The sequence below is a fragment of the Limnohabitans sp. MMS-10A-178 genome (genome assembly GCF_003063375.1).
GTDB lineage: Bacteria > Pseudomonadota > Gammaproteobacteria > Burkholderiales > Burkholderiaceae_C > Limnohabitans_A.
Genome location: NZ_NERY01000002.1, coordinates 1 through 114,191, shown reverse-complemented (window position 1 = coordinate 114,191; position 114,191 = coordinate 1). Strand labels below are relative to the sequence as shown.

114 protein-coding genes, 1 tRNA gene and 1 riboswitch (1 of these 116 running past the window's edge) are annotated in these 114,191 nt (G+C 51.7%); of the genes, 60 read left to right on the top strand and 55 right to left on the bottom strand.

All coding sequences use genetic code 11. The features are described 5' to 3' along the window. Positions 1–168: the 5' end (the start) of an ABC transporter substrate-binding protein gene (locus tag B9Z32_RS09535; RefSeq protein ID WP_108421198.1), read on the bottom strand. Its footprint begins 1,041 nt before the window's first position; the window shows 168 of its 1,209 coding nt (coding positions 1–168); it begins with the start codon at positions 166–168; the stop codon falls past the left edge of the window. 202 nt (positions 169–370) lie between these two features. On the opposite strand from B9Z32_RS09535, the gene B9Z32_RS09530 reads away from it, so the two are divergent. From B9Z32_RS09530 to B9Z32_RS09470, 13 genes are all read left to right on the top strand, one after another. Further along, positions 371–2,155, top strand: coding sequence for a nitrite/sulfite reductase (locus tag B9Z32_RS09530; RefSeq protein WP_108421197.1), 1,785 nt, complete (start codon positions 371–373; stop codon positions 2,153–2,155). A gap of 17 nt (positions 2,156–2,172) precedes the next feature. After that, positions 2,173–2,553, top strand: coding sequence for a DUF934 domain-containing protein (locus B9Z32_RS09525; RefSeq protein ID WP_108421196.1), 381 nt, complete (start codon positions 2,173–2,175; stop codon positions 2,551–2,553). Continuing rightward, positions 2,550–3,311 carry a phosphoadenylyl-sulfate reductase gene (locus B9Z32_RS09520; protein ID WP_108421195.1) on the top strand — a complete coding sequence of 254 codons (762 nt, stop codon included), beginning with the start codon at positions 2,550–2,552 and terminating at the stop codon, positions 3,309–3,311. The genes B9Z32_RS09525 and B9Z32_RS09520 overlap by 4 nt, the downstream gene beginning before the upstream one ends. Positions 3,312–3,326: 15 nt before the next feature. Beyond that, the gene (gene cysD, locus B9Z32_RS09515; RefSeq protein WP_108421194.1) at positions 3,327–4,271 is read left to right on the top strand and encodes a sulfate adenylyltransferase subunit CysD; all 945 of its coding nucleotides are present in this window, start codon (positions 3,327–3,329) and stop codon (positions 4,269–4,271) included. After that, a complete protein-coding gene (locus B9Z32_RS09510) occupies positions 4,271–5,524 on the top strand; it encodes a sulfate adenylyltransferase subunit 1 (RefSeq protein WP_108421193.1) in 1,254 nt (417 codons plus the stop codon). The genes cysD and B9Z32_RS09510 overlap by 1 nt, the downstream gene beginning before the upstream one ends. An 87-nt stretch (positions 5,525–5,611) precedes the next feature. After that, the gene (fdxA, locus tag B9Z32_RS09505; protein ID WP_108421192.1) at positions 5,612–5,941 is read left to right on the top strand and encodes a ferredoxin FdxA; all 330 of its coding nucleotides are present in this window, start codon (positions 5,612–5,614) and stop codon (positions 5,939–5,941) included. Further along, a complete protein-coding gene (locus B9Z32_RS09500; RefSeq protein WP_233248221.1) occupies positions 5,938–6,966 on the top strand; it encodes an NAD(P)/FAD-dependent oxidoreductase in 1,029 nt (342 codons plus the stop codon). Before fdxA ends, B9Z32_RS09500 begins: the two co-directional genes overlap by 4 nt. 47 nt (positions 6,967–7,013) lie before the next feature. Then, a riboswitch (TPP riboswitch) is annotated at positions 7,014–7,114 on the top strand. Positions 7,115–7,185: 71 nt separating this feature from the next. Next, positions 7,186–9,300 carry a TonB-dependent siderophore receptor gene (locus B9Z32_RS09495; protein WP_108421190.1) on the top strand — a complete coding sequence of 705 codons (2,115 nt, stop codon included), beginning with the start codon at positions 7,186–7,188 and terminating at the stop codon, positions 9,298–9,300. 60 nt (positions 9,301–9,360) lie between these two features. Beyond that, positions 9,361–10,344, top strand: a complete 984-nt coding sequence (locus B9Z32_RS09490) for a tripartite tricarboxylate transporter substrate binding protein (protein ID WP_108421189.1) — start codon at positions 9,361–9,363, stop codon at positions 10,342–10,344. Between the two features lie 2 nt (positions 10,345–10,346). Continuing rightward, positions 10,347–11,699 carry an arylsulfatase gene (locus B9Z32_RS09485; protein ID WP_108421188.1) on the top strand — a complete coding sequence of 451 codons (1,353 nt, stop codon included), beginning with the start codon at positions 10,347–10,349 and terminating at the stop codon, positions 11,697–11,699. 56 nt (positions 11,700–11,755) lie between these two features. Next, positions 11,756–13,078, top strand: coding sequence for a hypothetical protein (locus B9Z32_RS09480; protein ID WP_108421187.1), 1,323 nt, complete (start codon positions 11,756–11,758; stop codon positions 13,076–13,078). After that, entirely contained in the window at positions 13,068–13,340 is a 273-nt protein-coding gene (locus B9Z32_RS09475; RefSeq protein ID WP_108421586.1) for a VF530 family DNA-binding protein, read from the top strand. The genes B9Z32_RS09480 and B9Z32_RS09475 overlap by 11 nt, the downstream gene beginning before the upstream one ends. Positions 13,341–14,014: 674 nt before the next feature. Beyond that, positions 14,015–15,043, top strand: a complete 1,029-nt coding sequence (locus B9Z32_RS09470) for a tyrosine-type recombinase/integrase (protein ID WP_108421186.1) — start codon at positions 14,015–14,017, stop codon at positions 15,041–15,043. Positions 15,044–15,160: 117 nt separating this feature from the next. Here B9Z32_RS09470 and B9Z32_RS09465 read toward each other — a convergent pair whose 3' ends face one another. The 4 genes from B9Z32_RS09465 to argH form a co-directional block, all read right to left on the bottom strand. After that, positions 15,161–16,126, bottom strand: a complete 966-nt coding sequence (locus B9Z32_RS09465; RefSeq protein WP_108421185.1) for a LysR substrate-binding domain-containing protein — start codon at positions 16,124–16,126, stop codon at positions 15,161–15,163. Continuing rightward, a complete protein-coding gene (locus tag B9Z32_RS09460) occupies positions 16,116–17,588 on the bottom strand; it encodes an amidase (RefSeq protein WP_108421184.1) in 1,473 nt (490 codons plus the stop codon). Before B9Z32_RS09460 ends, B9Z32_RS09465 begins: the two co-directional genes overlap by 11 nt. A gap of 3 nt (positions 17,589–17,591) precedes the next feature. Next, positions 17,592–18,584, bottom strand: coding sequence for a tripartite tricarboxylate transporter substrate binding protein (locus B9Z32_RS09455; protein ID WP_108421183.1), 993 nt, complete (start codon positions 18,582–18,584; stop codon positions 17,592–17,594). Positions 18,585–18,705: 121 nt separating this feature from the next. Then, positions 18,706–20,244: an argininosuccinate lyase gene (gene argH / locus B9Z32_RS09450; protein ID WP_108421182.1), complete on the bottom strand. Its 1,539-nt coding sequence runs from the start codon at positions 20,242–20,244 to the stop codon at positions 18,706–18,708. Positions 20,245–20,460: 216 nt separating this feature from the next. Between argH and B9Z32_RS09445 the strand changes: the two genes are divergently transcribed. The 4 genes from B9Z32_RS09445 to B9Z32_RS09430 all read left to right on the top strand — a co-directional run bounded on the left by B9Z32_RS09445 (position 20,461) and on the right by B9Z32_RS09430 (position 24,522). Continuing rightward, the gene (locus tag B9Z32_RS09445; protein WP_108421181.1) at positions 20,461–20,934 is read left to right on the top strand and encodes a hypothetical protein; all 474 of its coding nucleotides are present in this window, start codon (positions 20,461–20,463) and stop codon (positions 20,932–20,934) included. Between the two features lie 1,084 nt (positions 20,935–22,018). Beyond that, positions 22,019–23,047, top strand: coding sequence for a site-specific integrase (locus tag B9Z32_RS09440; protein WP_108421180.1), 1,029 nt, complete (start codon positions 22,019–22,021; stop codon positions 23,045–23,047). 207 nt (positions 23,048–23,254) lie between these two features. After that, entirely contained in the window at positions 23,255–23,710 is a 456-nt protein-coding gene (locus B9Z32_RS09435) for a bacteriohemerythrin (RefSeq protein WP_108421585.1), read from the top strand. A gap of 425 nt (positions 23,711–24,135) precedes the next feature. After that, on the top strand, positions 24,136–24,522 hold the full coding sequence (locus tag B9Z32_RS09430) for a RidA family protein (RefSeq protein ID WP_108421179.1): 387 nt from the start codon (positions 24,136–24,138) through the stop codon (positions 24,520–24,522). A gap of 256 nt (positions 24,523–24,778) precedes the next feature. Here B9Z32_RS09430 and B9Z32_RS09425 read toward each other — a convergent pair. Beyond that, positions 24,779–26,004 (bottom strand): IS3 family transposase gene (locus B9Z32_RS09425; protein WP_369909895.1). Its coding sequence is split into 2 segments (ribosomal slippage): positions 24,779–25,659 and positions 25,659–26,004, totalling 1,227 coding nucleotides; the frame shifts between segments, so codons are not numbered across the junction. Positions 26,005–26,299: 295 nt separating this feature from the next. Here B9Z32_RS09425 and B9Z32_RS09420 point away from each other — a divergent pair. The 5 genes from B9Z32_RS09420 to B9Z32_RS09400 are packed head-to-tail and all read left to right on the top strand — an operon-like array spanning position 26,300 to position 30,076. After that, positions 26,300–26,899: a MarR family winged helix-turn-helix transcriptional regulator gene (locus B9Z32_RS09420; RefSeq protein WP_108421178.1), complete on the top strand. Its 600-nt coding sequence runs from the start codon at positions 26,300–26,302 to the stop codon at positions 26,897–26,899. Between the two features lie 45 nt (positions 26,900–26,944). Continuing rightward, a complete protein-coding gene (locus B9Z32_RS09415) occupies positions 26,945–28,012 on the top strand; it encodes an extradiol ring-cleavage dioxygenase (protein ID WP_108421177.1) in 1,068 nt (355 codons plus the stop codon). Next, entirely contained in the window at positions 28,009–28,227 is a 219-nt protein-coding gene (locus tag B9Z32_RS09410; RefSeq protein WP_108421176.1) for a hypothetical protein, read from the top strand. The genes B9Z32_RS09415 and B9Z32_RS09410 overlap by 4 nt, the downstream gene beginning before the upstream one ends. Next, the gene (locus B9Z32_RS09405; protein WP_108421175.1) at positions 28,224–29,258 is read left to right on the top strand and encodes an amidohydrolase family protein; all 1,035 of its coding nucleotides are present in this window, start codon (positions 28,224–28,226) and stop codon (positions 29,256–29,258) included. The genes B9Z32_RS09410 and B9Z32_RS09405 overlap by 4 nt, the downstream gene beginning before the upstream one ends. 29 nt (positions 29,259–29,287) lie before the next feature. Beyond that, positions 29,288–30,076, top strand: a complete 789-nt coding sequence (locus tag B9Z32_RS09400) for a 2-keto-4-pentenoate hydratase (RefSeq protein WP_108421174.1) — start codon at positions 29,288–29,290, stop codon at positions 30,074–30,076. Between the two features lie 296 nt (positions 30,077–30,372). On the opposite strand, the gene B9Z32_RS09395 is transcribed toward B9Z32_RS09400, so the two are convergent. Genes B9Z32_RS09395 through B9Z32_RS09345 form a run of 11 tightly spaced genes read right to left on the bottom strand, consistent with a single transcriptional unit; the run spans position 30,373 to position 39,941 of the window. Next, positions 30,373–31,572 (bottom strand): CynX/NimT family MFS transporter, encoded by a 1,200-nt coding sequence (locus B9Z32_RS09395; protein WP_108421173.1) that lies wholly within the window; start codon positions 31,570–31,572, stop codon positions 30,373–30,375. Further along, positions 31,572–31,943, bottom strand: a complete 372-nt coding sequence (locus tag B9Z32_RS09390; RefSeq protein WP_108421172.1) for a non-heme iron oxygenase ferredoxin subunit — start codon at positions 31,941–31,943, stop codon at positions 31,572–31,574. The genes B9Z32_RS09395 and B9Z32_RS09390 overlap by 1 nt, the downstream gene beginning before the upstream one ends. A 40-nt stretch (positions 31,944–31,983) precedes the next feature. Continuing rightward, positions 31,984–32,754 (bottom strand): SDR family oxidoreductase, encoded by a 771-nt coding sequence (locus tag B9Z32_RS09385; RefSeq protein WP_108421171.1) that lies wholly within the window; start codon positions 32,752–32,754, stop codon positions 31,984–31,986. 9 nt (positions 32,755–32,763) lie between these two features. Then, positions 32,764–33,252: an aromatic-ring-hydroxylating dioxygenase subunit beta gene (locus B9Z32_RS09380; RefSeq protein WP_108421170.1), complete on the bottom strand. Its 489-nt coding sequence runs from the start codon at positions 33,250–33,252 to the stop codon at positions 32,764–32,766. A gap of 13 nt (positions 33,253–33,265) precedes the next feature. After that, on the bottom strand, positions 33,266–34,540 hold the full coding sequence (locus tag B9Z32_RS09375; RefSeq protein ID WP_108421169.1) for a Rieske 2Fe-2S domain-containing protein: 1,275 nt from the start codon (positions 34,538–34,540) through the stop codon (positions 33,266–33,268). Between the two features lie 37 nt (positions 34,541–34,577). Next, positions 34,578–35,279, bottom strand: coding sequence for an ABC transporter ATP-binding protein (locus B9Z32_RS09370; RefSeq protein ID WP_108421168.1), 702 nt, complete (start codon positions 35,277–35,279; stop codon positions 34,578–34,580). After that, positions 35,272–36,030: an ABC transporter ATP-binding protein gene (locus tag B9Z32_RS09365; RefSeq protein ID WP_108421167.1), complete on the bottom strand. Its 759-nt coding sequence runs from the start codon at positions 36,028–36,030 to the stop codon at positions 35,272–35,274. The genes B9Z32_RS09370 and B9Z32_RS09365 overlap by 8 nt, the downstream gene beginning before the upstream one ends. Beyond that, positions 36,027–36,998, bottom strand: a complete 972-nt coding sequence (locus tag B9Z32_RS09360; protein ID WP_158268202.1) for a branched-chain amino acid ABC transporter permease — start codon at positions 36,996–36,998, stop codon at positions 36,027–36,029. The genes B9Z32_RS09365 and B9Z32_RS09360 overlap by 4 nt, the downstream gene beginning before the upstream one ends. 8 nt (positions 36,999–37,006) lie before the next feature. Continuing rightward, positions 37,007–37,873, bottom strand: a complete 867-nt coding sequence (locus B9Z32_RS09355; RefSeq protein ID WP_158268201.1) for a branched-chain amino acid ABC transporter permease — start codon at positions 37,871–37,873, stop codon at positions 37,007–37,009. A 14-nt stretch (positions 37,874–37,887) separates the two neighbouring features. Then, positions 37,888–39,075 (bottom strand): ABC transporter substrate-binding protein, encoded by a 1,188-nt coding sequence (locus B9Z32_RS09350; protein ID WP_108421164.1) that lies wholly within the window; start codon positions 39,073–39,075, stop codon positions 37,888–37,890. Between the two features lie 17 nt (positions 39,076–39,092). Then, positions 39,093–39,941: an alpha/beta fold hydrolase gene (locus B9Z32_RS09345; protein ID WP_108421163.1), complete on the bottom strand. Its 849-nt coding sequence runs from the start codon at positions 39,939–39,941 to the stop codon at positions 39,093–39,095. A 112-nt stretch (positions 39,942–40,053) separates the two neighbouring features. Here B9Z32_RS09345 and B9Z32_RS09340 point away from each other — a divergent pair, with 112 nt between their 5' ends. The 4 genes from B9Z32_RS09340 to B9Z32_RS09320 all read left to right on the top strand — a co-directional run bounded on the left by B9Z32_RS09340 (position 40,054) and on the right by B9Z32_RS09320 (position 42,883). After that, on the top strand, positions 40,054–40,761 hold the full coding sequence (locus tag B9Z32_RS09340; protein WP_108421162.1) for a GntR family transcriptional regulator: 708 nt from the start codon (positions 40,054–40,056) through the stop codon (positions 40,759–40,761). A 599-nt stretch (positions 40,762–41,360) separates the two neighbouring features. Then, entirely contained in the window at positions 41,361–41,636 is a 276-nt protein-coding gene (locus B9Z32_RS09335) for a helix-turn-helix transcriptional regulator (RefSeq protein ID WP_108421161.1), read from the top strand. Positions 41,637–41,698: 62 nt separating this feature from the next. Continuing rightward, positions 41,699–42,136, top strand: coding sequence for a universal stress protein (locus B9Z32_RS09330; protein WP_108421160.1), 438 nt, complete (start codon positions 41,699–41,701; stop codon positions 42,134–42,136). A gap of 671 nt (positions 42,137–42,807) precedes the next feature. Continuing rightward, positions 42,808–42,883, top strand: a tRNA-Asn gene (locus B9Z32_RS09320). Between the two features lie 308 nt (positions 42,884–43,191). Here the strand turns inward: B9Z32_RS09320 and B9Z32_RS09315 are convergent. From B9Z32_RS09315 to B9Z32_RS09280, 8 genes are all read right to left on the bottom strand, one after another. Then, positions 43,192–44,333 (bottom strand): IS3 family transposase gene (locus tag B9Z32_RS09315; protein WP_108421583.1). Its coding sequence is split into 2 segments (ribosomal slippage): positions 43,192–44,090 and positions 44,090–44,333, totalling 1,143 coding nucleotides; the frame shifts between segments, so codons are not numbered across the junction. A gap of 291 nt (positions 44,334–44,624) precedes the next feature. Continuing rightward, positions 44,625–45,362, bottom strand: coding sequence for an arsenical resistance protein ArsH (arsH, locus tag B9Z32_RS09310; RefSeq protein ID WP_108421158.1), 738 nt, complete (start codon positions 45,360–45,362; stop codon positions 44,625–44,627). Next, positions 45,340–45,756 (bottom strand): arsenate reductase (glutaredoxin), encoded by a 417-nt coding sequence (gene arsC / locus B9Z32_RS09305; RefSeq protein WP_108421157.1) that lies wholly within the window; start codon positions 45,754–45,756, stop codon positions 45,340–45,342. Before arsC ends, arsH begins: the two co-directional genes overlap by 23 nt. Positions 45,757–45,764: 8 nt before the next feature. After that, positions 45,765–46,424 (bottom strand): MIP/aquaporin family protein, encoded by a 660-nt coding sequence (locus B9Z32_RS09300; protein WP_108421156.1) that lies wholly within the window; start codon positions 46,422–46,424, stop codon positions 45,765–45,767. Positions 46,425–46,446: 22 nt separating this feature from the next. Next, positions 46,447–46,941 (bottom strand): arsenate reductase ArsC, encoded by a 495-nt coding sequence (locus B9Z32_RS09295; protein ID WP_108421155.1) that lies wholly within the window; start codon positions 46,939–46,941, stop codon positions 46,447–46,449. Between the two features lie 30 nt (positions 46,942–46,971). Continuing rightward, positions 46,972–47,370, bottom strand: coding sequence for a helix-turn-helix transcriptional regulator (locus B9Z32_RS09290; RefSeq protein ID WP_108421154.1), 399 nt, complete (start codon positions 47,368–47,370; stop codon positions 46,972–46,974). Then, positions 47,367–48,647, bottom strand: a complete 1,281-nt coding sequence (arsJ, locus tag B9Z32_RS09285) for an organoarsenical effux MFS transporter ArsJ (protein WP_108421153.1) — start codon at positions 48,645–48,647, stop codon at positions 47,367–47,369. The genes B9Z32_RS09290 and arsJ overlap by 4 nt, the downstream gene beginning before the upstream one ends. A 1-nt stretch (position 48,648) precedes the next feature. Then, positions 48,649–49,692 carry an ArsJ-associated glyceraldehyde-3-phosphate dehydrogenase gene (locus tag B9Z32_RS09280; RefSeq protein ID WP_108421152.1) on the bottom strand — a complete coding sequence of 348 codons (1,044 nt, stop codon included), beginning with the start codon at positions 49,690–49,692 and terminating at the stop codon, positions 48,649–48,651. Positions 49,693–49,865: 173 nt separating this feature from the next. Between B9Z32_RS09280 and phnD the strand changes: the two genes are divergently transcribed. The 7 genes from phnD (at position 49,866) to B9Z32_RS09245 (ending at position 56,088) form a co-directional block, all read left to right on the top strand. Then, positions 49,866–50,819: a phosphate/phosphite/phosphonate ABC transporter substrate-binding protein gene (gene phnD / locus B9Z32_RS09275; protein WP_108421151.1), complete on the top strand. Its 954-nt coding sequence runs from the start codon at positions 49,866–49,868 to the stop codon at positions 50,817–50,819. Between the two features lie 9 nt (positions 50,820–50,828). Continuing rightward, a complete protein-coding gene (gene phnC / locus B9Z32_RS09270) occupies positions 50,829–51,653 on the top strand; it encodes a phosphonate ABC transporter ATP-binding protein (protein ID WP_108421150.1) in 825 nt (274 codons plus the stop codon). Beyond that, the gene (gene phnE / locus B9Z32_RS09265) at positions 51,650–52,471 is read left to right on the top strand and encodes a phosphonate ABC transporter, permease protein PhnE (protein WP_108421149.1); all 822 of its coding nucleotides are present in this window, start codon (positions 51,650–51,652) and stop codon (positions 52,469–52,471) included. The genes phnC and phnE (B9Z32_RS09265) overlap by 4 nt, the downstream gene beginning before the upstream one ends. Beyond that, positions 52,468–53,277: a phosphonate ABC transporter, permease protein PhnE gene (gene phnE / locus B9Z32_RS09260; protein ID WP_108421148.1), complete on the top strand. Its 810-nt coding sequence runs from the start codon at positions 52,468–52,470 to the stop codon at positions 53,275–53,277. The genes phnE (B9Z32_RS09265) and phnE (B9Z32_RS09260) overlap by 4 nt, the downstream gene beginning before the upstream one ends. Before the next feature lie 481 nt (positions 53,278–53,758). Beyond that, complete coding sequence (locus B9Z32_RS09255; protein WP_108421147.1) at positions 53,759–55,144, top strand: tyrosine-type recombinase/integrase; 1,386 nt, start codon at positions 53,759–53,761, stop codon at positions 55,142–55,144. 42 nt (positions 55,145–55,186) lie between these two features. Next, complete coding sequence (locus tag B9Z32_RS09250) at positions 55,187–55,669, top strand: hypothetical protein (protein ID WP_108421146.1); 483 nt, start codon at positions 55,187–55,189, stop codon at positions 55,667–55,669. A 146-nt stretch (positions 55,670–55,815) separates the two neighbouring features. After that, positions 55,816–56,088 (top strand): HU family DNA-binding protein, encoded by a 273-nt coding sequence (locus tag B9Z32_RS09245; RefSeq protein WP_108421145.1) that lies wholly within the window; start codon positions 55,816–55,818, stop codon positions 56,086–56,088. Between the two features lie 24 nt (positions 56,089–56,112). On the opposite strand, the gene B9Z32_RS09240 is transcribed toward B9Z32_RS09245, so the two are convergent. Further along, positions 56,113–56,478 carry a hypothetical protein gene (locus tag B9Z32_RS09240; protein ID WP_108421144.1) on the bottom strand — a complete coding sequence of 122 codons (366 nt, stop codon included), beginning with the start codon at positions 56,476–56,478 and terminating at the stop codon, positions 56,113–56,115. A 47-nt stretch (positions 56,479–56,525) separates the two neighbouring features. Between B9Z32_RS09240 and B9Z32_RS09235 the strand changes: the two genes are divergently transcribed. Then, a complete protein-coding gene (locus B9Z32_RS09235; protein WP_108421143.1) occupies positions 56,526–56,861 on the top strand; it encodes a hypothetical protein in 336 nt (111 codons plus the stop codon). Here B9Z32_RS09235 and B9Z32_RS09230 read toward each other — a convergent pair. The 3 genes from B9Z32_RS09230 to B9Z32_RS09220 all read right to left on the bottom strand — a co-directional run bounded on the left by B9Z32_RS09230 (position 56,854) and on the right by B9Z32_RS09220 (position 60,305). Continuing rightward, positions 56,854–57,549, bottom strand: coding sequence for a hypothetical protein (locus B9Z32_RS09230; protein ID WP_108421142.1), 696 nt, complete (start codon positions 57,547–57,549; stop codon positions 56,854–56,856). The genes B9Z32_RS09235 and B9Z32_RS09230 overlap by 8 nt on opposite strands. A 20-nt stretch (positions 57,550–57,569) precedes the next feature. Beyond that, positions 57,570–59,042: a hypothetical protein gene (locus tag B9Z32_RS09225; RefSeq protein ID WP_108421141.1), complete on the bottom strand. Its 1,473-nt coding sequence runs from the start codon at positions 59,040–59,042 to the stop codon at positions 57,570–57,572. A 261-nt stretch (positions 59,043–59,303) separates the two neighbouring features. Beyond that, the gene (locus tag B9Z32_RS09220) at positions 59,304–60,305 is read right to left on the bottom strand and encodes a hypothetical protein (RefSeq protein WP_146179479.1); all 1,002 of its coding nucleotides are present in this window, start codon (positions 60,303–60,305) and stop codon (positions 59,304–59,306) included. A gap of 195 nt (positions 60,306–60,500) precedes the next feature. Here B9Z32_RS09220 and B9Z32_RS09215 point away from each other — a divergent pair, with 195 nt between their 5' ends. Then, on the top strand, positions 60,501–61,298 hold the full coding sequence (locus tag B9Z32_RS09215; RefSeq protein WP_146179478.1) for a hypothetical protein: 798 nt from the start codon (positions 60,501–60,503) through the stop codon (positions 61,296–61,298). Positions 61,299–61,372: 74 nt separating this feature from the next. Here the strand turns inward: B9Z32_RS09215 and B9Z32_RS09210 are convergent, their stop codons facing one another. Next, entirely contained in the window at positions 61,373–61,729 is a 357-nt protein-coding gene (locus B9Z32_RS09210) for a DUF6876 family protein (RefSeq protein WP_108421138.1), read from the bottom strand. 570 nt (positions 61,730–62,299) lie between these two features. Here B9Z32_RS09210 and B9Z32_RS09205 point away from each other — a divergent pair. Next, complete coding sequence (locus B9Z32_RS09205; protein WP_108421137.1) at positions 62,300–62,872, top strand: site-specific integrase; 573 nt, start codon at positions 62,300–62,302, stop codon at positions 62,870–62,872. A 456-nt stretch (positions 62,873–63,328) separates the two neighbouring features. On the opposite strand, the gene B9Z32_RS09200 is transcribed toward B9Z32_RS09205, so the two are convergent. From B9Z32_RS09200 to B9Z32_RS09175, 6 genes are read right to left on the bottom strand one after another with little or no spacing between them, the layout of a single operon-like run. Further along, a complete protein-coding gene (locus B9Z32_RS09200) occupies positions 63,329–63,673 on the bottom strand; it encodes a copper-binding protein (RefSeq protein ID WP_108421136.1) in 345 nt (114 codons plus the stop codon). A gap of 7 nt (positions 63,674–63,680) precedes the next feature. Further along, positions 63,681–64,289 (bottom strand): DUF411 domain-containing protein, encoded by a 609-nt coding sequence (locus tag B9Z32_RS09195; RefSeq protein WP_369909876.1) that lies wholly within the window; start codon positions 64,287–64,289, stop codon positions 63,681–63,683. Continuing rightward, positions 64,190–64,684 carry a plastocyanin/azurin family copper-binding protein gene (locus B9Z32_RS09190; RefSeq protein WP_100117898.1) on the bottom strand — a complete coding sequence of 165 codons (495 nt, stop codon included), beginning with the start codon at positions 64,682–64,684 and terminating at the stop codon, positions 64,190–64,192. The genes B9Z32_RS09195 and B9Z32_RS09190 overlap by 100 nt, the downstream gene beginning before the upstream one ends. Positions 64,685–64,706: 22 nt before the next feature. Continuing rightward, complete coding sequence (locus B9Z32_RS09185) at positions 64,707–66,119, bottom strand: multicopper oxidase family protein (RefSeq protein ID WP_089958022.1); 1,413 nt, start codon at positions 66,117–66,119, stop codon at positions 64,707–64,709. A gap of 15 nt (positions 66,120–66,134) precedes the next feature. Beyond that, the gene (locus B9Z32_RS09180) at positions 66,135–67,568 is read right to left on the bottom strand and encodes a TolC family protein (RefSeq protein ID WP_108421135.1); all 1,434 of its coding nucleotides are present in this window, start codon (positions 67,566–67,568) and stop codon (positions 66,135–66,137) included. Beyond that, positions 67,565–67,831 (bottom strand): hypothetical protein, encoded by a 267-nt coding sequence (locus B9Z32_RS09175; protein WP_233248220.1) that lies wholly within the window; start codon positions 67,829–67,831, stop codon positions 67,565–67,567. Before B9Z32_RS09175 ends, B9Z32_RS09180 begins: the two co-directional genes overlap by 4 nt. A 210-nt stretch (positions 67,832–68,041) precedes the next feature. Between B9Z32_RS09175 and B9Z32_RS09170 the strand changes: the two genes are divergently transcribed. The 3 genes from B9Z32_RS09170 to B9Z32_RS09160 all read left to right on the top strand — a co-directional run bounded on the left by B9Z32_RS09170 (position 68,042) and on the right by B9Z32_RS09160 (position 70,631). After that, complete coding sequence (locus B9Z32_RS09170) at positions 68,042–68,725, top strand: heavy metal response regulator transcription factor (RefSeq protein ID WP_090142681.1); 684 nt, start codon at positions 68,042–68,044, stop codon at positions 68,723–68,725. Beyond that, positions 68,726–70,129, top strand: a complete 1,404-nt coding sequence (locus B9Z32_RS09165; protein ID WP_108421133.1) for a heavy metal sensor histidine kinase — start codon at positions 68,726–68,728, stop codon at positions 70,127–70,129. A 118-nt stretch (positions 70,130–70,247) separates the two neighbouring features. Further along, positions 70,248–70,631 carry a four-helix bundle copper-binding protein gene (locus tag B9Z32_RS09160; protein ID WP_369909873.1) on the top strand — a complete coding sequence of 128 codons (384 nt, stop codon included), beginning with the start codon at positions 70,248–70,250 and terminating at the stop codon, positions 70,629–70,631. Here the strand turns inward: B9Z32_RS09160 and B9Z32_RS14180 are convergent. Further along, complete coding sequence (locus B9Z32_RS14180; protein ID WP_199219995.1) at positions 70,565–70,831, bottom strand: hypothetical protein; 267 nt, start codon at positions 70,829–70,831, stop codon at positions 70,565–70,567. The genes B9Z32_RS09160 and B9Z32_RS14180 overlap by 67 nt on opposite strands. On the opposite strand from B9Z32_RS14180, the gene B9Z32_RS09155 reads away from it, so the two are divergent. The 5 genes from B9Z32_RS09155 (at position 70,830) to B9Z32_RS09135 (ending at position 75,026) form a co-directional block, all read left to right on the top strand. Then, positions 70,830–71,357, top strand: a complete 528-nt coding sequence (locus tag B9Z32_RS09155) for a hypothetical protein (protein WP_108331470.1) — start codon at positions 70,830–70,832, stop codon at positions 71,355–71,357. The two genes, B9Z32_RS14180 and B9Z32_RS09155, sit on opposite strands and share 2 nt — an antisense overlap. 47 nt (positions 71,358–71,404) lie before the next feature. Next, positions 71,405–71,674, top strand: coding sequence for a DUF2933 domain-containing protein (locus tag B9Z32_RS09150; RefSeq protein WP_108331434.1), 270 nt, complete (start codon positions 71,405–71,407; stop codon positions 71,672–71,674). Continuing rightward, positions 71,655–72,323 carry an isoprenylcysteine carboxylmethyltransferase family protein gene (locus tag B9Z32_RS09145; RefSeq protein ID WP_199219980.1) on the top strand — a complete coding sequence of 223 codons (669 nt, stop codon included), beginning with the start codon at positions 71,655–71,657 and terminating at the stop codon, positions 72,321–72,323. The genes B9Z32_RS09150 and B9Z32_RS09145 overlap by 20 nt, the downstream gene beginning before the upstream one ends. After that, the gene (locus B9Z32_RS09140; protein ID WP_108331432.1) at positions 72,289–72,576 is read left to right on the top strand and encodes a hypothetical protein; all 288 of its coding nucleotides are present in this window, start codon (positions 72,289–72,291) and stop codon (positions 72,574–72,576) included. The genes B9Z32_RS09145 and B9Z32_RS09140 overlap by 35 nt, the downstream gene beginning before the upstream one ends. A gap of 113 nt (positions 72,577–72,689) precedes the next feature. After that, complete coding sequence (locus B9Z32_RS09135) at positions 72,690–75,026, top strand: copper-translocating P-type ATPase (protein WP_369909935.1); 2,337 nt, start codon at positions 72,690–72,692, stop codon at positions 75,024–75,026. Between the two features lie 113 nt (positions 75,027–75,139). On the opposite strand, the gene cadR is transcribed toward B9Z32_RS09135, so the two are convergent. Further along, positions 75,140–75,616 carry a Cd(II)/Pb(II)-responsive transcriptional regulator gene (gene cadR / locus B9Z32_RS09130; protein ID WP_108331431.1) on the bottom strand — a complete coding sequence of 159 codons (477 nt, stop codon included), beginning with the start codon at positions 75,614–75,616 and terminating at the stop codon, positions 75,140–75,142. A gap of 181 nt (positions 75,617–75,797) precedes the next feature. Here cadR and B9Z32_RS09125 point away from each other — a divergent pair, with 181 nt between their 5' ends. The 8 genes from B9Z32_RS09125 to B9Z32_RS09090 all read left to right on the top strand — a co-directional run bounded on the left by B9Z32_RS09125 (position 75,798) and on the right by B9Z32_RS09090 (position 85,703). Next, positions 75,798–77,960: a cation-translocating P-type ATPase gene (locus tag B9Z32_RS09125; protein ID WP_233248270.1), complete on the top strand. Its 2,163-nt coding sequence runs from the start codon at positions 75,798–75,800 to the stop codon at positions 77,958–77,960. 103 nt (positions 77,961–78,063) lie between these two features. Next, a complete protein-coding gene (gene czcI / locus B9Z32_RS09120; protein WP_108421131.1) occupies positions 78,064–78,417 on the top strand; it encodes a cation efflux protein, CzcI family in 354 nt (117 codons plus the stop codon). A gap of 152 nt (positions 78,418–78,569) precedes the next feature. Next, a complete protein-coding gene (locus B9Z32_RS09115) occupies positions 78,570–79,850 on the top strand; it encodes a TolC family protein (protein ID WP_108421130.1) in 1,281 nt (426 codons plus the stop codon). A gap of 32 nt (positions 79,851–79,882) precedes the next feature. Further along, a complete protein-coding gene (locus B9Z32_RS09110) occupies positions 79,883–80,419 on the top strand; it encodes a hypothetical protein (protein WP_233201015.1) in 537 nt (178 codons plus the stop codon). 11 nt (positions 80,420–80,430) lie between these two features. Further along, a complete protein-coding gene (locus tag B9Z32_RS09105) occupies positions 80,431–81,561 on the top strand; it encodes an HlyD family efflux transporter periplasmic adaptor subunit (RefSeq protein WP_108421129.1) in 1,131 nt (376 codons plus the stop codon). Between the two features lie 12 nt (positions 81,562–81,573). After that, the gene (locus B9Z32_RS09100) at positions 81,574–84,693 is read left to right on the top strand and encodes an efflux RND transporter permease subunit (protein WP_108421128.1); all 3,120 of its coding nucleotides are present in this window, start codon (positions 81,574–81,576) and stop codon (positions 84,691–84,693) included. Positions 84,694–84,742: 49 nt separating this feature from the next. Further along, the gene (locus tag B9Z32_RS09095; RefSeq protein ID WP_019425173.1) at positions 84,743–85,117 is read left to right on the top strand and encodes a hypothetical protein; all 375 of its coding nucleotides are present in this window, start codon (positions 84,743–84,745) and stop codon (positions 85,115–85,117) included. A gap of 58 nt (positions 85,118–85,175) precedes the next feature. Then, entirely contained in the window at positions 85,176–85,703 is a 528-nt protein-coding gene (locus tag B9Z32_RS09090; protein WP_158268200.1) for a hypothetical protein, read from the top strand. A gap of 243 nt (positions 85,704–85,946) precedes the next feature. Here the strand turns inward: B9Z32_RS09090 and B9Z32_RS09080 are convergent, their stop codons facing one another. The 10 genes from B9Z32_RS09080 to B9Z32_RS14105 all read right to left on the bottom strand — a co-directional run bounded on the left by B9Z32_RS09080 (position 85,947) and on the right by B9Z32_RS14105 (position 95,659). Next, positions 85,947–86,285, bottom strand: a complete 339-nt coding sequence (locus B9Z32_RS09080; protein WP_108421126.1) for a YnfA family protein — start codon at positions 86,283–86,285, stop codon at positions 85,947–85,949. 99 nt (positions 86,286–86,384) lie between these two features. Then, a complete protein-coding gene (locus B9Z32_RS09075; protein ID WP_108421125.1) occupies positions 86,385–87,149 on the bottom strand; it encodes a DUF4395 domain-containing protein in 765 nt (254 codons plus the stop codon). 54 nt (positions 87,150–87,203) lie between these two features. Beyond that, the gene (locus B9Z32_RS09070; RefSeq protein WP_108421124.1) at positions 87,204–87,944 is read right to left on the bottom strand and encodes a heavy-metal-associated domain-containing protein; all 741 of its coding nucleotides are present in this window, start codon (positions 87,942–87,944) and stop codon (positions 87,204–87,206) included. Between the two features lie 94 nt (positions 87,945–88,038). Then, entirely contained in the window at positions 88,039–88,440 is a 402-nt protein-coding gene (locus B9Z32_RS09065) for a DUF305 domain-containing protein (protein ID WP_108421123.1), read from the bottom strand. Positions 88,441–88,599: 159 nt separating this feature from the next. Further along, entirely contained in the window at positions 88,600–88,980 is a 381-nt protein-coding gene (locus B9Z32_RS09060) for a hypothetical protein (protein ID WP_233248218.1), read from the bottom strand. 67 nt (positions 88,981–89,047) lie between these two features. Next, positions 89,048–92,191: an efflux RND transporter permease subunit gene (locus tag B9Z32_RS09055; protein ID WP_108421122.1), complete on the bottom strand. Its 3,144-nt coding sequence runs from the start codon at positions 92,189–92,191 to the stop codon at positions 89,048–89,050. A gap of 16 nt (positions 92,192–92,207) precedes the next feature. Further along, positions 92,208–93,335 (bottom strand): efflux RND transporter periplasmic adaptor subunit, encoded by a 1,128-nt coding sequence (locus tag B9Z32_RS09050; RefSeq protein ID WP_108421121.1) that lies wholly within the window; start codon positions 93,333–93,335, stop codon positions 92,208–92,210. Beyond that, positions 93,332–93,886: a hypothetical protein gene (locus B9Z32_RS09045; RefSeq protein WP_233248216.1), complete on the bottom strand. Its 555-nt coding sequence runs from the start codon at positions 93,884–93,886 to the stop codon at positions 93,332–93,334. The genes B9Z32_RS09050 and B9Z32_RS09045 overlap by 4 nt, the downstream gene beginning before the upstream one ends. Before the next feature lie 35 nt (positions 93,887–93,921). After that, positions 93,922–95,202 (bottom strand): TolC family protein, encoded by a 1,281-nt coding sequence (locus B9Z32_RS09040; protein WP_108421119.1) that lies wholly within the window; start codon positions 95,200–95,202, stop codon positions 93,922–93,924. Positions 95,203–95,305: 103 nt separating this feature from the next. Then, positions 95,306–95,659, bottom strand: coding sequence for a hypothetical protein (locus B9Z32_RS14105; RefSeq protein ID WP_146179477.1), 354 nt, complete (start codon positions 95,657–95,659; stop codon positions 95,306–95,308). 217 nt (positions 95,660–95,876) lie between these two features. Here B9Z32_RS14105 and B9Z32_RS09030 point away from each other — a divergent pair, with 217 nt between their 5' ends. The 3 genes from B9Z32_RS09030 to B9Z32_RS09020 all read left to right on the top strand — a co-directional run bounded on the left by B9Z32_RS09030 (position 95,877) and on the right by B9Z32_RS09020 (position 97,569). Next, positions 95,877–96,113, top strand: a complete 237-nt coding sequence (locus B9Z32_RS09030) for a hypothetical protein (protein WP_108421579.1) — start codon at positions 95,877–95,879, stop codon at positions 96,111–96,113. After that, entirely contained in the window at positions 96,110–96,679 is a 570-nt protein-coding gene (locus tag B9Z32_RS09025) for a demethoxyubiquinone hydroxylase family protein (RefSeq protein ID WP_233248215.1), read from the top strand. The genes B9Z32_RS09030 and B9Z32_RS09025 overlap by 4 nt, the downstream gene beginning before the upstream one ends. An 86-nt stretch (positions 96,680–96,765) precedes the next feature. After that, complete coding sequence (locus B9Z32_RS09020) at positions 96,766–97,569, top strand: ABC transporter substrate-binding protein (protein WP_369909863.1); 804 nt, start codon at positions 96,766–96,768, stop codon at positions 97,567–97,569. Between the two features lie 7 nt (positions 97,570–97,576). On the opposite strand, the gene B9Z32_RS09015 is transcribed toward B9Z32_RS09020, so the two are convergent. Both B9Z32_RS09015 and B9Z32_RS09010 read right to left on the bottom strand, forming a co-directional pair. Next, positions 97,577–98,008 (bottom strand): BLUF domain-containing protein, encoded by a 432-nt coding sequence (locus B9Z32_RS09015; protein WP_108421116.1) that lies wholly within the window; start codon positions 98,006–98,008, stop codon positions 97,577–97,579. A gap of 56 nt (positions 98,009–98,064) precedes the next feature. Continuing rightward, complete coding sequence (locus tag B9Z32_RS09010; RefSeq protein ID WP_108421115.1) at positions 98,065–98,799, bottom strand: class I SAM-dependent methyltransferase; 735 nt, start codon at positions 98,797–98,799, stop codon at positions 98,065–98,067. Positions 98,800–99,265: 466 nt separating this feature from the next. Between B9Z32_RS09010 and B9Z32_RS09005 the strand changes: the two genes are divergently transcribed. Further along, a complete protein-coding gene (locus B9Z32_RS09005; protein WP_108421114.1) occupies positions 99,266–100,216 on the top strand; it encodes a cyanophycinase in 951 nt (316 codons plus the stop codon). Between the two features lie 10 nt (positions 100,217–100,226). Here B9Z32_RS09005 and B9Z32_RS09000 read toward each other — a convergent pair whose 3' ends face one another. The 3 genes from B9Z32_RS09000 to B9Z32_RS08990 all read right to left on the bottom strand — a co-directional run bounded on the left by B9Z32_RS09000 (position 100,227) and on the right by B9Z32_RS08990 (position 105,485). Next, positions 100,227–101,783, bottom strand: coding sequence for an HAD-IB family phosphatase (locus tag B9Z32_RS09000; RefSeq protein ID WP_108421113.1), 1,557 nt, complete (start codon positions 101,781–101,783; stop codon positions 100,227–100,229). 122 nt (positions 101,784–101,905) lie between these two features. After that, complete coding sequence (locus tag B9Z32_RS08995) at positions 101,906–103,159, bottom strand: putative Na+/H+ antiporter (protein ID WP_108421112.1); 1,254 nt, start codon at positions 103,157–103,159, stop codon at positions 101,906–101,908. A gap of 244 nt (positions 103,160–103,403) precedes the next feature. After that, entirely contained in the window at positions 103,404–105,485 is a 2,082-nt protein-coding gene (locus B9Z32_RS08990) for a reductive dehalogenase domain-containing protein (protein WP_108421111.1), read from the bottom strand. 363 nt (positions 105,486–105,848) lie between these two features. Here B9Z32_RS08990 and B9Z32_RS08985 point away from each other — a divergent pair, with 363 nt between their 5' ends. From B9Z32_RS08985 to B9Z32_RS08970, 4 genes are all read left to right on the top strand, one after another. After that, positions 105,849–106,544 (top strand): glutathione S-transferase family protein, encoded by a 696-nt coding sequence (locus B9Z32_RS08985; RefSeq protein WP_108421110.1) that lies wholly within the window; start codon positions 105,849–105,851, stop codon positions 106,542–106,544. A 3-nt stretch (positions 106,545–106,547) separates the two neighbouring features. Next, on the top strand, positions 106,548–107,243 hold the full coding sequence (locus B9Z32_RS08980; protein ID WP_108421109.1) for a haloacid dehalogenase type II: 696 nt from the start codon (positions 106,548–106,550) through the stop codon (positions 107,241–107,243). Positions 107,244–107,778: 535 nt separating this feature from the next. Next, entirely contained in the window at positions 107,779–108,867 is a 1,089-nt protein-coding gene (locus B9Z32_RS08975; protein ID WP_108421108.1) for an efflux RND transporter periplasmic adaptor subunit, read from the top strand. Between the two features lie 14 nt (positions 108,868–108,881). After that, positions 108,882–111,974: an efflux RND transporter permease subunit gene (locus B9Z32_RS08970; RefSeq protein ID WP_108421577.1), complete on the top strand. Its 3,093-nt coding sequence runs from the start codon at positions 108,882–108,884 to the stop codon at positions 111,972–111,974. A 602-nt stretch (positions 111,975–112,576) separates the two neighbouring features. Here the strand turns inward: B9Z32_RS08970 and B9Z32_RS08965 are convergent. Beyond that, complete coding sequence (locus B9Z32_RS08965) at positions 112,577–113,893, bottom strand: NAD(P)/FAD-dependent oxidoreductase (RefSeq protein ID WP_108421107.1); 1,317 nt, start codon at positions 113,891–113,893, stop codon at positions 112,577–112,579. Between the two features lie 207 nt (positions 113,894–114,100). Next, on the bottom strand, positions 114,101–114,191 hold a 91-nt coding region (locus tag B9Z32_RS14300; RefSeq protein ID WP_146179476.1), incomplete at its 5' end, for an integrase core domain-containing protein.

Genomic DNA, 114,191 nt, shown 5'->3' with positions numbered 1-114,191 from the left:
GATTTCCTCCACCGCCAATTGCCAGCCTTGCTTGTAAGGTATTGTGAATTGAGGAATGGCTGAATAACTGTTGATTTCACCAATTCGAATGGGGGCCTGCGCTTGCACAGACAAAGCCGATGTGGCGCCCATTGCCACTGCACAAACACCCAATAACCAAGACTTCATTTCGTACTCCTGAAAAGTGAAACTGTATCAGTTAGTCCAATTCCAGTCACTTTGGAGACATTTCCCTACCTCGGCTCGGCTTAATGCTTATGATCAAAAAGCATATATGTCAAACGATTAAGTAGTTTGAAATGGCATAAAGAACCCGTAGAGTTCAACACTTGGTCGGCATTGGCCGCCACCACCACTTTTTTTCCACCCCATGTACCAATACACAGATTTCGACCGCCAGTTTGTCAAACTGCGAGCAGCGCAGCACCGCGACCAACTGGAGCGTTGGCAAAAAGGCCAATTGTCAGATGAAGAATTTCGTCCGCTTCGCCTACAAAACGGCTGGTACGTGCAGCGCTACGCACCCATGCTGCGCGTGGCTGTGCCTTATGGCGAAATTTCCGCCAAACAATTGAGTGTTCTGGCCACCATTGCAAAAGATTTCGACCAACCTGAAGAAACATTGTTTGCCAAAGCCCAAGCGCAACAAGACCTGCTGCCTGGCAAATCACCCAAGCTCATCAAAGGCTACGGCCACTTCACAACTCGCCAAAACGTTCAATTCAACTGGATTCCCCTAGACAAGTCGGCCGACGTCATGGACCTTTTGGCCACAGTGGACATGCACGGCATTCAAACCAGCGGCAATTGCATTCGCAACATCACCACTGACGAATTGGCGGGTGTGGCCGTAGATGAGGTGGTCGACTCCCGGCCCTACGCTGAAATTTTGCGTCAGTGGAGCACCTTGCACCCCGAGTTCGCATTCTTGCCCCGCAAGTTCAAAATTGCCATCACAGGCGCCAAAGAAGACCGGGCCGCCATTGGTTGGCACGATGTCGGCTTGCAGCTTGTTAAAAATACAAATGGTGAAGTTGGCTTCAAGATATGGGTGGGCGGCGGCATGGGCCGTACCCCCATCATCGGCACCTTGGTGCGCGAGTTCTTGCCTTGGCAACAAATCATGAACTACCTCGAAGCCGTAGTGCGCGTCTACAACCGCTGGGGCAGACGCGACAACTTGTACAAAGCGCGCATCAAAATATTGGTGAAGGCTGAAGGTCAGCGTTACATCGATGAGGTGGAGGCTGAATTTGACGATGTGGTCAACAAAGATGGTGGTCCTCACACCATTTCACAGGCTGAATTCGATCGTGTCGCAGCTTGCTTTGTTGAGCCCCCAGCGCCTGCCAATACGGCGGCATCTGATCAGAGCAAGCTACAAGATCCTGCGTTCCAACGCTGGCTGCATCAAAACGTTGCACCGCACAAAAATCCAACTTTGCGGGCAGTTTCTTTGTCTTTCAAACGCTTGGGATTGGCGCCGGGTGATGCCACAGCAGAACAACTTGAGGCCTCGGCGCAATTGGTAGCAAAGTACTCACGGGGCGAAGCACGTGTAACGCATTCACAAAACTTGGTGCTGCCTTGGGTGCCCGAAAGCCAACTGTTTGACCTTTGGCAAGACGCCAAAGCATTGGGCTTGGCAAGCCCCAACATTGGTTTATTGAACGACATGATTGCCTGCCCTGGCGGCGACTACTGTGCCTTGGCCAATGCACGTGCCATTCCGGTTGCTGCTGCTATTTCAGAGCGTTATCAAGACATTGATGAGCTAGACGATTTGGGCCCCATCGACTTGCACATCAGCGGTTGCATCAACTCTTGCGGCCACCACCACAGCGGCCATATTGGCATCTTAGGCGTCGACAAAGACGGCAAAGAGTGGTACCAAGTTACTTTAGGAGGCTCCGATGGTTCAACACTGTCTGGCACAGCAGGTCCGGGCAAAGTGGTGGGACCTTCGTTCTCTGCTGCTGAAGTACCTGGCGTGATAGAGGCCGTGCTCAACAAGTACCTTGAACTGCGCGCACCAACCAACAATGGCCGTGCCGAATACTTCGTCGAGACCTTGCGCCGTGTGGGCCAAGAACCTTTCAAGCTAGAAGCCAATGCAGCGCGTCACACCGACCCTGTCGACCCTGTCACTGCTTGAAACACGGATTCAATGTGATGAAAATTTTATCTTTCCAAGAACATTTAACCGGCACAGACGCCAGCATCATCAGCTTGGCCAATGATGCTGATCCGCGCGCAGTCTCGCTAGATGGGGTTAAGCGCATCGACTTGCACTTTCCCAAATTCACCGATGGCCGCGCTTACAGTCAAGCTTTTTTACTTCGACGCCGCTTGGGTTTCCAAGGTGAAATTCGCGCTACGGGCGATGTCCTCATTGATCAGCTGGTGGCCATGGCACGCACAGGATTTGATGTCGCTGTATTGCGTGAAGGCCTGGATGCTAGCGCTGCCCAACGGCAATTTGATCGCTTTCCCGCCTTTTACCAAGGCTCAGCAGTTGACACACAGCCCTTGTTTGCAAAGGCAGCAGCATGAGCGTGTCATCATTAAGCCGCAGCCCTCAAGGCAATCTCCCAAAAGCCATTGCTTTGCACGCCAATCCTAGTGTCAACTATGCTGAAAAAGTTGAAGAGACATTGGCTCTTCTGAAACAAGCGGTAAGTCAATTCAGCCCTGTGACGCAAGCCTCTAGCTTGGGTGCAGAAGATGTCGTGATCACGCACTTGATCAACCACCATGCATTGAACATTCCTGTGTTTGTGTTGGAAACTGGTGCATTGCATCGCGAAACGCTTGCGCTTTTAGAGCGCACTCAAGCGCATTCGGTAGGAGCCGTGAATGTTTTTCGGCCATCCACAGAAAAAGTCATTGCTTTCGTCAAAACGCATGGCCAAAACGCCATGTACGAAAGTCTAGAACTTCGCAAGGCTTGCTGCCAAGTTCGCAAACTCGAGCCTTTGGCAGAGGCTCTCAAAGGTCAAAGAGCTTGGGTGACAGGTTTGCGCCGCGAACAATCGAGCAACCGCGCTGAAGTGCCGTTAATTGACCGTAGCGACGAAGCCACCAAAGGCCAAATCAAACTCAACCCCTTGGCCAACTGGACATGGGGTGATGTGTGGCAGTACATCGCAGTCAACAAGGTTGACTACAACCCCCTGCACGATCAGTTTTTCCCAAGCATCGGCTGCGCACCTTGCACACGCGCCATCAGTTTGGGCGAGGAGTTTCGCGCTGGCCGCTGGTGGTGGGAAGACGAAGCCGCTAAAGAGTGTGGCTTGCATGCCCAGAAATAAGGCTACGGAAAACATATGAACGCACGCACTGAACCCGAACTGTTGCATCACCTCAGCAACGCCCACCTCGATGCTCTAGAAGAAGAAACTATTTTTATCTTGCGCGAAGTGGCTGCCGCCTTTGAACGTCCCACCTTGCTTTTCTCTGGAGGCAAAGATTCCTTGGTCATGCTCAAGTGTGCCGAAAAAGCCTTTGTCGACAAACAAAAAGGCGGTCGTATTCCTTATCCATTGCTGATGATTGACACCGGTCACAACTTCAAAGAAGTGACCGACTTCCGAGATTTCCGCGCCAAGCAATTGGGCGCCGAACTGATTGTCCGCAGCGTAGAAGATTCCATGAAACGAGGCACTGTGCGCTTGGCACATCCAGGCGAATCTCGCAACGTGCACCAATCGGTTACCTTGCTTGAAGCCATTGATGAATTTAAGTTTGACGCACTCATTGGGGGTGCGCGGCGTGACGAAGAAAAGGCCCGCGCCAAAGAGCGCATTTTTAGTCACCGTGACAGCTTTGGCCAATGGCAACCCAAATCACAGCGCCCCGAGCTGTGGTCCTTGTTCAATACCAAATTGCAACCTGGCGAGCACTTTCGCGTGTTTCCCATCTCCAATTGGACCGAGCTCGATGTGTGGCAATACATTGCCCGCGAGAACATTGCGTTGCCGTCCATCTACTACACGCACAAGCGGGAGGTGGTTGACCGCCGCGGCCTGTTGGTCCCTGTCACAGACCTCACGCCTCCCAAAGATGGCGAGCAGGTTGAAATGAGAGACGTCCGCTTTCGAACCGTTGGCGATATCACCTGCACCTGCCCAGTGGCAAGCACCGCAGCCACCCCAGAAGAAATTGTGATTGAAACATTGGCTGCAGAAGTGAGCGAACGCGGCGCCACGCGCATGGACGACAAGACCTCTGAAGCCTCCATGGAAAAGCGCAAAAAAGACGGATACTTTTAATGACCAACGCACTCAAATTCATCACATGCGGGTCTGTTGACGATGGCAAGAGCACCCTCATTGGCCGTTTGCTGGTAGACACCAAAGCTGTATTGCAAGACCATCTGGCTGGCGTGCAGCGCCAAGGCGAAACCGATTTGGCCTTGCTCACCGATGGCTTGTCGGCTGAACGCGAACAGGGCATTACCATCGATGTGGCCTACCGCTACTTCAGCACCGAAACACGCAAGTTCATCATTGGTGACGCACCAGGACACGAACAATACACCCGCAACATGGTCACAGCCGCTTCCAGTGCCGATGCGGCAGTGGTATTGGTGGATGCCACCAAGCTCGATTGGAAAGATGCCCAACTTTCCTTGTTGCCTCAAACACGCCGTCACAGCTTGCTCTTGAAGTTGCTCCGTGTTCCTTCGGTGGTGTTTGCAATCAACAAACTCGATGCAGTTGATGACGCCGCTTTGGCGTATCGGAACATTCAAGGTGCATTGGCTAAATTTGCCACCGAAGCCGGCATCAAGGTCAATGCATGGGTCCCCATTTATGCGCTCAAAGGCTGGAATGTGGTGGACAGTCAAGATCACTGGTGTGGCTACAGCGGCCCCAATTTGTTGCAAATTTTGGAAACCTTGCCCAGCACCCCTGCTGAGTCCGAAATTGCCTTGAGCTTTCCAGTGCAATGGGTTGAAAAATTCCACGACTCCAACGTCACCTCTCAGGGCCGCCGTGTTTTCTGGGGCAGAGTGGCCACAGGTACCTTGCGTGTAGGCCAAGCGGTCAAAGTTTTCCCAAGTGGACAAACTGCCACAGTGGCGCAGGTGCTATCGGCAACTCGCCAAGACAAATCCAATGTCTCAGGCCAAAGCGCCGGCCTGGTATTAGACCGCGAGGTAGATGTGTCTAGGGGCGATTGGCTTGTTGCCTCTGACTCCAACTTGGAAGGTCAACGTCAAATTGATGGCACTGTGGACTGGATGGACGACGAGCCCTTGGTAGCAGGTCGACTTTATTGGGCCTTGCATGGTCACCGCTGGGTCAAGGCCAAAGTCCAACGCATCTTGCACCGCTTGAACATCCATACTTTGGCCGAAGAGGAGGCTACAGAATTGCCCGCCAATGCCGTGGGTCTCGTCACTTTGGCCTTCCAAGAACCCCTTATGACGCTGCCATTTAACCAATCTCGCATCTTGGGAGCCCTGATTTTGGTTGATACGGCCAGTCATAAGACCTCAGGCGCAGTGTTGGTGAATTGAGACAGACCCTCTTAACTGCCTTAAAATGCCCACTTTCGAACACCTTCCCCATGGTGTTCATTAACGTTCTAGCTATTTCAAACTGTCATGACCCACGTTGTTTCTGAATCCTGTATCCGTTGCAAATACACCGACTGTGTGGATGTCTGCCCAGTTGACTGCTTCCGTGAAGGCCCCAATTTCCTCACCATTGACCCCGACGAGTGCATCGATTGCGCCGTGTGCATTCCCGAATGCCCCGTCAATGCCATCTATGCAGAAGAAGACCTGCCAGCCGACCAAGTTCACATGACCAAGCTCAATGCCGAGTTGGCCTTGCTGCCCACATGGAAAAGCATCACCAAGCGCAAAACGCCCATGCCAGATGCAGACGATTGGAAAGACAAGACAGGCAAACTGAGCGAGTTGATCCGTTGATTCAAACCGAAGCCTTGATCATTGGCGCAGGGCCTGTGGGCCTGTTCCAAGCGTTTCAACTAGGGCTTCAAGACATCCGCTGCCATGTGGTGGATGCGTTGCCGCAGGTGGGCGGCCAATGTGCAGAACTTTATGCCGACAAACCCATCTACGATATTCCTGGTATTCCGCTTTGCACAGGTCAAGAACTGATTGACCAACTGCAAAAGCAAATCAAGCCCTTTTCGCCACAGTTTCATCTTCAAGAATTGGTCAGTCTGCTCAAGCCCACAGAAGATGGCCAGTGGCATGTGCAAACCGACAAAGGCACACAATTCAAAGCAGCCACTGTTTTCATCGCCGCAGGTGTGGGTGCATTCGTTAAGCGCACACTGAGCTTGGCAGGTTTTGAAACACTGTTGGGCAAACACATCTTTCATGAAGCGGCAGACGAGACAAGCTTCAAAGGCAAACACTTGGTGGTGCTGGGCGACAATGATGCCGCACTAGAAGCTTGCACTCGCTGGCGCATGGGGGTCAATGCCGCTGCCAGTGTGACCCTGCTTCACAGGCGCGATCAGTTTCAGGCCGCCCCTCAAGCCATCGAACAGATGCGGCAAGCATGCGCTGACAAGACAATGCGTTTTGTGGCCGGGCAGCCTACAGCCTTGAACCAAACGGGTGACCAACTCACAGGCTTGGAAATTCTCAACGCGCAGGGCGATACAGAAGTTTTGCCTGCAGATGCAATGCTCTTGTGTCTGGGTATCTCACCCAAGCTCGGCCCTATTAGCGATTGGGGTTTGGCTATGGAGCGAAAGCAATTGCCGGTCAACACCGAGACCTATGCCACACAAGCCCACGGCATCTTTGCGGTAGGCGACATCAACACCTACCCTGGTAAAAAGAAACTTATTGTTTGTGGGTTTCATGAAGCAACCTTGGCGGCTTTTGGCGCATCTGCCCTGCTTCGTCCCAACCAAAAAACCCTACTTCAATACACCACAACTTCTACCCAGCTTCACAAGCTCTTGGGTGTGTCGTAGAATTCAACCCGCAACCGCAAACGACACTGCATAAGACAGTTTGTAGCCGCAACCGCTAGGGGTGTTTTAGCTGAAAAGCTAAGACTGAGAAAGTCCCTTTGAACCTGATTGAGGTAATCCTCGCGCAGGGAAGCTTGTCTAAACAACGAGGCAAATACTCAATTGCCAACACACGTTGAATGATCCAGCCGACCTGCCATTTCGTTGAAGGAAAACGCAATGGCACACCATTTGCCAAAATTAACTTGCCACGCGCTGCTGCTTGCCAGTGCCTCTGCTATTGCCCAAAACAACACCGTTTTGATCACCAGCCCTGCAGCACAACAAGTCAGTGGTTTTGAAGGCCTCAGGTTGCGTGAAGCACCGTTCAGCGCCATTAATATAGACAACGCCACTTTGCGCGATTTGGGCGCACAACGCATTTCTGATGCCTTGCGTTTAGATTCCTCGGTAACCGACAGCTACAACTCGCCCGCTTATTGGGACATGCTAAGCGTGCGTGGTTTCATGCTGGACAATCGATACAACTATCGCCGTGAGGGCTTGCCCATCAACGCCGAAACCATGATTCCCTTGGACAACAAAGAGCGCATCGAACTCTTCAAAGGCACCAGCGGCATTCAAGCGGGCACCAGCGCACCAGGTGGTTTGGCCAACTACGTGCTGAAGCGACCACCCAACTCTGGAGAAGTTGGCACTCGAAGCCTCACCTTTAGTTATGGCAATGGCAACAACAGCGCCGTCGCACTCGATCTTGGCGGTCGATTTGGTGAAAACAATGCTGTGGGTTACCGAGTCAATGCTGCCTACGAGGATCTCAATCCCTATGTGCGTAATGCAAAAGGCCATCGCCAGTTGTTGGCATTGGCCATGGACTGGCGCATCAATGCAAACACTCGCCTTGAATGGGAAATGGAAAGCAGCAGCAGGCAACAAATGGGCGTGAATGCGGCAAGCATCACGGGCAACACACTGCCCTCACCTGTTTTGGGACACACCAATTTTTCCAAACAAAGCTGGTCGGTACCTGGCGTCTTTGATGGCCTCACAGGCAGCATGCGCTTGAAGCATCGCTTAGACAACGGTTGGATGTGGACCACCCAACTTGGCGCGCAACGTTTAAAAACAGACGACCGCTTAAGCTACGCCTACGGCTGCTATGCAGAGGGGAATTACGATCGTTTTTGCAGCGACAAAACATTTGACTTGTACGACTATCGCAGTGAAAACGAGCGCCGCATCAACGATGCCTTGAAGACAGAATTGACGGGCCAAGTCAAGCTGGCTGGTATTCAACACGACCTTAGCTTCTCTTGGTTGCGCCAACGACAAATCGACAAGCTCTCTCCTATGCAAGCCTACAACTGGGCTGGCACTGGCAGCTTGATGGGTGTTGGGGAAAGTACCGCTGCACCTGAGCCAACAGAACTGAACACCAACCGCCAGGAGTACTCAACCGAAATCAGCGTCAAAGATCGCGTTCGTGTTCATCCAATGGCCGACCTTTGGTTGGGTCTACGAACAAGCCAGATTCAACGAGACAGCCAACGCACAGATGGCAGCCGAGCGACGCACGACGCGCGCACCTTCACCACGCCCTGGCTTGCCTTCAGCCGCAAACTGCCTTACAACACCACGGGCTATGTCAGCTATGGCCAGGGTGTAGAGGCACAAGTTACCCCCAATCGCAGCCGCTATACCAATGCTGGCGTAGCACTGCCTTCTGCGAAAAGTACTCAGAAAGAATTGGGCTTCAAAGGCGCGCAAGGTGAATGGCTTTGGAACGCCGCTTTGTTTGACATCACACGCCCCGTTTGGGGCGATCAAGGTGCGTGCGAAGAGGCCAACTCATGCACCCGACAATTAGATGGTGTTGCCAACCACAAAGGTGTGGAATTGGGCATGGGCTACCGCAGCAAGCAGTGGAGACTGGACACCGCTGCCACTTGGCTTGATGCAAAACGTGCTGATGCTGTTATCGATCCTGGCCAAAACGGCCAACGTCCCTTGAACGTGCCGTCAATGGTGGTGCGTGCTGCAGCGGAATACCGCTGGACCCAAGTGCCTGGCCTGCGCACCACTGTGCGCTTAAGCCATGAAGGCCAACGCGACTTGATGGAAGGCGGCGCCATGACTTTGCCAGCTTGGACCACCGCAGATTTGGCGGCTCACTACAGCACCAAAGTTGCAGGCAAGAGCATCGACTGGTCGCTGGCGTTGGAAAACGCCACCAATCGGGCTTATTGGAGAGAATCACCTAAGCAGTATGGCCATTACTACTTGTATGCGGGGGCCCCTAGAAACCTGAGACTGACCGTTCGTTTTGTCTATTGATGATTTCAAAGCATCTACAACCCGTTAAACTGGAGTGGTTATCCATGAAACACCAGAACTATGACTGCCATTTCAAAACGACAATTTACTCAACGCTTGGGTTGGACTGCCTTAACAGCAATGTTAATGTCCAAGGGAGCCTTGGCACAGGATTGGCCTAGCAAAGCAATCAACTTAGTTGTTCCATTTCCAGCGGGCGGCTCTAATGACGTTGTAGCTCGATTGGTAGGTGAAAGCGCAAGGAAACGACTTGGGCAAGCAGTTTTGGTAGACAACAAGCCCGGTGCCAACGGTTCATTGGGCGTAGAGACCACGCTTCGCGCAGCCAAAGATCAGCATACTTTTTTGGTAGCTTCTGACTCGGTCTCCTTGCTGCCCTTGTTTCGTACAATGCCCTGGGACTTAACCAAAACATTCACCCCAATTGCTGTTTTGTCGTTTCAGCCCATTGTTGTCGTGACAGCACCCTCATCTGGTCTGAAAACAATCCAAGATTTACAAGCACGCGCCAAAGGCAAACCCGACCAAGTGTCTTACGCCAGTTCCGGTCAAGGCTCTATTCAACATTTGGTTGGAGAATTATTTTCTCAAAACCTTGGTGTTAACTTGCTGCACATTCCATACAAGGGGGGTGGGCAGGCAGTGAATGACGTTATTTCGGGTCAAGTTAATTTGGCTGTTCTAGGTGCTGCCGCTGTGTTGCCGCACATCAAATCAGGAAAACTAATTGCATTGGCAGTGAGCACGAAGCGTCGCTCTAGCATTCTGCCCGATACCCCTACTCTTTCTGAAAGCGGTGCAGGCGACATTGATGTTCCGCAATGGTCTGCACTTTTTGCAGTCGAAGGCACTCCTGCGCCAATCATTTCGCAAATGAGAAAGGTCGTTGAAGAGTCGCTTGCCGAAACAGCCTTAAAACAACAACTGCTTGGACTGGCCATGGAAACAGTGGCCATGACACCAGATTCTTTTCAGCAGCGCATGATTCAAGACCGTGAGCGATGGGCCAAACTCATTAAAGATCGCAAGATCGCCATGGAGTGACCATGACTCGAACTCAGAAACGACCCCATATTGTTCTGGTTCTAGCAGACAACTTAGGTTGGGGCGAACTAGGTTGCTATGGCGGTGGAGCCATGCGTGGAGCCCCTACACCTCGCATCGACGAACTCTCTAAAGAAGGTTTGAAATGTTTGAACTTCAATGTCGAAAGTGATTGCGTCCCTACACGATCTGCGTTAATGACCGGTAGGCATCCTATTCGTACAGGTGCTTTGCAGTCGGTCCCCGCTGGTCTACCACAAGGTATTCACCCCTGGGAAATCACCTTACCTCAGGTACTTCAGGAAGCAGGTTATGCCACTGGTATGTTTGGTAAGTGGCATCTGGGTGATCGTGAAGGCCGTTATCCGCATCAAAGAGGATTTGACGAGTGGTACGGCATACCTCGAACCACCAATGAAACCCTCTTTACTCAATCACCTGGTTTTGACCCGTCTGTAGTTGACGTACCTCAAGTCATGGAGGGCATGAAAGGGCAAGCAGCTAAAAATGTAGCGGAATATGATCTGGCTAAACGTCGCTTGATAGACAGTGAATTGACAGAAAAATCCATTGATTTCATGCGCCGTAATGCCAATGGAGATGCGCCCTTTTTTCTTTATGTACCTCTGACCCATTTGCATTTCCCAACCTTGCCTCATCCAGACTTTGCTGGCAAAAGTGGAGTTGGTGAATTTGCAGACTCCATGATGGAAATGGACCACAGGGTGGGCCAACTAATCGACGCAGTGAAAAACTTAGGTATTTATGAGGATACCTTGTTTATATTCGCAAGTGACAACGGCCCAGAATTCAGACGGCCATGGCGCGGAACTGCTGGTCCTTGGTCGGGCACCTATCACACCGCCATGGAAGGTGGTCTTCGTGTTCCTCTGATTGTGAGATGGCCAGGTCACGTTGAAAAAGCACAAGAGAGTGATGACATCATTCATGTTACCGATCTCTTTTCAACTCTCATTGAGGCGGCTGGTGCAAACTTACCTAGCGATAGGCCAATTGATGGCGTGAGTCAAATGAATTGGTGGACTGGACGAACAGAAAATTCTGCTCGAGAAGGATTTCTCTTCTATATTAAGTCAGAGTTGCGCGCCGTTAAATGGCGTCACTGGAAATTGCATTTTATTTTTGAGAGTGAACCCAACTCGGGAACCAAACACCTTGAAACGCCTTGGCTTTTTAACATCAAACGCGATCCTAAAGAAGAAACTGATGCCGCTATGGAAGACGGATGGGTTCGCGGTCCAATGCGAAAAATGATGATCGCTTTTGAAAAATCTTTAAAGATACATCCCCCTATTCCACCTGGAGCCCCTGACGAATTTAAGCCAAAGTACTGAGACCCTCAATGTTCTCAGCAGTTTTAATCTTTCAACCTAACTAGAAACTACAAAACATGACTCATCAAAAATTCAAGCCTTTACGCTTAGTTTTATCCAGCTTAGTCGCTCTAACTTTGACGGCATGCGTCAACACACCACTTTCCACAGAAGTTGCACCTACAAAGCAAGTTTGCCCTGAGGGTGTTCCTGCTGGCGCAACATGCCTCAGAGGACAAGACTCAGCCACTTCGCATTACCTCATTGTCATGCCAGCCAAATGGACAGGCGTTTTGGTGGTGCATGCGCACGGCGGCCCAAGCCTCGGCACCCCAAAAACAACTCGTGCTGACGAAGACATCAAACGCTGGGCCATTACGGTTCAGGAGGGCCATGCATGGGCTGGCTCCGTATTTCGTCAAGGTGGTTTTGCAGTGACCACTGCAGCAGAAGACACAGAGCGTGTTCGACGCATCTTCATTGATCATGTGGCAAAACCGCGCACAACACTCCTTCACGGTCAATCTTGGGGTGCCATGGTTGCTACGCGCGCAGGCGAAATGTTTCCAAAATCTTGGGATGGCATTCTTTTGACAAGCGGTGTGGTGGCAGGCCCCACCACATACGACTTTAGGCTCGACATTCGTGCCCTTTATCAGCATTTGTGCAACAACCACCCACGTCCTACGGAGCAAGCCTACCCCTTGTCCATTGGACTACCCATAGACAGCAAACTCACTCATGCAGAACTAGCAAAACGTGCCAATGAATGCTTGGGAACGGGTACGCCAGCGGCTCAAAGAACACCTGAACAAGCGCAAAAACTTAAAACAATTGTTGACGTGCTCAAAATGCCCGAAAACTCCGTTTTGAGCCATCTCAATTGGGGTACTTTTTCGCTTCAAGATGTGGTAACTAAAAATGGTGGTGTGAGTCCATTTGGCAACGCTGGTGTTCGTTATGTGGGCTCTTCCGATGATGTCAAATTGAATGCTGCTATTCCACGATTTACAGCAGACCCCAAAGCTGTTGCCAGATTTTCTGCGGATGTCAATCACGAAGGTCGTTTTGTAGTTCCCGTTATCAGTGCCCATGCCATTAACGACGCTACGGTGTTTGTAGAAGGTCAAGATGTGTTGCGCCAAAAAATGAAAGCAGCAGGCAAAGATCACCTGCTGGTTCAAACTTATGTCGATTCTCGGGAGCACAGCTATTGGGGCGACGCTCACTACCCTCCTCTTTTTAACGCTCTGTTGCAGTGGGTAGAAAAAAGACAGAAGCCATCCCCCTCAGACATTGATCAGCAATGCAAGCAGCTCAGCTCACCCAAGCCAGCCGATTGCCGCTTCCTACCCAACTATGCAGTGAAGCCAATTGCGTCCAGAATTCATCCTCGCTAAATCTGGCGATCGAAAAGCTACGCCTTCGGCTCGTGACCCTCTGCATGGCCTCACACTTGAGGCCATTGTTTGCGAGCTAGAGGCTTATTTTGGGTGGGAGGAGCTTGGCCAACGCATACCCGTTAGGTGCTTCACCCATGACCCTAGCGTCAAATCTAGCCTCAAGTTTTTGCGCAAGACCCCCTGGGCCAGAGACAAGGTAGAGGGGCTTTATTTGTTTATGCTGCGGGAGAAAAGACGAAGTGACCCTCATCAGGGTTAAGAACCAAGGCTATCCCAGTTACTTGAAATCAAGCGTTTTTTAATCCTGCGTAAAAAAGCTGCTCACCTTGAATAGTCACAATTTTTTTTGCTACAATGCGAGGCTTAGCTGAACAGCACAGTTGCTTAGTCTTAAAGACTTCTCAATTTTGTGTATTTTTAGCTAACAAACCGAATATTCCTCGATAGCTCAGTCGGTAGAGCGCCGGACTGTTAATCCACAATAAAGCCTTTTCAAGATTTTTGAAGAGGCTTTTTTCGTTTAAAAACAACAAGTTATGTTATGAGATTGAGGCTTTTTGTCAATTACACATATATTGCACAGTTTTATTTACAGGCCTCTCAAGTTAATCATTAATTTACTCTGGACGCTTTGATTTTTAATAATAAAAATTGATTATTCAATTAATTCAAAAATATCAATTAATATGATATTTTTAAATTGAAATTAATATGCAGGAATTTAATCCATCAGAAGATTAATATTAATAACAGCTAGTACTCTGGACGCCCCACTACCGTCCAGCTCTGGACACCTGCACTGTCCCGTTCAAGTCCTTCCAATGCATCGGGTCACCAAATCTCGGTTGCCCAAGCCTGCGGTCTGAAACTAAATTTGTGTCACAAGAACTCATTGCTGCGAATGCTTAGGCTCAGCAACTTTTGAACAAACACATGACACATGAAATCCAAATTGCTCAAAGCACCTTTCTGAGCACGCACATCAAAAAGCGTATTTCAGTTGGCGGTATCGATGTTGACGAAGACTTCGTTAAAGAACTACTGATTAAACATTTGAGACAAGTAGATGCAAATGACCGCCCCACTCTCTCGGACGCTTTTGACATCTACATGGCAGAGAACACATCCGCGCATCGCAGAAAGTTCAAACTCAATGCCAATCAATACTTCAACAGGTTTAGCGCCATGTATGGGGACCTATACCTTGATGAGCTAAAGCACTGGCATATCACCCAATATCGAGACGCCATGCTGGCGCAGGGACTGCATCCAAACAGCGTCCGCAAACACAACAACATCTTGAATGCCATGATCAATATGGCATTCAAACACTTGGACATTGACAGGCTTAGCCCCTTCAGAGGCTTGCAGATACGTGGTGAGGGAGAAAACACAAGGCCAATACCACCCATTACGCCAGAGAAGATTGCCAAGGTCAAAAGCTTCTTGATCTGTCACAACACACCTGCCAGCTTGGTGGGACTGATACAACTCAATACTGGGTTACGGATTTCAGAGCCAACTCTGGCAAGGCTTGAAGACTTGGTGCTTGAACATGAGATTCCGCATCTTTGGGTACGAAAGAACCGACTGACAGATCGCAAAACCAAAGCCAGCATTAGAGCTGTGCCACTAGTTGGCGTATCACTGGATGCAGCTAAAGAGTTACAAGCTAGAGCTTTACATCTCAACTCTCCCTGGCTACTGCCCCAATACGCGAAGGAGTTTGGAGCTTGCTCTTGTTCAGCTATTTTGAACAAGAACCTGCGGCCCTTTGAGTTTCGCAGTCACATGTTTAGGCATGCATTCATCGACAGACTCAAAGCGCGAAATGACATTCCATTGCCATTGGCGGAAAGCATCACTGGGCATGGTCGCGGGCAAACTGACTTCGCGGTTTACGGCAGTGTTGGCTACACGCTCGAGCAAAAGCTACAGGTCATTCAAAAAATAGAGGTCTAATTTTCAAGACATCCAAAGGCACGGGCTATCTCGTGCCTTAATCACGGATACGCCAATGAAGCGCAGTTCACGACCCTGGCAGCTTCGGGCAAGGCATCGCCTCTAAGACCACTTGCCTCAGGCAGTCGCCATTACCGCATTGACTGCGGCGAGATCCTCGGCCAGAACTTCGTCCATAACGCCCAAGAAGCGCGTCACCAGTCTGCTTTCGGGGCGGTGCCGGGGAGCGACCACGTGGCTGGCGAAGACGATGGATGGCTCGAAGCGCCTGATGCACAAGCCGGTGTGATCGGCCGCGATAGCCACTAGCGGATTGACGATGCTTACGCCCAGCCCCAGCCCGACCATCCGACAGATCGTGACCGCATGCGGCGTGTCATAAAGCAGCCTGCGTTTATCGTTGGGTTGAAAGGCCTGATCCACTTTCGCCCGCAACGGATCCGAGGACGCCATCGAGACAAAGCTCATCCCAGTCAGCATTTCAGCTCGGATGACCGTTTTGTGCCGCAATGGATGATCGGCCGGCAGGATGCAAGCGGCCTCGAGGTTGAACGTGCGTTCCACCATGACGTCGGTCGGTTGCGTCAAGATGGCTGCGTCGTCCAGATAAGACACCAGGCCGAAGTCGCAGAAGCGCGATCCCACCCACTGCATCACCATGGAGGTGCTATCGGTGTGTACTGAGATCGGCACATCCGGTGTCAGCGCGTTGAAGCGGGCGATCGTCTTGGGCAGCAGGCTGTAAGACAACGAAGGCACGCTCGCGATGCGCAGCCGGCCATTACCGAACTTACGGATGTTTTCCACCGAAAGCTCCAACCCCTCCAGCCCGACGAACAGCCGCTCCACATCCTGGAACAGCACGTGCGCTTCCAAGGTCGGCACCAGCTTGCCGGGGAGACGGGTGAACAGGGCCAGCCCGGTCTTGTTTTCCAGGCGTGATACAAGTCGGCTGATGTTGGGCTGCGACATGTGCAGCGTGGCTGCCGCGCGGGTCATCGAGCCCGTCCGAATGACGGCGCGAAAGGCCCGAATCTCGTTAAACAGCATCTCGGCGCCGACGGTTGGCAGTTCAGTGGGCATAACCTTCCTCGCTGGTGCGATGGGTCGGGTCGGGGCCTTGCCAGCGACGTGTCACCCCAACCTGCGCAGCTCGCAGGAATTGACCCACAGGCGCAGCGGCCATTACACCGATCGCAGACTCTGCGTGGCCGGCAAAGTCCAGTAGTCTGTCGTCATTGCCCGGCGCGCATGAAAACTGCAAACCAACGGGAAGCCCGGACGCTGGCTCGAGCACCGGCAAACTGATGGCACATAGTCCGAGCACGTTCGCCAGCCGCGTAGGACCCTTGCACAGCTCGGCGGTGTTGAGCAGTGCCTGCGCATCGCCACGTTGGGGCAAAGTCGGGGCAAGATGAAACTTTGTCGGCTGCATCAGCACATCGCATTGGCTAAATATTGATTCCGCTATGCTCATCGTGTCAAGAGATTCGTGGCCCGGCTCGATATTGTTTTCCTGTCGCATGCGGGCGATTCTGCCAGCAACGTCAGGATTGGCAAGCCTGGGCTCGATGTCGAAGCGGCCCTGTCCGTAAACCGAAAAGAACTCGCGTCGTAGGCGATGCTCGTAGAACGCGTCCACCGAAGGTGCGGGAGGCATCGACAGGGGTACGAACTCGGCCCCAAGACGCCTTAGCTGCACCGTCGCCCGGTCGATGGCCTGACGCACCTGAGGGGCACACCTCTCGAATTCATCGAACGCATACCCGATCCGCCATCGGGCAGAGGTCCAAACAGGTGAAACCACAGCGGTCGCAAGTACAGAGCAGATGAGCCGTGTATCTTCAACGGACCGCGCCAGTGTGCCAATGGCGTCGAACGATTCCGACAAAGGCAGCACACCATCGCGGCTCCACAGCGATTGCGTCGGCTTGTAGCCGACCACGCCTGTAAACGCCGCGGGTGACCTCACCGATCCGCCGGTGTCGGTGCCCACAGCGAACCCGCACAGCCCGGCAGCCACCGCTGCGGCCGACCCGTTGGACGACCCACCACAGGCCCGCGCGACTCGGCTGTCCCACGGGTTGCGGGTCGTGCCCCGGAACAGGTTGATGCCGACCCCGCCCATGGCCAGTTCGCACATGGCGGTGATGCCGATGACGATTGCCCCCGCGCGCCGCAACGCTGCGATGAACTCTCCTTCGAACGCGAGTATGTCGGAGACGTCCACCGGCGTGCCGCCACGGCAGTCGGCTCCGTTGACGTAAAAGTTCTCCTTCACAGCGACCGGCACGCCCATCAGCGGGCCCAGGTCGATGCGCTGTTGCAGGAGGCTGTCCAGATGGCTAGCCTGGGCCAGAGCGCTGCTAGAGAGAACCTGAACGTAAGCGCCGAGCGTCGGATTCAGGAGTGCGGCGCGCGCCAAGCAGGCCGACAGAGCCCCGTGAATCGAGACCTGCCCCACGCGCAAGCGGTCGCCGAACCGATGCAGTCCATCGCCGAACGGATCCTCCGGGATGACAAGCCCGGCCGGTGTCTGCGTCATCGTTTACGGCTTGATGTTGTTCGCCTTGATGATCTTCCCCCAGCGCTCGACTTCATCGTTAACATAGCGGTCGAACTCCGCTGCACCTTGGGTGCGCACAGTGAAACCGAAATCTTCAAGCGGCTTTTTGACAGCATCCGAGTGCATCGCTTTGACGATCGCCGCATTGAGCTTGGCGACGACCGCCGGTGGCAGGCCGGCAGGCCCGAAGACGCCGTACCACAGGGCTGCCGAGTAGCCCTTCACGCCCGCTTCGTCGAAGGTCGGCAAGTCAGGAAGCGTGGGCACGCGCTGCTGGGTCGTGACGGCCAGAGCACGAACCTTGCCTCCTTTGATCATGGCGCCCGCTGTTCCCGTGGTGGCGAACGCGAGATCTATCTGGCCGCCGACGACATCCGCCATCTGCGGCGAGCCGCCCTTGTAAGGCACGTGAAGAATGTCGACCTGCGCCATGCTCTTGAATAATTCGCCCGTTAGGTGCGTTGTGGTGCCGATGCCGGTGGAGCCATAGCTGAGCTTACCCGGACTGCGTTTGGCCGCGTTGATCACGTCCTGCAGGCTCTTGAAAGGCCTGTCCAGCGGTGTCAAAAGAACGCCGGGCTCGTCGGCCATGAGGGCCACGTTGGTGAAGGACGTCTTCACTGAGTAAGGCAAGTCGTCCCGTAGCCCTGGGTTAACCGCGTGCGCGGAGGCCGTCACCATCAACGTGTAGCCGTCGGGTTGCGCCCTGGCCACGAAGCTGGTACCGATCACGCCGCCGCCCCCGGCCTTGTTATCTACGATGACAGTCTGATTCAGGGATTTGCCCAGCTCTTGCGCAAGCAGCCTGGCGATGCGGTCGGTTCCCCCTCCAGCGGGGTAGGGAACCACGATTGTGATGGCGCGGCTTGGGAAGTCCGATGCCTGTAATGGCTGGGCCAGCGCGGGGCATGCCGCTGCGGCCCCGGCAACCAGCACGATGCTGAGCAAATTGCGACGCATTTCGATATGATTCATGACAACCTTTCAAAGTGACGAGGGAGGGTGGGATACTGAGCCGATCGTTCGAGCTGATCTTCGGTGTTCAGGTCCTGCGATTTGCGCAGAATCTGTAAGTAGTGCCTTTGGTACTTGAGTCTCATACGCTCGCCAGTTGGCGTAGCCGGTGCTCTGCTGCACTGTTCGCTTTGTCCAGCTTGCAGGCCCAAGCGATGGTCTCCTGTTTGAGCTGGTGAGTCCTTTGTTGAAGCGATGCGATTGAGGCTCGTGTCGTGTCAGGATCGGGCCCACCTTGGGGCCTCGCCCTAACGCAGTTATCCGGGTTCAGCGCTTCTTCCAGACTGCTGCCTTTGATAATCAGGGGATGACCGAGGACTTCTAAGCCGGCCTGCATCACCATGTCGGAGGTAATGCCTGTAGCTGTCAAACCCCGTTCGATGGCCTTTCGAACGACTTGCCCCACGACATGGTGTGCCTGCCGAAAGGACAGTCCGGCGTCGCGTACGAGCAAGTCAGCCACGTCGGTGACGCAGCAGAAGTTCTCTTCGGCCCGTTGCCTCATGAACACAGCTTTCGGCGCCGCGTGCTCAAAGATCAGCCGAAGCAGCTGTGCGGCGTCCACGCATTCTTTGACGCAGGCCTTAAACCCCGTTAGGCTCTCGCGATTGGCATCGCCTGCATGACTGAAGCCGCTGCCCTTGATGGCGGCAGACGCGTTGAAGAGAGCGCCCATCGCGTGTCCGGCTCTGCCCTTGAGGTACTCGAGCACCACCGGGTTCTTCTTCTGCGGCATGATGCTCGAAGTGCTGGCAATCGAGTCGGGAAAGTCGAAGAACCCGAATTCCTGTGAGCCCCAGATGTAGTAGTCCTGCGCGACCCGGCTACTTGTCAGGGAAAAAATGTGCAAGGCCGCGAGGATCTCCAACGAGAAGTCTCGCGACGCGATGGCATCCAGGGTGTTGTTCATCACAAGATCAAAGCCCAGGAGCTTCGCAGTAGCCTGCCGATCGATGGGAAACGTCACTCCCGCAAAGGCCCCGCCACCCATCGGACACTGATTGACGCGCGGATAGCATGCCATCAGGCGATCAATGTCTCGCAGGAACGCGCTGGCCAGAGCATGGAGGTAGAAGCCGTAGGTCATTGGCTGCGCCGGCTGGAGGTGCGTGTAGCCCGGCATCACCGTGGAGGCATGGCGCTGCGCCTGTTCGAGCAAGGTGTCGAGCATGCCGAGCATAGTGTCGATCAGCTGCAGAAGGCTTTCTCGGGCCGCCAATCGCTCGGCTGTCGCCATCATTTCGTTGCGGCTTCGCGCCGTGTGCAGTTTGCCACCAACGAGCTCGCCCACCCGTGCGATTAGGTGAGCCTCGAAATTGAAATATACGTCTTCCTTGCTCGCGTCCATCGGGATTGACGAAGAACCTGACTCGCGAATGGCCAAGAGTTCGGCCGCCAAAGCCCTAGCCGCTGTTTCGTCGATGATCCCGGTGGTATGCAACATCAGCAGGTGCGCAGCGTTCAGCTGGTGCAGGTGGTCCAACGCCGCAGGTACGTCGACGAAACGCTGCGAGTAGATGATCGAACAGACTTCATCAAGCGCCGACTGTACGAGCCTGCCGCTCGCCCGCGGTGTAGATGCGCGGGACGACTGGTTTTGGAGCGGGATCGAGGTATCCATTGATGCAATCTTAGATTGATGGCTTCATGCAGGCTAATTCCAGTCTTTTGGAGACACATCAGGAGTTGATATGGGCGCACCTCGATCGAGATGCTGATTCCGAGTGTGAAAGTAGTGCAGAAGCAAAGTTTGGGATCTCGCACTCCACACCCCAGACTTCAGTAGTTGTAAATCTACACTGGGGAATGCCAAGATTAGATTTGAAAGAGTAAGCAAATGAAAGATCAGACTTTAGACATTAGTGAAAAGTTCGCTGAGCTATCAAAGATCCTAAAAGAGCAATCGGAAGAAATCAAACAGATTAAAAATAACTTAAATGCCCTAATTGAGCAGACAAAGCCAAAGCGGATGGGCGCTTATTTATTTCCTGAATGCGGCTACGAATGGATGTTCGTCCAAATCAAACTGCCTGCTGAAACTTGGATGCGTATCAAAGCAGGAGAGCATGTAAAGGTCGCTGGCAACGGTTGGGTTCCGGAAGAGGGAGTCCAACCAGATCCAAATGATGAACTTTTTTGTTGGGACTCATGGGAATTCAAAGGCGGCATTGGCAAACCAATGTCGGTTTACATGAAGTCTCCACATAACGAATGCGACAGTGAATTTGCATATGAAGGAGTTTTTCGCGAAGAGTTCATTGAGGAGTTCGAGGACGAAAGCATCCTCAAAGTGATAGAAAAAACAAGATAGTTGCTATTAGGATTTCAGCAGCAGTCAGTTATTTATCCGAGATCAGGAATTGAACTAATCTTTACCTTCAAACTTGCACTAACTCTGGACACCTCCTACCCGTCCAGAGCACCGCTATCGTCCAGACCAACTCAAGCGTCCAGACTCTGGACACCCCCTACCTGTCCAGAGCACCCTAAGCGTCAAGATTCTTGACACTATGTTCCCGAGTACGGAGTCGAACTAATCAATACCTTCAAAATTGCATTCACTCTGGACACCCTCTAACCGTCCAGAGCAACTCAAGCGTCCAGACTCTGGACGCTCTGATACCGTCCAGAGCACCTTGACCGTCCAGTTTCTGGACGCTCTGCTTGGTTCTAATTGCGTTGTGTTTTAGCTTACAAAATGATCAAAGCAAATGTTTCCCCCGAGGCATGTTTCCCGAGTGAAACCGAGCCTAAATAACCCCTGGCTAACAAAACCCTAGAGCACTCGAAAAGCTGCATTTTTTTTGCTACAATGCGAGGCTTAGCGAATTTCACAGACGCTCTAAGTCTTAAACACTCTGAATTTCTGTGTACTTTTAAGCTAACAAACCGAATATTCCTCGATAGCTCAGTCGGTAGAGCGCCGGACTGTTAATCCACAATAAAGCCTTTTCAAGAATTTTGAAGAGGATTTTTTTCGTTTAAAAACAAGGAGTTATGGTCGAAACATCAGGCTTTTTGTCAATTACACATATATTGCACAGTTTTATTTACAGGCTTCTCAAGTTAATCATTAATTTACTCTGGACGCTTTCATTTTTAATAATAAAAATTTATTATTCAATTAATTCAAAAATATCAATTCGTATAATATTTTTTAAATACAAATTAATATAAAGGTATTTAATCTATCAGCCGATTAATATTAATAGCCGCTAGTACTTTGGACACCCCACTACCGTCCAGCTCTGGACACTTGCACTGTTGTCTTCAAGTCCTTCCAATGCATCGGGTCACCAAATCTCGGTTGCCCAAGCCTGCGGTCTGAAACTAAATTTGTGTCACAAGAACTCATTGCTGCGATTGCTTAGGCTCAGCAACTTTTGAACAAACACATGACACATGAAATCCAAATTGCTCAAAGCACCTTTCTGAGCACGCACATCAAAAAGCGAATTTCAGTTGGCGGTATCGATGTTGACGAAGACTTCGTTAAAGAACTACTGATTAAACATTTGAGACAAGTAGATGCAAATGACCGCCCCACTCTCTCCGACGCTTTTGACATCTACATGGCAGAGAACACATCCGCACATCGCAGAAAGTTCAAACTCAATGCCAATCAATACTTCAACAGGTTTAGCGCCATGTATGGGGATCTATACCTTGATGAGCTAAAGCATTGGCACATCACTCAATATCGAGACGCTATGCTGGCGCAGGGACTGCATCCAAACAGCATCCGCAAACACAACAACATCTTGAATGCCATGATCAATATGGCATTCAAACACTTGGACATTGACAGGCTTAGCCCCTTCAGAGGCTTGCAGATACGTGGTGAAGGAGAAAACACAAGACCAATACCACCCATCACGCCAGACAAGATTGCCAAGGTCAAAAGCTTCTTGATCCGTCACAACACCCCTGCCAGCTTGGTGGGACTGATACAACTCAATACTGGGTTAAGGATTTCAGAGCCCACTCTGGCAAGGCTTGAAGACTTGGTGCTTGAACACGAGATTCCGCATCTTTGGGTGCGAAAGAATCGACTAACAGATCGAAAAACCAAAGCCAGCATTCGAGCTGTGCCACTCGTTGGCGTATCACTGGATGCAGCCAAAGAGTTGCACGCTAGAGCATTACGCCTTAACTCCCCCTGGCTACTGCCTCAATACGCGAAGGAGTTTGGCGGCTGCTCTTGTTCAGCAATTTTGAACAAGAACATGCGCCCCTTTGAGTTTCGCAGTCACATGTTCAGGCATGCATTCATCGACAGACTCAAAGCGCGAAATGACATTCCCCTGCCGTTAGCAGAAAGCATCACGGGACATGGACGCGGACAAACTGACTTCGCGGTTTACGGCAGCGTTGGCTACACGCTTGAACAAAAGCTACAGGTCATTCTAAAGATTGAGATGTAATTTCTAATTCATCCTGGGGCACGGGCTATCTCGTGCCTTTCGCACTGATGAGGTTTTGAACTGATATAAATAACTACGATCCCATATTCTTCCTGATAGAAAAATAAGATCAGTGAAAAGTGTGACGGTAAAAAATTAAAAAAATTTCTTCAATAGCTTTATTTGGATACCATTCGAGAACATCTAAATAAAATGCTGATCCTCTCTATGACAAATTCTGAACATATTTCTTGGTCTGACCATTGGCTAGTTGGTTTAAAAAAACTAGATGAAGATCATCAAGATTTCGTCAGAATCATTCAGAGTATGCAAGATGCGAATATGGATGAACTTGCAAATCTTCTAGAAAAATTTGAATCAATTGCGAGTTCTCATTTTGATTATGAGAATAAGTTGATGATAGAAACAGAGTTCCCACCTCGCACATGTCATATTGATGAACATAACGCTGTTTTAAAGTCTGTTTCAGAAGTCCGTGCTTTGATCTCTTTGGGGGAAAATAAGATTGTTGAATCTTTGGTGGAGGAGTTAGCGAAATGGTTTCCTGGACATGTTATCCACCTTGACTCCGCTCTTTCGCACTGGATAAGTAAAAAACAATTGGGCGGTAAACCGGTTGTGATTAAGCGCTCTTTGAATCTTCATCACGGCAAATCAGCTTAATCTACAAAAGTGTTCTATTGAGATATTGATTTCTGGTTCATTCAATTACGAACAATCATTTGTCCAGGCTCTTGATACCACCTAATCGTCCAGAGCAGGCTAGCATAAAAAAAGAAACTCAACCTGCTTAGCTTTTGATATACGCAAAATTTCGTCTTGAAGACTGCCTACAAAATTGGGAAATCGCTGATTAAATTACAAGTTGTCAGTTGACCTTTTCCATAAAAGACTCGGCCAACCGAGAAGACAAGGACATAATTATCACCACCGGACAAAGCTAGGATCTGCTTACAAATGCAGATTAATCAATGGGGCAACTTCTCACCTATTTGCGAAAGTTTCCCACTGCGGAGCAATAGACCGGCTTCATCAATTGACAATCCCAGTTGCCGTCTCTTCATTTTCTGAAACACTATAGGACAAAAATGACAAGTTTTCGCATCAACCCCGCATCCTTGAATGGTGAACCCAGCGCCTACTCCAACGGTATCCTAGTGAAGTCATCTGAGGTCACTTTGTATGTCTCAGGCCAAATAGGCGTGGATACAAAAGGCATATGCAGTACTGACTTTGAATCTCAGACGCGCCAAGCATGGCGCAACATTGAAGCCATTCTGAGCGAGGCCGAAATGACGCTCAAAGACATCGTCAAGACCACCATCTTTCTCGTAAACTCAACTGACTACCCTTCATTTGCGAAAGTACGTACAGAGGTGCTGAAAGGCCACAAGCCTGCCTCTACTCTCGTTTACGTATCCGCCTTGGTTAAGCCCGAATGGAAGGTTGAAATCGATGTGATTGCGTCACGCTAATTGAGTAGAACCCGAAACCAAGGAACACATTATCTACATACTCATTGGCGTCCTTCAGCCTCTTTAAATTGCTATTACCAATTTCTAGTGCATTGTTTACAAAGATTACAAAGAGGCCCCTCGGTAATCGTCACCTCTAATTAACATGGCTTTACTTTATTTTTAAAAATTGTTTTTTTATTAGTTTCAAAGTTAACGAATATGCTTCACAAGTTGTTGGTGGTCTTGACCCTGTATTCCAGTACCGCCGGTATGTTTAAGTTACCGATCGCTTCTCCCTGAACAGGCTTGGCGGCAAGTAACCAAGTGCACTGTGCGGGTGATACGAATTGTAGTCATCGAACCAATCTTTCAGTTGGGCCATCACGGTTTTTGAATCAGGCCTGTTAGCCAACTTGGCGTAGTCCCTTTTCAGCGTCTTCACGAAGCTTTCAGCCATGCCGTTACTTTGAGGGCTTGTCACCGGTGTTGTCACAGGCTTTAAGCCTAGTTCCTTGGCAAAGTTTCTTGTCTCAGCAGCTGTGTAGCAGCTGCCGTTATCAGTCAGCCATTCAATCGTTTTGGGCGGCTTGCCGTTTGATCCGAATCGTTTCTCCACAGCTTGCATCATCAAGTCTCCAACCAGTCCTGCATCGATACCTTTGGTGGTTGCTACCCAGCTCATGATTTCTCTGTCGCAGCAGTCCAGTGCAAATGCCACTCTGACTCTCTCCCCGTTGTCGCACGACAGCTCCAATCCGTCTGAGCACCAGCGCGTGTCGCTTTCCTTTACCGCCACTGTGCCTTCGTGCTTTCTGGTGTCTAGAGGTTTCTGACCTTGCCTAAACAGTAGCCAGCCCTCATTGCGCATTACTCGGTAAACCCGCTTATGGTTAATCTGTCGACCGTCGATCTTCAGCCTAGCCCACACTCGCCTGTAACCGTATGTTGCTCGGTCTTTGACCACGCAGGCAATGGCATCCTTGAGGTCTGCGTCGTCAGTTCTAGGTGGTGACTTTCTCAAATCAGCCCATTCAGATGAACGCGTTTTCTTGGTCAATACGTTGCTGCGCGAAATGCTCAACGCCATGCACACCGCCCTTACTGCTCGTCCCCGGGCAATACAGGCGAGCGCACAATCCACTTTTTTGCTTTGGCAAAGTCCACAGCCTCCTTGAGAATCTCGTTCTCCAGAGTCTTGCGGCCAAGCGCACCTTCAAGTTGTTTAATGCGCCTCATGGCCTCTTGAAGTTCAGAGGCTGGGACAACGGTTTCATTGGCACCGACTGCGACCAAAGAACCTTCCAAATAAGCTTTGCGCCACTGAAACAACTGGGCTGCAGTTAATCCATGCTGGCGGGCCACCAAAGACACAGAGCTGCCTGGTTCATTAGTTTGTTTGACGATTTCAAGCTTTTGCTCCGGGGTCCAGCGCCTGCGGCGCTGAACACTGGTGACCACTTCCACCCTGTTAGGTCTTATTGATGACATAGTCATATCCATAGTCGTATTCCTAGTTGTTAGTTTAAGGAATACCGATGGAACTGTCATTCAGGGGGCTAACTCAGTTGGCTTGTCATTCCGACGAGTGTTCTCATTACGACTTTAAAAAATTTTCGATCCTTCATACTTTTGGTGTTTAAAAGTAAGTTTTGGACTTTGATAAGTATTTCAATTTATGAATAATTATTTTTCCCTATAAGCGGGTTTACCCGCAACTGCATTTTGACTTTTACACTTATTGTCTTATTCAGTTGCCCCTTATGCGAAATAATATTTGTTCATTAAATGAAATACTATGAAAAAAACAAATCCAGTTACCCAAATTGAGTGTGAGATAGAGGTGGATTTGGAGGATGTGCAGTTTTCGCACCTTAGCGACCAAGTCTCGGTGGCAGCCGCCCTTGATAAGGCCCTGGACGGGACAGCCCTTTGGGTGTTGCTAGGCCTGTACCGAGCATTTGCGGTGCTTGACCGCGATCAATCCGAAGAAGTGGCCGGCATAGGGTTGTCGCCCCTGCAGTTCAACATACTTACAGTTCTGCAGCGTACTGGCCAGCCCACTACCATGGGCGCACTGGCAGCCATGCTGGTGGTAAAGCCGACAAACCTATCAGGCAATATAAATAGTCTTATCGAACGCGGACTTGTCCAGCGCAAGCTAAACGCGTTGGACCAGCGATGGCTCTTGGCCGCGCTTACGCCGGCGGGCAAGGAATTCCTGGCCAAACACCTACCAAACCACTGGCGTAGGCTGGAGCGGCTGATGTACGGACTTTCCCGCGAGAAGCGAATCCAGCTGGTTAGTTTGCTCAGGGAGCTGCTCGAGTCAATCAATGACGAGCAGGAGCGCGAACGCACCGCAGACAAGAACGAAAAGAAATCCCGCGCTGCCTAAGCTAGACGCAGCAAAATTACTAACCTTGAAGAATTGGAAACATCAATGGCGGAAATTCTCGGATTGGGCCTATCCCACTATCCTCCTTTAGCATCTCCAGACCCGTCAATGGCGGCCATCCTTCGTATGACGCTAGCCGACCCGGGTATTCCGATTAGTGTGAAGTCCCCCGAAAACTGGCCAGCAGCCGCGCAGGCCGAGTGGGGCAGCGACCAAGGCGTGGCAGCTGCTTCTATTCATCGCGCTGCCTTAGTGGAACAGTTCCGAAAGGTTCGAAAGGCACTTGACGATTTCAACCCCGATGTAGTGTTGATCTGGGGCGACGACCAGTACGAGAACTTCAAGGAAGACGTGATCCCGCCCTTCACCGTTTGCGCGTATGACGACATGGACGTCTACCCGTGGCGGCACGCGATCGGATCCTCAATGATGAGCGGCAAGCCCAATGCTTGGGGCGAGAACTTGGACAAGCACTACCGCCTCCGCGGTCGGCGCGATATTGCTAAGCACCTAGTAAGCGGTCTGATCGAAGCTGACTTCGACATAGCCTATGCTTATAAGCCTCTGCATCATGAAAGCCTTGCACATGCTTTCACCAACGCGATCCTTTACTTGGACTATGACCGGGTGGGGTGGGACTATCCCACCATTGCAGTTCCAATCAATTGCTATGGTCGAAAAGTGATCTCAGCTCGAGGATTCATGACTGATTTTGGTAAGCCACTCGATCTGGACCCGCCCGGGCCGTCTCCTAAACGATGCATGGATATGGGTGCCGCCACCGCGCGAATTCTGCGCGATTCGCCTTGGCGTGTGGCCGTTGTGGCATCTTCCAGCTGGTCGCATGCGTTCATGTGTGACAGTACATGGCGTCTGCGACCAGACACCCCGGCCGACCGTAACCTTTACCGCGCATTGGTAGATGGCGATTACGCTTGCTGGCGCAGCGCCCGAACGGAGGACTTCGAGGCCGCGGGTCAGCAGGAACTGCTGAACTGGTGCCCGATGTTAGGGGCGATGGAGGAGTTGGGGGCAAAGCTCGAATGGAGCAATTTCATTGAAACACACATCTTCAACTCAAACAAAGTGTTTGCCGTTTATCAGACAACATGAACAATCCCGTGAGAGCAAAAAAACAAAACTCAGTAAACGTCGAGGCCGAATTATCGTGGGACCGGCTTGTGCTTGCCACGGGCACCCGGCCGATCCGACTGGCGCAACTGGATTCTTTGCCAAGCGAGCATAAGTTGCGAAATTACCCGGTGACGATGCGCGACGGCCAAGTAATGTTATTGAATGCAAATCTAGCAAAGGTACTTAATAAGTGAGCGCCGTTTTACAGAGTGCTGACTGCGATTGCGGCTTAGTCGATGCCCACACCCACTGGGTTCCGCGCCAGTTCCCTGCCTACGTTGGCCAACGCAAAAGTGTAGCCTGGCCTTCTATGGCGCCGGGGGTTGCAGCCTGCGACCGTAACGTGATGCTAGATGGCCGCATCTACCGCACGGTGCCCAACTCAAGCTGGGACAGCAGCCGTCGGCTTCAGGAAATGACGCCCACTGGTGTCACTCATCAAGTGGTATCGCCGATGCCAGAACTTCTGTCTTACTGGCTTGCCGCCGATGACGCCCTTTCGCTCAATTCTTTCATGAATGAGGAGCTAGCTGCAATGGTCAAGGCCGACCCGGCGCACTTCACCGGCTTGGGCGCGGTACCAATGCAAGATGTAGAACTGGCTATCAAAGAGCTAGAGCGCTGCATGGCGCTGGGGCTTGCAGGTGTAGAGGTCGGCAGCAACATCAATGGAAAGCCACTTGGCCACAGCGAACACGAACCTTTCTTTGTTGCAGCCGAATCTCTTGGGGCCGCAATCTTTGTTCATGCCTTGCGACCCGCGGGCTTGGACAGGCTGGTTGGCCCCCCCCTACTTGAGCAAGTCTTGGCCTTTCCTGGTGAAGTCGGTCTCGCCGCCGCCTCGCTTCTCACCTCTGGGACGCTGGCACGCTTGCCGAAGCTGCGTATCGCTTTCAGCCATGGAGGCGGCTCGCTGGCGATGCTACTGCCGCGCCTGCAACACGGCTGGCAGCAATTGCCTCCGATTCGCAAGTTAATGGACCAGTCGCCTAGCGAGCTAGTGCGGAAATTGTTCGTCGACAACCTGGTTTACGACATAGACACAATCCACATCCTGCTGAAAGTCTTCGGCACCTCGCAGGTGCTAGCCGGTACAGACTATCCGTTCCCAATCATGGACCGCGAGCCGGCACAACGTATCGATCAACTGGCGTTGGATGACGCTACTCGCAAAATGCTACGTCAGAATAATGCGCTGCGATGGCTTGGCAAAGAGAGCGCTTGAACCACTTTCACCACCCAAGGAAAATCCTTATGCCCCAAAAATCCGAAGCCATTCATCAGGCAGCAAAAGCGCTGGCGCTAGCAAGAGCCAACCGCAGTCCGATACCGCCAGTATCTATCAGTCATGGAATTGACAGTCTCGATGCTGCTTACTTGGTCGCTGAAATAAACACCCGAATTCGGTTGGAATCCGGCCGCCGTATTGTTGGCCTAAAGGTGGGGTTAACCTCCAAGGCAGTGCAGCAGCAACTGGGTGTAAACCAGCCCGATTTTGGAGTACTTTTCGACGACATGGAGTTTCTCAGCGGGCAGGACGTACCGACCGCTAGGCTGCTGCAGCCGAAGGTGGAGGCCGAGATCGCATTTGTCCTCGGACGGGATGTAACTGGCAGCGCGCCTAGCTACTCAGAGTTTCTATCTTGCTTGAGTTATGCCCTGCCAGCTATCGAGATCGTTGACAGCGCTATTGCTGACTGGAAAATCAGTTTAGTAGACACCGTTGCAGACAATGCCTCATCAGGTCTTTACGTGCTCGGCGACCAACCTATGGCCATAGGCGAGCTATCGCTTGGCGCATTGGGTATGCATATGGAGAAGAACGGACAGCCAGTATCGACCGGCAGCGGCGCGGCCTGCCTCGGCCATCCTTTGCGAGCAGCCTTCTGGCTGGCACGCACCATGGCCGAACGTGGTCAGGGCCTGCGCCAAGGTCAAGTAATCCTGTCTGGCGCACTTGGCCCTATGGTCCCAGTGGCAGCTGGCGATCTGGTTCAGGCTTCAGTAGGGGCCCTGGGCGGCGTTTCATGCCGTTTCATCTGAAAGACATTCCATGAATCGCAAACTAAAAGCGTTCATCGTGGGCAGGGACATTGCATTGGACTGATATCAACATACTGATTCAGGACAGATACATGAAGAATACCGCCATTGTCGCTAAAGAGCCTTCCTCAATAACCTATTATTGCCAGGCACTGTTTGTATGCTGCTCAGCCGAAGTGTGGTAAGGCCCAGCCCGACTCACGATACATCCATACTTGCGAGGCCAACAAAGTCTTCTTGATAATTACTTGTGTCTTTAATTTAAACCGTCGAAGATTTGTATGTCAATTAGGGAATTACTTTTCAGTGGAATTTGACACATTGCGCAAGGCTATATCCCGAGAGCCCGCGAAACCCAACATTGCGCAAGTCAGCCCTGCTATCAGGAACATAGGCGCCATGGCCTGCCATCCACTGCCGCTCGCCAGAGCAGCCGCGCAAGGCGGCCCCGCAAGCGTGCCGATGTTCGACGCTTGGACTACAAGTCCATTCACCGCACCGAGGTTTTGGTGACGAGATGCAATAGCCGGCACAGCGGCATAAATAGAGCCTGGAAGGATGCCACCGAAAAATGAAAACAGGATGCCAAGTCCGATCACAGTAGCAACTGGTGGCATAAGTGCAAAAACTGCGAATCCTGCCGCGGAGAGTGTCACCGAAGACACAAGGACCAACGTAGCAATTGGCACACCTCGCTGCAACAGCCAGCCACCGACAATGTTGCCGGGTACATTCACAATAATCATTAATGCAACCGCCGAACTTACCTGCTCAAGACTAATGCCTTGCTCCAAAAGGTAGGTTGGCATCCAAACCATGAACGACATCCACTGGAAGGTATAAAGGCCAAAAGACGCCGCAAAGCACCATGGAGTAGGCTCGTTCAACCCATGGAGCAATCTGGCGTTGTGCACACCGCCCTTATCGCGTGTGCCAGCGCCGGGGAAATGCTGCCATATAACAACCATCAACACGACCGAGCCAGCCACACCCAACCACCAGCCACCCTGCCAGCCCAAAGCCGGCACTGACCAAGGCGCTATTACCAGCATCAGCGTCATGCCAGTGGCGGTATAGGCACTCCAAATGCCAAGCGCAAGACGCTGAGTATCTGGAGCAACTGACTCGCGAACAAGCACAGGCGCCGCCACGACGATGCACACGAATCCAAGCCCTTCAACAATACGCGACACAAACAGCATCGGCAAGCCGTCACCTGTAACCCCGGTAAGCGCGCCAAAACCTAGCAAAGCCAAGCCTGCCTTCAGCAGCGTGCGGCGACCAAACCGGTCCGCGACTATACCTGTCGCAAGCCCTCCGCAAGCAGCGACCAAATTAAAGATCGAAGCAACCCATCCCATCTGCACCAGCGACGCACCAAAGGCTTCACGCAGTGCCGGAATGGCGGGCGGGAGCTTGCCGATCTGGGTGGCGGCGAATATGCCGCACAGCATCGCCAACGCTGCTCGCGTCCAGGCGGAAGATCCCGTTGACATCAGCCGTCTTCACCAGGACAGAGTTCAGACGAGGGTGCAAGGCGCAATGCATCTCCGACTGCAACGTAAATCGATCCGCCTCGAACTGTAACTCGGTAGGTCTGAATCGGCTGGGTGCAGGGGCTTGCGACCGGCTCGCCAGTGCGGATGTCAAAGCGGCCAAAATGCCACGAACATTCCACCTGGCATCCATCTATGGTTCCTTCCTCCGAAAGTGACGCGTCACCGTGCGAACAACGGTCGTCAGTGACGTAAACCTCACCTTCAATCATATAAATGGCGACGCGGTGCCCGCAAGGCAGCAAGCCACCGGTAATTGCGTCCTTCTCAAGTTCGTCAAGGCGGCAGAGGTAAACAGGTTCGGAGGTCATGAAGAAATTTTCAATTCAATTCAATTCAATTCAATTCAATTCATTGCATTGCGGTCCCGCCATTGATACTTAAGACCTGGCCGGTGATGAAGGCAGCCTCTTCAGAAGCAATATAGCTTACGAACGATGCGATCTCGTCCATTTCGCCAGCGCGGCCCATGGGGATGACTTCGATAAACTTCTTTAAAAGAGCCTCGTTATTTTTCACAAGTTCCACCAACTGGGGGGTGTTGACCGCGCACGGCGCAATGGCGTTGACGGTTATACCGTCATGCACAAATTCGCGCGCCAAGCCGCTGCCAATGGCATGTACTCCGCCTTTCGCAGCGTTGTAGGCGGCGTGGGCATAAAGTCCGCTGCGCACCGAATCTGCTCCCATGTTCACTATGCGGCCATATTGTTGCTTGCGCATGACCGGTAACGCCGCGCGGCAACACCAAATGACCGTCCAAAGGTTTCGATCGATGGTGAGGCGAAGGGATTCAGGCGTCTGCTCAAGGAAAGGGAGAATCACGCCACCACCAGCGTTATTTACCAGTATGTCGAGGCGACCGAAGTTTTCGACTGCCGAGCGGACGGTTTCGATGGCTACAAGCTCCTGCGATAGGTCGCCTGCCACGCCGACGGCATCTCCGCCAATTGACTTTATTAATGCAACCGCTGCGGCCAGGCCTGTTTCATCGGAATCAGCCAAGACCAGCCTCGCACCGTCTGCTGAGAGCCTAGTGGCAACGGCCAGGCCGATGCCGCGGGCGGCGCCGGTAACAACCGCCACGCGGTTCTGATGGGTATGTGCTGTAAATGCCTTCATTTATTACATTCAAAGGATGATGCTAATTCGGCCGTGGGGGCGCAGGGCTTCCATGTCGAGCGTGCAGCGCTTGGATCGAATGCGCAGCGCTCCTTCCCTGCGGACGATGGTGTATTCGCTGCTGCCCACATAGAGATCCACGTTACCGCCCTTGGCGCGGCTTGTGATGAATGCGGCATTGGCCACACAATGATCAGCTGATTGCGAGAAGACGCGAACGTTACTTACTAGGTGCCGCGTCTTCGACCTGGGTTGTTCGGAAAATGCTGTCTTCTTCATTAGCCGCTTGACACGCTCTCCAATTCGAAAGTAGTCGTCAGCGATGTAAAAAAGGTTGCCCTCGGGAGGCGCGTCCTTTGGCAAATCGGTGGCAGGTACGAGGTAACGAGCGTCGTCAGTAAAAAGTGCAAGCCATTCCTCCAGCTTCCAGTCGTCAAGCAGAGCTGCCTCGTTGAACAAAAAGTCTTCGATCTCGGGGCGTGTAAAATTCGTTGTCATGTGACGTGTCTCCTCAATCCTGGTTGTTGCTGTTGCTGAGCATCAGGTTCCACTGAGTCCAGAAGGCGCGCATCTGCACCTCGTCGTCCATAGCAGGAATCTCTCGACCCATGCCCTTGGAAATGTCGTTCCATGCCGCCTCGCGGGCGTTGTCGTAACCCGTCTGGCACTGCTGCAACGCTTCGACGTCATCAGGAGTCGCGAAACCTCCCGGGCCCAGGAACTCGAGGAAGTTCTCGAGTCGGTTCTTGCGTGCCCACTCGTTCTCGCCTATCGGGGCGAGCGCCCATCCGTTTATGTGCTGGTAGTTTGGCGCGAGCGGGTAAAAGGTCCGAATCGTGATAGCCATGATGTCGTTGATGATCAGATTCGGAAAGATCAACAGGTTACGGTTGGTAAGCGCGATGCGCCTTGCCCGCTCTTCCCCAAAGCGTTCGGTAAGGTCTGCTAGCAGGCGGTCGACATCCTGCTTGCCGGTCTCACCCCAGGCCGGAATCGATTGCGCGATCGGGCGACCCCAAGGGGCGGAGTACTGGATCACTGCATGCCCACCCCCTAAGTCGACACCGAAACCTTTCAGGGGCACAGCAGCTAAGGCGCCAGCGGTGCCTTTCAAGTAGTCAAGGTAGCTCGCATGTGTGGTAGCGGCGTGGTAACCATCAATACTATTTTCCACCAACAGCTTCCAGTTGGCCCGGATGCTGTATTCCTGCGTGCCGCCCACCACTTCCATGCCGGCTTCGGAATGGTCAACGACCAGGTCGATATATTCGCGTGCATTACCTAGGTAGTCGAAAAGGGACACAGCTTCTTTGTTGAAGCAGATGAACCAAAAGCCGCGGTATTCTTCTAGGCGCGGCACGCGCGGCAAGTCTACCTCGCCATTTTGATTAATAGACTCACAATATGACTCGACACCCGGCTGGCTCTTGAGTCCGCCGTCGATACCGAAGACCCATCCATGATAAAAGCACTGGAACGACTTGGCGACACCGGCTCTGTCGCGCACAACCGTCGCGCCGCGATGCGGGCAGGTATTTAGGAATGCGTTAACGTTATTTTCCATGTCACGACTAAACACAATATTGCGTCCGCCGACGGTTCGAGTAACGAACTGCCCCAGCTTGGTGACCTCAGATGTGTGGCCAAGGTACAGCCAGCACTTATTAAAAATCACTTCTCGCTCCGCCTCCAGTACTTCCTGGGAGGTGAATGAAACACGCGGAACCTTAAATAGCTTACGCTCTTGATCTACACGTAGCAAAATCTTTTCTTGGAGTAGGCTCATATTTCTCTCTCTTTTTTTGGGTTTGATACAGGCATAGCTAGACGCCCAAGTATTGATTCAACAGGGAATGATCGTTCGCCATCTTTTCGGTAGATCCCTCGGCGACCACTGTGCCTCGCGAGATAAGCGCTACATGGTCGGCAATTGAAAAAACGGTTTCGAGGTTCTGGTCAACGATCACGATTGTCAGCCCGCTTCCACGAAGCGAGCGCAGCACCTTGCGGATCTGTATCACGATAAGAGGCGCTAGCCCTTCGGTGGGCTCGTCGAGAATTAGTAACTGCGGATTAGTCAGCAGCGCGCGACCAATCGCTAGCATTTGCTGTTCGCCGCCCGATAACTGGTCGCCACGGTTGGTGCGGCGCTCGGCCAGCCGCGGAAACACCTCGAACACTCGTTCCAAGGTCCATTCTTCGCCTGACCTTAAAGGTTTGCGCGCAGCCAGAGTCAAACTTTCCAGCACGGTAAGCGAAGGGAATACGCCGCGGTTTTCCGGTACATATGCAACGCCCATAAGCGCTATCTCATGTGTCTGACTATCACTGATGGGCATGCCTTTCAGGCGCACTTCGCCGCGCGTAAGCGGCATCAGGCCGATGAGGCTACGCAGCAGGGTCGTCTTGCCAACACCATTGCGCCCTATTATTCCTAAGTACCGGTCGGGAGAAGCCGTAAGGCTAATTCCGTGCAGTACTGGGATGCGGCCGTAGGAGGCGTAAAGTTCGCTTGCTTCAAGCATGCGCCGGCCCCTTAAAATAGGCTTGCTGCACGCGCTCACTCGCGCGGATCTCAGCCGGGGTACCCTGCTCAAACAAAGCACCACTCTCCAACACGAATACATGGTCTGTCAAACCCTCGATCACCCTTAGGTCGTGCTCAATGACTAGCAGCGTGAGGGAAGATGGTAGTTTGCGCTGCAGCATCCCGACTATGGCGTGTGTCTCTTCCTCGCTCATGCCGGCCGTCGGCTCGTCAAGAAGAAGTACCCGAGGCTCGGTGGCTAAAGCAAGACCCACCTCAAGCTGCCGCAGTTCTCCATATGACAGTTCGGCTGCGCAGGTATCGAGCCGCGCCTGAAGTCCAACCTGCTCTGCAAATTCAATGACGCGGCTCATACCTTCCCGGTCGCGCAGGCGGGGGGTCCATGGATCGAAAAGCCGCCAGCCCCGATAGGACTGAGCCGCCAGGCGAAGGTTGTCAAGCACGGTCAACTCCATGAAGACGCTGGTCTTCTGGAAGCTGCGACCCAGCCCGGCACGCCGGCGCTCGGCCGGGCCTTGCGCGGTAATGTCGATGCCGTCCAGCAGTATGCTGCCGGCAGAGGCCCGCGCAGTACCTGAAAGAAGGTTAAGCAGTGAGGTCTTACCAGCACCGTTCGGACCAAGCACTCCGTAGCGGCGCCCTTGATGCAGGGTGATGGACACGTTATCGATGGCCATGAAACGACCGTAGCGCAAAGTGAGCCCGTTGGTTTGCAGCACAGGGCTCATGACTTCACCCCAGATTGAATTTTTGACACGCTTGCGCGGCGTTCTAGCCAGCGTGTCCGCGAATCAGCTAACAAAGGAACTAGGCCTCGCGGAGCGTAGAGCACGACCCCAACGAACACCAGTCCCAGTACTAGGCGCCAATGGTCGGTGAGCCCGCTTAGGTAGTGAAAAAGCGATAGAAAAATTGCTGCGCCAACCAGCGGCCCATATAAAGCAGTCGCACCGCCCAAGATAACCATCAGGATCACCTCACCGGACGTAGTCCAAAAGAATACAGTAGGATCGACGAAACCAAATAGCGAAGCATGAAGTGCGCCGGCGACGGCTGCCGCGGATCCAGCCATGACGAATCCGGCAAGTTGAAAGGCACGAACGGGGTAGCCTAGCGCGAGCATACGAGCAGGATTCTGGCGAATACCCTCGAAAACAGCGCCCATCTCCGATGCGTCCAGCCTCTTGAGTAGCCAGATAAAACTCACTAAGCAAGCCAGCGCAACGTAAAAGAAGGTTGCCCCGGTGTCTAGGGACAACAGGGATGGAGCATCTTTCCAAAAGGTCGGACGCGGTATCGAAGTCAGGCCGTTGATGCCACCGGACAAGGTTTGAGTCGAAAGAATAAGAACGTACACCAACTGGCACATTGCAATTGTGATCATGACAAATCCAACGCCGCCCAATCTAAGTACGAGCGCTCCGACCAGCAAAGCGATTAGTGCTCCGACCAGCACTGCTACGATTAGAAGTAGGAAAAGATTGTCGGTCATGTAACGTAGTTGAAAAGCAGCAAGATATGCACCGACACCAAAAAACATTCCATGGCCGAAACTGATGAGACCTAGGCGACCGATCAGGATGTTCAAGCTCAGAGCGAAGATGCCCGTGAGAATCAGCTCAATTGCGAACTCGGTCTGCGTGCCACGAGTTACATGCGGTAAAGCAAGAACAAGCAGTGCAAAGATGTAAAACAAGTACCGATTCACGTTGGCCTCGCTACGCCCATCAGGCCCTGTGGCCGGAAAAGCATAAAAAGGATCAGTACGACATAGATCATGGCCGTTGCGAACTCGGCAAGCACGACCTGGCCAAAAACGATCGCGAAGGAAACCAGAAGGCTGGCAAGTAGTGATCCGACTAGCGAACCCATGCCACCCACAACCACGACTACTAATGCCGAGATAAGGATCTCGCTGCCCATGCCGGGATAGGCGGTAAAGAGTGGCACAGCCAGCGCGCCTCCAAGGCCAGCAAGCGCAGCCCCGAGCGAGAACATAAAGGTAAAGAGACGCTTCACGTCGATTCCCAACGCTGCGGCCATCTCACGGTCGTCGACGCTGCCACGCACTTGGGCGCCAAGGTGCGTGCGATTGAACAGCAGTAGCAATGCTCCGACGACGAATACTCCGACAACAACTACGAACGCACGGTATGTCGGCACCTGTATATCGCCTATGGATAGGGTGCCGGCCAGCGAGGGAGGCAATTCGATTATCTGGATTTGCGAGCTCCACAAGATGCGGACCAGTTCGTCAAAACAGAAAACTAGCCCAAAAGTCAGAAGCACCTGCGGGTGCATTCCCTGGCCATAAGTACGCCGTAGTAGCAACCGCTCGAGTATGGCGCCGAGCACTGCTGTCATGAGAGGTGCAAGCACCAGCGCCAGAAAGAAGCTGTCGGTGAGCCGCGCTGCGGTGAGCGCGAAATATGCTCCCGCCATGTACAGCGCTCCGTGTGCGAGATTCACGACATGCATCAGGCCGAAAATCAATGACAGTCCTGAGGAAATCAGGAACAGCAGCACCCCCATTTGCAGGGCGTTTAGTATCTGCTCTGCGATTATGTTCATAGAAAACCTGTGCGTTACAACGCGCATCCCTGGCCCGGATCGCGGACTTGTTCGTAGGTCTTCAGTACCTTGTGCGCCATGCTGCCGTCCGCTTTCTTGACCACCTCCGTGATGTAAACGTTTTGCACCACGTTGCCTGTACGCGCGTCTATGCTTACACGTCCGCGCGGGCTGTCGATCTGCACAGAGGTAAGCGCCTCGCGAACGGCTACTTTGTCCGTCAAGTTACCCTTCATTGCTTCGACTGAAGCCAGTATTAGCTTGGCTGTGTCGTAGCCTTGAACGTGAATCACGTGGGCAACCTTGTTGTACTTTTTGCGGAAAGCAAGTTGGAACGCGTTGTTGCGTGCAGTGTCTATGCTGGCCACATAGTGACCGCTGCCAAGGACACCAAGCGCTGAATCACCCATTGCTCCCCAGAACATCTCGTCTGCCATAAACACCGGCCCGGTAACCTTCATCTTTCCGCTGCGAAGGCCCGATTGCTGGACTTGGTTGACAAAGCGCGGGCCGCCAGTGCCGGGGATAAAGAACCACAATGTTTCAAGACTCGTTGTCTTGGACCGTACATTGGTTATGGTTGGCGCAAAGTCTGAGGTTCCAAGAGCAGGCCATTCTTCAACCGGCGCCTTGCCGCCCTTTTCTTGGAAGCCCTGAGCAAAAGCACCTGCCATCTCCCGACCGGCGTCATAGTTGGATCCGACCGTCAGCGCCGACTTGCCAAGCGTTTCGGCGGCAAACAGGCCCATCGGGTAATTTATTTGCCAGTTAGAAAATGATGTGCGGATTATGTAAGGGCTGCAAGACTTTCCAGTCACTTCATTGTTGCCCGCGTTGGGAACAATCAGAAAAGTCTTACTGCGGTGTATGTCGTCCCGAATCGCCGCGACCACGTGGGATGCGATCGGGCCAACTACGAAGTCGACGTTATCGTCTTTCACGTACTTGCGTACCAGACTCAGGGAGGTCTTTGGATCCTCCTTGTTATCTTCGCTTAGAAGAACGACTTTACGGCCTGCGGCCTGACCGCCAGCTTCCTCAAGTGCAAGATTGAAGCCTTCCATGATGGCCTCTCCATAAAGAGCAAACACTGCGGAAGTGGGCAAAAGCATGGCGATCTTAAGATCCTTGGCCTGAGCGCTAGCGGCGTTTGGTAGGAAAAATGCGGCGGCGATGTTGATAGCGAGTAAGGTTTGCTTCATATTGTCTCCTGTTGGTGTTAATTGAGAATGTGAGTCACTGCGTCGGCTTCAGCCAAGAAATCTTCGACCAGCCGATGGAATCGGCCTGCATGCTCTATCTGGGTCCAGTGGCCACACTGGCCAAAAACATGCAGTTGCGCGCGCGGAATTAGTTCCGCAAGTCGCAACGAAGTGGCTAATGGCAGAACACGATCCTCGCGACCATGGATCACCAAAGTCTGATGAGTAAGGGCAGCGATTTGGTCCTCTGAGCTTGAAAGAGCGTCGACCCACCGCTGGCGTGGTGCCGGAAACATGGCGGAGTAGGCCTCCTGCACTCCAGGACGTGCGCTTGCTTCATAGCGCATGCGAGCCAAACTGTCTGTAAGAAGTGAAGTGTCATAGGCGAATGTGCCCATGATGTCACTCATGTTCTCAACGGAGGGCGTGTAGCCCCAAACGGCATCTAGGGCGGGCGTGAGCTCGAACTTCAAGCCTGCCGCGCCCATAAGGACAAGTCGACGCACGCGCTGCGGTTGCCTGATGGCCAGCGCTAGGGATATGGCTCCACCGAAAGAGTTGCCAACAAGGTCTGCCTGTTTGATGTTTAACGCATCCAAAAAACCGATGGCCTGTCTCACCCAAGCATCCATGCTGTAAGCGCCGTTTTCAAAACTCTCGCTGTATCCAAATCCTGCCATGTCGAGTGCCAACACCCTGCGTCCCTTGGCAAGTTCTGGGATTGCCAGGCGCCAGTTGGCCCAAGCGCTTACTCCAGGCCCGGATCCATGGATCAATACTACTGGCGAGCCACTACCCATGTCGTGGTAATTCGTTTTTGTACCAGCTGCGACGATTGATTTCCCAATTTCTTGCGATGTAATCATATATATTTTTCTATAATTTTGAGAATATTAAATTAATCAAAAATTTATAAAATAGGTACTAACGCGGATAAATATCGAGATTTATTGATTATCTCTCTACTACAATGCAGTGATGGAAAGTCAAAACAACTTCTTTTGGGCAGAACTGGATAGCAGCTCCGAGCCGCGGTCACAGATTGAATCCGCTTATCTACAGCTACGTGAAGCCATCATTGAAGGCCGCCACGCTCCAGGCGAGCGACTTCGGGTGGAGCACCTCAAGGACCAATATAATGTTGGCGCGGGCACTTTGCGTGAAGCGTTGGCCCTGCTTGTATCCGACTCACTTGTAGTGTCGCAGTCACAGAGGGGCTTTCGTGTTGCACCCATGTCGCTGGCCGATATTGAAGACCTCACGCGTACCCGCACAGTCTTGGAATGCGCCGCGTTTCGCGACTCGATGCAACTTGGTGACGATGAATGGGAGGCCCGCGTAGTTAGCGCTTATCACAAGCTTTCGCGTACCGAGGTAAGACTAGCCAAAGATGCGGCTAATGTTTTCGACGAATGGGAAGAGCGCAATCGCGCCTTTCACGAAGCTCTTACTTCTGCATCCCCGTCAACTTGGATCCAGCGCTTTCGCGTCATTCTTTACAGACAGGCTCGCCGCTATCGTCGCCTATCAGCCGTTAGCTCAATTGTCCCGACACAGGTACACGAAGAGCACCGCCAGATATTTGAGGCCGCTATGAGTCGCGACATCGTCAAGGCCGAGAAATTGCTTGCGCAGCACATCCAGCTAGCGCTTACGATAATCAAACAGCGAGGAATTCTGAAATAACGAACGCCGGCAAAGCAAAGGTTTTAATAAAGACCAGTTCTATATTTTTGCACAGGCTGGCGTCTCTCAGTAGGCTCATACTCAATTTCGTAGGCGAAGATCACTGTCGTTTCAAATTGCAAATTAGTAAGAGCGCCTAAGTTCTGCGTAAGTCAGGTAAGAGACTGATTCTTGGGGTGCAGATTTAACTGACCTAGGTCATACATACCGTACCAAAGTGGTGGATCAAAATTTAATAAATTCCTGGAATAGCGTCTTACTCCCTGCATCTCATGCGCAGCGATCAGACTGATTCACTCTGGACACCCCACAACCGTCCAGAGCAAACCAAGCGTCCAGAGTCTGGACGCTTTGATACCGGCCAGAGCACCCTAAGCGTCCAGATTCTGGACACCCCATAACCGTACCGAGCACTTGGACCGTCCAGAGCAGCTGCGCTCCCTTGTGGGCGAGATACGTCAAAGTGCGTTATGAAGTGCGCGTACAAAATTGTGAGAATGCCAAAATAAGCTTGTAAGAAGACAAAAGGAAATATATAACTCCCCCATCCACATATTGGAATTGAAACACTACAAATAGACCGATCACTAGAGAAACGCATGCGCTCCACAACGAAAAAGCGATCTCCGCTAAGTGCTTCTAATGCCAAGAGGCTGGAGGAGTTATGTGTCTGGATTACTGAAAACTTTGATCAAACTCTGGGCTGGACTCAATTGACCAATAAAAGTGGATTTTCTAAAGAGCAGCTAGTTGAACTATTTCAACTGTACAAACAAGTAACTCCAATGGCCTTCATTAGACATGTCAGGCAACAGCATAAAAATAATCTAACAATCAACTTACAGCCTGATCTCTTCGAGAAAATCAAAAATTGAGTCAATTACAGCGACCGTTTAACCCAACTCATGCACAACTGAGATTGATCAAGGAGAAGCAGATGTATCAAAAAATCATTCTGGCCTATGACGGATCTCTTGAAAGTCAGCAGGCGCTTCTAAATTGCAAAGACATCTCGCAATGGGAGCATGCCAAGGTCCATCTACTGTCTGTGGTTCCCTACGACACGATTCCAATTGGTCACGAGACTTCTTACTACACCGAGCAACAAAATCAGGTAGAGGAACTTCGTCGCCGAAAAACGCTCAATGAAGGCGTTGCGCAACTAAACGAAGCTGGATTGGAAGCAATTGGTGAATTGCTGAAAGGCGATGCGGTAGATCAAATCGTGAAATACGCAACTAGCATTGAAGCTGACTTGATCATGCTAGGTCACAAGCGTCATGGCAATTGGCTAGAACGTTGGTGGCGTAGCTCTACTCCCAAGGCTTTGATTGAGCACTCGCCTTGCAGTGTTTTGGTGGTCATCATCAAATAAGAATGATGACGAGTTATCTACCCTGTCAGTTTGATGTTTTATCTTTTATAGACGCATCATTTGCAGCTGACGCAGGGTTCTCTGGCTTGTGATCGCCCAGCACTTCTTTCAGAGGACAAATGCCTACAGCAGGACATTTGTTGCAAGTAGCCATTAAGGCAATTGGGCAAAGAGTCATATAACTCCCTTGAAAGTGAACGGGTTGCTTACGGATCGTCAGCATAGTCTCTTTGCTAATCGAAAGCTATTCGATTCAATCCTAAGCAAGACATTAATGCAATCAACTCGAACCGTCCAGACTCTGGACACCCCCCACCTGTCCAGAGTAACCAAGCGTCCAGAGCACACGTACCGTCCAGAGCAAACCAAGCGTCCAGAGTCTGGACGCTCTGATATCGGCCAGAGCACATCGACTGTCCAGATTCTGGACGCCCTGCTTGGTTCTATTTGCGTTGTGTTTTTGCTTGCTAAAAGCTCAATGCAAATCGATCCCCCGAGGCATGTTTTCCAGAGTGAAACCACGCTTCAACAACCCTGTGCCAACAAATCCGATTAGCTCTCGAAAAGCTGCATTTTTTTTGCTACAATGCGAGGCTTAGCGAATTTCACAGACGCTCTAAGTCCTAAAGACTCTGAATTTCTGTGTACTTTTCTGCTAACAAACCGAATATTCCTCGATAGCTCAGTCGGTAGAGCGCCGGACTGTTAATCCGTAGGTCCCTGGTTCGAGCCCAGGTCGAGGAGCCAATACATAAGGGCTAGGACGTGAAAACGTGCTAGCCTTTTCTGTAACACGGTTGTCGCACGGTTTAGCACACAGCTATATGCGAAAAAGTTTGGTTATTTGCAACCATTCTGCTACCCAACTCCCCCACCCACTCGTTTGCTGCTTTGTATGTTTGGTATACAAGTGGCTAAAACACGCTGCTAACGTGCTGCTGCAAGTGCAGCATACGCATACCTACCCCCACACACGCAAGCAGCTGCAGCAGCTGTATAAACACACTGCGTTGCTTCGCAGTTGTATGGCATTCCCCCAATTTTGTAGACACTCTTCATAACGCAATTTGACGTCTCTCGAACTCAAGGGGGCTGAGTTGGTCAAGATGTTTGTGACGCCGAACTGGATTGTAGAAGCCTTCAATGTACTCAAAGACTTCAGACCTGGCCTCCTGTCTTGTTTTGTAAATCCTCTTTTTGATCTTTTCACTCTTCAAGTTACTGAAGAACGATTCGGCCACCGCGTTGTCCCAGCAGTTTCCTCTTCGGCTCATACTGGGACTTAAACGGTTTTCCTTGCACCAGCGGCTGAACTCGTCACTTCCAAACTGTGAGCCCTGGTCCGAGTGGATGATCACCGAGCCCTTAGGCCGGCGGCGCCACACAGCCATCGTCAACGCGTCCAGCACCAGCGTGGTCTCCATGCTGCCTCGCATGCTCCACCCCACCAAAGCCCTTGAGTGCAAGTCCAGCACCACCGCCAAGTAGAGCCACCCTTCATACGTGCGGATGTACGTGATATCGGTCACCCAAACTTGATCCGCCTCGTCTTGCTGGAATTGGCGCTGCAACTGGTTGGGCGAGACCTGCGAGGGCCGACCCACCTTGTAACGTGGCCTTTTGTAGCCACGTACTGACTTGATTTGAGCCATTCGCATGAGCCTGGCCACCCGGTTCTCGCTGCAAGGAACACCAGCCTCCCTCAAATCATAAAAGATTCGGGGGCTGCCGTAGATGCCCATACTCTGGTCGTAGAACTCTTTTATCTGCGCTGTCAGGGCTTGGTTCTCCATTGCTCTTGGCGACAAGGGCTCCAGTAGCCAGGCATAGAAGCCACTGCGGTGGACGTCCAGCACCCGGCACATACCACTGAGAGTGAACTCTGCCCGGTTCTCCTGGATAAACGCGTACTTCACTCTGACTGTTTGGCAAAGTACGCGGCGGCCTTTTTTAGGATGTCGCGCTCCTCTGTGGTGCGCCTGAGTTCAGCCTTTAACCGGTTGAGCTCCGCTTGCATAGACTTCATGTCATCAATGGCAACTGGCTCATTGGTGGCCTTGAACTTCTTGACCCAGGTGTACAGCAGGCCGTCCCCAATTCCTAATCGCTTGGCTACATCGACAACAGAGTGGCCCCTGTCGATAACTTGGCGAACCGCCTCTTCTTTGAACTCAGCTGTGTATTTGGCTTTTTGCATTTGCATTTCTCCCATTCAGATTTTGACAATAATATTTGTCTACTGAATTGGGGGAATGCCAAACTTTTCCAAAAACTTAGTTCGAGCCCCAAGCGTGGCCTCAAACTTTCACCTGCATAATGACTCAGACAATTGCAAATTTGACTGTTTTGGCTGGAAAGTTACATTATGTAACCTTTTGGGTTATTACACGAATTATTACACGTTTATCAAAAATACACGTAAGTCATTGATTTATATTAGTTTTTGAGGAGCCTGGCTTTCTGTTAATCAGGGGTTCAAACAATTAATTTAGATTGATTTCTGATTAACTCTTTTAGAAAGTTGTTCAGCTGATTCTTTGCGTTCGCTATATCGATCAACTAGATACGGTGATACGTCACGAGTCAGAAGCGTGAACTTCACTAACTCTTCCATCACATCCACGACCCTGTCGTAATAAGCTGATGGCTTCATACGGCCATCTTCCTCAAACTCTAGGAACGCTTTGGCAACTGAGCTTTGATTTGGAATCGTAAGCATACGCATCCAGCGCCCTAGGATCCGCATTTGGTTCACAGCATTGAAGGATTGCGAACCGCCGCATACTTCCATCACTGCTAAGGTTTTTCCCTGTGTAGGACGAACAGCGCCTACGGACAAAGGTATCCAGTCAATCTGACTTTTTAAGATGCCTGTCATAGCGCCGTGACGCTCGGGTGAGCACCAAACCATACCCTCAGACCATGCAGCCAAATCACGTAATTCTTCTACCTTTGCATGTGTATCAGGTGCAGCATCGGGTTGCGGCAGACCCAAAGGATCAAACACCCTCACCTCTGCACCCATAGCTTCAAGCAATCCCGCTGCCTCCAGAGTCAATAGCTTGCTGTAAGAGCGCTCGCGCAAAGATCCATACAACATCAAAATCCTTGGCGGATGAGTTGACACCTGTTGCGGCGTTAACAAAGCTTGCTGCGGAAACTCAAAGCAAGCTTCATCCAGATTAGGCAATTTATCAGTGACCTCAGACACGCAAGCCCTTTTCATTGATCACAACTTCACCATCTTCTTTGGTAAATGCACCACGCTGGGGTTCTACAAGGATATCCAGCACGGCTTCAGACGGACGACACAACTTTGTACCAATTGAAGTCACAACGATTGGACGATTGATGAGAATGGGATGAACCATCATCAAGTCCAATAGTTCTTCGTCAGACCATTTTGCGTTTCCCAAATCCAGTTCTTCATACGGCGTGCCCTTTTGACGAAGCACATCCCTTACTGGAATAGACATATCAGAAATCAACTTTTTGAGTTGTTCTTTTGACGGAGGTGTCTCTAAATAAAGAACCACCTCAGGTTCAACGCCTGAGTTGCTAATCAGGGCTAATGTATTGCGAGAAGTGCCGCAATTCGGATTATGAAAAATTTTGACCATAACAACTCTTAATGACTTTGTTGGTGGCCGGACTTCAACAATGAATGAAGAAACAATCCGAGGAATCCGCCAACGATCTGAGCGACAACAAAGGCGGGTACATCTGCTGGTGAAATACCTGCAAATGTATTGGAGAACATGCGACCGAACGCAGCTGCTGGATTTGCAAAAGACGTGCTTGCAGTAAACCAATATGCTGCGCCAATGTAGCAAGCAACTATGGAAGATGCTTTGCCTTCAGGTGAACGCAAGATCACGAATAACAAGCCACAAGTAGCAACTGCTTCAGCAAACCACTGTGCCGGTCCCGTTCTCACTTTGGTAGACCATTGCAAAATTTCAAGTTCAAACATTGCATGAGCCGCCCACGCGCCCAATGCCGCACCTGTGAGCTGAGCAATCACATAACCTATTAAATGATGTCGTGCTAAATCTTTGCGAAACGCCATGACCATCGATACAACTGGATTGAAGTGTGCACCACTGATAGGCCCAATTGTTTCAATCAGCACATACAGAGCAAAGACAGTGGCGAGTGTATTAGCCAGAAGAGCAATTGCTGTGTTTCCACCTGCCAATTGCTCTGCCATGATGCCTGAGCCGATGACAGTACAAAACAAGGCTGCAGTACCAACTAGCTCAGCAAAATATCGCTTCCAACTTATCATTTTTTAAGCAAGGTCTCGTGCTTCAGATCTGACCGATGTTTTTAACTTCGCGGTGCAAAGAAATACGATCCAAACTGGCGATGGGTAAGCTGGTGAAAAGAGAAATGCGACGATTCAAAATCATGAAGACATTGCTAAATGCTTTTTCTTTCTCTTCTGTTGTTCCCTTTACAGAAGCGGGATCTTCAACGCCCCAGTGAGCGGAAAATGGTTGGCCTGGCCAGATTGGGCAAACTTCGCCGGCTGCGTTGTCACAAACTGTCAATACAAAGTCCATGACGGGAGCGTCAGGTACAGCAAATTCATCCCAGCTTTTGCTGCGAAGATTGTCAGTACCAAAATGATTTTTATTAAGCCAATTAATTGCAATGGGATTGACCGATCCAACTGGGTGACTACCGGCGCTATAGGCGCGAAAGCGGTCTGAGCCAAGCGAATTGAGAATGGCTTCAGCCATGATGCTGCGTGCAGAGTTTCCAGTGCACAAAAATAAGACGTTAAGAATTCGATCAGACATGATTTTCCTTTTAAAACTCAATGGTTGGGGTTAAACGCTCAAACTCTTGCTTTTAACTTTCCTTTCGCTTTCGCTTTCGCAATCAGGATCTTGGCAATCAATGGATGGCAATTCAAAGCATGCTTGGCCTTTGCAACATTCGTCAGTTAAAAAAACTAACAAATTTTGCATCCGACTCAGGTTTGCTCTATAGCGCAGGTTTCGTCCTTCACGCTCTTGCGACACAAGTTCGCAATGAAGAAGTTCTTTGAGGTGAAAAGAGAGTGAGTTGGAAGGAACACCCAGCGCTACAGCCATATCACCTGGATACATGCCATCCTGCCCTGCAACAACCAGCAATCGAAATACGTTCAACCGGTTGATTTGCGCTAAAGCGCAAAGTGCCTTGACAACCCACTGTGGGTCTGCTGGCGTTACAACTGTGTTCATGTTGAATCCTTGTTGCTCTCTAGTTGCAACATAGGCTTTACAGGTAACCGCAAAGTTGCCATCCAACATATGGAAAGCATTGCAGCAGATCCGATGAGTGAATAAATCAGACCACCCCACTGAAACAACAAGCCTGACATCAAGGTTCCAAAGAAGCGCCCTAAGGCATTAGCAGCATAGTAAAACCCAACATCCTCAGCTGCTTTTTCTGAACCAGCATAGGCCAATACCAAATAGCTGTGAACTGAGGAATTAACCGCAAATGCAAATCCGAACAACCCAAGACCACCCACAACCCACCACTCAAGATTGGGAACGTCTTGCCAGACAATCACTGCAATGGCAGCAGGGATCAATGCCAAGATCAAGGACCACCAGCGAGCAGCTGGTACTTCGCGCGAGAGGCCGTCTTCACTGCGTTTGACAATATTTGGGGCGAGGGCTTGAACTAATCCATAGCCTATTGTCCAAGTTGCCAAGAATGTACCCACCATGGTGAAGGTCCATCCAACAGAATAAAGAAATACTGGTACTCCGACCACAAACCAAACATCGCGAGCTCCAAAGAGTACAACGCGAGCAGCAGAAAGTGCGTTGAGGCCTTGGTTTTTTGCAAACAATTCTTTGGCCGATTTGGAGGCTTTGCTTTTGCCGATCATGGGAGGCAAACTGCTGATGACGCCGATCAAAACCAAAGCCAGTAATCCAGCCATGGCAATCAACGACCACTGAAATCCGACAGCTTGCAGTAAAACGCCACCAAGGAAAAAACCAAACCCTTTCATGGCATTCTTACTGCCAGTAAACCAAGCGACCCACTTAAACAACTGACCGTTACTTTGGGTTTTGGCTTCAGCCTGCGTAATCTTGATCGCTGACTTGCTGGCAGTTTTAGTTAGATCTTTTGCTACGCCACAAATACCCTGAGAAATGACCACCCATGCGACAGACATGGCCGCAGTCCAAGTCGGATCAAGTTGAGACAAGAGCATGAATCCAATAATCTGAGTCATCAGACCCACAGTGAGCATTCGTGCAATACCAAATCTTGTCGCCAACCAGCCTCCAATCAAATTGGCCAGCACGCCAGCTGCTTCGTAGAGCAAAAATAACAAAGACAACATTAAGGGTGAGTAACCCAGTTTGTAGAAATGAAGAAGCACCAGCATGCGCAGTGCCCCATCAGTGAGTGTGAACCCCCAATAGGCTGCCGTGACGATCATGTAATTACGGACGGCAGGTACTACAACGGGAAGTTGACGGTTGGGTGATTCCATCTTAAAAACCAACTGATTCCATGTAGCACGCCAAATCCACCATACGGCATGCGTAGCCCATCTCGTTGTCATACCAAGCATAGACCTTGAGGAGAGTTCCGTCAGTCACCATGGTCGACAACGCGTCGATGATTGAGCTGCGGGTGTCGCGTGCATAGTCAACACTGACCAAAGGACGTGTTTCGTAACCCAGAATACCGAGCAATGGTCCATTTGCAGCTTTTTCAAAAAGTGCGTTGACTTCCTCTGCCGTAGTCGATCGTTGAAGTTCAAAGACGCAATCTGTCAAAGATGCGTTCAGTACAGGCGCCCGAACCGCATGGCCGTTCAATTTGCCTTTGAGTTCAGGGTAGATCAATGCAATTGCTGTGGCACTGCCTGTTGATGTTGGCGCCAAGCTCACCATAGCGCTGCGCGCGCGGCGCAAATCTTTGTGCGGCGCATCGACTACCAAGTTGGTGTTGGTTGGGTCGTGAATGGTTGTGATCTGACCATGCTTGATGCCTAAGTTTTCATGAATCACTTTGACAACGGGCGCCAAGCAATTGGTTGTACAAGATGCTGCTGTGACGATGAAATCTTTGGTAGGGTTGTACAACTCATGATTGATGCCGACCACAATATTTAGCACTCCGCCAACCTTCACTGGTGCGGCAACAATCACTCGCTTTGCGCCCCGATCTAGGTGGCCTTGAATGGTTTCAGGTGTGAGAAATTTCCCTGTGCATTCAAGTACGAGCTCTACGCCCAATTCACCCCATGGAATTTCGGCAGATGCGCCGAAAGAGGTGAAACGAATACGTTTGTCTTTGATCAGAATGGCCTCATCGCCATCTGCGCGAATGTCTGCTTTCCATTTACCTTGGACTGAATCGAAGGCCAGCAGGTGTGCCGTTGCAGCTGCTCCGCCTTTGAGCTCATTGACATGAACAACATCAAGTCGGTTCAATCCTCGGGGATCATCTTCAGGGCGTTCTGCGGCTCCCATTGCAGCTCTCAAAGCTAAACGACCGATTCGACCCATGCCATTGATGCCGACTTTCATGCTGAACCCTTTACCAATATATGAATGACTATTGAACTATAGAAATAAAGCATGACAAATTTATGACTATGCAGTGGGTTATTTCTCGCGAAAGAAATCAAAATATGGAATTCACTTTGTAACTGTTTTGACACAAATTAAAGTTAATGTAAAAATATTTACTAAGGAAGATTATGAAACTCCGTAAAACCATCGCTTTCGCTACGCTACTCGGCTTGGGTTTTGCCGGCCCAACTTTAGCCTTGGACCCCCGCTTTCAAGACGCAAACAACGACATGGTGGCTGACGCCCCTACAGACCCAAAGCAATGGATTGACCCTTCTACTTTGGTTTTTGCTTACACGCCAGTTGAAGACCCCGCCGTTTACGCACCAGTTTGGGCTCCCTTTTTAGACCACCTGTCAAAAGTAACTGGCAAGAAGGTTCAATTCTTTCCAGTGCAAAGCAACGCTGCGCAATTAGAAGCGATGCGTGCTGGCAGATTGCACGTTTCAGGTTTTAACACTGGCTCAAATCCCATTGCTGTCAATTGCTCTGGCTTTGTGCCCTTTGCCATGATGGCCTCTAAAGACAATCGCTTTGGCTACGAAATGGAGTTCATCACATACCCAGGCAGTGGTATCGAGAAAATTGAAGACATCAAAGGCAAGCGCATGGCCTTCACGGCAGAAACATCCAACTCTGGGTACAAAGCACCATCAGCTTTGATGCGGCAGCAGTTCAAAATGGAAGCTGGCAAGGACTTCACGCCCGTTTTCAGCGGCAAGCACGATAACTCTGTTTTGGGTGTAGCCAACAAAGACTATCCGGCTGCAGCCATTGCCAACTCGGTCAAATTGCGTATGGAAGCTCGCGGTGTTGTCAAGCCCGAGCAGACCAAGGTCATTTACAAATCGCAGTCTTTTCCCACCACTGGTTACGGTCATGTCTACAACCTCAAACCCGAATTGGCTGAAAAAATCAAACAAGCATTCTTCACCTTCAAGTGGGAAGGTACAACAATGGCCGCTGAGTTCAACAAAACCGAACCACCTCAGGAAAAATTCATGCCCATCACTTACAAGCAACATTGGGCTGTTGTGCGCGAAATTGATCAAGCCATGAGCGTCAGTTACGCCTGCAAATAAGCACCCCTAATGCTAGAACTGCATCAGTTAGAAAAACGCTACCCCACAGGCGATCTCGCTTTACAAGGCGTAGCCCTCAAAGTTGGATCCGGTGAGGTGCTTGGCTTAATTGGGCCTTCGGGCGCAGGAAAGTCCACGCTTATTCGTTGCGTCAATCGACTGGTGCAGCCTAGTGCAGGGCGCATCATTCTAGAAGGTCAAGATCTAGGTCAGCTTGACTCAACTGAGTTGCGCTTGGCCAGACGTCACATTGGCATGATTTTCCAAGAATATGCATTGGTTGAGCGCCTGACTGTCATGGAAAACCTGCTTTCGGGCAGACTTGGTTACACAGGATTTTGGGCAAGCTGGTTTAGAAAATTCGACGGTCAAGACATTGAACAAGCTTTCGCTTTGCTAGACCGCGTGGGTTTGGGTGGCATGGAAAACAAGCGTGCCGATGCATTGTCTGGCGGCCAGCGTCAGCGTGTCGGTATTGCTCGTGCGCTAATGCAAAGTCCTAAATTGTTGTTGGTAGACGAGCCTACTGCCAGCCTTGATCCAAAAACTTCGCGCCAAGTCATGCGTTTAATTTTGGAACTTTGTGAAGAACGAGGACTGGCTGCAATTGTTAACATTCATGACGTGGTGCTTGCTACAGAATTTTTGCCACGCATTGTAGGTCTGCGTGCTGGCTGCGTGGTGTTTGATGGGTCAGCCAAAGAGGTCAATCGCGATGTACTGACCAGCATTTATGGCGATGAAGATTGGACCACCATCACACAACGCATGCACGCCAACGAGGTTCCCAACAGCCACTTTAAAAGCTCAGACTTCGCCTCAACTGCGGTATGAGCGACTCAAGCATTCAAGTTGGCCAACGCCCTTTTCGTTCTTGGGCACCACAACCATTCATTGCCAATGTATGGACGCGCTGGGCACTTTATGCAGGCGCTTTGCTTTACATGGTTTTGGCCATTGGTTCTGTCGAAATAAACTGGGCAAGGATGGTGCTTGGCTTGGATCGAGGCTGGGCATTCGTACAAGGCTTTCTTTTTCCTGATTTCTCAAGTCGTTGGGGCGATATCAAGTTAGGGTTTCAGGAAAGCTTGACCATGACTGTCACGTCGACTGCGCTGGGCGTTTTGTTGTCCATTCCAGTGGCTGTGGGCGCTTCGCGCAATTTAGCCCCCGTTTGGATCTACCTTCTGTGCAGAGGCTTTATTGCCTTGTCTCGCACCCTCAATGAAATTATTGTGGCCATTTTTTTAGTGGCCATGTTTGGATTTGGCCCTTTCGCCGGATTTCTAACTTTGACTTTTGCCACTGTTGGCTTTATGGCCAAACTAATGGCAGAAGACATTGAAGAAATTCAAAGCTCGCAGCTCGAAGCACTGCGATCTACTGGCGCTGGCTACATGCAAGTGCTTGACTTTGCAGTTTTATCGCAAGTCATGCCTCGTTTGCTAGGTTTGTCTTTGTACCGGCTAGACATCAATTTTCGTGAATCTGCCGTCATAGGTATTGTTGGCGCAGGTGGCATTGGCGCGACCCTAAACACTGCCATGGACAGGTATGAATTCGATTCCGCTGCAGCAATTTTGTGGGTCATTATTGTGGTTGTGATGCTAGCCGAATATGCCTCGGGCAAGCTCAGAAAGTTGATTCAATGAACGTCTCTAAGCCAACTCGTGTTTGGCGCAAGCGCTCGTCAAAAGTTGACTTGGCTTTGTTCATGCTTTGGGTTTTTCTTTTGTCTTTTGTGACTTGGACCTTTCAGGTCATGACACAAGACACCATCTGGTCATTTGTGACAGATGCACCCGCGCAGTTTCAAGATATTGGCTCACGAATGATGCCACCAGCCTGGGCCTCCGTGCACGAGTTGTGGTGGCCCATGTGGGAGACTCTGAATATTGCTACCTTAGGCACTTTATTAGGCTTGGTCATGGCAATACCCATTGCCTTTTTAGCAGCCCACAACACTTCGCCTAGTGTTGGTTTCGTCCGACCTGTGGCCCTTTTTATCATAGTGGCTTCACGCTCCATCAACTCTTTAATCTGGGCCCTGTTGCTGGTGGCTATTTTAGGGCCCGGTGTTCTGGCCGGTATTCTGGCCATTGCTTTGCGTTCAATAGGCTTTATTGGCAAATTACTTTACGAGGCCATTGAAGAAATTGACAACGACCAGGTTGAAGCCATTGAGGCTACCGGCGCCTCAAGAGCTCAAACAATGGCTTGGGGTGTGGTGCCGCAAGTAGCGCCCAGTTTGGCAGGCATTAGTGTGTTTCGCTGGGACATCAACATACGCGAATCGACCGTGCTTGGATTGGTGGGTGCGGGCGGTATAGGCGTTAAGTTAGAAGGTGCACTGGCTACTTTGGCTTGGCCCAAAGTAACCATGCTGCTTATTTTAATTTTAGTGACCGTAGTTTTCAGTGAGTGGATCACGGCCAAAGTCAGACAGAAACTTATCTGAAATCGATAAAACATAGCCAACCAGCATCCTACGAACTAAAAACCAATCGCACGAGGTATTCCACGGTTTTCAATTCCCGTGCTGCTCAATATGCCCAGTTCTGTATCGGCGCATGGCCTCGAACTTCGGCCCCAACTGATTTAAGCCCCAAGCGTGGCCTCAAACTTTCACCTGCATAATGACTCAGACAATTGCAAATTTGACTGTTTTGGCTGGAAAGTTACATTATGTAACTTTTGGGGTTATTACACGAAATATTACACGTTTATCAAAAATACACGTAAGTCATTGATTTATATGAGTTTTTGAGGAGCCCGGCTTTCTGTTAATCCGTAGGTCCCTGGTTCGAGCCCAGGTCGAGGAGCCAGAACCCCAATAAAAACAACGACTTACGCGTTGTTTTTATTTTTTATGTCAATTACACATATATTGCACATAATATTGGTAGACCATTCACTCTGGACGCTTGTAAAATACACTCATGCGTGTACCCGCCCTACAAACTATCGTTGTCAAGCCCGAACTCATTCGCATTGTTCGTCGCGAGAACAGCCGTAAGTGGCAAGTGCATTACAAGATAGAAGGTGTCAAAACATGGTTTCGCAAAAGCGTCCAGACAACTGACGCAGACAAAGCCATTCAACTTGCTGAGCGCATGTGGATGAAGGCCACCTTCGATCATGAAGAGGGTCGCCCTGTGATCAGCAAGAAGTTTAAACCTGTGGCTGAAGTGGTGCTTCGGCGTTTGAATGAAGAGATTCAGGCAGGCACTGCCCGTCCCATCGCCAAGGACTATGTTTCAGCCATCAACCTGTACTTGATACCCTTCTATGGCAACTACAACGTGGACAGCATTAAGCCTGCCACCGTGAACGAGTTCCACACATGGCGCAAAGCCAAAGTTGGACGTGAACTGTCAGGCAGTGCTCAAAACAATCATAATTCTGCTTTCAACCTTGTGATTGATGAAGCAATTGAGCGGGGGTATATGACAGAGTACAACAGGCCAAGTACCAAAAACACTGGCGTAGAAAGTGATCGCCGCGCTGAATTCAGCCAAGATGAGCTGGAGCTACTGCTGTCTCAGGGCGACAAATTCATTGAAAACTCTCGCACAGACAAAACAACCATGATTCGCCAGGTCTTGGTCAAGGCCTATGTGCCCTTTCTTGCTGCTACTGGCATGCGAGCTGGTACAGAGTCAGAAAACCTAGAGTGGCGTCACATCGATGTGGAAGTTCGTGATGGTCAGCCCATCCTGCACATTCGCTTGCAAAAGGGTAAGTTGGGTGCTCGTAATTTTGTTGCTCACAACAGCTGCTGGCGCATTTTGGAAGTCATGCGGCAGATCAGCCCAGATCTCCGAGATATCCCATTAGAAGAAGTGCTACGTCAACGAGTAGCCAAGAAGCTGTTTCGCTTGGCAGATGGCACTGTGCCTGACAACTGGAACAAGCCATTTAGGCAGTACTTGGAAGACACCAAACTGCTGAACTGCCCTTTTACTGATAAAGAGCGCAGTCTATACAGTCTGCGTCATTACTACGCTACGCAGCGACTGCTGGATGGCATCCCGATTCATGATCTTGCACAGCAGATGGGAACTTCTGTGTTGATGATTGGCAAACATTACAGTCACCTCACACCCCTCATGAAAGCCACTCAGTTTGCTGGCACCTTATCCACAGACGGCAGTGCAGAAACAGCAGAGATCAAGGCCATCATGGCCGCACAAACTGTGAACCATAACATCTTGAGCCTGGTGCAACTGGGCACAGAGATGACCACACCCCTGATTGTGCAAAGCTCCGGCTTGGCAAGAGATTTTGAGCAACGTCTCAAATCTCACACACCCCAACCTCAATAACCCCTAACACCGCCCTAGCCCACCTACGACTGGATATTCAGCATGACTCAATACATCCACGACTACTTTGCTGCCCACGCGCTGCGGGCAATTTCTGGCATGAAAGAAAGTCAACAGGCTCAGAGTTTTTATCGCCGACTGCTGGCGCGACTAGAGCGTGGTGAGGATTTGAGCGCAGAAGTGCCAGAAATTGCACGCGTAGGTAGTGCTGGCGCAGTAGAAGTGGTCAAGCAGGCCATCGCAGAAAACAAGACAAAGTTTGATGCTGTGTGGAATCTACCCAAGTCTGTTCAAGGCATAGGCCGTCAGCAGGTGAGCATGGCGCGCGAGCCCTACGAGATCTTGCCCAGAGTAACGATGGCATTTACTTACACTGGCGCAGCAGGCAAGGTCACTGTGCAGGCTGTCACAGCTGGGGAAAATGTAGCTGTGGAATTTGCCGCCCCCAAAAACAAAATGGCCGCTGCTGCAGCAGTGTCAGAGTTGGAGAAAGCCCTGTCATTTGCACTACTAGCAGCAAAGTAACGCTAATTTAGTTGTCGCGACTTGTGCTAATTTGGCATTTATTTAAATTCAAATAAATCGCAAAACAGCATAGACCTAGGGAATTCCATACATTTGAAATTTCTCAAATTGTATAGAGTCATGAGCATGACCTTTGGAGCGTGATCATGAATAAATCAGAACTGGTAGAGCATATTGCGGACCAATCAGGCTTGTCAAAAGCAGGCGCCACTCGAGCTATCAGCGTTATCTTAAATTCCATCACGAAAAGTTTAAAAAAAGGAGAACCGGTATCCATTGCTGGATTTGGCACTTTTGCTGTGAGAAAGCGCACTCCTCGTATGGGCAGAAATCCAAGAACTGGGGAGCCAGTACAAATTACTTCTGCCAAAGTTCCAATCTTCAAATCTGCTAGTGCTTTAAAAAATAATTTGAATTAACAATAAGAAGTTCATTACAAATTATCAGAAGCTGGCCACCAAGAATGGCATGGCACCAAAGTTGTCTCGTACAGCTTTAGGTTGAGCAGAGATCAAAGCATGTGACTCCAGCCCAGTTTTGGCTTCAAAGCGAGCGACCAATTCTTGGGTGATCATCACACTCACTCGATCTAGCTTTAGGCGTCTAGCACTGCCTTCAGGTGCTTGGATCTTTTGACATTCCAAAGCGTCCAGAAGCTGGACGAGTGCACTTGTGCCAACCGCATGCTGCTGCGCATTCACGCTGCTCCAATAGCCTGCACTCTTGCCCATCATTTTGCTGAGCGAGCGCACTGTGATGTTGGGAAATACCTCAGCCAAGGCCCAATAAAGATCCGTATTGAATTGCATGTGTGTTCCTCAATTGCATAAAGTATTTATGCAACATAAATAAACACATGAACACATATACAGCAATGGTTGCAGCGCAAGTGGGCAACTCAAGTCGACTAATTAAAACTCAGGTTCGTGCCGCGTCTGCGGGTGAAGCCAAGTGGCTGCTTCAAGCCGTCTATGGGTTTCATGCAATTGCATCCTTTCCAACGCAAGAGCGTGAAGTGCTGACAACCGAAGAAGCTGCAACTCAACCTGTCACTCCGGAACAGCAGCGAATTGCCAGCCTCAAAACTGCCAAAGATCGCGCTGGCGATGCGCTCAAAGCAGAGCATGACAGACAGAAAAAACAAAATGCCATGAAGACTTTGAGATCCCTGCCTGTTACGCCATCTAGCTAGCCGCCGCATCCACCGCTGACAACTGAATTGGTTTATCGGTCATAGCTTCGGGGCTGACGTCGACATCTTTCCAAAAATGTCTGTCATACCATTCATCAACTTTATCTTTTGCCAAACAAATAATTGGATAAGTCACTTCATTTAATTCTTGCGCTGACTTAGAAAGCAAATTGCTGTATGCAGATAAGTCCATAAGTTGTGAATCTTCTATCTTGTCAACCTGATGATGCAATCTATTTAAAGAACTTCTACCCTCCATACAAAAGAATGTAATAACTCTGTATGCTTCCAAGAGCTCATGAATATCGCTCAATTCAGAACTAACAAAATCAAATCCACCCAGTAACTGTTTACCGTATTTCAGTATTGCAAATTCCTTAACGCATGCCCCTTGATCTACAACGTAACAGTGCGATATGGAAGTCTTTCTCTTGTGATCATAGAACAGCCCTTCGGCTGGCCTGGATGCCCTAACAGCAAAAAGATTGTCAAACAAATCTGCAACGATAGGGTGTTTTTTTCTAGCTTGAAATAATTTACCTTTTTTCACTGCAAACGTCTTATTTAGCTCTGTACGGGTCAGATTTCGATTTGAGCTGAAAAGAATTAACGTGATCGGTCTTTCCACTGAGTTCGTAGTCTCAACTGATTTGTTGGAATTTTCTATTGCAACTGAATTTTTTGTCATTTTAAAACTCCTTAATTGATTTATTGATAACGATAGCCTTCAAGCTCGGTTTGCTTGATAAACCAGAACTTGTTTTGAGTGCTAGACCGCAGAGCTTGATGAATTTCATCGCGTCTACTAGTGCTCAATTTATTGCGCACAATAAACGCGTCGTGAATCAGTGCGATGGGCTTGATTCCCTGCTGAGCCAGCACATCAATTGCTATCTTCATGAGCTCTGCTTCTGCGTGTTGATACAAGAACGCCACCGCTTTGCTCTTACTGGGCATGACATTTCTTGTGATTAGCGGCCCGTAATACAACATGGGCAGTTCTTCTTTCATACCCGCCGCAAGATAATTGTCAAACATTCCTTGTTCGCGAATGAACTGCTGAATTTCATGGCTGTTCAAAAATGCAGCACGCTGAACACCGTTTCGAATAATGCCAACCAAGGCAGGGTTAGTCCAATCTCCGTCTTGAGTACACCACCCTACTCCTTTGGCCCTGGCTCCAAAACTGATTGCGGTCAAAGCGTCTTTGATCAATTTCTCTTGGAAATCCTTAGACAATGTGGTTGATGTTGCGAACATCTCGCGGCGGATAGCTCGCATGAAATCTGCACGATCTTCCAGATAAAGTACGGATGAACGAAACACCTTTTTCCACTCTTTAGTTGGATAAAGTTTGTCTGAAAGTTCTTGTGCAAACGTCATCTTCCAGGTCACTATGCTTGATCTGATGTCGTACTCCCAGCAGTGACCCAGCATGGCTCGGCGCAGTTGCTTGTTGACGTTTTGCACACTCAGGCCTGAGTAGTAGGTACGTCCAAATGCACTGAGCTTTTTGCGTTGTGGAAAGAATCCGCCAGTGTGCCGTGCCACACTCAGAATCACCTGAGCTTGCTCGGTGTATGTGCGAACACGACCGGGCGCGATCATGGTGGCGCCCTTATGCAGCCAAGCGATGTAGGCTTCCAAGGAGGCAATGTCTACTGGTGCTATGTCAAATACCTGCTGCTGAGTTTTCCCCAGATATGAAAAGTAGTCCGGATACAGAGCAGAAAAGACATCACTGTTCCGCTGCACATCAGCACAAAGGACAGAACTCAACTGCTTGGCTGTACTTACGGTTGCTAGAGCCTGCTGAACTGCAGTTGTAGTTTGATCAATACTCACCAATTCCGTGAGCTTGATCATGCTTACACGGCCAGTTAGATTACTGCCCTTTTCAACGGTTTCAATCAAGTCAAGCTGGTTCTCGCCCAGCCACTTGTGCAACCGAACTTTGTCATATCCAATGTGTGGCCCTTTCTGAACCAAAACCGAAACAGGTATTGAATAGCAGTTCAGCAGCCGTTCGTAGTTGGTTTGCCCGCGCAGGATGGCCCTGAACAACAGGTCCTCCAGCAGGGCTTTGTATTTGTCCAGCGCTTTCGCAGCGGCTGTGCGCGGAGTTGGATAACTCTGCTGCAGCGTGGCAAGCACTACAGGATCTATAGTGATGGTCAGCATGTTTGGCCTCTTTTGTGTATTTACAGACACAGGCAATTGCTGGAACTCAAAAAGTTACACTCTTATAGTATTGAAGCTTCGCTTCCAGAAAAACCCCGCATCAATCCCGCATGTGAGAGGGGCGAAGCAAGCCCGACCCCTCTCGACCTCGTGATTTTTTTTCAGTGATTTTTTTGGCCCGATTGACCTGCAACAACAAGTGCGCGGCTGATTGAGCGTCCATAATCTGGACGCTGGTGGTGTGCCAGCGTCCCTGCCCGGTCAAGCCTTTTGCAGCTCCTTAGCGTCATTGGCAACTAATGCGCCAAAGCCAATGCTGTGCTCCAGGCCCTGCACTGCTGCGCTGAGCTCGGGGATAGTCACATCCATGCGCTCGGCAATTGAGGCCAACAGCTGCTGCTCATACGCTTGGTCAAACACATTGCCCTGCACCACGTGATAACGACCCGTTTCTGGGTTGCGCACCGTGACAAAGAACACAAAGTTACCCTTTTCGTACCGGGGATCAGGCTTGGCTTCAGCCTTGGATTTTGGTGTATCTGCCTTGGGATCTCGTGGCACCCAGTCCGTGACCTCACCTGCGTAGGCCAACTCACTTTCAGCTTTGTGTGCCAAGGCCGAATACAGCCGAGTCACCCACTGCGTGCGTGTAGATTTGTCATTGGCTTTGGCATCGGCCATTTGCTTGGCTGTGGCCTGTTCCTCGGCTTCGTGATCAAACACCGTTTCAACCACACCACCTACACCGCCATTTTTAGCCAAAAAGTCTGCAAATCCCGTGACCGGAATATCAAGAGCACGAGCCTTTTCCATAGCAATGGTGTAGTTGTTGCGGGTCTGACGGCTTAGACCCTCGAACACATAACGAACTATCACAGCTTCGGTGGTGGCGTTGCTGGCCACTCCCTGACTGTCGCGGATCTGGATTTTGCGGATCAGCTCATTACGGGTTTCACGCTTTTGGGGTGAACTGTCCACTTGTTGTACGAATCCGTAGTTCTGTTGAAGCATTTCCCAAATTGCACGGTCAGTTCGGTCCAGCACATCCACCCGCAGTTTTTGGTAGGCCTGGGCCAACTGATCGGCAGTGCCCACTGCCCTATCCACGCTGGGGGGCAAGGCTGTGAGGCTGCTGGTGCTGGCCTTGGCTTGGCCAAATTTGGGCCGAAACACGTTACTCACAGCAGGTGCGGCGCCTGTGGGGTTCATCACAGCTGCGAATTCATCCGTCGCAGTGAGTTTGGAAGCGTAAGTTGTAGTCATCAGAAAACTCCTAGTTCATGGTTTAGTGAACACCGCAAGAGGCTCTTGCAGCGATTGCAGCAACGTTTTGTTGTTTGTTGCTGCAATGGAGCGAATTTGAAGGCCTAGTCAAACTTATTGCGCTTATATAAAATAGCCACGTTAGCATTTCGCATAAGGTTTTTCCGATCCGCGATGACCACTAAACACCTGAACATGAGCGAGCAAACTCGCCTAAAACATGGCCGCAGCAATGACGAGCATGAGTATTTCTATCGTTTTTTATTAAATAGTCCTAGTTATCAACTAGCGCATAGGTTTATGACCGGAAAACTGAGATCTACAGATCAAATTGATCGTGTAGTTAGTTGGGATCAAGTTTTAAAAACTTATTCACTTTGTGGAGATATTTTTTCCAAACCTTTCCTAATTTGGTGGGATGAAAAAGGCCGTGATCTTTTCTACAAGAAAAGTGATGACGGAACATTCACAGCAAATGGTCCAATGCCACTTTTAGTAAATAAAATAAATGAACTCACATTGCATGAGGCTTTGAAATTAATTAGATTCAAACCACAATTAGAACAACGTCACGGAAGGAAAATTGAAAACTGGAGTCTTGGTGTTTATTCCGGCATACACAGTATTTGGACAAAACAACTCCAGTTTGGTGATAAAAAAACACCAGAAAATTTAGTACCAAGAAACACTTTAGGAATATTGGTAAGCAAAAAACTTAGGTTTGCTTTACATATATGTGAGCACGCAGCAAGAGGTAAATTTCCGTTAGCAACGCCCTTTAATTCTGGATTAACACTCGATTTTGCAACTTCATACGAAGCCACCAGTCACTACTTTGAATTAAGTACTATAGACAAGAGAGAACGACGAAAACTGGGGCTGCATGTACCAAGACCTAAAAGGTCTAGAGACTCCGCAAACTTTTACCGTGAAAAAAGCAAGATCAAAAGAGCAGTTGATCTAGAGCTAAAAAAAATGAAAATGATGCGATGAATTGAAAAAATACTCATGATTTTCTGAAGTATTCAGGACTTTTGAATACTTAAATAATGGAGCAATTTTTACTTTCAATACTCACTGGGCAGCATGATCACCCAGTGCTCTGAATCCCAACAGGCGTACAGGTCGATGTGGTGCAATGGCAAGTCCGTATATGGTATCGCCTGCCGAGCTAACTCCCCACCATTGCCATCTTCATACACCATAACTGCACTTGTTCGTTTCACAGTGGTCTTGATCACTACAAACCACTCAGCCGTATCGATTTCTGAGAGATGACTTGCAATGGCATCCATCAACCAAAAACAAGCTGCTTGCTCTGCCAAGTAACGTGTGCCATCAGTCAACAAGTGCCTGCGGCTGATTTTGTAGTACTTGCTTGTACCCGTGAATTGACCAAGCTGGCTGCTGTCAAATTGCTTCATCTGTAGTTCCTTTTGCATGACTACAGTGTGTTTAAAGATCATGTTTTGGGCGACCTGAAACCCGATGTGTTGACGGGTTATCCCTTTGATGTGCCGTAGGTATTTGATGTGTATCTACGTTCTATTCATAGATCCGCTGTCGTGGCGCAGATCCCACACGGCTGGTACTGCCCTGCTCTAGTGTTTGCACAGCGTCCAGACTCTGGACACTTGCACCATGCTGTACGGCGCATAAAACAGCTTGTGTGCTGAGATCAACTGGCCCTGCTGCATTGAGTGCTGAACTGTGTGATCTGCGCTTGTAAAGCTTTTGTTCGCCCGTAACCTTCGTTATTCACAGCCCTGCTCCGTTATCCACAAAAAATATATGAAAACTCACATTTATAAAGATTTCGCACAATGGCTGTTGAAATTATTGAAGAATTTTTCAGTGAAAAAGTTATCCACAGCCAATCCAATCCGCCCAGCTCTAGCTCGGTAACCCGCCACTTTGGACGGACTCAGGTTGCTCTGATAAATATGTGAAAACACAATGCAATTAACGCAAACACATGATTTAGGAGAACTTGAATGGCACAAGCGAAAACACTGACAAAAGAAGAGATGACGCGTGTACTGGACTACATCAACACACGCCGCTTCCCGCAACGCAATAGAGCAATGATGTTGCTCACGCACCTAGCTGGTTTAAGAATTGGCGAAGTTGCCTGCCTACGATGGAGCGATGTGATGAACTTAGACGGAACAGTAAAGGATGAGATTCGCTTGCTACCCGACATGACCAAGGGAAGACACGCTCGTACAGTTTTCGTCAACATCAAGCTGCGCGAGGAATTGCAAGCCTACTCAGCTCAAGCAAAATGCGTGGACCGTAGCTACCCATTCTTTGCAAGCCAAAAGAGCGTCAAGGCAGGATTTAGCGCAAACAGTTTGGCTCAAACATTCGCTCTGCTCTACGAGGGTGCTGGACTTGAAGGTGCTAGCAGCCACAGTGGGCGCAGAACGTTTTTAACTAACCTTGCAAACAAGGGTACAGCGATACACATTTTGAAAACACTTGCTGGCCACCGCAGCATCCAAACCACGGCTACCTACCTATACAGCAGCCCAAATCAATTGAAAGCGGCTGTTGAATTAGTATGATCACAACTGGTAAATAAAAAACGCATTCAAGATCGATTTGGATTTAAGATCTTTATTTAATTTGTATATTTACCATACACTGATGCAATGAACTGTGCTTTTTGCCAACTCCCCCCCGCATTTAATGTCAAATTCCTATTTCGCAACACAAATTTTGTCAGTCAGCTTCCGACCCATTGCAGCCGGTCACATCTTTTAAGACGTTGACTTGTTTGTAGCGGTTGCTGCCGGTCGTGTCCCGCAGTCATTTGTGGGCTTTCTGCCAGTAGCGGTCGGTCGATCTTTAACCATCAGGCTCGGCAGCCGGTCAGTTCGGTCATAGGCCAATGACCGCTACCACACATCCTATCCAGTGCTGACGGATAGGATCCATTGATGCATGGGCCAATTTGCACAACAGGCTATGACGCCCAATGAACAGGGAGCCCTGCACATTTTCGATGCAGCGACGTTTTCTTACTGAACTAGCTGGATGTCAGTGACGATCATCTTGCCACCTTCATTGATCACCATAAACTTAATTTTTTCGCCTGGCTTGATGCTGGTCAATAAACTCTTATCTTTAGCAGTAAATACCATTGTCATTCCCGGCATATCCATATGTTTGATTTCGCCGTGTTTGATCGTGACCTTGCCAGTTTCGAGATCAATTTTCTTGACCTCTCCGTCGGTTAAAGACGGCGTCATTTGAGACATGTTCATCTTGCTGTGATCCATGACAGCTTGGGAAAAACTGCTTAAGGGAAGAGCCGCACCAATGGTCAATAGTAAAGTTGCAATTTTGGTTTGATTATTTTTCATATTTTCCTCATGAGTAAGAGTTAAAAACTTTTGATGATCCGTCTTTTTGGATTAGCAAGACTTGATACGCGTCACGCCTTGCGCCGTAGACAGGACCGTCCATTCCAGGAGATCCGATAGGCATCCCCGGAACGGCAAGACCTAACGCTTGTGGTTTTTCTTTGAGTAAACGTTGAATGTCTTCGGCTGGCACATGCCCCTCAATCACATATCCACCGACCAGAGCTGTATGACATGAAGCGAACTTTTGAGGCATACCCAGTCGAGCCCGCGCTGCGTTATTACCTTGATCGTTTACTTTCAAAGAAAAATTATTCTTTTCTAAATGAATAATCCAGTCTTTGCAACAGCCACAGTTAGGGTCTTTCCAGACTTGTATAGCTATAGCGTTTGGGCTGGCTGCAATAGCAATTGAGGACGAGCACATTGAAGCTATTCCCAACAATAGCAACCGCCTCGTTGAATTTTTTGAACTGTTTTTGTCAGTCATTTCAGCAGCCCTTTCCTGTAATGAAATTACTTCTTGCCAACCTTGATCGCGCCCTTCATCCCAGCTTCGTAGTGGCCTGGCATCAAGCAGGCAAAATTTACGGTTCCAGTCTTCGTGAATTGCCAAACAATTTCGCCTTGCTGTCCTGGAGATAGTGTCACTTTGCCAGGTTCGTCATGTTCCATATCTGGGAATTTTTTCATCTGCTCCAGATGCTCGAGCAATTCCTTCTGGGTGCCCAGACTCAATTCGTGCTTGACCTTTCCTTGATTCTTGACAACAAAGCGGACCGTCTCTCCTTGCTTGACCTGAATAGATGAGGGTGTGTAACGCATGTTATCCGTCATATCGACATTGATGGTCTGCGTTACCTTGGAGGCAACACCTGGTTTGCCAATTGCGGTTTCCTCGTCAGCATGGCCATGCCCACCGGCGTGCTTTCCAGCCGCAAAAGCCGACGCTGACAGGGTCAGAGCAACCAAAACAAAGATTTGGCGAGAAGTGATGTACTTGGGTTTCATTCGTTAACTCCGGAAAAAAAATTCAGTGATTGCTATGTGATGAGGGCTTGCGCACCTTGACTTCGGTCGTTTTGGCGGGCATCTGGGCGCGAGGCATGGACTGCCCACCCTCCGCCTTGAAGCGCGCTGGTTCAGTCAACGGCCCGGTGTATTCATGGGCTACCGTGCCTTCGGGATGCTTGTACCAACCCGGGTCCTTGTAGTCCCCCGGCTTTTGATTACGGCGGACCTTCAGAACGCTGAACATGCCACCCATTTCGACCGATCCGAAGGGGCCTTGGCCAGTCATCATCGCAGCGGTGTTGTCAGGGATGGGCATTTCCATCTCAGTCATGTCGGCCATACCACGCTCACCCATGACCATGTAGTCTGGAATCAGGTTATTGATCTTCTTGGCGATGCCACGGTGATCCACACCAATCAATGTCGGAACGTTATGACCCATGGCGTTCATGGTGTGATGGCTTTTGTGACAGTGGAAGGCCCAGTCCCCTTCCTCATCTGCCAGAAACTCGATCTGTCGCATCTGACCGACGGCCACATCGGTCGTCACTTCATGCCAGCGGGTGCTCTTGGGTGTCGGGCCACCGTCCGTACCAGTGACGAGGAACTCATGGCCGTGCAAATGTATGGGGTGGTTCGTCATCGTCAGATTGCCAATGCGAATACGCACCTTGTCGTTCAGGCGAACATTGAGGCTGTCAATGCCTGGAAATATCCGGCTATTCCAGCTCCACAGGTTGAAGTCCAGCATTGTCATGATCTTGGGGGTGTAGCTGCCCGGATCGATGTCATAGGCGTTGAGTAGGAAGCAGAAGTCTCGCTGGACCTCATCAATCAGATCATTCTTGACCTTAGGATGGGTCACCCAAAAGCCCATCATGCCCATGGCCATCTGTGTCATCTCATCAGCATGCGGGTGGTACATGAAGGTGCCAGGCCGGCGCGCGACGAACTCGTAAACAAACGTCTTGCCGGAGGGAATAGCCGGCTGGTTCAGTCCGGCCACACCGTCCATGCCGTTGGGCAGGCGCTGCCCGTGCCAGTGAATGGAGGTATGCTCTGGCAGCTTGTTGGTCACGAAGATCCGTACGCGATCGCCCTCGACCACTTCAATCGTGGGCCCCGGGCTCTGGCCGTTGTAGCCCCAGAGATGGGCTTTAAAGCCAGGGGCCATTTCCCGCACTACTGGTTCGGCGACCAGGTGAAATTCCTTGACGCCTTGATTCATGCGCCATGGCAAAGTCCATCCATTCAGCGTCACCACCGGGTTGTAGGCGCGTCCGCTGTTGGGGACAAGCGGCGCCATGGTGTTAGGGCTGGTCTGTATTACAGGCTCAGGCAGAGCGGCCATCGCCACGCGGCTGACCGCGCTGGCGGCCACGGCACCACCAGCAATCCCGGCGTACTTAAAAAAGTCTCTTCTGGAAGTCATCGTTGTATCTTTCATTCAATGAGGCGCAGCGCCACCGGCTGGCGCACTGGGCATGGCTGCCAGCGGAGTGTTCATCGGTCGCCCGACCAGTGAGGCTTGTAGCGCGGCATCCGCTAGCCAAAACTGCTGCTCGGCTCCGATCGCAGCCATGACCGTAGAGACCTGATCACGTGAGTCCGCCAGCAACTCGAAGATGCCGATGATCATTCCGTTGTAGCGCAGTTGGTTCTCTTCTGAGATCACCTTACGAAGCGGTATCACCTCGTCCCGGTTGTGCCGTGCAATGTCATAAGCCGTGCGATAGGATGAGTAGCTTTCTCGCAAGCTTGAACCCGCCGAGCGGACGGTCGCCTCAAGCTGATTGGCTGCGGCCAAGGTGCGTGCGTTCATGGCATCGCGCTGCATGCCCCCCCAATCAAAGATGGGCAGGCGTACCGCGATTTCATACCCTCGCGCTACGCTGCGCTCACCTGCCACACTGTTCGTGCTGGTGTTGCGCATGGCGGTCAGTTCGATGTCGGTGATGCTGGTGACCATGTTCAAACCCTGGGCTCTGGCGGAAGCATCCAGTGTGCTTTGGGCAAGACGGATGTCGAGGCGGTTACGCGTAGCAAACGTCGCAACGCCCTGCGGATCGAGCGCCTGTTTGGGTAGTTCAGGCAAGCGGTCCGGTAGTTTGAGCATCTGTGCCTGTTGGGCATCCAGACCGAGTACGCGTACGAGCTCTTCGCGGGCAGCCGTTACTTGGTGAGTTGCTGTTGCCAATCGGGTCCCTGCGTCCGCATAGAAGGCCTGCTCACGAGCCCGTGTGAGGCGGTTGAAGTTGCCTATGGCCTGCATCCTGCGAGCCAGTTCGGCACTCGCTGCAGCGCTTTCATACACCTGCTTGGCATACTGAAGCGTCTGTTGCGCAGCCACGGCGCGGACCCATGCCTGGCGCACGCGGGTGACCTGGTCGACCACATCACTCGACAGTCGCAGATGGGCCGCTTCGATGCGACGGTTGGCGATTCCCTGGCGACTAGGCAGTGTCAGGATATCGAGCAGGCCGAAGGAAAGCGCACGGCTCAACTCCAACTCATCACCGGCCACCATGCGCTCCAGGGAGAAGAACGGGTTTGCAATTCTGCCCACCTGTGCCGCATCTGCGGACTCCGCCCAACCTTGAGCCAGCAGCGCCTGGAGCGACGGGCTGTTGACGAGCGCCAGCTGGACCGCCTCGCGCTGACCCAGAATGGTTTGAAGCAGCTTCTGGGCCGCCTGCGCACGCTGTTCGCGCTCATCGGCAGTCCGCGCGAGAGAAATCTGCCCTTCGGCAAAACTCTTGGCCTCCTCGTTCACCCGAGCAACGTTTTGTTCGAGGCTAACAGTGGCGCAACCGGCAAGCGTGGCCAAGGCGATCGCGGATAGCGCCAGTTTCCCTAGCGAGGTGCTTGGGAAGCGCTTCATGGCTTGACTCCCCCATGATGACCAGATTGCGTATCAGGCACGTCAGAGGCATCCTTTAGGACCTCACCTGTCGCGACCTCCTTGGCATAGCTGCGCCAGCCTCCAATACGACCTACCAAGTCGTTGGCTTTGACCCAGGACTGAATGGCCTGGTCGTTGTAGGGGCGGAAGTCACTAAGTGCAGACTTGTACTCAACTTCCACCACCGAAAGATTTTTCACGGGCTCTTTGTTGGCTTGGGCCGCGGCTACACCAGCTAACATGGCACAACTCAGGGCGAGACATGTCTGTGCGAATAATAGTGAACGTCTGACGAGCATGGTTTCCTCAATGTGATCGGTAACATAGACAGGGAGAATTATTAAAATACCAAGTCGTCAGCACGATGTCGAAAAGATTACATATTTGTCATCTCGCCATCGCAATAAATGGAAGTCGTCATACTCAGGTCTGCCAAAGAGGGTCAGTTGCCAATGAAAATTTTGATTGTGGAAGATGAGCCTAAGACCGGGGCATATCTGCGCCAGGGACTGATCGAGGCCGGTTTCGTTGTGGACTTGGCCAGAAATGGGCCCGACGGCCTTCACCTAGCTCTTGGCGGTAACTACGATCTCGCGATCCTGGATGTGATGATGCCGGGCATGAGCGGTTGGGAGGTCCTGCAGGCGATACGTCATGAAGGCCTACAAGTGCCAGCCATGTTTCTCACCGCCCGCGATCAGGTGGAAGATCGCGTGAAGGGGCTTGAATTAGGCGCCGACGATTACCTCGTCAAGCCGTTTTCCTTTGCCGAGCTCTTGGCCCGAGTTCGCACCATTGTGCGCCGCGGTCGTAGTGGCACCGAATCCACGACCTTGCAGGTGGCAGACCTCCAACTTGATCTGCTACGCCGCCGCGTCACCCGAGACGGCAAGCGCCTTAATCTTACCGCCAAGGAGTTTGGATTGCTGGAACTGCTGATGCGTAGGCAGGGAGAAGTCCTGCCCAGGTCGCTGATCGCCTCTCAGGTTTGGGACATGAACTTCGACAGCGACACTAACGTCATCGAGGTGGCCATGAGGCGTCTGCGCGTCAAGATCGATGATGATCACCAGTTCAAGCTGATCCAAACTGTACGCGGCATGGGCTACGTGCTCGAAGCGCCGGAGGGTCGCTAGATGTTTCGCAGGCTGTCACTGACATCCCGCCTCACCATCTTTTTTATAGCGCTGGCCAGTTCGGTCATCCTGGGCTTGGCGCTTCTTTTCATGGTAGAGGCTGATAGGCACTTCGTCGACCTCGATAGCGCCGCCTTGGATGATAAAAAGCACCTGATCGAGGGCATTCTGGCCAGTTCTCGATCCCATGAAGAAGCTCGCAGTCGCCTGAACGAAGCATTGAGCCATCACCACAGCCTTTACGCTCTGGTCAAAGGACCGCAGGGTGAAAAGCTGTACCAGACCAACGGCTACAGCGGCCCCACTACGCAAGCATCATTCATCACGACTGACGACGGTCGCGAGCTTCAGTCTTGGAGGAATGGAGGGCGCGAGTTCCATGAGATGAGCTTTACTGCTGGCATGGTTCAGGGGGCGGCCGGGCCGCTCCAAGTATCAATCGCCGTCGATACGCAGCACCACCAAGAATTCATGAGAGAGCTCCGGCGCAGCATTGCAATCTATGCTGTGCTGGCCATTCTTCTAAGCGGATTCTTAGCTTGGTTCGCGGCTCATCAAGGCATGTCTCCGCTGCGCGCAATGAAACGTCGTGCCGCTGCAGTGACAGGCCAACAGTTGCAAGAGCGCATGCCCGAGGATGCCGTCCCGATTGAAATGGCAGATTTGGCACGGGAGCTCAATGAGATGTTGGGCCGCCTGCAGAACGACTTCCAACAGCTTTCTGATTTTGCGGCGGATTTGGCGCATGAATTTCGCACACCCATCAGCAATCTCCTCACCCAAACACAGGTGACGCTGTCCACCCAACGCGACCTTAAGACATACCAAGATACGCTGGCGTCCAACGCAGAGGAATTGCAGCGTTTGGCTCGGGTGGTGTCAGACATGCTACTCCTCGCAAAGACAGAGCGGGGGGTTGACCTGCCCCATAAGGAGTCTTTCTCGGCAGCACAAGAAGCTCGCGAACTCGTTGAATTTTATGAGGCCGTTGCGGACGAAAAGCGCATCCTGATGAGCGTGGAAGGTGATGGGCGAATCTATGGCGATCGTTTGATGTTCAGACGTGCCGTGAGCAACCTCCTATCCAATGCGCTCAGGCATGCACCAGTCGGCGGTGTCGTGTCTGTCAGGATCGAAAGTTCGTCGCGCGAAATCGGGGTCACTGTCGAGAACACGGGCAAGGAGATCCCCCCGGATGTCCTGCCGAGACTCTTCGACCGCTTCTATCGCGCAGATTCAGCACGCAGGCACCCGGCTTCTGACGGGGCAGGCTTGGGGCTGTCGATTACCAAAGCCATCGTCGAGGCCCATGGCGGTGCGGTCTCGGCTACGTCAGACCGGGAGTGGACACGATTCCGGCTTGTTTTTCCAGAGCGACGGTCGAAGGCTGAAGCAACCGCCTGAACTACTCAATCCACACCTTACCGGCCCGGGCTTAAGGCCGACTCCTACAGTCTTAAAAACTGCCGCGATTTAACTTGGTTGAGTGATAAGCCCGCCTGAGCGTGTGGGCTGGCACCTGATGCGTTCCCAGTTGGACCGTGCAGCTTCACAACCGAAGGAGATTTCAATGCCCCATCAGCAATTTTCGTCGTGCGTCACCACTTGCTACGAGTGTGCGCAGGCATGTAATCACTGCGCAGCGTCTTGCCTTCAGGAGCAAGAGGTAAAGGCAATGGCCAAGTGCATCGCACTGGATATTGATTGCGCGGAAATCTGCGCACTTGCCGCTTCTGTGATGGGACGAGCCAGCGAAACGTCGAAGCAAGTCTGTTCTGCCTGTGCTCAGGTATGCCAAATGTGCGGCGACGAATGTGCCAAACATCAGATGCAGCACTGTCAAGACTGCGCACAAGCCTGCATGCGATGTGCCGATGAATGCCGGAAGATGGCCGAGATGGCTTGATCGCTGCAGGACATTGAGCCATCGGCCCCAGAGATAAAAACGACACTCTTGCAGCACATGTCTGTTGGGGAGCCTTCGTCCGGCGCAAGAGCTTGCTTCTGGCTTTTCAAGCAAGAGAGCACAGAAGCTTGACGCAGATCAAAGAGCAACTGCACTGAGGCACGGATAGTGCAGTTGAAACTCAAGGAGAAACTCATCATGCGAACACGAATTCTTGCTGCCACCACAGTGGCCACAGCTGTCATCTCTGGAATTGCCTTCGCGCAAACACCCAAGGCCGAAGAGGATCATTCGGCACATCACCCAGCCGGCAGCACTGCTGCAGCAAATTCCTCCACGCCTAGCGCAGCACCCAGTCCCGAGGCCATCAACCAGCAGATGAAGGCCATGCAGGACATGCACCAGAAGATGCAGGCCGCCAAGAGCCCGGCCGAGCGGGCCAAACTGATGGACGAGCACATGAAGTTGATGCAGTCCGGCATGGCCATGATGGGCCGGATGGGCGGTGGCCCCGGCGGCTCGGCGCCGGGGGGCATGGGCATGATGCCGCCAACAGCCCAGGCTGGCACGGGCCAAACGCCAGCGGCCAGTGCAGGTGGAGCGTCCGGCATGGCGGGCATGAGCGGGATGATGAACATGCACATGCAGATGGAGCGCCGCATGGCCATGATGGAGCAGATGATGCAGATGATGGTGGACCGCGAGGCGGCCAGGCCCGGCAAGTAACTCGGCAATTAACTCGGCTAGTAACTTGTCACTGACAGGAGGCTTTCATGAACCAATCCCAGCCTGACGGCCCCCCGTCCTTTTGGAAGTCGCCCGCCGGCTTGAGCCTGCTGGTCGCGGCCCTGGTGGGTGGCTACTTTCTACTCACGGAGCACCGGGCTCACCTGTTCGGCGCGCTGCCCTACCTGCTCTTGCTGGCTTGCCCCGTGATGCATCTATTCATGCACAAGGGTCACGGGCACGGGGGTCATGGGGGATCCGGTCAGGGCCACAAAGACCACAAGGAAGGACCTAGCCGTGACCAGCGCGAGCAATGACTATGGGCTGTGGGGGCTGGTGTTCCTCAACGTGGGCGTGTTCGTGGGCTTTGCCTACAGTTTTTTCAAGCCCACCACCTTGCGCGATTGGCGCAGCTTTGGGGCCTACACCGGCTTCATCGTGGCACTGTTCGCCGAGATGTATGGTTTTCCGCTCACGATCTACCTACTTTCGGGTTGGCTGGGCCAACGCTTTCCGGACGTCAACCTCTTTGGACACGAGGCGGGCCACCTCTGGTGGCTGCTCACCGACCAGCAAGGCGACCCGCACGGCGGAGTGATGCATATCCTGAGCTTTGTATTCATCGGGGGCGGCTTCTGGCTGCTATCTAATGCCTGGCACGTGCTCTACCAGGCCCAACGCCGACATGAACTGGCCACAACAGGCCCCTACCGCGTCGTGCGTCACCCTCAGTACATCGGTTTCGTTGCCATCATGGCGGGATTCCTTCTGCAGTGGCCCACGCTGTTGACGCTGGCCATGTTCCCCGTGCTGGTGGTCATGTATGTCCGCCTGGCCATCAGCGAAGAGCGCGACTCTGAAGCAGCGTTTGGTGAGGCTTGGCAGCGCTATGCAGCCATCACGCCCCGATTCATTCCTCGACGCGCCAAGCATGAGAAGTCCGTCATCGACCATCAAGGCCGCTGAGCTCGCCTCCGGCTTGGGCGCCATCGTCTTGGGGGCGGGGCTCGCACTGCTCGTGCCTAAAGTGCTTCAGCGCTTCGCGGTGGCGCTCTTGATCGTGGGCCTGCTGGTGCACGGGGCGGGCATGACCCTCAAGTACAGGCTGGAAAATCGTGCAGGCCCGCCACTGCGGTGGGAACGCGCCCTCTTCTGGCTGTGCTGGGCTTGCCTGATCGGTCTGGCCGGCTGGATGGGGGTACGCCTACTGGCCAGTTAGAGATCGGCCCCGAAGACGTTGAAGCCAGCGAGAAAAACCACAAGGAGAACGGCGTGCAACGTCACCCTGACTTGAAAAGTACTTCCGAGCCGGGCGCTCCTGACCGGCCCCTCATGACGCACCAGGCCAGCACGGTCGCCGCTGGACAGGCCTACACCTGCCCCATGCACCCTGAAGTTCGGCAGCCTGCGCCGGGACAGTGCCCGATCTGCGGCATGAATCTGGAGCTTGAGGGCACCGGCTCCAGTCACATGGCAGACCACCATCACCATGGGCATCACAAAGCAGTGCCTCCATCCAAGCCCGTCAGCGATTCGGTAACCGCTGCGGACCACGACGTCGCGTTCACCTGCCCTATGCATCCCCAGGTGCGGCAGATGGGTCCGGGCAACTGTCCCATCTGTGGCATGGCGCTGGAGCCGGTGATCGCGACAGGGACGTCCGGCGAAAGCGCCGAATTGCGCGACATGACGCGGCGCTTCTGGATCGGCCTGGTGCTGTCCTTGCCCGTGCTGGCGCTGGAGATGGGGGGGCACCTGCTCGACATCAAGCATCTCGTCGGAGCTCAGACTTCCAATCTGATCCAGATGCTGCTGGGAACGCCCGTCGTGCTCTGGGCCGGCTGGCCCTTCTTCGTGCGGGGGTGGGCCTCCATCCAGCATCGCAGCCTCAACATGTTCACGCTCATTGCCATGGGCACGGGTGCGGCCTGGATCTACAGCATGTTCGGCACGCTCGCGCCTGGCTTGTTCCCGGCCGAGTTGCGCGGCCAGGAGGGTGCCGTCGCGATCTACTTTGAGGCCGCTGCCGTGATCACCGTGCTGGTGCTGCTCGGGCAGGTGCTCGAACTCAGGGCGCGGGAGAAAACCTCCGGGGCCATCAAGGCCTTGCTCGACCTGGCACCCAAAACGGCGGTTCGTGTGTCGGCCAGCGGTATCGATGAAACGGTGCCTATCGACACCATCCAGGTGGGCGAACTGCTGCGCGTGCGCCCCGGCGAGAAGGTACCGGTGGATGGTGAACTCACTGAAGGCAAGGGCACGGTGGACGAGTCCATGGTCACGGGCGAGCCCATGCCCGCGGTCAAGGCGCCGGGTTCCAAAGTCACGGCCGGCACTATGAATCAGACCGGCGGCTTCGTGATGCGGGCTGAGAAAGTTGGCGCCGACACCCTGCTCTCGCAGATCGTGCACATGGTGGCCGCCGCCCAGCGCAGCCGCGCCCCCATTCAGCGGATGGCGGACATGGTCTCGGCATGGTTCGTACCGGTCGTGATTGCGGTTGCTCTGCTCACATTTGTCGTGTGGCTGCTGTGGGGGCCGAGTCCGGCATTTTCCTATGCGCTCATCACCTCTGTGGCCGTGCTCATCATCGCCTGCCCCTGCGCACTGGGGCTGGCCACACCCATGTCCATCATGGTCGGCGTGGGCCAAGGTGCCCTGCATGGCGTGCTGATTCGCGACGCTGAGGCTCTGGAGCGCATGGAAAAAGTCGACACGCTGGTGGTCGACAAGACGGGGACGCTGACCGAGGGGCGTCCTCGCGTGGTTCACATCGAGCCCGCGCCCGGGTTCTTGCCCGATGATCTCCTGGTCAAGCTGGCCAGCGTAGAGCGCGCCAGCGAGCATCCGCTGGCCATGGCCGTGGTGGCTGCCGCGCAAGAGCGCCACTTGCCCCTGGTCGAGGTCACCGACTTTGACTCGCCCGTGGGCAAAGGCGTGCTGGGCAAGGTGGGCAACGTGGCTCTGGTATCCGGCGCTGCCAAGTTCCTGGCCGAGCATGGTGTCGATGTGACTCCGCTCCAGGCCGCCGCCGAACTGCAGCGTACCCAAGCGGCCACGGTGATCTTCGTGGCGCTGGACGGTCGGCTCGCCGGCTTTGTGGCCATCGCCGACCCCATCAAGGCCACGACCCCTGCCGCCCTCAGGAGTCTGCGCGAGGCCGGCGTGCGCATCGTCATGCTCACGGGGGATGGCCGCACGACGGCCTTGGCGGTAGCGAAGGAACTTGGGATCGACGAGGTGGTGGCCGAGATCTTCCCCGAGGACAAAGCCAAGATCGTGCAGCGGCTGCGCAGCGAAGGCCGCGTGGTGGCAATGGCCGGTGACGGGGTCAACGACGCGCCAGCCCTGGCTGCCGCCGAGGTGGGCATTGCCATGGGCACCGGGACCGACGTAGCCATGGAAAGCTCGGGAATCACGCTGCTAAAGGGGGACCTTATGGGCATCGTGCGGGCACGCAAGCTCTCGCACGCCACCATGAAGAACATCCGGCAGAACTTGTTTCTGTCCTTCGCCTACAACGTGGCAGGTATCCCAGTGGCGGCCGGCGTGCTCTACCCTTTCTTCGGGCTGCTGCTATCTCCGATCGTAGCGGCTGCAGCTATGGCGCTGTCGTCGGTAAGCGTGATTGCCAACGCGTTAAGACTTCGAGCCGCGAAAGTCGACTGACGCCGCCCGGTTCTAGACCGAGTCATGACGGGGATGAAAGACACCCGAGCGTGGCGGCCACCTTCGAAGCTTGGGATCATCACTACACAGCGAGTAGTTCTCCTGAGATCCCCTCAGGGTGACTTGCGTTTCCCGGAAACCTTGTGGGTTCCATGTACGTGACCATCGTAGGGCGTATCAGTCGCAGGCTCGGCAAGCGATGCCCGCGACAAGCCCGAAAGTACGCCGCACTCATCGACCGCGCCACCGCCTGCACAACTGTTACGCAGGTCGACCAATTGCTTTTGCAGGGATTTCAGTTCCTTGATGCGGACTGCCACGTGCTTGATGTGCTCGTCGACCAAGTTGTTGATGACGGAACAGTCCTTCGGCGGCGAGTCTTTAAATTTCAACAGCGCGCGAATCTCATCCAATGTCATGTCCAACCGTCGGCAATGCCGGATGAATGACAAACGCTCTACATGCTCAGGTCCGTACACGCGGTAGTTACCTTCTGTCCGGGCGGTTTGAGCGAGTAGTTCCTCACGCTCGTAGTACCTGATGGTCTCAACTTGCGTATGAGCTGCCTTGGCGAGATCTCCAATTTTCATGAACACACCTCGGTGAGCGACTTGGCTTTGATTCTCGAGCGATTTTAGCCACTTGACACTGAAGTGGCTACAGGGTTTCTAATACCTCAACGAGGAAGAAATCATGATTACATCTTGCGAAAGCACAAAGCCACAGATCTGCCAGAGTGAAAACTGCTGTTCAGCAGTGGCATGCACGACCATGGCGCAACCTGACCAGGACATGGCACAGATGCACTCAGACCATCCACAGAAAAAGTTCCGTATCTCCAACATGGACTGCGCCTCAGAGGAGTCCGAGATCCGGCGCGCCGTGGATAGCATCCCGGGAATCGAAGCCCTGCGATTCGATCTTGGGGCACGCCTACTCACCATTTCCGCGAGCCAAGCTGCACTGCCAGACGCACTGCAGGCGATTCGAAAAGCGGGCTTTAAGCCTGAGCCCATCGACGAAGACGCCAACACCCCTTCGGTTACGCGTACTGCGGCTGCGACGTTTTTGGACGTATGGGGAAAACTTCTGGCCGCGCTCGGCCTGGCATTGGCAGCAGAGTCGATCGCGTACGCCTTCCCTGCAACGACCTGGCTCAAAGCCCTTGGCATGGGCATGGCATTGGGTGCCATTTTCCTTGCGGGCTTTGGAGTCTACGCAAAGGGGATGGCTGCGCTTCGGCAAGGACGATTGAACATCAACGCCCTCATGTCGGTAGCCGTCACAGGCGCCTTCCTGATCGGTCAGTGGCCCGAGGCAGCCATGGTGATGGCGCTCTACGCCATTGCGGAGGCCATTGAGGCCCGCGCGGTCGATCGTGCGCGAGGCGCTATCAAGAGCCTCTTGGCTCTGTCCCCCGAGCAAGCCGAAGTGCGCCAGGAGAACGGTGGCTGGCTTCGGATTGGCGTCAAATCTGTTGCGCTGAACTCCGTGGTACGTATCGCTCCGGGTGAGCGTGTTCCGCTTGATGGCACCGTACTGGCGGGTCAGAGCGCAGTCGATCAGTCACCTGTGACAGGCGAAAGCCTGCCGGTGGACAAGGGACCTGGTGATGAGGTTTTTGCCGGAACCATCAACCAGGCATCTGCTCTGGAGATCCGGGTCACGTCTGCAGCCTCGGACAGCACGCTCAGCCGGATCATTAAAGCCGTCGAGGAAGCTCAGGCCACCCGCGCACCGACGCAGCGATTCGTTGACCAGTTCGCCGCGATCTACACACCTGCGGTCTTCGCCCTTGCACTGCTGGTTGCCGTCCTGATGCCCTGGGTGGCAGGGCTCACGTGGCTTGAAGCGGTCTACAAGGCTCTGGTCTTGCTGGTGATTGCATGCCCTTGCGCCTTGGTCATCTCCACACCTGTTTCGGTGGTGAGTGGTCTGGCCGCCGGCGCACGCCGGGGCATCTTGATCAAGGGAGGGGTTTACCTGGAGGAGGCCCGAAAGATCAAAGCCGTCGCCCTGGACAAAACCGGCACCATCACCGAAGGGAAGCCCAAATTAGTGGCGTTCGAGCCCATCGCGCCCGACGAGCCTGAGCAACGGGTAGAACTGCTCGCAAAGAGCCTGGCTGCGCGTTCAGACCACCCCGTCTCGAAAGCGATTGCTCAAGGCCTAGCGGTACAAGCCCAAGAAGTCGAAGCATTTGAAGCTGTCGCAGGTCGTGGCGTCCAGGGGGTTATCGATGGCCACCCCTACATCCTGGCCAATCACCGCTGGATCGAAGAGCGCGGCCAGTGTTCTGCGCCATTGGAAGCACGCCTCGCAGTTCATGAAGAGGCAGGACGAACTGTGACCATTTTGGCTAATCGGGACCGGGTGATCGCGCTGTTCGCTGTAGCGGACACGATCAAACCGTCATCTATCGAGGCCATTTCCGAGATGAAGGCGCTGGGGGTCGTTCCCATCATGTTGACCGGTGATAACGCCGCAACGGCGCGCACCGTCGGACACTTGGCAGGCATTTCAGAAATCCGAGGCAACCTGCTGCCTGAGGACAAGCTCAAGGCGATTGAAGAGTTCCAAGGAAAATACGGTGTGACGGCCATGACCGGTGACGGCATCAATGATGCCCCGGCACTTGCAAAGGCGAACATTGGCTTTGCGATGGGCGCTGCGGGCACTCACACAGCTATGGAAGCGGCTGACGTCGTCGTCATGAACGACGACCTGCACCGATTGCCCGAGACGATTCGCCTATCCAAACGGACCCATGTCATTTTGTGGCAGAACATCACCCTGGCTCTGGGCATCAAGGCGGTATTCCTGCTCATGGCCATCTTTGATGACGCGTCTATGTGGATGGCGGTCTTTGCCGACATGGGCGCAAGCTTGTTGGTGGTTTTCAATGGGCTGCGCCTTCTCAAGACCGCCAAGTGATGGCTCTTGGCCGCCACCAGCTCGCCCCATTGACCTCAAAATTCCTGAGGTCAACGACTGGGGAAGTGGCGCCGAAAGCCTGAATCGACTAAACTATTAACTTATGAAAAAGTTCTTGGCAATCTTCTTGCTGGTTCTGTTACCCTTGCAATTTAGCTGGGCAGCAGTGGCTAGCTATTGCCAGCATGAAAGCGGTGTGACCGCCAACCACCCGGGACATCACACCCATGACCATGCGTCAGTTGACCACCAAGAGTCCAGCAAAAACTCACCCCAATCGGCGGGCATGGACCATGACTGTGCCACTTGTCACATGGGTTGTGCCGCTGCCCTGGTCAGCGATCTGAGCAAGACCACATTAGCAGCCTCTGACGATCACCCGCTTCACCTTCAGGTCATTGCTTCTCATATGGCAAGTGAACGTCCTGAACGGCCTCAATGGCCCGTGCTTGCCTGATCGGCGAGCCTCGGGTTTCTTTACCTTTCCCTCTTTTCGAATCCCCTGTGTGCGGATGCACATGACGCTTTGCGCGTTGTGCGTCATCGCCTAGCGACGTGTTGTCGCTGCTCGCTGATCTCCTTGGATGTTTTCACCATTGGAGATGAGCTATGAGTTTGTACAAAAAAAGATCGGCACCGATTCGAATCGCGCTGTCGGTCATGACCCTGAGTGGCTTGGTGCTGACGGCCCAAGCACAAGGCACATCCGCCGCCGCGTTGAGTGGATCGGTGTCCTTGAAAGATGTTTTCGAAACGGCGTGGCAAAGGCAACCCGAGGCGCACGCGCTTCAATCGCGTCGCGATGCCGCCCAGGCCCAGGCCAAAGCCGCGTCGATGCTGTCCCCCGAGCCGCCCTCGCTGGAGATAAGTCAGCGATCAGACCGGATGACAGGCAACAGCGGTGCGCGGGAAGCTGAGGTGGGTATCGCCGTTCCCATCTGGCTACCCGGACAACGCACGGCCAGTACCGATCTGGCGCAAGCTGAAATCTCGTTGGTTGAGCGCAAGCTGCTCGCCTCACAACTGCGGCTCGCCTCTTCCGTCAGGGATGCTTGGTGGGGCTGGTTGCGAGCTCGCGTCGATGCTGAACTGGCGAGCGAACAACTGGCCAATGCACAACGCCTCGCCGCTGATGTTGCCAAACGGACCAACGCGGGTGATCTGGCAAAGTCCGACCAGCATCAAGCCGAAGGCGCTGTCGCTGCGGCCCAAGCGCATGCCGCCCAAGCTCAAGCTGCATCTGCCGCAGCCTTGGCACAAGTGATGGCGCTAACAGGCAGGACGGCACCGGCAGACTTGAAAGTCAACGCGGCGGTGGAGCCAACGCCAGATTCGACCCCACATACGGGTGCGTCAGTGGGGCATCCCTTGTTGGCTGAACTGGAGGATCGCATCACGATGGCCGAGCGGACGGCTCAGCTGATCAGCGCCCAGAGGCGATCCAACCCGGAACTCACGGTGGCCACCACGCGCGGCCGTGGGGCATTTGGAGAACGCTATGGCCAGACTGTGCTGATTGGCATTCGCGTGCCCTTGGGTGCAGGCCCTAGGCATGACGCCCGTCTTGCGACTGCACAAGCCGAAGCGATAGAAGTGCAGTCACAACTGGTCCTCGAGCAGGCGCGCATTCAAGCCGACAAACAAGGCGCTGCTGCTCGTCTGGAGGCCGCACGCACTCAACTTGATGCTGCGCAGCGACGAGCCCAGCTGGCCAACGAGTCCCGCAGCTTTTTTGACAAGTCGTTCAGGCTGGGCGAGTCGGATCTGCCCACCCGCTTGCGCATTGAAGCAGAGGCTGCAGAGGCCGCGAGACAAGCCGCTCGAAGCCGAATTGACCTGGCCTCCGCCATTTCGGCATTGCGGCAGTCCTTGGGCCTGCTGCCTCAGTGATGCTGACACCCCTCAAAAATTCAAGGAACACCATGAAGATCATTCATTCAACAGTCGCCACCTTTATGGCGCTGATATTCACATTACTCAGTCCTATGGCCATTGCCGGTGCGGGTCACGATCACGCGGAAGCTGCGCCAAAAACCCAGGGAACAGCACTGCCGCGTTTCGTCGCGTTTTCAGAGGATCTGGAAATGGTCGGCATTGTCAATGGCAAGCAGCTGACGATTTACCTGGACCGTTTTACAGACAACAGTCCGGTCAATGACGCCCTAATTGACATCGATATTCAAGGCGGCAAATACAAAGCCGAAAAACATGGCGTAGGTGAATACGAAGTCATCCTCAAGGACACGCTCAAACCTGGCGTCATTGCCATCACCGCAACCATTCAGGCCGGTGAACTGAACGACCTGCTGACTGGCGAACTCGATTTGCACGAGGACGAAGATGAACCTGTCAGTGGTTCTTCTTGGAAAGGCATCGCCCTGTGGATCGGCGGGGGGTTAATGGCCCTGATGGCATTAGGCGCGATCGTTCGCTTTCGTCAACAAGCTCGTACGGCCTAAGGAGCCTCAGCATGAAAACAATCAACACTTCAAAAAAACGCCACTGGATGGCACTGGCCACTGCTTTGACCCTTACAGGTGCTGCGCTGCCTACGTACGCGGGCGAAGGCCATGACCACGGCGCTGCGCCTGCGACGGCCAATGCCAATGGTCCACAGCGCATGGCCGATGGCAGCGTGTTTCTGCCCAAACCAGCCCAACGCCAACTGAATGTGCGCACGATGGTGGTGGAAACCGCTGAGCTGCCACGCGCCTTTGAACTCAATGGTCAGGTACTGATGGACCCCAACGCTGGGGGCAAAGTCCAGCCCATCAACGCCGGACGCATAGAACCCGGCCCTAATGGCCTGCCCAACGCAGGGCAAACCGTCAAGAAGGGTCAGGTATTGGCCTACGTCGTCCCTGCGTTCGCCCCCCTGGAGCGGGCCAGCCAGTTGACTCAATTGGCCGAATTTCGCGCTGCCAAAGCGCTTGCCGAAAAGCGTTTGGCACGTTTGCGCGAGTTGTCGGACACGGTGCCGCGCAAGGAAGTGGAAGCCGCAGAGAGTGAGGTGCTCAGCCTGACCGATCGCATGTCGGCCGTCGGTGGCGGCCTCAGCAGCAAAGAAGCACTGGTCGCGCCCGTTTCTGGCGTGATTGCCTCGGCGCATGTCGTGGCAGGCCAAGTGGTGGACACGCGGGAATTGATTTTTGAAATTGTCGACCCGAAGCGGCTGCGCATTGAAGCCTTGGCTTTTGATATCTCAGTGGCCAACAACATCGGCGGTGCCACATTGGCTGTCGGCGACCAGCGCACGCCACTGGTTTTCATGGGTGCAGCGCGCAGTTTGCGAGAGCAAGCTCTGCCGCTGAACTTCCAAGTGCAAAGCCCGGAACTATTAGGCCTGGCCGTTGGACAGCCCGTCAAAGTCTATGTGCAGTCCAAGCAAAAGACACAGGGTATTGCGGTCCCCCAGTCGGCACTGATGAAAAACGCTGCCAATCAGAACGTGGTGTGGGTCAAGTCTGCAGCTGAGCAGTTTGAACCCCGCACGGTGACGTTCGAGCCCCTGGATGGAGCGCGCGTCACGGTGATCTCGGGCTTGAAGTCTGGCGATCGTGTGGCGACCCAAGGTGCCACGCTCATCAATCAAGTCCGGTAAAGGGGTCACGATATGTTCAAGTGGCTTCTCGAAAATAGCCTGACCAACCGGCTTCTGGTGTTGATAGCGGGTGCCGTATTGATGGCTTACGGGGCATTCACATTGTCTCGAACGCCAGTCGATGTCTTTCCCGATCTCAACAAACCTACTGTGACGATCATGACCGAGGCGGGTGGCATGGCGCCTGAAGAGGTCGAGCAACTGATTACCTTTCCTCTGGAGACGGCCATGAATGGCTTGCCTGGGGTCGAATCGGTTCGTTCGACCTCTTCTGCTGGCCTGTCCTTTTTGTATGTCACCTTCAACTGGGACACGGAGATTTTTCGGGCACGCCAACTGGTGTCTGAACGCCTCTCGTCCATGGAAGAAGGTTTGGCTGCCGGGGTAATACCACGGATGGGGCCGATCAGCTCCATCATGGGTGAGATCATGCAGATCGCTATTCCTGTCGATCCGCAGAAGATCTCCCCTATGGCCGTGCGTGAGTACGCCGACTGGGTGCTCCGGCCTCGACTCCTGGCCATCCCCGGCGTCGCACAGATCATCCCCATTGGCGGCGAAGTGCGCCAGTTTCAGGTGCAGCCCAACACAGCGCGCCTGTCGGACTTGGGTATCTCCTTGGACCAGTTGGAGTCGGCGTTGCGCGGGTTTTCGGCCAACACCTCAGGGGGATTTTTGGAGCTCAACGGGCGCGAGTACCTGATTCGAAATCTTGGTCGCACTTCCCGCCTGGAGGACTTGCGCAATCTGGCTATTACCGCCAAGAACGGTCAGCCCATCTTGTTGCGCCAGATCGCTGAGGTCACTTTTGCCGCAGCCATCAAACGTGGGGATGCAGGCTTTGAAGGCAAGCCAGCCGTGATTCTGGGCGTTCAAAAGCAGCCAACCGCTGACACGACCCGTTTGACACAGTCGATTGAAGAAGCGATTGGGGATCTCAAGGCATCCCTTCCTGCGGGTATGGAGGCACCCCGTGTGACCTTCCGACAAGCCAGCTTCATTGAGGCTTCTATCTCGACGCTGCAAGGCAAGTTGATCGGTGCGTCGCTGTTTGTGGCCGCGATCCTTTTCTTCTTCTTGGGTACGGTTCGCCCCACCATCATCGCGCTCACCGCCATCCCAGTGTCCATCTTCATCACGGCACTGGTGTTCAAGTATTTTGGCTTGTCGATCAACACCATGACGCTTGGAGGGCTGGCGATTGCCATTGGCGGACTGGTGGACGATGCCGTGGTGGATGTGGAAAATATCTTGCGGCGCATGAAAGAAGACCGCGCCAAGGACCCAAGCCAGCGCCTGTCGCTGCTCGCGCTCGTGGCCAAGGCGTCCATGGAAGTCCGCTCGGCGATCCTCTATGCGACGGTGATCATCGTGCTGGTCTTCCTTCCGCTTTTTGCTTTGCCGGGCCTGGAAGGCAAGTTGTTTGTGCCGCTGGGCATTGCCTTCATCATCTCGACACTGGCCTCTTTGTTGGTGTCGGTAACGATGACGCCGGTGCTGAGCTACTACCTCTTGCCGGGCATGAAAAACCTGGACCATGGCGACACCAAAGTGCTGGCATGGCTCAAGCAAGGCTACAAAGGCAGTTTGCAAAAAGTGCTGGACAAGCCACGCGTGGCGATAACCAGTGCATGTGTGGCGGTAGTGTTTGCAGCGGCGTCTGTTCCGTTTTTTCCGACCACCTTCTTGCCCCCCTTCAATGAAGGGACGCTGCTGGTCGGGATACGTCTGAACCCGGGCGTGACCTTGACCGAGTCCTCTGACCTGGCACGCCAGGCGGAAGTGCTGGTCAAGCAAGTGCCCGAAGTGCTGCATGTGGGCAGGCGCAGCGGACGTGCTGAACTCGATGAGCATGCCGAAGGCGTTCATGTCAGCGAATTAGACGTGGGCATCAAACCCTCAGGCGAGTTGACGCGCTCGATGGATGAGGTCCGTGCCGACATCCGTGCACGCTTGGTCAACCTGCCTGCTTCGATTGAGGTGGGGCAACCCATCTCACACCGTATCGACCACATGCTGTCGGGCGTGCGCTCCCAAATCGCCATCAAGATTTTTGGCGAAGACCTGGACGTGCTGCGCGGGCAAGCCGATGCGCTGCGCTCACGGCTGTCAGGCATCGAGGGCATAGCTGACCTGCAAATCGAAAAACAAGTTCTTGCGCCCCAGATCAAGGTACGGTTGGACTATGCGGCAGCGGCGCAATACGGCCTGTCTGGCGCGCAAGTGCTTGCCACACTGCAGACCTTGGTGGAAGGTGAACGTGTCACGCAAATCATGGAGGGAGGTCGCCGCTTTGCGTTGGTTGTGCGTTTACCAGAATCCGCACGATCGCTGGAAGGCTTGGGCCAGGTGTTGATCGAAACACCCTCGGGCAGAATTCCGCTGTCCAAAATCGCAACGATTGAAGACGCCGATGGTCCCAACCAAATCAGTCGAGACAACGGCAAGCGGCGTATCGTGATTTCTGCCAACGCTTCGGGCCGCCCATTGTCAGAAGTCGTGGCCGACATACGCAAAGTGACGGCGGATTCTCGATTGCCAGAGGGCTACTTCATCACCCTTGGAGGACAGTTTCAGGCGCAAGAAGAAGCCTCACGCCTGATCTCTTTGCTCTCGGTGGTCTCTGTGGTGTTGATGTTTGTGGTGCTTTACAGCCGCTACAAGTCCGCCGTTTTGTCGGCCTTAATCATGGTGAACATTCCCTTGGCGCTCGTGGGTGCCGTGTTGGGTCTGTGGTTGTCAGGTCAGCCCTTGTCGGTGGCCGCCTTGGTCGGCTTCATTACGCTGGCGGGCATTTCGGTGCGTAACGGCATTTTGAAGGTCAGTCATTACATCAACCTGATGCGCTTTGAAGGAGAGTCCTTCACCAAGCCCATGATCTTGCGCGGTTCGATGGAACGTTTGAGCCCGGTGTTGATGACGGCCTTGGTGACTGCCTTCGCATTGGCACCATTGCTCTTCGAGGCCGAACGCCCCGGCACCGAAATTTTGCACCCGGTCGCCGTGGTGATTTTCTCGGGCTTGATCAGCTCGACGCTGCTCGACACCTTTCTGACGCCTGCCATGTTTTGGCTCTTTGGCCGCAAACCTGCCGAGGCGCTTTTACAAGACAAAGATGCTGAAGCATTCTGACCATTCATTCGTTTCTTCAACCTCAACCAAAACCTCAAAAGGACATCTCATGAAATTTCACACGCTTTTGATCACTTCGTCGCTTTTTCTCAGCGGACTCGCATGGGCAGGGCCACACGATACAGATCACAAACCCATGCAAGGGGGTGTTTTGACCACCGTCAAGGATGTTGACTACGAACTGGTCGCCAAACCTGATGTGCTGCAGTTGTTCGTGCGTGACCATGGCAAACCCGTTGACGTGAGTAAAACGACGGCAAAAGTCACACTGCTTTCTGGCGCTGACAAGCAAGAAGTTGAGTTGAAACCAACAGGCGACAAGCTTGAAGCCAAAGGTAGCTTCAAGGTAGCTCCTGGGACAAAGGTTGTTGCTCAATTCAGTTCAGCTGGGAAAACCACTTCTGCACGTTTTGTTCTGAAATGAGGCGTTTACAACTTACTTGTATTTGCCACAAATGGTGGATCAATTTTGGGAAAATATTATGAAAACTTGGATTACTAAAACAATCGTCGTCTCAGCTTGCGTACTTGGCATCGCAGGTTGCGCTTCACCCGTTGATCGAATGGCTGAGAAGCCATATTGCCATACGCATTCAGGAAGAAATGCTTACTGCACAAAAGATCCTGCACCCAGCATTGCCAAAGATGATGAAGCAAAGTCGTTTGCCTCAGTGCCAGAAGCTCTAACGGTTTACGTCTTGCGTTATAGGGACGACGGACATCATCAGTTGGACATTTCTGTGGATGGTGGCGCAGCGATGGAGACTGTTCCAAACTCCATGATTCGCCTGCGATTAAAAGAGGGGACTCATCAAATCACTTTCAATGTTGGAGGTAAAACGTTTGACCGAACAATTTCAGGTACGAAGGGAGAAGTTCGGTTGTTGGGAATTACGGGTACTGATTATTTTTGGGGCAAATCTTCACATCAGTGGACGAATGACTCAGTGGATCAACTCAAACAGCGCGCACTGCGTTCTCGTTTGATCAAAGACATCACTTTGCTTTGATGCTCCGAGGCCATCCGCCATGACTGATTGTCATTGGCGGGATTGCTTCAACCTGTCTGGACAAGTACCATCTTTACTCCGCAAGACTTTGGATGGTCTTTGTAGCACTTGTTGCTCTGATGTTCTGGAAGCACCTGCCATGCCAAGCTGTCATTGGGAATGGTTCGTTTGGAGAGTTTTGAGCATGACTCTGAGAAGCGGGGGCAGCGCTTATCGCCTAGACACTCGAAAGCACATGCTGAGTCAAAGCGACACGTTGCGCGGTGCAAAATAAATCACAGCCACTCCGGCAAGCACGAGTGATGCGCCTACCAAGTCCCAGCGATCAGGCAACACGCCATCGACTAACCACAGCCACAAGACTGAAATAACGATGTATACCCCACCGTAGGCGGCATACACACGTCCAGCAGGATGTGGATGCAGCGTCAGCAGCCACGCGAACAGGCCCAAACTTGCTGCGGCAACAATCAACCACCATGGAGACGCACTTTTCTTGAGCCATAAGTACGGCAGGTAGCAACCAATAATCTCTGCGCAGGCGGTCAGTGCGTACAGGCTCAATGTTTGGATAGGTGTCATGAATGCGAGTGCCTTTGGTGAACGTCCGGGAAATGTACGTGCTGGTGTTTTTGACTAAAGGACGCATTGGGGGCTGTGGGTCACGCTTGCTACCGGTGGTTACTTGCAACCATTGTGCAGCTTCCACTTTTCCTCATGACCTATCTTTTTAGCAAATTCGGGAACACGACAGCGTTCTTCTTCAGCAGGACTGACTGAGCCGGATGGAACGCTAGGCTCTACGCTTCGAGCTTGCGGGGGTGTAGCAAAAAGAATGGGCGACAAGACAAGCAGCAATCCAACATAGACAGCAGCAATCAAGGCTTGATGCCAAGCCAGCTTCTGTATGGGTTCGCGGTCTTTAATTTCGCAAACATTACCTGGGCAAAGTTGCGCCTTCTCTTTATTAAACAGGTTGTACAACTTACAGCCAACACAAATACCAAATGCTGTCTCAAAGAACAACAGCATCAGACAGATTAGGCAGGTAATCATATTGATGGGGCCGCGCACGTCGTTGAGTACGACGGCATACATCATCAAAGTTGCCAAGGCTAGGCCTATTCCCCAAGCAAAGCGTTTCTGTGGAGCACCCACATATTCAGCGGTTTGGTTGTTGACCATCCATCTCGCCATGATGAGCGTCGGGGCATAGCGGGGGTTAATGATGACTCGAATAAAGAAGTCAATGAAGAAAGCAACGATGACTAATTTAGTTGGCGAGAAGTCACCTTTGAACCATGCGGTAATGAAGGCAATCAGCGCAAACAGGAACATGATTCCTGCAGCACCGCGGGCTTCTCGCTCGTTCAGAACTCGGACGGGGTAGTTGGGATGGTCTTCACCGAATTGGAATAGTTGTGTCATTACTGAATTATCAGTCATTTAATTTTTGCCTTAGGTGACTTGCCCCCTTCAGAAGCAATGGGCAAGGTTAACTTAGATCATCGCCAGCATAAGGACAGCCATCAATACCATACCAACGTCTTCCACGATAGTGACTGTACTCATAGGCAGCTTGAAAACAGTACCCAAGCAAGCACATTGAATTTGAGTTTTATTTGCCACCGCTTTAATCACACCTAAAGCTGAAAAACTCATCAATGCAAGAGTGACCCAGTTGGTGAACAAGGGATTAAAGTTTGAAAGGTAGGCCAGCCCTAAAAACAATTCAAAGAAAGGATAAATCAAACCCCAATTTCGCCACCTGCTTGCCAGCAGGTCATAGCCAGAATACGCGTCGGCAAACGCATTGAGGTCTAGTAACTTGAAAAATGAAAAAACCAAAAAGAAACCTGCCATGAAATAACGCATAATTTCCATAGCTTCCAAACCAGCCATACCAACCAATCCAACTTGTAACAACACACTGGCAATCAAAATGTAAGCGGCAATCAACAACAAAGGTTTGTAGGTCTGCAGCCAGCCGGCTTGACTTGACGCGTGTACTGGTAATTGACCGATGGTCGAACCGGATACCAGTTCGTAGGAGCCAGCCGCCGCCACAATTTTTTTGATAGTGCTTTCATCAGCCGCTGGATCTGTCAGAGTCACTTGCATGGGCGATAGACTGACCTCAACGCTACCGGCCAGCGGTTCAAGGGCTTGGCTTACTTTTTTGACGCAGGCCCCACAGTGCAGTCCCGTAAGGCCATAGGTCACAGTTGAATGTTGTTTCATGATGTACCAACTGATTATTTTCAAAATCTTTAAAAGAATTAACTTTGAAAGAGCATCTTATTTGTGAAGAATTTTTTTGAAAAGTTGAAGTCTTTTATTTTGAATCTTTCAAGAATTGCTTCATTTCAGCAATTTCTTTTTTCTGCATTGTGATAATTTCTTGGGCAAGTTGACGGATCTTTGGATTCTTACCATGTTGTAAAACTACTTCTGCCATTTCAACAGCTCCCTGATGGTGTGGAATCATGGCGGCAAGAAAATCTTTGTCAGCATCTCCTGTGAATTTTATGTCCATGCTCTTGTGCATGTTGTCATTAATTTGCTGATACTTTTTTGTAGATGCCGTTGTGGTTGACTTGCTTGATGCAGAAGCGCTATTTCCTGCGTGCGACCCATGCCCGGCATGTGGATCGGTTACTTTGGCTTGCGCCGAAACTTTGTAGTAGCTAAATGCTAAAAAGAAAATCAAGATAATTTTGTATGAAGCACTTTTCATTTTGATAGATCCTTAAATTATTTGTAACAGTCTAATGGTGATGGAAATACATTGGGCATGAAAAAGCACACTGAAGATACTTGTCAAAAATACCAACAATACGCAAGTATTTAAGTTGTTTAAGTTTCAATCCAAAGCTCACAATTGAAGTCAACTTTTTTACTTAATCGTAAAACGCACGGTCATGCTCTTGCCACCCACATTACTCAGTGCCGCGACCAGCTTGTCACCTTTGCCCAGCTTAACGCCCAAGACACGCAGCGTGTTGTCACCTGCTTCTTTAATGTCTGCTTCAATTTTGTTGCTGCCCTGCAAAACAGTCAGCTTGCCAGTAATGCCTTTAGAGGCCATGGGCTTGTCATGGTCCATCAGATAAATGGTAGCACCATCAGGCTGCGCTACCAACTCAAAGCCAATGTCATTAACCATCTGCACGATGCCGCCATGTAGCGGCTTGGCAGTACCGTGAGCCAGAGCGGTATTAATGCACAGGCAAGAAAGGGCCAAGCTCAATGCTGAAATTAAATACTTCAACTTCATTTTTCATATCCCATTAAAAAACGTGATGCACTTAAAGGCGGCACCATAAAGCCTGTAGAAAAAATCCTCAGAACGCATCTTGCACTGATTTTTTTGATTCATCTTCAGTGCCAGTTTGCTTCAATAACCGATCGGTTGCATCAGCGCCGTAACGCCAAAACAGCAACGGTGTGAGCAAGGTGTCAAGCAGCGTAGAACTGATCAACCCTCCAAAGATAACCACCGCCACAGGATGCAGAATTTCCTTACCAGGCGCATCACTGGCCAGCAGCAGTGGCGTCAAAGCAAAGGCTGCTACCAAAGCCGTCATAAGCACCGGCGTCAGTCGCTCAAGTGAGCCGCGTACGATCATCGCTTGGCTGAAGGTCTCGCCCTCAAATCGGCAGAGGTTGATGTAATGACTGATCTTCAAAATACCATTTCGAGTTGCAATGCCCGCTAAGGTAATGAAGCCCACCATGGTAGCTACCGACAGCGTTACGCCTGCCAGCCACATTGCCACAACGCTTCCGATCAGTGCTAGCGGGATGTTGGCCATGATGATGCCGACCAACACCACCGAGCGATATCGAGAGTAAAGCACTAGAAACATGAGCCCCAGTGAAATCAGGGACAAGCCCAAGATCTGAGCGGCAGCCTGCTCCTGAGCTTGAAATTGACCCTCAAGGTTAATGAAGCTACCAGTGGGCAACTCAGTGGAAGCAATGGCTTGGCGGATGTCGCTAACGATGCGTCCCATATCAGAGCCATCGCTGTTGGCATAGACAACAATTCGCCGACGGCCGTTCTCTCGTCCGATTTGATTAGGGCCATCGGCTTCGGTCACGGTGGCAAAACTTGATACTGGTAAGCGGCCAGCCGGCGTGTCAACCAGCATGCGTGCCAGATCCTGCGGACTGCGCTTGTCGTCAGGAAGTCGCAGTACCAGCTCGTAGCGCCTGGCCCCGTCCACAATTTGTGAACCATGGGCACCATCCGTCAAGGCTTTCAGAATGCGCAGTGCCTCACCAGGCGGCAGACCTGTTTGCGCCAGACGCTGCGGATCAAGACGAACGATGATCTGCGGAATCAGCACCTGCTTCTCCACGGTCAGGTCCACCAAACCGGGAATGGTAGCCAACTTGGCGCGCATCTGTTCAGCCAAACCACGCAGCGTGTCGGTATCGTCGCCATAAATCTTGACCGCGATCTGCGCACGAACGCCCGAGAGTAAATGATCAAGACGGTGCGAGATCGGCTGACCAATGGCAACTTGGGCGGGCAACACAGCAAGTTGGGTGCGAATAAGCGACATCACTTTCTCGCGATCTACTGGCTTGCCATCGCGATGCAAGTCCACGTCGATTTCGGTTGAGTGGACGCCCTCGGCATGTTCGTCGAGTTCAGCTCGTCCGGTACGGCGACCCACTTGACTTACGCCAGGTACCTTGCCAATCAGCTGTTCAGCCACAGCGCCCATGCGATTGGACTCTGCCAGAGAAGTGCCTGGGTTGAACAACAAAGACAGGACCAATGAGCCCTCGTTAAACGCAGGCAAAAATGCGCGAGGAAAAAAGGGCACACTGGCTGCGGCTAAAGCGACAGCCACAACCGCAGACAAAATCAAGCCCCGTGCCCTTGGAAAGGACCAGCTGAGCAGCCTTCGGTCCCAAGCCTTCAGGCGCGTCACGAAGGGGCTGTCACCATGTCCCAGTTGTTTCATCTTTGGAAGCAAGTAACTGCAAAGTACAGGCGTCACTGTCATCGACACCGCCATGGAGGCCAGGATTGAAACGATGTAAGCAATACCAAGCGGCGCGAACAGACGGCCTTCGATGCCTGGTAGCGCAAACAAGGGCACGAACACCAGCACAACGATGACTGAGGCGTAAACAATGCCTGAGCGCACTTCAACGCTGGCCTGCTGAACTACTGTCATAACCGACTGTGGTTTCGCAAGGGCTCGGTTTTCTTTGAGACGACGTAAGATGTTTTCAACATCAACTACGGCATCGTCCACCAACTCACCAATTGCAATCGCCAGCCCACCCAATGTCATGACATTGATCGACTGATCGAGCCAGCGAAACACCAAGGCCGTCACTGCTAGCGACAGTGGAATGGCAACCAAGGAAATCAAGGTGGTGCGGACAGACAGCAAGAACGCAAATAAAACGATGGCCACAATCACCGCACCATCGCGCAGCGCCTCTGTAACGTTGCCAACGGAGGCCTTGATGAAATCGGCCTGTCGGAACAGCACTTCTGGTTTGGCAAGCCCTTTAGGTAGGCCCGCCTGAAGATCAACCAAGGCTTGCTCAATCTGTCGGCTCAGCTTAACCGTATCAGCGGCAGGCTGCTTTTGAACGCTTAGGATCACAGCGGGCTGTCCTTGATAACCAGCATCACCGCGCTTGAGACCAGCAGCGAAGCGAACTTCAGCCACCTGCTGCTGCAGCACGGGCCGACCGTTCTTCCAAGCGACGGCCATGCCCTGCAAATCCTCTAGGCGCTGGGTACGGCCCATGTGACGAATAAGGTATTCCCTGCTGTTCAAATCGATGAAGCCACCCCCAACGTTGCCGGCATACCCGCGCAGTGCCTGCTCTATTTGACTCAGCGAAATACCCAGTTGAGCCATGCGCACCGAGTCTGGCTCTACGCGCAACTGACGCACCTCGCCGCCAATGGGAATGACCTGAGAAACGCCAGCGATGCCGAGTAAGCGAGGCCGCAGTACAAAGTCGGCATACTCTCGGGCCTGCATGGGGTTAGCTGCGCCCTCCCCGCCTTGCAGTGGCAGCGCGATCAGCATGATCTCGCCCATGATGGAAGAGACAGGTCCCATCACCGGCGTAATATCAGCAGGCAGTTGACTTCGCAGCTGTGCTAAACGCTCGGCGACCAATTGCCGATTGCGATAAATGTCAGTCCCCCAATCGAACTCTGCATAAACCACAGACAGGCCAATGCCCGAAGTGGAGCGAACGCGAGTTACACCAGCCATACCGTTGAGCGCTGTCTCGATGGGAAAACTCACCAGTTGCTCAACCTCCTCGGGAGCCATGCCACCTGCCTCGGTCAGCACCGTGACGAGCGGTTTGTTAAGGTCAGGAAACACATCGACAGGCGTGCGCCAAGCGGTCATGGCACCATAGACCATGAGTAAGGCTGCAAAGGCCAAAACAAATAGCCGATTGCGCAAACTGTATTGAACGATCCAATTGAACATGATGATCTGGCTCCGTTCAACGAATCTGCGCAACCAGCGCAGCGCCTTGAACCAACACGCGGTTGTCAGCGGCTAGCCCCTGAGTGACCAACACTGTGACTGCGTCTAGCGGCTGAATCTGAACCGGTTGCGGCATGAAGCGCTCAGCGCCAGTCTTGATCCAGACAATGGGTTCGTTTGACGGGCTGCGCACGACAGCAGACGCCGGCAAAACGATACCCTTTCGCCGCTCCTTGAGCGCCGCGACCAATGTCACAGTTTGACCAACTGCAAGGGGTGCGGCTCCAGCAACTACTGAAACTCGAAAGTTCAGCGGCAAGACGCCGTCACGCAAGGACCGTCCAGCCCCGACCATTTGCAGCTTGACGCCCTCGACCCCTGCCAGATGAGCCGCGCCCAGACGACTGCCGAGCGACACATCAGGTGTGCTGGCCTCCACCATCAGGCGCGCAGGATCAATGATCTCAATCAACACCTCGCGTATATCCACGATCTGACCCGCTTTCACATCGGCACGTGCAATCACACCTGAGACCGGTGCTCGCAGCGGCTCACGCGAATCTAAACTTTCTGCAATGCGCTTTTCACGTTCGGTCAGGGACTGAACATCTATGCGTGCGGCGTCGATGTCCTTGCGAGGTACCGTGCCTTCAAGGGACTCCAACCGGCGTAGGCGCTGCTCTGCAATCTCTCGAGCAGCTTTCAATTCCGCGCGCTGTGATTGTTGAGCTGCTAGGGCAAATGGATCGGCATGATGGCGCACCCAAACCAGAACCTCGCTTTGCTTCACAGCCTGACCCGCCATAGGCAATCCGCGCGGCCCAGGCTCAACGCGACCACCATGGGTAGCCTGCACTTGACCGCTGGCGTTGGGATCTGCAACGATCCTGCCTGGCAACTGGATCGTAGCCGCAGCCTCTGTCTCGGGGGCTAATTGGGTCCGCAGTTCCATGCGCCGCTGTGCGAGCTTGGGGACATTCACGCTGCCATCAGGCATGCGCGCTAGCCCACCCACAGAAGATGAAGGTGCTTGATCCAAGTGTTCGCCATTCGGTCCGTGTGCACCGGGGCCGGCCCAAGCAGAAAGGCAACTGGCCAACGCTAGCGTGGCTACCAGTGTTCCAAAAGAAGAAAGACTTTTCATACTTGACCTCCTAGGGAGAAACGACGCTGACGCTGATTGCGCAGGCGTGCAACTGCAATGCCAAGCAACACCAAACTAGCCAAAGCTCCAAGGGCCCACCACTCCCAATGAAAGTGGTGATCATCAATGGCCAAAGAAGCTGGTACACGCAACACCGCGTCCAAGAGGTCGCTGTCCTTTCCCGCAATCACTGTAATTACAAGCGGGTGTTCACCAGGCGTGGAAAGCTTTTGAAGCATTGCCGGGTCATCGATTGTGTAATCACCGATTTCGGCGCGGAATTTAGCCTGTGCCTTCAGTGCCCCAGACTCAACTTCGACTTGTGCCTGCAACAGAGGCTCGTTCGTCACAAAGCGGTCAATGAAAATGGACAACTCACCTCCCGCAAGCGTGCCAACCAACTCGAAGGTATCTGAATTAGCTTCGATTCGAAGACCGGCTTGCATTGGGTTGTCCGTCTTTGGCGAATCCAGGTGCTCGCCGTTGGGGCCATGTGCACCAGGGCCAGCCCAGGCCAACACGGGCATCACCGCCAACAGGCTGGCAGTCAAGACTGCCCCTATTGATTTGAAAATAAATGGATGAATCATGGAAGTAAGCCCAAAGTTTGTTCAAGGCGAGAAATCGCCGTTTGATAATTGATTTGTTGACGCGCCAAGGCACTCTCGGCGCTAACGGCTGCAGCCAACGCACGCAGCATTTCAGGCAAGGCTGTTTCACCGGCACGGAATGACTTATCAATCAGGCGTGCGCGTTCGGCCAGCAATTGCGCCCGTTCCCGCTCAGCTTGCAGTTGAGCCAGACTCAAGCTCAACTGACTCTGCGCCAATATCACTTCGGCCGTCAGGCGCTGGCGCGTTCGCAACACTTGAGTTTGTGCAACGTCTAGCTCGCCCAGCGCCGCAGCAATGCGTGGTTGCTGGTAGACCTGTCCACCCAAAGGCACCCGAAGTGCCACCACCACACTGCTTTGCAAACCTGCGCCTTGCCCCGGTCGCTCTTGTCGCATGCCAAGTGAAAGTTCTGGCGAATCCGAACGCTGAACTCGTGCTAAATCTGCTCGACGCTGGCCCAAGTCCACCGCTGCGTTAGCGAGAACGAGTTCTGGATGGGTGTCTGGCAATTGCGCTAAGGCAGGGGCAGCCCTCGTTTGCAATTTCAGGGAAGTAACACCAGTGAGCAAGTGCCAGTGAGACTGCTGAACAGCCAAGGCTTGTCGCGCTGCGACTGCTTGCGCTTGTGCCCCAAGCAACTCTGAGCGGGCAGCTAAAGCATCCGATGGTGAGAGGTCACCCGCGCGCACGCGCTTTTCAACATCTTGCGTCAGTTGGCCTAAGTCTTGGACCTGCCGTTCCGCTTGGTGCAATTCGGCCTCAGCCAGATGCAATAAGCCAATTGCTTCACGCAAGCGCCCTGCCAAGCGCAGACGCTCGGCCTGATCTCTGGCATGTGACAAACCCAACTGAGATTGAGTTGCTTGACCTCCAGCGGCACGCTGTCCTGGCCACCAAAGGGGAAACGACAGCCCAAGCTCTGTCTCACGGCTTCCAGAAGGGGTGCCAGCTTTTCCATCGCGCTGTCCCAAGCTGAACGCAGGTTCTGCTGCAAGCCAGTTTTGGTTGACTGCTTGATCAGCCTGCACAATGGCCAAACGACCGCGTGATTCAGAAGCCTCTAATGAACGTTGCCATGCAGCCTCAAGCGCTTGATTGAGCGTTAGCGAAACCTTCTCAGCAGTGAGTGAAACTTGTTTAGTGTCTTGTGCCCGCACTGAAGCGGAAACAGCTAGAGCCATGTAAACCAGCACGCAAGACATCAAAGCGCGGGTTGACTGCCATGGCCCAAACCATGTCAATAAATTCATCATATGTATAGACCATACGCACCAGTTCACATACGCCACAGACGCAGTGAAAAGGGCAAAACCAAAAAACGCACTGCGCAAGTTCAAGCGCAGGCACGGCCGAAGGTCAGGCCATTGGTTTTGGAGGACGTTCTAATCCGTCGGGATGCAACTGACACCTTGGAAGAGCACGCTCTAAAGAAGGTTGATCCGCTCCAGTAAGTCCTGGGCAACAAGCTTGGGGAGAAGGCAAGGCTGGAGAAAACTGACTTGCATCGGACAGAGCATGCAAGGTCGATGCTACAGAGTCATCCTCGTGAAAATCTTCAGCGTGATCATCATGGTGATGGGCAACACCTTGAAAGTGAAGTAAGGCGTGCTGTTCTTCGTTGGCGTGGGCCACAAGCGCATCAAATCCTGCAAAGGCCAGCGACTGCCAGCCCATGCAAAGGATTAGAAAGACTTTGACCAAATGCTTCATAGTTCTCGGAATGTACCAGTAATTTAAAGAAATTCCGCTTTAACGCCTATTACTAAATGGCGCATAGGTTAAATAGATTGGCATACTAAAAAATTCAAGTTTAGAGTGGAAAAACCAGAAGCCAATTCCCCACTCTTTGCTAGGGACAAATTCAGCAGCAAATGTCTTTGTTGTGGGCTGTTGAAATATGATGAAATTTCAACTTTTGGAGACCTCCATGAAACAACTTCTTATTGGTTCACTTGTTATGTTTTTTGCATCCACAGCATCAGCGCATGGTTGCCCTGGTGAGATGCGCACCATCGACGCAAAATTGCCAACTGCGACTTTGCCTGCAGCAGAAATGTCTAAAGTCAAAGCCTTGCGCGCAGAGGGTGAAAAGTTGCACAAGGAAGGCAAGCATACCGAGTCGATGAAAGCGCTGGCGGACGCCAAGAAATTGCTGGGCGTTTGAGAGCACAAATCTTTAACGCCAGCCACGTGGTTCTCGTTCCGGGAGACAAACTCCCGTCATGGGTTTTTGCTGATTTGCGTACCGACCACGCAGGCGAAGTTGGCGCAGTCTGTATTTATCAAGGTGTGCTCCAATTCTCTCGCGACCCGGAGTTGCGCGCCTTCGCTGAGCATCACCTAGCCACCGAGCAAAAGCACCTGCGTCTCATCTCTGGCTGGTTGCCTGCAGCTCAGTACAGTCGCTTACTTTCCCTGTGGCGGCTAGCCGGATTTCTAACCGGCGCCCTCCCCGCGCTGTTCGGCTCAAAGGCAGTTTACGCGACGATCGAGGCAGTCGAGACCTTTGTCAACCACCACTACGAAGATCAGATACGTGCGCTGGACTCGCAGCATGAACTCAGTGATCTGCGTCAGACCTTGCTCGATTGCCAAGCTGACGAAGTAGCTCACCGCGATGAGGTGGCTGCTGCACGGGGTCCAACTCGACCTAATTTGGTGCTTCGTGCCTGGTGTGCCATGGTGGGCACAGGCTCCAAGGCTGCGGTGTCCTTGATCCGCCATATTTGAATTACGTTTGGTGAAGGACATACATACGTTATGCCGAAGCGAATTACAGAATTTCAACCGAGTATCTGGTCTTACAAATTCTTTAAATGAAGTCCCTAGTACCACAACGTATCATCTGCATGACCGAAGAAACCACTGAGTGGTTGTACTTGCTGGGTCAGTCAGCACGCATCGTAGGTATCTCAGGTTACACGGTGCGGCCAAAAATCGCTCGCGCTGAAAAGCCACGTATCAGTGCCTTTACCAGTGCCAAGATCGACAAAATTCTGGCGCTAGAACCTGATTGCGTATTTGGCTTCTCTGATTTACAGGCGGATATTGCAGCCACATTGATACGTCATGGCGTGCAGGTCACTATTTTTAATCAACGCAGTGTGGATGAAATATTCACCATGCTGTACCAAGTGGCTGCCATGGTGGGGGAAGCTGAGCAGGGTTTGCAACGCATAAAAGAGATGCAACTTCATCTGCAAACCATCCAAACTGCAGCCAAATCTTTGGCGCGTCGTCCTCGTGTCTATTTCGAAGAATGGGATGAGCCGCCAATCAGTGCGATACGTTGGGTCTCAGAATTGACGGCGATAGCTGGAGGCGACGATTGCTTTCCTGAGTTAGCTCTGGAGTCACTGGGTAAAAACCGCATCATTGCCGACCCAATGGAGATTGTGAGTAGACAACCAGACATCATCATCGGTTCTTGGTGCGGAAAAAAATTCAATTCTCAACGAGTTGCTACACGTCCTGGTTGGCAAGATGTACCTGCTGTAAAAAACGGACAACTATTTGAAATCAAATCTGCTGACATACTGCAACCAGGTCCTGCTGCTTTGACCGATGGTGTCGATCAATTGCATCGCATCATCCTCCAATGGGCCGCTAAGCATGGATAAGCTCAAATCAATCGATCCATTTTCCGTAGCACAAGAAATCTCTGACTTCTGACATAGCAGCGTCCTCAGCTTGCAAAGCTTGATTTGCTATGTTTAAAAAACGCTGCTCATCAACCTCTATGGAAGCCATCGACCAGTCACTGAAGTCACGTGCCGTAATTGCATTGAATCTCAAAAGAAGAAAATCAGAATGTCGCGGGTCATTTTCGATGACTTTGAAGAGTGAATTGACGTTGGCTGCAGAGCCTTCAAGCACTTGAAGAAACCAACCTGAATGTGAAATCAAAACTCCCGTAATTTCGCGGGTAGGATTGTTACGCAGACATGTGGCCATTAATTTGTCGTATTCAGCACCCTGTATAAGTGAACGGCTTCGATACACCAATTGAATGAGTTGTTGATCAAGGGCTTGTATTGAATCGGTAAAAGAGGAAGTCATTTCTCAAACCTTTCGTGTCAAATCAATCGTGAAGTTAGTTAAACAGATACAGCTTGTCAATTACGTTTTCGAAATATCACGACGTGCTGCCAAGGCAAGGTACTAACCGTTCGCTCCCAATCCAGTGCAAAGACTTCAGCTTCTTTGCGAATTTGCGCTTCGCTCATCTTGTGCAACGGCTTGATGGGGACCTTGGGGTCTTCTGCTTTGTACTCCACAAAAACCATACGACCGCCCGTCTTTAAAGATTTCATCACACTGGTCATGACCTCGTAGGGAAAGGCCAATTCGTGGTACACATCCACCATCACTGCGAGATCCACTGAGCTAGCAGGCAGCTTAACGTCGTCAAATGAACTGAGCCTTGCCTCGATATTTGTTTGCCCTGTGCTTTTGATACTGTTTTCTAGCATACGCACCATCTCTGGCTGCACATCAACCGCCAATATCTTTCCGCCAGGCAAAACGGCTGGTGCCATGCGCCGCGTTAAGTAACCCGTGCCAGCGCCAATGTCTGCAACTACCATTCCGGGCTTCAGCGCAAGTGCTTTGAGTAATAAATCTGTTCGCTCCTCACGCTCACGTTCTTGCCGCTCGAGCCAAGGCGCGCCTTGCCATCCCATCACCCCAGAGATCTCACGGTCCATGTAGCGTTTGCCAATACCGTCTGTACTTGCAGGAGACGCGGTATAGCGCGAACTGATGCTAGCAGTCTGAGCAAGCGTCAAACCTGTTGCCATCGATGCAATCGACAAAATCAAAATTAAACGCAATGATTGAATGGAGATCATTGTTTTACGTGCCTCGCCAATTCGGCGCAGTGGTTTTTCATTAGGATGGGTAAAGTTTGCAAGTTTAGATCAGCCATAAAACCTTTTGGATTCATGGATAGCGAGTTCACCCCTTACATCTACAAGCGCCAAGCCAAGCGTCTAACTTTTTACAGTGCAAAGTGACAGCGCTGAGTGCAAAATCAACGAAATTACTGGCGAAACTGTAATTTACAGTTTTCATCCAATTACACGAAATATTACACGTTTGCTATTTTCTTTTGTAAGTCATTGATTTATATTGACTTTTGAGGAGCCTGGCTTTCTGTTAATCAGAGATTCTCAGGTCAAAACATAGAGCGAGGTGAATGCCTATTTTTTTTCAGTCATGGCACGCTTTGTTTTACGGGCGATGGCTAATCATCAATTTAGCTGTCACCATAGGGTGAAATAATGACACTCCAGCTACCCAATTAACAAACTATAAATGACGCCGAATTTCATTACTAGACGAAACTTTGCGCAATTGTCTGTAGCTGCAGGCTTATTTTCTATTCTTCCGCCCAGCTATAGCAAAAGCAACGTGAACGGAAAATTATTGATCATTGGAGGCGCTGAAGATCGCCTCAATGAACGCGTCATCTTAAAAAAATTCATAGAGTTATCTGGCGGAAATCAAGCCAAACTTAAATTCATTCTTGCAGCCAGCAGTGAGCCTTCATCTGTATGGTCCAGCTATTCAAATGTATTTAAAAATCTTGGCGCAACAAACGTAGAGCCAATTGCGCTGCTATCGAGAGAAGATGCATACAACCCTGATGTGGTATCGAATCTTCTCACTGCAGACGGAATATTCATGACGGGTGGTGACCAGAGTAGATTAATGGCAGAGCTATGGGAAACTCCTGCCTTTCGAGCTATTCATCAAGTTTTTCATTTGAATGGGATTTGCATAGCCGGAACCAGTGCTGGTGCAGCTGTTATGTCACGTCAAATGATCGCACAAGGACAAGCTCCAATCATTACCGAGAAAGATGTTGTTTCATTTGACATAGGCTTGGGGTTAGTCAGCATGGCCATCATTGATCAGCATTTTTCACAGCGCAGACGCCTAACGCGGTTGCTGTCTGCATTAGCTCAAAGGCCCGACTTACTTGGCGTTGGAATTGACGAAAATACAGGACTTGTCATCACAGTCAATGAATCCATAGAAGTCATTGGAGATGGTTCTGTGACTATCTTGGATGGCAGAGAAATGATTTCAAATTACGAGGAAATCGAAGCCCAAGAAAAGCTAGAACTGCTTGGAGTCAAAATGCATTTACTGCCAAGTGGAAGTAGCTATAACGTAAATGCCTATCGAGCAGACGAAAAACGAGTCGCATCACTTTTGAATGCCATCAAATATTTAGTGCTTCCTGGGCCTGCTCGAATTTAAATTCGAACTTTCAAACGCTGGGCTGAACCACGAGCTCATGATTGGGAAGCATTGCCAACAGCTCTTCAAACGATTCGATTTGAGTAATGAACGGCTCATTGCGCAATATGGGAGACTTTGGATCAATGGCAAATGCTCGGTCCGCCAGTTGCATCAACTGAAGGTCATTGATGTTGTCACCAATAACCCACGTCAGATTGATAGCTGGGAGCGTAGGGTCGGTTAAGAAGCAGCGAAGCACGTTGCTTTTACAAACGCCTGAACTCTTATTTTGAGGGTTATAAAAGGCTGGATTAATTCGAATTTCTCCTGCGCAAACATCGTTATCAAATCTGATCGTGTGTGCCATTGCAAAGTCTGCAAATATCCTTCTCCGGACGATTTCAGCTGCTACAAAGTAGCTATCGCTGACCAAGCCAACCATGAACCCACGTCTGCGCATTTGATTGACAAATTCAATCACGCCAGATCGAAGAGTCATGTCATGAGCTACCTGTTCGAACTTCTTCTTGTGAATGTACTGAAAGAGCTTTGCGATTTTATCGCTGCGGGTCGCCGAGTCACCACCGTTGTCATCTAGCATTTGAATCAGCGCTGATTCTTGGCCGATAGCACGTGCAAGTTCTAGGGCATAACGCGATTTGGTGACCGTACCGTCCATGTCGATCAGTAAAAGACGCTGCCTTGCCTTGCGCCGGGTCAGCACATAATCAATACCTGATGCAGCCTGACGTTGAGACTCGTACATGGCAGCAACTTGCTCTACATGCAGACGACCTGCAGTTTTGGCTCGCGCAAAAATAACCCGCCCAACCTCGTTGGCCATCAAACTCAAGTCATGAAGCGGCTGACTATCATGATCAAGAGATCCGATATCGACTTCTGCCAGCTTGGCACTTAAAAGATGGGCGTCTAACAATAGGCCAACATCCACACCATAACCATCCTCGAAACTGAGTGCCTGTAGCAAAGGTTTCCTTGCTGCAATGATGCCCCCCAAAGGCTGCGAAAAATGGGCAACCTCTGGAAAGAAAATTTTCAGCATGGGCTTAGCAGTCAATTCTGTGACGCGACCACCCCCTCGACCAAATTTTGCTTTCACAAAGTCTGCTTCACCACGAAGAATGGGGGCACAAAGGTCAGTGATGATGCCGCTTCGAAGTCCCGTCAAGTCACCATCCAAATACACCAACACATTAGACTGAGCCGGTGCGACGCCATCGTGCATTGAAGCGCCCTTGCCCAACATGCTGCTGATCATCACTTTTGCACCCGCAAGCCGTGCCAGCTCGGCCGTGCCATCTATGGAGCTGTCATCAACCACGATCACTTCTGCTGTAGCTGGGTCAGACAAGGCGAAAGCCACTACTTCAGAGATACGCTTTGCCTCATTAAGTGCGGGTATGACGACTGTTGCATACGCCTTGAGGCTGATTGCAACAGGTTGGAAAATGAGAGTTTCGGTTGTGTTGGACTGATGCTCTGATGAGAAATTGCCAATGAATAAGCGCGCTTTTTCCGCTACCCATCGCAAAATGCTGGACAACCATTTGAATGAATTTGTCATTTAGGACTCCTTAAATTGGGTGCCGCACTACGACAAAGTATCAATGTACGCGAAGTTACTCCGTTTGCTTCAACTTAATAGGAATCAAGCAAAACTCTCAAAAATTTTGACTTTGCTCTGTTTCACAACAATCTGAATGCCATCGCCGCCACAATCGTTGGGGGAATTGCTGCTAACAGCAATTTACCCGCGCTCACAACGCCTTCGTCAAACTTGCCTTTTAGGATCGCGACGCCAGCTGGGTTTGGGGCGTTAGCTATGACAGTAAGCCCCCCGCCAGTCACGGCACCAGCCACAATGGCCACCTTGAACTCATCGCTCAGGCCAGGCACCAAAGAAGCGAGATAGGTCAGTGCTGCGTTGTCTGTAATTGCGGTCAACGCAGTGGCACCATAGAAAACTGCGTCGGCGCTTAGTCCCATGAGCAGTGGCTGAAGCCACCAAGACTGCTGACCACCCAGAACCACCAAACCGGCAAGAAAAAACGCGACCAGCAAAGCTTCGCGAAGAATCAGGCGATCTTGATTCACGGCATAGGCACTGGCGAAGCCAATGAAAAATAGCAGTAAGCCCATGAAAACCACAGGGTGGTGTGCGAAAAGGACTATTGCAAGCAAAAAAACCAAGTGAATCGCCACCATGATCGGAGGGACCGTCAAGCGAGCAACGGCGGGCTCACCAAGGCTAAGCAGTTCTCGTCTCATGAAAAGAGTCACAAGGACAGCATTGACAAGGACTGCAATCGCTGCCTTCCAGCCGAAGGTCTGGAGCATGAAACTCAGATCCCATTGCCATGTGGACGCAACCATCAACACAGGCGGTGCGGCAAAAGGAGTCAATGTTCCACCTATGGAAATATTGACGAACAGCACCCCCAAAGTGGCGTACTTCAAGCGCTCGCTTACCCGTGCGGAAAACACAGAGTCACGCAGCATGAGCGCTGCAAGTGTCATGGCCGCAGGCTCTGTGATTAACGAGCCCAGCAACGGTACCACTGACAGCAGGAGAAAGTAATTGACCATTGCCGTAGGCAAAGGTGCTAGGCGTGCAATCTGTTGTACTAGCCCACCGCAAGCTTGCAGGATCGGTCGTGTACCTGCTACCACCATGATGGCAAAAACAAAAAGCGGCTCAGTGAAATTGCGCGAATCGAGGTATTCGAGCGTGTGTACCTTGCCAGCTAAAGTAAACATGGCTATTGCCAGCACCATCGCCCAAAGCCCAAATACCACCTCGACTTCACCAAGTAGGTGCCAGATGCCGGCATGCCGCGGGTTTATGTGTGCCAGATGTTCAAAGTACTTAGTGCTGAAGGTATGCAACACGGACATTGCGAAGATGGCAGCCGCGATCCAGGGCAGGAGGGGGTGGTTCATAAATGGGTCTCCAACGGCCAAAGCCGTGCAGTGAGGCGGCCCGACCTTCACCCAACCTGACACATAAGAATCTATATGCCACCCTGAACAACATTCTAACTTGATTTACAAATTTTCAATGATTAATTCTCTAACTTCATTAGCTGACGCAAATGTCATCTAGACTTATTCTTCAGTTAAGACTTAATCCTTTGTCTACTGATTCGGCGCAATGCCATTCTGGAATTTAGTTTTCTTTCCATCATTATTTTTGCCGCTTTTTAGCTTGATTGGGTTTTTCGGCATTGGCGTATGCCTTCAGTCCAGCTTCACGATCAAGCGGCACGGTGCTTGAAGCGGTGGTACCCATAGGCGGTTGCAAGCTGGGCGGGAAAAATGCCAACTTTTGAGTTTGAGCAAGTTTATGGGTTCGATCTAAATCTAAATCACGCTCGTTCACACCGCCAGGAGTAACGCACACGCCGTTGATGATTTCCAAATCCAACCACCATCGCTTAACGGGATTGCGCATGCCTGCGCCAATTTGATCGTCATAATCAATAAGCGCTCGACGAGCACTAGGAACTCGAATTGAAAGTTCTAAAAGACGAGACGATTCAACCAAGTCTTCTCTGTTGTATGGACAGGTTTTCATACACCGTCCACAGGCCGATCCCTTCATATTGGTTAATCGGTACTTGCCACATTTTTCAACATCAGGTTTCCATATTTCATAACCATTGAACATGACCTTGGGCCCAAATGGAATGGCGTTGCATGGACATTCGCGTGCGCACTTCATGCACATGTTGCAGACCGATTGCAATCCAAAATCGATAGGCTGGTCAAATGCCAAAGGCAAATCGGTGGTGAGTAAAACACTCTTTGATCGTGGCCCAATGAATGGGTTTAAAACCAATTCGCCGATGCGAGAGAGCTCGCCTAAGCCGGCCAATAAAGTAGCTGGAATGTGCAAGATATCTGATTCTGCGTTGGTGTGTGAACGCGAGGAATAGCCCAATCGGCGCAAATGAGCACCCATGACTCCCGCTATGAATGCACCTCGCATATAGCCCCGCATAGATTGCGCACCTGAAATCCAATCATCGCCTGAGGCTCCTTCCATGGTTTCAAATCCTTGGTCAAGCAACATGACAACACAGTGCTTGTGAGTGGGTTCAATCGGCTTTCCTAGCTGCGCTTCATGTGAATAAAACATCCAAGGCTCTGCTTCACATATGCCAACCAAATCAGCGCCTAAAAAATACGCCAAGGCTTTGATGGACTCTGCGTTTCTTTGGGCATCCGACAACGCTCCATTTGTTTCTGCAGGCACAAGCCGCTCGTATGTACCCTGCAATGGCACCATGTTGCGGATCAAGGGCGTCATGGCAAACGCTAAAGGATGTTTTGTGGCAAAGCGCATGCGCTGCACCTTGGCTTTTTCACCTAAATCGCCGGCCAATGCGCGCGTGAATAAATCGGCACGCTTGCTATTGCGAATGATTTCCTCACGCAAGATCAGCGTTGTCGGTTCTGGCACTCGCTTCAATGTTTCCATGGGGTAACGTCCCCAATGCAGAGGGCGCAGTTCGGCTTCCGACTCAGCCCATCCAGGACGAGTGCCGTGTTTGCCCATGTAAGCGCCGGAATCTGGCCAACCCAAAGAGGCATTGGGTGCTATTGGAAGATCAATTTCCAATGGCAAATCGGTGCTGATCGCAGCCAACGCAAAGCCGCAATTTAAAAAAGGCATTTTGAGCAAGCCGTTTTCAGATCTAGCAATGCCAGCGCGTTGCGCCAAAGCTTCTAGGTTTAAAAGTGTATTGCCGGCCACGTGGCCGCGCGCGCCATAACCCAATGCTCGAACATAACCCGCTAGTACAACGGCCACTTCGCTTGCGCGCGCATTTGTTCGGGCTTTGTTACTGCCATGAATCCAAGTGGCACCAGGCTGATCTGATTGAGGCTCGCGGCTGAACTCAATGAGAAAAATCAATACATGGGTGTGTTTAGGCGCGTCTTTAGAAAAATCAGAGTGCTCAATAGCGCACACACCCGCTAGCGTTGCATCTAAAAAATAGGCACTGGCTTTGAGGTTTTTGCTTCGAATGCTTAAATCGTCAGGCAAGGGTGCGCGGGCAATGGCCGTCTCACCATCCAAGTACTGCTCAAAAAGCTTTTGATATGTTGCCAAGGCCTCGTTTAACGAGTGCGGCCCAGCAGGATATTGATCTTTAGATACTGCAGCTTGGATTTCTGGAGCATGGGCATCTCGCGCTAGCAATTCAGTGGGCAAATCTCCCATGTCGAAGTGCCGAGATCGATTTGAAAATAAACGTGTCATGAATTACAACATCATCAAAGAAAAATATGTCCTCTTATACAGTGTCTGTGTATTCACCACGCGCTGGATAATTATTTGCTAAAGCGAAGTCTATCCATTTGTATGAATTGCAAATTGATATTTTGGAATTGTTTCATTAAATACGAGATACTGCAATGCGTTCTAGTTTGACACTCATTCAGTGAGGGCTCATGTTTTCAAAAATTGCTTCCATCGCACTTCCCGTGAAATTTCAGGTGGAGCCCAACAAGGTTGCCTCCACCGTTATCGTTGGACATTTGTTGAGTCTGGCTTTTCTGCCTCTTGGTATTTGGCTGGCATTCGTTTAAATTCTTTTCACCCCTAAGCACAAAGGCATCTGACATGATCAAGTTCTATTTCCACCCCTCCCCCAATCCTTTGAAGATTGCTCTTTACCTTGAAGAGACTGGTGAGCCCTACGAGATCATCCCAGTGGATACGCGCAAAGGCGAACAACACTCAAATGCATTCAAGGCCATCACTCCCAATGCAAAGACGCCTGCCATGCTGGACGATGATGTTCGTGTACTTGACAGCAATGCAATGCTAATTTATTTGTCAGAAAAGATTGGCAAGTTTGTTCCAGCGGACACACCAAAGAACAAAGCTGAAATGTATTCATGGCTTATGTTTGTTGCTACGGGCATTGGTCCTTACTGTGGTCAAGCCGTTCACTTCAAACACTTCGCACCAGAGCCCAAAGAATACGCGGTGAATCGTTATGACTTTGAAGCATGGCGTCATTGGCACCTTATTAATGACCACTTGGCAAATCAGCCTTACATGATGGGTAATGAGTACACCATTGTGGACATGTCGGTTTGGGGCTGGGCTCGCGTTGCGCCCTTTGTGCTAGGTGCTGAAGCATGGGAAAAACTGCCACACGTCAAGCGTTTGCTTGATGAAATCAACGCGCGTCCTGCAGCGCAACGAGCAGAAGCCTTGAAGACGAAGTTTTCTTTCAAAACTGAGATGGATGAAGACGCTCGCAAAAAGCTCTTTCCATCTAACGAGCGCCTTAAAGCTGCAGGGGCTTGAGCAATGAAAATCAAAGCCGTTGTTTTTGATGCCTATGGCACCTTGTTTGATGTTTACTCAATCCAAGTCTTGGCTGAAAGCTTTTATCCAAGTCAAGGTGCTGATATAGCCATTAAGTGGCGCGACAAGCAAATTGAGTACACAAGGTTGATTACGCAGTCAGATCCACACAACGTCTCTGGCAGCCAATACTTCCGCCCATTTTGGGAGCTTACTCGCTTGTCATTGGAGTACACATTGGACCGACTCAAGCTAGACCGTCAATCTGGACAGGTTGAAAAACTGATGCAGCAATACGCTCACCTGACGCCATTTGCTGAAAACTTGGCGGTTCTCCAAAAGATTAAAGCCAAAGGCCTCACGACTGCCATCCTCTCAAATGGCAGTGTGGATATGCTGACTTCAGCAGTCAAGAGTGCTGGTATGGAAGATGTTTTAGACCATGTCATTTCAGTCGATCCGATTCGACTATTTAAGACTTCTCCAGAAAGTTACGCATTGGTTCAAGAAACTATTCCCGTAAAAAAAGATGAAGTGCTTTTTGTATCCAGCAACGCATGGGATGCATTGGGTGCCACTTGGTTTGGATTTACAACGCACTGGGTCAATCGACAAGGTTTGCCTTTTGAAGCTTTGACACCCAAGCCGCATTTTTCTGGCGCTGACCTCAATTCAGTATTGAGCTCATTAAACCTTTGAGCAACCCACGAACTACAAATTGATAACACGAGGCATGACACGGTTTTCAATTCCGGTGCTGCTCAATATGCCCAGTTCTGTGTTCGCGCATGGCGTCGAACTTCGGCCCCAACTGATTTAAGCCCCGCGCCTGGCTTCAAACTTTCACCTGCATAATGACGCAGACAATTGCAAATTTGACTGTTTTGGCTGGAAAGTTACATTATGTAACTTTTGGGGTTATTACACGAAATATTACACGTTTATCAAAAAAACTTATAAGTCGTTGATATATATGGTTTTTTGAGGAGCCTGGCTTTCTGTTAATCAGAGGTTTTGTGGTCAAAGCTTAGGCCAAGTAGTCACCTAAAAAGCATAGCCTTACGCGCTGCTTTTTGCTTTTTAACTCAGAACACTTTGGGACTTATACCTTGCCAACACACTTACTAAACAGAAATCATGAATGTCAATCGATTTAGGGAAATACGGTATCGATTTTTTTGTTTAATTGCCTTCGCTTCTACAATTAATTGCATTGAAAAAAAGCGAGAAATATATGAAAGCAGTATTGTGTACTTTAATCGTGACATTTCCTTTTTTTGTCGAAGCGGCTAACGACACAAGCAAAGGATCAGTGCAGGCAACTAAACCTGCGCTCTCAGTCAATGTTACAAAGCCCACAAAGCTAGAAATCAGCCAGCAAGTCATCGCAAATGGTTCTCTCGCTGCTTGGCAAGAAGCGATCATTAGTGCTGAAGCCAATGGGTTAAAGATCACTGAAGTGCGCGTCAATGTGGGAGACCGCGTCAAGCAAGGTGATGTCATTGCCGTTTTGCAGTCTGACATTGTGCGAGCAGAGCTGGCACAAGTTGAGGGCAGCTTAGCCGAAGCTATCGCCAATGCTTCAGAAGCCCGGGTGCAAACTGATCGAGCGAAATCGCTTCAAGTGCAAGGGTTTTTTAGCAACGCTCAGCTAAGCCAAGCACTTGCCACCGATGCCATTGCTCAGGCACGTGTTCAATCGGCACGCGCTGCAGTTCAATTACAAACCGTTCGACTTTCGCAGACCCAAGTAAAGTCACCCGATGCTGGCGTGATTTCCAATCGACAAGCGACCATTGGTAGCGTTGTCAATTCTGGCACGGAGCTATTTCGACTTATTAGGCAAGGTCGTCTCGAATGGCGTGCAGAAGTCACTGCATCTGATATTGGCCGCATTAAAGTTGGCGCGCAAGTCAAAATTACAGCGGCCAGCGGACAAGTGTTGCAAGGCAAGGTTCGCATGGTAGCCCCTTCAGTGGATGCGCAAACACGCAATGCCTTGGTGTATGTCGACTTGACAGATCAAATTGGATCAGCACGAGCGGGTATGTATGCCAAGGGTGAAATCTTACTCGGCCAAAGCAAGGCCATGACCGTCCCTCAAACCGCTGTCGTTTTACGCGATGGTTTCAGCTACGTCTACACAGTTGGAGCTGATCAAAAAGTGACACAGACCAAAGTTCAAACGGGACGTTTGAGCGGTGACCGACAAGAGATACTCAGCGGTATCAATTCAGATGATCAGGTGGTCGTTAGCGGAGGTGCTTTTCTAAATTCAGGCGATACAGTGCGCGTGGTGAATCAAGCTCCTTTGGCCAAATAAAGGGGACCACTGTGTTGAATGTATCCTCATGGTCGATCCGCAACCCTATTCCAGCGGTCATGCTTTTTGTTCTGCTGACGGTGGCAGGCTTCATAGCCTTTGGTTCAATGAAAGTGCAAAACTTTCCAGATCTTGATCTACCCACTATTACGGTGAATGCCAGCTTGCCCGGCGCAGCCCCCACCCAGCTAGAAACCGATGTGGCCCGCAAGCTTGAAAATGCTTTGGCGCCCTTGCAAGGTTTGAAACACATCACCACCAAAGTACAAGACGGTACCGTGTCCATCACGGCCGAGTTTCGAATGGAAAAGCCCGTGCAAGAAGCAGTGGACGATGTGCGCTCAGCCATCCAAAGTGTTCGCGCCGATTTGCCAGGCGAATTGCGCGATCCCATTGTTCAAAAAATCAACCTCGCTGGCACGCCAGTACTGGCCTACACCCTGCGATCAAACCGCATGGATGACGAGGCCTTGTCTTGGATGGTCGACAAGGAGATTACCCGCAAACTCTTGTCCTTGCGTGGCGTAGGCGCAGTAAACCGAGTCGGCGGAGTCACGCGCGAAGTGCACATTTCGCTTGACATTAACCGCTTGCAGGCGTTGGGTATCACCGCGGCTGAAGTGTCGCGCCAACTCAAACAAATTCAACAAGAAGGCTCTGGTGGGCGAATGGACTTGGGCGTTGGCGAGCAGGCTGTACGCACCTTGGCTACGGTCAAAACCGCACAAGAGGTCGGCCAAATTGAGCTGGCCACATCCCGTGGCGCACGCGTGCGCTTGGACCAAGTAGCCAAGGTCAGCGACACCTTAGCGGCACCTCGTTCTGCTGCCAGTCTGAATGGAACACCCGTGGTAGGTTTTGAGGTGGTCCGCAGCAAAGGTGAAAGCGAAGTGGCCGTGGGACACTTGGTGCGCAAAGCATTAGCAGATTTTCAAATTCAACATCCAGACGTCGAAATCACCGAGTCTTTTGATTTTGTGACGCCTGTTGAAGAAGAATATTCCAGCTCTCTGATCTTGCTGTACGAAGGGGCAATATTGGCAGTGCTGGTGGTCTGGCTGTTTCTGCGTGACCTGCGAGCCACTTTTGTTTCAGCCGTTGCATTGCCCTTGTCGGTCATCCCTGCTTTCATTGGAATGGCGTATTTGGGCTTCTCAATCAATGTGGTCACGCTGCTCGCCTTGTCTTTGGTCATTGGCGTACTGGTAGATGATGCCATTGTGGAAGTAGAAAATATCGTGCGTCACCTGAGGATGGGAAAAACGCCTTACCAAGCGGCCATGGATGCGGCTGATGAAATTGGCTTGGCCGTGATCGCCACCACCTTTACTTTGATCGCCGTATTCTTGCCCACAGCCTTTATGTCAGGCATTCCGGGAAAGTTTTTCAAGCAATTTGGTTGGACAGCTTCGCTTGCAGTTTTTGCCTCGCTGGTAGTGGCACGGGTGCTCACCCCCATGATGGCGGCTTACATGCTCAAGCCCATCGTGACCCCCGAAAAAGAGCCAAGATGGCTGACCCACTACATGGTTTGGGTGGCATGGTGTATGAAGCATCGCGTTGTGACCATGGTCATGGCGACGCTGTTTTTTATTGGCTCCATCATGCTGGTGCCTTTATTGCCGCAAGGCTTTATTCCGCCCGACAACAATTCGCAAACCCAGGTCTATGTTGAGTTGCCCCCAGGATCAACGCTTGAGCAAACCCAGGCCAGCGCCGAGCAAGCTCGAACCCTTTTGGCATCGATAAAAGATGTGCAGAGTGTCTACACCACCATCGGTGGTGGCAGCGCAGGCTCTGACCCATTCGCAGGTAGCGGCGCTGCCGAAGTTAGAAAAGCCACCCTGACCATTCAACTGACCGAGCGCAGTCAACGTCCGCTTAAGCAGCAAATTGAAAACGACATTCGTCAGGCGCTGCAACAGTTGCCTGGCGTGAGAACCAAGGTGGGATTGGGCGGCTCTGGTGAGAAATACGTTTTGGTGCTCACAGGCGATGACCCGCAGGCCTTACAAACTGCAGCCATGGCAGTCGAAAATGACTTGCGCACCGTCAATGGCTTGGGCTCTATTGCGTCTACCGCCAGCCTTGTGCGCCCAGAAATCGCTGTGCGCCCCGACTTTGCAAAGGCTGCTGATTTGGGCGTGACCAGCGCAGCCATCAGCGACACCTTGCGCGTAGCCACCTTGGGTGATTACGACGCGGCCTTGCCCAAGCTCAACTTGTCTCAGCGGCAGGTGCCCATTGTGGTCAGGCTAAGCGACGATGCGCGCAAAGACTTGGGCGTGCTTGAGCGCTTAATCATCCCAGGCAGCAAAGGTCCCGTCATGCTTGGCCAAGTAGCCAGCATAGAGCTTGCAAGCGGGCCAGCGGTGATTGACCGGTACGATCGCCAACGAAATGTCAATTTTGAAATTGAACTCTCTGGTATGCCCTTAGGGGATGTGACGCAGGCGGTTCAAAAGCTACCTTCGTTACAAAGTCTGCCACCGGGCGTGAAAGTGGTTGAGGTGGGAGATGCCGAGGTCATGGGTGAGTTGTTTGCAAGTTTTGGTCTGGCAATGACAATTGGCGTGTTGTGCATATACATCGTACTTGTGCTGCTTTTCAAAGGCTTTTTACACCCGCTTACTATTTTGGCGGCGCTGCCACTTTCTCTGGGTGGCGCGTTTGTTGGCTTATTGATTGCTCAAAAGAGTTTTTCGATGCCATCACTCATTGGCTTGATCATGCTGATGGGTATTGCTACCAAAAACTCCATCTTGCTGGTGGAGTACGCCATTGAAGCGCGGCGTGGCAAACCAGCGGAAGGGAGCAATCCTGCTGTACCCGGCATGAGCCGCTGGGACGCCATGATTGATGCTTGCCACAAACGAGCGCGCCCAATTGTGATGACCACCATTGCCATGGGAGCGGGCATGCTGCCTATTGCTCTAGGTTGGGGAGCGGCCGATACCAGTTTTCGCTCACCCATGGCAATTGCCGTTATTGGTGGACTCATCACCAGCACCGTTCTAAGTTTGCTGGTCATTCCAGTTGTATTCAACTACTTGGATGATCTAGGGCAGTGGGTCACGCGTATTTACGCACGCCTAAAAAAGAATTAGCCAACCTACATGCTTCAAAAGCGCCAATTAGCAACCAACTGTCGTGTAAAACAAGAAAGGATGACCACTACTAGCCAGTAGCACGGTTAACCCGCTGAAAGCAAAACTGATTCAATGGAGCAATCATTTTGATGAAGATTTGATTTTCACGTCTTCTAACTTTTCCAAAAACAAGCGCGAGTCCTAAGGCTAGGCTTCTAACTTTCGGTCTGACACCTTAAGCTGCTGAGTGCAAAATCTACGAAATTGCTGGCGAAACTGTAATTTACAGTTTTCGTTCAATTACACGAAATATTACACGTTTGCCATTTTCAGCTATAAGTCATTGATTTATATGAGTTTTTGAGGAGCCTGGCTTTCTGTTAATCCGTAGGTCCCTGGTTCGAGCCCAGGTCGAGGAGCCAATAAACAAGGGGCTTATAGCCCCTTTTTTATTTTCTGGACTTCTCAGGGCACATACTGGAGACATCTTTTACAGTTTGTACCGGTCACATTTTTAACACTCTGGGTCAAAACGGATTGGGGCCTGACTCCAGAGGGCAACTGACCGTATCGAAGTAATCCACCCATAGCGTTTGAGTACCACTCAAACGTCCAGCTTATCAATGCAACTTGACGGTTGGGTTAGCCTGCTTTGTCAGCATCCTGGCTAGCGTGTAAAGAGCAGTCTTTAAAAACCCATGAATGGTGAGTTCATGAAGCTTGTACAAAGACAAATACATCAGCTTGGCAAAAAAACCTTCGATCATCAAGTTTTTGCCTATGACGCCACCCATCATGTTGCCCACTGTGCTGAACTTTCCAAGAGACACCAATGATCCAAAGTCTTTGTAGTGATATGGCTTGAGTGGTTTTTCAGCAAGCCGTCTTTGAATTTGGCGGTACATGTGGGTTGCTTGTTGATGGGCGGCTTGCGCTCTAGGGGGAACAATTCCTGCGCGTCCGCCCTCTTCATCTGTGCAGGGACAAGCAGCGCAATCACCTAATGCAAAAATATCTGAATCAAGAGTAGATTGCAAAGTACTTTGAACCACAATTTGGTTCAATTTGTTCGTCTCCAAGCCGCCAAAATTCTTCAGAAAATCGGGTGCCTTAACACCGGCGGCCCATACAACCAATTGAGACTCAATCAATTGGCCATCTGACAGGCGAATACCGTTTGGCATTACCTCCATCACCTTGGAGTTTGTAAGGACCTTCACGCCCAATTTGCTAATGAGCTGCTCCGTCGCATGTGAGAGCCTAGGATTTAAAGCAGGCAAGATTCTGTCTGCCGCTTCTATGAGGCTAATTTTTAAATCCTTGTCTGTATCAATACCACTCAAGCCAAAAGCCACCACCTCACGTGTGGTTCTATGCAGCTCAGCGGCTAGTTCTACACCAGTTGCACCAGCGCCAATAATCACGACATGAAGCTGACTTTGATCAATCAGTTCAGATTGATGATGCGCGCGGATACATGCGTTAACCATTTTTGAATGAAACAGCTTGGCATCCGTTTGATTTTCCAACTTAAGAGCATATTCCTTCACGCCTTGCGTTCCAAAATCATTGCTCAGGCTACCAATGCAAATGACCAAAGTGTCATATTCAATTTTTTGCACAGGCGTGACAGGGGCATTTTCGGCATCCAAGTAAGGGGCTAAGTCAATGGTTTTACTCAATCGATCCAAGCCCCTGAGCTCTCCAATCCTGAAAATAAAATGATTCCAGTGGGCATGAGCCATGTAATCAACTTCGTGATCACCAAAATCCATACTGCCTGATGCAATTTCGTGAAGCTTAGGCTTCCAAATATGGGTTCGATTTTTATCGACCAAAGTGACACTGACATCTTTATTTCGTCGATATGCCTTGCCAAGACGCGTCGCAAGCTCAAGACCCCCAGCACCACCGCCCACGATTACAATTTTATGCATCTGAAATTATGTTAAGAAGTCACATGTTCGCGGTGCTCTGAAAGCAAAACGACCATTAAGTATTGGGAAACCAGGCTACGGCCTCAAGATTAGAAAGTGTTGTAACTATAAACTTCTTTCAAATATTCACGATTGCACCCTTTTCGGACTTTAAATAATCATGATCCATTTTGGTCTTGACCCTGTATTCCAGTACCGCCGGTATGTTTAAGTTACCGATCTTTTCTCCCTGAACAGCGTTGGTGGCAAGTAGCCAAGTGCACTGTGCGGGTGATACGAATTGTAGTCATTGAACCAA

Bases quoted from the DNA above. Each gene is read 5' to 3' on its own strand.
- B9Z32_RS09055 (WP_108421122.1), bottom strand. From the start codon at position 92,191: ATGTTCAATTGGATCGTTCAATACAGTTTGCGCAATCGGCTATTTGTT.
- B9Z32_RS09300 (WP_108421156.1), bottom strand. From the start codon at position 46,424: ATGATAAGTTGGAAGCGATATTTTGCTGAGCTAGTTGGTACTGCAGCC.
- B9Z32_RS09435 (WP_108421585.1), top strand. From the start codon at position 23,255: ATGACAAATTCTGAACATATTTCTTGGTCTGACCATTGGCTAGTTGGT.
- B9Z32_RS09190 (WP_100117898.1), bottom strand. From the start codon at position 64,684: ATGAAACCCAAGTACATCACTTCTCGCCAAATCTTTGTTTTGGTTGCT.
- B9Z32_RS09215 (WP_146179478.1), top strand. From the start codon at position 60,501: ATGAGCGAGCAAACTCGCCTAAAACATGGCCGCAGCAATGACGAGCAT.
- B9Z32_RS09400 (WP_108421174.1), top strand. From the start codon at position 29,288: ATGCCCCAAAAATCCGAAGCCATTCATCAGGCAGCAAAAGCGCTGGCG.
- B9Z32_RS09010 (WP_108421115.1), bottom strand. From the start codon at position 98,799: ATGATCTCCATTCAATCATTGCGTTTAATTTTGATTTTGTCGATTGCA.
- B9Z32_RS09345 (WP_108421163.1), bottom strand. From the start codon at position 39,941: ATGATTACATCGCAAGAAATTGGGAAATCAATCGTCGCAGCTGGTACA.
- B9Z32_RS09180 (WP_108421135.1), bottom strand. From the start codon at position 67,568: ATGAAGCGCTTCCCAAGCACCTCGCTAGGGAAACTGGCGCTATCCGCG.
- B9Z32_RS09030 (WP_108421579.1), top strand. From the start codon at position 95,877: ATGAAACAACTTCTTATTGGTTCACTTGTTATGTTTTTTGCATCCACA.
- B9Z32_RS09240 (WP_108421144.1), bottom strand. From the start codon at position 56,478: ATGCAATTCAATACGGATCTTTATTGGGCCTTGGCTGAGGTATTTCCC.
- B9Z32_RS14105 (WP_146179477.1), bottom strand. From the start codon at position 95,659: ATGAAGCATTTGGTCAAAGTCTTTCTAATCCTTTGCATGGGCTGGCAG.
- B9Z32_RS08995 (WP_108421112.1), bottom strand. From the start codon at position 103,159: ATGAACCACCCCCTCCTGCCCTGGATCGCGGCTGCCATCTTCGCAATG.
- B9Z32_RS09290 (WP_108421154.1), bottom strand. From the start codon at position 47,370: ATGAACACAGTTGTAACGCCAGCAGACCCACAGTGGGTTGTCAAGGCA.
- B9Z32_RS09110 (WP_233201015.1), top strand. From the start codon at position 79,883: ATGAAGATCATTCATTCAACAGTCGCCACCTTTATGGCGCTGATATTC.
- B9Z32_RS09395 (WP_108421173.1), bottom strand. From the start codon at position 31,572: ATGTCAACGGGATCTTCCGCCTGGACGCGAGCAGCGTTGGCGATGCTG.
- B9Z32_RS09020 (WP_369909863.1), top strand. From the start codon at position 96,766: ATGAAGTCCCTAGTACCACAACGTATCATCTGCATGACCGAAGAAACC.
- B9Z32_RS09370 (WP_108421168.1), bottom strand. From the start codon at position 35,279: ATGCTTGAAGCAAGCGAACTTTACGCCTCCTACGGCCGCATCCCAGTA.
- B9Z32_RS09245 (WP_108421145.1), top strand. From the start codon at position 55,816: ATGAATAAATCAGAACTGGTAGAGCATATTGCGGACCAATCAGGCTTG.
- B9Z32_RS09150 (WP_108331434.1), top strand. From the start codon at position 71,405: ATGAACCAATCCCAGCCTGACGGCCCCCCGTCCTTTTGGAAGTCGCCC.
- B9Z32_RS09365 (WP_108421167.1), bottom strand. From the start codon at position 36,030: ATGAGCCCTGTGCTGCAAACCAACGGGCTCACTTTGCGCTACGGTCGT.
- B9Z32_RS09200 (WP_108421136.1), bottom strand. From the start codon at position 63,673: ATGAAAAATAATCAAACCAAAATTGCAACTTTACTATTGACCATTGGT.
- B9Z32_RS09445 (WP_108421181.1), top strand. From the start codon at position 20,461: ATGAAAGATCAGACTTTAGACATTAGTGAAAAGTTCGCTGAGCTATCA.
- B9Z32_RS09060 (WP_233248218.1), bottom strand. From the start codon at position 88,980: ATGAAGTTGAAGTATTTAATTTCAGCATTGAGCTTGGCCCTTTCTTGC.
- B9Z32_RS09430 (WP_108421179.1), top strand. From the start codon at position 24,136: ATGACAAGTTTTCGCATCAACCCCGCATCCTTGAATGGTGAACCCAGC.
- B9Z32_RS09335 (WP_108421161.1), top strand. From the start codon at position 41,361: ATGCGCTCCACAACGAAAAAGCGATCTCCGCTAAGTGCTTCTAATGCC.
- B9Z32_RS09140 (WP_108331432.1), top strand. From the start codon at position 72,289: ATGAGAAGTCCGTCATCGACCATCAAGGCCGCTGAGCTCGCCTCCGGC.
- B9Z32_RS09005 (WP_108421114.1), top strand. From the start codon at position 99,266: ATGACGCCGAATTTCATTACTAGACGAAACTTTGCGCAATTGTCTGTA.
- B9Z32_RS08985 (WP_108421110.1), top strand. From the start codon at position 105,849: ATGATCAAGTTCTATTTCCACCCCTCCCCCAATCCTTTGAAGATTGCT.
- B9Z32_RS09105 (WP_108421129.1), top strand. From the start codon at position 80,431: ATGAAAACAATCAACACTTCAAAAAAACGCCACTGGATGGCACTGGCC.
- arsH (WP_108421158.1), bottom strand. From the start codon at position 45,362: ATGAAAAGGGCTTGCGTGTCTGAGGTCACTGATAAATTGCCTAATCTG.
- B9Z32_RS09525 (WP_108421196.1), top strand. From the start codon at position 2,173: ATGAAAATTTTATCTTTCCAAGAACATTTAACCGGCACAGACGCCAGC.
- B9Z32_RS09090 (WP_158268200.1), top strand. From the start codon at position 85,176: ATGAAAACTTGGATTACTAAAACAATCGTCGTCTCAGCTTGCGTACTT.
- B9Z32_RS09530 (WP_108421197.1), top strand. From the start codon at position 371: ATGTACCAATACACAGATTTCGACCGCCAGTTTGTCAAACTGCGAGCA.
- B9Z32_RS09235 (WP_108421143.1), top strand. From the start codon at position 56,526: ATGAACACATATACAGCAATGGTTGCAGCGCAAGTGGGCAACTCAAGT.
- B9Z32_RS09185 (WP_089958022.1), bottom strand. From the start codon at position 66,119: ATGACTTCCAGAAGAGACTTTTTTAAGTACGCCGGGATTGCTGGTGGT.
- B9Z32_RS09100 (WP_108421128.1), top strand. From the start codon at position 81,574: ATGTTCAAGTGGCTTCTCGAAAATAGCCTGACCAACCGGCTTCTGGTG.
- B9Z32_RS09415 (WP_108421177.1), top strand. From the start codon at position 26,945: ATGGCGGAAATTCTCGGATTGGGCCTATCCCACTATCCTCCTTTAGCA.
- B9Z32_RS09485 (WP_108421188.1), top strand. From the start codon at position 10,347: ATGACTCGAACTCAGAAACGACCCCATATTGTTCTGGTTCTAGCAGAC.
- B9Z32_RS09330 (WP_108421160.1), top strand. From the start codon at position 41,699: ATGTATCAAAAAATCATTCTGGCCTATGACGGATCTCTTGAAAGTCAG.
- B9Z32_RS09015 (WP_108421116.1), bottom strand. From the start codon at position 98,008: ATGACTTCCTCTTTTACCGATTCAATACAAGCCCTTGATCAACAACTC.
- B9Z32_RS09065 (WP_108421123.1), bottom strand. From the start codon at position 88,440: ATGAAAAGTGCTTCATACAAAATTATCTTGATTTTCTTTTTAGCATTT.
- cadR (WP_108331431.1), bottom strand. From the start codon at position 75,616: ATGAAAATTGGAGATCTCGCCAAGGCAGCTCATACGCAAGTTGAGACC.
- czcI (WP_108421131.1), top strand. From the start codon at position 78,064: ATGAAAAAGTTCTTGGCAATCTTCTTGCTGGTTCTGTTACCCTTGCAA.
- B9Z32_RS09080 (WP_108421126.1), bottom strand. From the start codon at position 86,285: ATGACACCTATCCAAACATTGAGCCTGTACGCACTGACCGCCTGCGCA.
- B9Z32_RS09440 (WP_108421180.1), top strand. From the start codon at position 22,019: ATGACACATGAAATCCAAATTGCTCAAAGCACCTTTCTGAGCACGCAC.
- arsC (WP_108421157.1), bottom strand. From the start codon at position 45,756: ATGGTCAAAATTTTTCATAATCCGAATTGCGGCACTTCTCGCAATACA.
- B9Z32_RS09410 (WP_108421176.1), top strand. From the start codon at position 28,009: ATGAACAATCCCGTGAGAGCAAAAAAACAAAACTCAGTAAACGTCGAG.
- B9Z32_RS09340 (WP_108421162.1), top strand. From the start codon at position 40,054: ATGGAAAGTCAAAACAACTTCTTTTGGGCAGAACTGGATAGCAGCTCC.
- B9Z32_RS09495 (WP_108421190.1), top strand. From the start codon at position 7,186: ATGGCACACCATTTGCCAAAATTAACTTGCCACGCGCTGCTGCTTGCC.
- B9Z32_RS09040 (WP_108421119.1), bottom strand. From the start codon at position 95,202: ATGATGAATTTATTGACATGGTTTGGGCCATGGCAGTCAACCCGCGCT.
- B9Z32_RS09295 (WP_108421155.1), bottom strand. From the start codon at position 46,941: ATGTCTGATCGAATTCTTAACGTCTTATTTTTGTGCACTGGAAACTCT.
- B9Z32_RS09220 (WP_146179479.1), bottom strand. From the start codon at position 60,305: ATGACTACAACTTACGCTTCCAAACTCACTGCGACGGATGAATTCGCA.
- B9Z32_RS09350 (WP_108421164.1), bottom strand. From the start codon at position 39,075: ATGAAGCAAACCTTACTCGCTATCAACATCGCCGCCGCATTTTTCCTA.
- B9Z32_RS09000 (WP_108421113.1), bottom strand. From the start codon at position 101,783: ATGACAAATTCATTCAAATGGTTGTCCAGCATTTTGCGATGGGTAGCG.
- B9Z32_RS09480 (WP_108421187.1), top strand. From the start codon at position 11,756: ATGACTCATCAAAAATTCAAGCCTTTACGCTTAGTTTTATCCAGCTTA.
- B9Z32_RS09075 (WP_108421125.1), bottom strand. From the start codon at position 87,149: ATGACTGATAATTCAGTAATGACACAACTATTCCAATTCGGTGAAGAC.
- B9Z32_RS09225 (WP_108421141.1), bottom strand. From the start codon at position 59,042: ATGCTGACCATCACTATAGATCCTGTAGTGCTTGCCACGCTGCAGCAG.
- B9Z32_RS09375 (WP_108421169.1), bottom strand. From the start codon at position 34,540: ATGAGCCTACTCCAAGAAAAGATTTTGCTACGTGTAGATCAAGAGCGT.
- phnC (WP_108421150.1), top strand. From the start codon at position 50,829: ATGCTAGAACTGCATCAGTTAGAAAAACGCTACCCCACAGGCGATCTC.
- B9Z32_RS09115 (WP_108421130.1), top strand. From the start codon at position 78,570: ATGAGTTTGTACAAAAAAAGATCGGCACCGATTCGAATCGCGCTGTCG.
- B9Z32_RS09230 (WP_108421142.1), bottom strand. From the start codon at position 57,549: ATGACAAAAAATTCAGTTGCAATAGAAAATTCCAACAAATCAGTTGAG.
- B9Z32_RS09465 (WP_108421185.1), bottom strand. From the start codon at position 16,126: ATGCCCACTGAACTGCCAACCGTCGGCGCCGAGATGCTGTTTAACGAG.
- B9Z32_RS09510 (WP_108421193.1), top strand. From the start codon at position 4,271: ATGACCAACGCACTCAAATTCATCACATGCGGGTCTGTTGACGATGGC.
- cysD (WP_108421194.1), top strand. From the start codon at position 3,327: ATGAACGCACGCACTGAACCCGAACTGTTGCATCACCTCAGCAACGCC.
- B9Z32_RS09280 (WP_108421152.1), bottom strand. From the start codon at position 49,692: ATGAAAGTCGGCATCAATGGCATGGGTCGAATCGGTCGTTTAGCTTTG.
- B9Z32_RS09125 (WP_233248270.1), top strand. From the start codon at position 75,798: ATGGCGCAACCTGACCAGGACATGGCACAGATGCACTCAGACCATCCA.
- phnE (WP_108421148.1), top strand. From the start codon at position 52,468: ATGAACGTCTCTAAGCCAACTCGTGTTTGGCGCAAGCGCTCGTCAAAA.
- B9Z32_RS09095 (WP_019425173.1), top strand. From the start codon at position 84,743: ATGAAATTTCACACGCTTTTGATCACTTCGTCGCTTTTTCTCAGCGGA.
- B9Z32_RS09385 (WP_108421171.1), bottom strand. From the start codon at position 32,754: ATGAAGGCATTTACAGCACATACCCATCAGAACCGCGTGGCGGTTGTT.
- B9Z32_RS08990 (WP_108421111.1), bottom strand. From the start codon at position 105,485: ATGACACGTTTATTTTCAAATCGATCTCGGCACTTCGACATGGGAGAT.
- B9Z32_RS09255 (WP_108421147.1), top strand. From the start codon at position 53,759: ATGCGTGTACCCGCCCTACAAACTATCGTTGTCAAGCCCGAACTCATT.
- fdxA (WP_108421192.1), top strand. From the start codon at position 5,612: ATGACCCACGTTGTTTCTGAATCCTGTATCCGTTGCAAATACACCGAC.
- B9Z32_RS09135 (WP_369909935.1), top strand. From the start codon at position 72,690: ATGACGCACCAGGCCAGCACGGTCGCCGCTGGACAGGCCTACACCTGC.
- B9Z32_RS08965 (WP_108421107.1), bottom strand. From the start codon at position 113,893: ATGCATAAAATTGTAATCGTGGGCGGTGGTGCTGGGGGTCTTGAGCTT.
- B9Z32_RS09205 (WP_108421137.1), top strand. From the start codon at position 62,300: ATGGCACAAGCGAAAACACTGACAAAAGAAGAGATGACGCGTGTACTG.
- B9Z32_RS09210 (WP_108421138.1), bottom strand. From the start codon at position 61,729: ATGAAGCAATTTGACAGCAGCCAGCTTGGTCAATTCACGGGTACAAGC.
- phnE (WP_108421149.1), top strand. From the start codon at position 51,650: ATGAGCGACTCAAGCATTCAAGTTGGCCAACGCCCTTTTCGTTCTTGG.
- arsJ (WP_108421153.1), bottom strand. From the start codon at position 48,647: ATGGAATCACCCAACCGTCAACTTCCCGTTGTAGTACCTGCCGTCCGT.
- B9Z32_RS09490 (WP_108421189.1), top strand. From the start codon at position 9,361: ATGACTGCCATTTCAAAACGACAATTTACTCAACGCTTGGGTTGGACT.
- argH (WP_108421182.1), bottom strand. From the start codon at position 20,244: ATGGATACCTCGATCCCGCTCCAAAACCAGTCGTCCCGCGCATCTACA.
- B9Z32_RS14180 (WP_199219995.1), bottom strand. From the start codon at position 70,831: ATGATGAGTTTCTCCTTGAGTTTCAACTGCACTATCCGTGCCTCAGTG.
- B9Z32_RS09175 (WP_233248220.1), bottom strand. From the start codon at position 67,831: ATGTTAGCTGGTGTAGCCGCGGCCCAAGCCAACAAAGAGCCCGTGAAA.
- B9Z32_RS09420 (WP_108421178.1), top strand. From the start codon at position 26,300: ATGAAAAAAACAAATCCAGTTACCCAAATTGAGTGTGAGATAGAGGTG.
- B9Z32_RS09520 (WP_108421195.1), top strand. From the start codon at position 2,550: ATGAGCGTGTCATCATTAAGCCGCAGCCCTCAAGGCAATCTCCCAAAA.
- B9Z32_RS09160 (WP_369909873.1), top strand. From the start codon at position 70,248: ATGCGTTCCCAGTTGGACCGTGCAGCTTCACAACCGAAGGAGATTTCA.
- B9Z32_RS08980 (WP_108421109.1), top strand. From the start codon at position 106,548: ATGAAAATCAAAGCCGTTGTTTTTGATGCCTATGGCACCTTGTTTGAT.
- B9Z32_RS09460 (WP_108421184.1), bottom strand. From the start codon at position 17,588: ATGACGCAGACACCGGCCGGGCTTGTCATCCCGGAGGATCCGTTCGGC.
- B9Z32_RS08975 (WP_108421108.1), top strand. From the start codon at position 107,779: ATGAAAGCAGTATTGTGTACTTTAATCGTGACATTTCCTTTTTTTGTC.
- B9Z32_RS09250 (WP_108421146.1), top strand. From the start codon at position 55,187: ATGACTCAATACATCCACGACTACTTTGCTGCCCACGCGCTGCGGGCA.
- B9Z32_RS09155 (WP_108331470.1), top strand. From the start codon at position 70,830: ATGCGAACACGAATTCTTGCTGCCACCACAGTGGCCACAGCTGTCATC.
- B9Z32_RS09070 (WP_108421124.1), bottom strand. From the start codon at position 87,944: ATGAAACAACATTCAACTGTGACCTATGGCCTTACGGGACTGCACTGT.
- B9Z32_RS09470 (WP_108421186.1), top strand. From the start codon at position 14,015: ATGACACATGAAATCCAAATTGCTCAAAGCACCTTTCTGAGCACGCAC.
- B9Z32_RS09170 (WP_090142681.1), top strand. From the start codon at position 68,042: ATGAAAATTTTGATTGTGGAAGATGAGCCTAAGACCGGGGCATATCTG.
- B9Z32_RS09390 (WP_108421172.1), bottom strand. From the start codon at position 31,943: ATGACCTCCGAACCTGTTTACCTCTGCCGCCTTGACGAACTTGAGAAG.
- B9Z32_RS09380 (WP_108421170.1), bottom strand. From the start codon at position 33,252: ATGACAACGAATTTTACACGCCCCGAGATCGAAGACTTTTTGTTCAAC.
- B9Z32_RS09050 (WP_108421121.1), bottom strand. From the start codon at position 93,335: ATGAAAAGTCTTTCTTCTTTTGGAACACTGGTAGCCACGCTAGCGTTG.
- B9Z32_RS09165 (WP_108421133.1), top strand. From the start codon at position 68,726: ATGTTTCGCAGGCTGTCACTGACATCCCGCCTCACCATCTTTTTTATA.
- B9Z32_RS09455 (WP_108421183.1), bottom strand. From the start codon at position 18,584: ATGAATCATATCGAAATGCGTCGCAATTTGCTCAGCATCGTGCTGGTT.
- phnD (WP_108421151.1), top strand. From the start codon at position 49,866: ATGAAACTCCGTAAAACCATCGCTTTCGCTACGCTACTCGGCTTGGGT.
- B9Z32_RS09355 (WP_158268201.1), bottom strand. From the start codon at position 37,873: ATGAACATAATCGCAGAGCAGATACTAAACGCCCTGCAAATGGGGGTG.